Here is a 113581-nt window from a genome sequence, read left to right as displayed (position 1 = left end):
CGTGCCGTGCGCGGGCGGATGCTCACCGACGCGCTGGTGCTCGTCCGCGGGCCGCTGCTCTCGGACCGGCCGCAGGGGCGGTACGGATGGCTCACGCACGAGATCATCGACGCGCAGCTGCCGCTCCTTGTGGCCGACATCGGGCTCGCCCTCTCCGAGTTCCACCTGGAGAAGGGGCGCGCGGAGAAGGCCATCGAGGCGCTGAACGCTGCGCTGAACTCCGCGCCGGGCGACGAGCGGCTCTGGAACGAGCTGCTGCGGGCCACCCACGCGGTGGGTGATCCTGCCCGCCTTCAGCAGGTTGCCGCCGATCTTGTCGCGCGGAGTGGGGCCCGGGGTGTGCCGCCGCGGACCGAGGCTCTGCTGGACGAGCTGCTGCCGACCTGGCGCAGCGGCCTCACCGCGGTCAGCTGACGGGGGAGACGACCCTCTTGCTGCTGATCATCGTTCTCGGCGGCGCCCTCTGGGGCGCCGCCGCCGGACTCTTCGTGCCCCGTGTCGCCTACCGGCTGTCCGTGGCACCCGACGAGGCCTGGCGTGCCGGGTGCCCCGACGGGCATCCCCTCGGCGGCTGGGTGGGGCTCGCGCGGTGCGGGGACGACGGGACCCGCTACGGGCCCCGCACCACCACCGTCGCCCTCTTCACCGCCCTCGCCTGCGCCGCCCTCGCCGCCGCCACGGGCCCGCGGCCCGAGCTCGCCGTCTGGCTGCTGCTCGCGCCCTTCGGGGTGCTGCTCGCCGTCGTGGACTTCGGGGTGCACCGGCTGCCCGACGTACTGACCCTGCCGCTCGCCGTGGCCGCGCCGGTGCTCCTCGGGGGCGCCGCGCTGCTGCCCGAGCACGGGGGCTCCTGGCTCCATGCGCTGTACGGGGCGCTCGCGCTCGGCGGCGCGTACTTCGTGCTCTTCCTCATCAGCCCGAACGGCATGGGCTTCGGCGACGTGAAGCTGGCGCTCAGCCTGGGGGCCGTCCTCGGCTGGTACGGGTGGGGCGTGGTGCTGCTCGGCGCCTTCGCCGGGTTCCTGCTGGCCGCGCTGTACGGGGGGTGGCTCGTCGTCGCCCGCCGCGCCGGGCGCAGGACGGCGATCCCGTTCGGGCCGTTCCTGATCGGCGGGGCGTTCCTGGGGCTGCTCGCCGGGGCGTACGCCGCCTGACGTCGGACGCCCAGATCCCCTGGCGTACGCTGAATCAGTCCGTCCAGAACCCTTACGAAAGGGACGCCCCGGTGACCGAGAAGGCCGACCTTCAGTCCGTCCTCGACCGTGCCGCCGAAGGCGGGCGGATCAGCGCCGAAGAGGCGCTCGACCTCTACCGCGATGCCCCGCTGCACGCGCTCGGCGCCGCCGCCGACGCGATCCGCCGCCGCCGGTACGCCGGGACCGAGCACATCGCGACGTACATCATCGAGCGGAACATCAACTACACGAACGTCTGCGTGACGGCGTGCAAGTTCTGCGCCTTCTACGCGGCCCCGAAGGACACCAAGAAGGGCTGGACGCGCGACCTCGACGACATCCTGCGGCGCTGCGCCGAGACCGTCGAGCTCGGTGGCACGCAGGTCATGTTCCAGGGCGGGCACCACCCGGACTTCGGCGTCGAGTACTACGAGGAGCACTTCTCGGCGATCAAGAAGAACTTCCCGCAGCTGGTCATCCACTCCCTCGGCGCCTCCGAGGTCGAGCACATGGCCCGCATCTCGAAGGTCTCCGCCGAAGAGGCGATCCAGCGGATCCACGCCGCCGGTCTCGACTCCTTCGCCGGTGCCGGCGCCGAGTTGCTTCCGGCCCGCCCGCGCAAGGCCATCGCCCCGCTCAAGGAGAGCGGCGAGCGCTGGCTGGAGATCATGGAGATCGCCCACAACCTCGGTGTCGAGTCGACGTCCACGATGCTCATGGGCACGGGCGAGACCAACGCCGAGCGCATCGAGCACCTGCGGATGATCCGCGACACGCAGGACAAGACCGGCGGCTTCCGCGCCTTCATCCCGTACACGTACCAGCCCGAGAACAACCACCTCAAGGGCCGCACGCAGGCCAGCATCTTCGAGTACATCCGCATGATCGCGATCTCGCGGATCTTCCTCGACAACGTGGCCCACATCCAGGGTTCCTGGCTGACCACCGGCAAGGAGGCGGGTCAGCTCACGCTGCACTACGGCGCGGACGACCTCGGCTCGGTGATGCTGGAGGAGAACGTCGTCTCCTCCGCCGGTGCCAAGCACCGCAACAACCTGCGCGACATGATCGACATGATCCGCACCGCGGACCGCGTGCCGGCCCAGCGCGCCACGACGTACGAGCACCTCGTCGTGCACGACGACCCGGCGAACGACCCGACCGACGACCGCGTCGCCTCGCACATCTCCTCCACGGCGATCGAGGGCGGCACGGCACACCCCGAGCTGAAGCTCCTCGCCAGCAACTGAGGCCGCCGTGCGCACACTTCACGTCGCTGAGGGGACGCCGGAGGCGGCGGTTCTGGTCGACGGGGCGAGCGTCGCCGCCGTCGGCCCGTACGAGGAGCTGGCCGCCGCGCATCCGGACGCCCGCGTCCGGCGCTGGCCCGGCATCCTCACGCCGGGTCTGCTCAACGTGTACGGCCCCGAACTCCTCGAGGGCACCTACCACCCCGACCCGCGCGAGGCCGACCGCTACGGCACCGAGCCCATTGGCGGGGAGCGCGCACGGGCCGTCTTCCGCACGGACCCGTCCCGCCTCGGCGCCAGCGCGCGCCGGGGCGTGCAGCGGCTCTTCGCGCACGGCACGGTGGCCGTCGCGGGCGAGCTGCGGGCCCGGCCCGTCATCGACACCGTCCGCAGGGCGGGCCTGGCGATCGCCCGCCGCCCGGAGCGGCTGCAGGGCCCCGTGTCCCTGTCGCCCACCCCCCTCGTCCTCCTGCCGCCCTTGACGAAGGACGGCCCGGCGCGCTTCGCGATCTTCGACGTGACGGACCGAGCGGAGTTGGTACGACGGGGCGCGAGCACGTGCGTGGCGACGGTGGTGGAGGGCCGCTTGGTGTACCGGGCACGCTGAGCTTGAGCTGAGGGCAGCCCCGCAGGGGCGCCTCAGGGGCGCGGGGAACGGCGCGAGCAACCACATCGGACCCGCACCCGCCAGGCAGGCCGCTCCAGGCAGACGCACCGCGAAATGCCCGCCGCAGGCGAGTGGGGCGCCGCCTGCCACAATGGCGGCGTGACCCGAGCAACCCTGGAAAAGCAGCCGCACGAAGTCGCCTCCATGTTCGACGACGTGGCGGAACGCTACGACCTCACCAACGACGTGCTCTCCCTCGGCCAGGCCCGCCTGTGGCGCAAGGAGGTCGCGAAGGCGGTCGACGCGCGCCCCGCCCAGAAGGTGCTCGACCTCGCCGCGGGGACGGCGACCTCGTCCCAGCCGTTCGCCCGAGCGGGAGCGTACGTCGTGCCCTGCGACTTCTCGCTCGGCATGCTGCAGGTCGGCAAGGCACGCCACCCCTGGATGCCGTTCACGGCGGGGGACGCGACGAAGCTGCCGTTCAAGGACGACACGTTCGACGCCGTCACGATCTCCTTCGGCCTGCGCAACGTCAACGAGACGGTCCAGGCGCTGCGGGAGATGTACCGCGTGACGAAGCCGGGCGGCCGGGTGGTCATCTGCGAGTTCTCGCACGCGACGTGGGCTCCGTTCCGCACGGTCTACGAGGAGTACCTGATGCGGGCGCTGCCGCCGGTGGCGCGCGCGGTGTCCTCCAACCCCGACGCGTACGTCTATCTCGCGGAGTCCATCCGCTCCTGGCCCGACCAGCCGTCGCTGGCCGCGCTGTTGCAGGAGGCGGGTTGGTCGAAGGTGGCGTGGCGGAATCTGACGGGCGGCGTCGTGGCGCTGCACCGCGGGTTCAAGGCCTAGAGCTCCGGGCCTCAGGGCTCCAGACCTCAGGGCTCCAGCCCTCAAGACGTTAAACCGAGTTGACGGGAACCAGCCGCCGGGCAAGATGTGTCCGTTGTGATACGACTCCCCGCCGACGCGGCGGTGTCGACGCGAAGCCGCTCTTTCGCGTCGGCCGCCGCGGGACCGTACGGCACGGGTCGGTCTTTCTGGTCATCTCCCCAATGACGGAGCGTTCCCATGGCGTCGCATTGCCCTCACTGCGGGGCACCCACCCCTGACGAGGCCCGCTTCTGCATGAAGTGCGGGCACGAGCGTCCGCGTGACACGACGGTGGACGCGGGGCCCGCGGACATGCCCGCGGCGGAACTGGGGGAGCCGACCTCCGCGGACGCGGCGCCGACGGAACCCGAGGGCGATGGGCCCGCCGCTGAAGCAGCGGCGTCCGAAAGTGTGCCGGAGAGCCCGCCCGAAAGTGCTCCCGACAGCACGCCCGCAGGACCGGGGTACACCGCAACTTCCCTCCCCGCACCCTCACTTCCGCCGTCCACGCCCCCGTCGCCGTCCACACCCCCGCCCCCGCACGTGCCGCCCGCGCCCGCCGGGCCCTCACCGCTCGGTGCCTTCTTCGGGCGGGCGTTCCGCGGGGACTGGGCCGGGGCCGCGCAAGCCGCGCTGTGGCCGGTCGGGCTCGTGCTGATCGCGGCTGTCGCGCTGGCCATCCCCTCCTACGGGCAGGGCGACAACGGCGGCGACGTCGTCGTCGGCTTCGGCGACCGGCTCCGGATCGCCCTCGCGACGCTGCTCCAGGCCGTGGGCGGCGGCTTCGAGATCTCCGGGAGCGAGCGGCAGCAGTCGTCCCTCTTCGGCGGTGAGAGCTCGAGCGTCGACGTCGCCTTCGACGGCAGTGCCTCGCTGCACCTCATTCCGCTCACCGCCACCGCCCTGTGGATCGGGGCCCTCTTCATCGGCGTACGCCTCCTGCGCACCCGTGTGCTCCTGCGGTCCGGGGGCCTCGGCGGTGGCACGGCCGGGCTCGAAGCAGCCGTACGCGTCACCCTGTTGGTGACCGTGGGCACGCTGGCGCTCAGCCTCTTCGCGCAGCCCGAGATCGAGGGCGTCGAGCTCTCCTCGTCCCCGGTGCTCGCCGCCCTCGGCGCGCTCGTCCTCGCCCTGGCCGTCTCCTGCGGCGTGCTGCACCGCGACGACCTGACCCAGTGGCTGGCCCAACGGCCGGGCTGGCAGGCGGCGTTCCGCGCCACCGGCACCGCGCTGCGCGCGCTCGCGATCGTCCTCGTCGTCTGCTCGCTCGTCGCGTTCATCAGTCTCGCCCAGGTCGACGACCTCGAAGGTCTCGCCGACCTCGACGACGCCGACGTGTCACCGCTGCTCATCGCCCTGCTCCTGCTGCCGAACCTCGGCATCGCCGCCCTCGGCCTCGGCTGGGGAGCACCGCTCGGCGCTTCGGTGGAGGGGAGCAGTTCGGCGTACGGCGGCGGCCGCGAGAGTGAGTCCTTCGGGCTCTCCGAGCTGGGGGACGTCACCAACGACTGGGCCGTCGTCGGGGCGCTGGCGCTCGGCCTCGTGTGTGCGCTGGTCCTCGGCCTGCTCGCCGCGCGGCGTTCCGCGCACCGGGGCGAGCAACTCCTCGCCGCCGGGATCTTCTTCGGGCTGTTCCTGCTCCTCGCCGGGGTCGGCGGGTTCGGCGTCGACGCGACCGGCAGCGCCTCGTCGGAGTTCGGCGGTGGCGGCGGCGGGAGCGGCTCGGGCAACGGCAGCTTCGAGACGGGCGTGAGCGTGCCGGACGCGCTGCTGTTCGGGCTGCTCTGGGTGTTCGGCGCCGCGCTCGTCGCGCCGTTCCTGCTGCAACTCGCGGGACAGCGGCCGGGAGCCGGCGCGGTGCCGATGCCGTCGGTGCCGTCCGCGCCGCCGATGCCGAGCGGCCCCGCGGGCGCGTCCGGCGCCCCTGACGCGCCCGGTTCCCTGGCCGACGCGCCCACCGAGGGCGCCATCGGCGCCGTGGGCCCGGTCACGACGGACCCTGCGACACCGGGAGCCACCCCCACGCCCCGGCCCGCGTACGACCAGGCCGCGACCCCCGCCTACACCCCCGCGTCCTACACCCCCACGGCCTACGACCCCCACGCCTTCCAACTGCACCAGCAGCCGCCCGCCCCGCCCGAGCCCCGCCGCACCGCCCTCTGGGTCGCCACGCTCACCGCCGCCTTCGTCATCGGCAGCGGCATCGCGGCCGGCGTCCTGCTCTGGCAGGACAACAACGACGGCTCCGCCGACAAGGCGGGCGGCCAGGACGACAAGCCCGCCGTCAGCCGTAGCCAGGACCCCACGCCGGCGCCCACGCCGTTCGCCTCGGACACCCCGACGGACGGCACGGAGGATCCGGAGGTGGAGCCGAGCGTGAGCCAGGACACCGTGGACGACGCCCCCGAACCGCCCGCGGGCTTCGACCTGGTGTCCGACGTGAGCGGCTTCGAGTTCGCCGTGCCCGACGGCTGGTCCCGGCAGGGCGAGGAGCGCCCCGGCCAGACCGTGTACGCCGGGTCGACCGGCCCGGAGCAGTTCATCGTCGGCGTGGTCCCGAACGCCCCGTACACCTCGTACGAGAACTTCACGGACATCGAGAAGGACGCCAAGAAGGACCCGAAGAAGTCGGACTACCAGCGGCTGCGGCTCGAGCCGAACACCTTCCAGGGGCGCAGCGGCGCGATCTGGGAGTACACGTACACCGACCGGGCGGGCCGCGAGATCCATGCGCTGAACCAGAGTTACGTCGCGGACAACGGCACCGAGTACGCCATCCTGCTCTCCTGGCGCGCGGACTTCTGGCCCGCGGGCGAGGGCGAGAAGAACCACCGGGTCGCCCTCGAGAACTGGCGGCTCAACGGCTGAGGCGATCCAGGGCAGGAGCGGAGGCGGGCGGCGCTAGCGCATGGCGCCGACCTCGTTCTCCGGCTCGTCGAGTTCCCGGCGGACCCCGCCGTCCCCAGGCCCCGGGCGACGGGGTTCGCGCACGCCCGCGCCGCCCTCGCCCTCGCCGGGGCCGAACTCGAACCAGATGGTGACGACGGCGTCGCGCGGGATCCACGCGCCGGGCGGGGGGTACTGCCGGACCACGTGATCGAGGACGACCAGGTGCAGTTCGGGGCGGTCCGGCGCCGCGAGCTCCACGCCGTGCTTCGCTGCCGACTCGCGTGCGTCCACGGCCATCAGACCGACGAGCCGCGGCACGAGCACGTCGTCCGGCTCGTCAGTCCTGGGCGTCTTCGGCACGGATGTCACCCCCCGGCGGTACCGGCAGGGTAGACCCGCTACAGCGTGAGCCGGAAGGTGTGCGCCTCCCGCTTCGTCGGCGTCGTGAAGGTCTCGGCCAGCTCCATGCCGAGCCGCCGGGTCACGGCCACGGACCGTGCGTTGCGGACGTCGACCATCGCCACCACGTCCCGTACGCCCGCCGCCCGCACCCGCTCCAGGGTGGCCTGCGCGGCGGCGCTCGCGTACCCCTTCCCCCAGGCGGTGCGGGTGAGCCGCCAGCCGATCTCGATCTCGCCCCTGGGCCCCCAGTCGTTGGGCCAGGGCTGCGCTCCGGTGAAGCCGATGGGCTCACCGTCCGCGTCGAGCAACGTCCACAGGCAGAAGCCGAGTTCGGCGTCGTGTCTGCGCTGCCGCGCGGTCAGCTCCTCGTACACGGAGAGCTCGGCCGACGTGCCGGTGCCGAAGAACTCCATGACCTCCGGGTCGTCGAAGAGCCGGTGCCAGACGAACGCGTCCTCGTGCGTCGGGACACGCAGCTGTACGGCGGGCAGGGTCTTGGTCGGCGGCGTCTGCTTTGTCGCCTGCTTTGTCACGGGTGGCCCTTCGGCTGGCTGATCGGTACCGCTGCATAGACTGCCCATAACCCGTGCCCGTCGGCACACAGATTTCGAGCCTTGGGGAGAACCCGCCGTGACCGAACCCCAGCCCCTCACCGAACACACCGCTGATGTGATCGTCGTCGGGGCCGGGCCAGCCGGTTCCACGACCGCCTATTACCTGGCGAAGGCCGGACTCGACGTACTGCTCCTGGAGAAGACCGCGTTCCCCAGGGAGAAGGTCTGCGGCGACGGCCTGACGCCGCGCGCCACCAAACAGCTGGTGTCCATGGGGATCGACATCTCCGAGGAGGCGGGCTGGCTGCGGAACAAGGGCCTGCGCATCATCGGCGGCGGCGTACGGCTCCAGCTCGATTGGCCGGAACTCGCCGCCTACCCCAACTACGGCCTGGTCCGTAAGCGCGACGACTTCGACGAGCAGCTCGCCAACCAGGCGCAGAAGGCGGGCGCCCGCCTGCACCAGCGCTGCAACGTGGGCGCCCCGATCGTCGACGAGCGCACGGGCCGCATCACCGGCGTGCACGCCAAGCTCGGCGAGGAGAAGACCCCGGTCACCTTCCACGCCCCGCTGGTGGTCGCCGCCGACGGCAACTCGACGCGGCTCTCCCTCGCGATGGGCCTGCACCGCCGCGAGGACCGCCCGATGGGCGTCGCGGTCCGTACGTACTTCACCTCGCCCCGCCACGACGACGACTACCTGGAGTCCTGGCTGGAGCTGTGGGACCGCCGCGGCGCCGAGGACCGGCTCCTTCCCGGCTACGGCTGGGTCTTCGGCATGGGCGACGGCACGTCGAACGTCGGGCTCGGCATCCTCGACTCCTCCTCCGCCTACAAGGAGCTGGACTGGCGCGAGGTGTTGAAGGCCTGGTGCGCCTCGATGCCGGAGGAGTGGGGCTACACCCCGGACAACATGACGATGCCGATCCGCGGCGCCGCCCTGCCCATGGCCTTCAACCGCCAGCCGCACTACACCAAGGGCCTGCTCCTGGTGGGCGACGCGGGCGGCATGGTGAACCCCTTCAACGGCGAGGGCATCGCGTACGCCATGGAGTCCGGGCAGATCGCGGCGGACGTCATCGTCCAGGCGCACGCCCGCCAGACCCCCGGCCAGCGCGAACTGGCGCTGCAGCGCTACCCGAAGGTCCTCAAGGACACCTACGGCGGCTACTACACGCTGGGCCGCGCCTTCGTGAAGCTCATCGGCAACCCGAAGGTCATGAAGATCGCCACGCAGCGCGGTCTGACGCACCCGATGCTGATGCGCTTCACGCTGAAGATGCTGGCCAACCTGACCGACCCGACGGGCGGCGACGCGATGGACCGCATCATCAACGGCCTGAGCAAGGTGGCGCCGAAGGCGTGAGCGTCCGTGGGGGCGGGGCGCTGTCCGATTTGCCCGTGCCCCATGGGTGGTACGAGGCTGGGCGCATGATTTTCATCGCAGTCAAGTTCACCGTCCGCCCCGAGTACGCCGACAGCTGGCTGGAGCGGACCGCCGAGTTCACGCGGGCCACGCGCGCGGAGGAGGGCAACCTCTTCTACGACTGGTCCCGCAGCGTCGACGACCCCCACCAGTTCGTCCTCCTGGAGGGCTTCGCCTCCCAGGAGGCGGGCGCGGCGCACGTCGGCTCCGACCACTTCAAGGCCGCCATGGAGTCGATGTCCGAGTTGATCGCCTCGACCCCCGAGATCATCCACACCGAGATCCCGGGCAGCAGCTGGTCCGAGATGGGCGAGCTCTCGCCGAAGGGCTGATGCCTGCGCCTGCGCCTCGCCTCGCTGAGCGCACAGAAGGGCCGGGAACCCCGCTGGGGGTTCCCGGCCCTTCCGCGTCGCTGTGAGGGGCCCTCAGAGGACGCGCACGGCACCGTCGGCGGGGTAACCCGACAGGTCCTGGATGACAACGCCCTTGCCGGGGTTGGCGGCGTCGAGGTACTGGCCGTTACCGATGTACACACCCACGTGGTACGCGGAGCCCGCGCCACCCCAGTAAAGGATGTCGCCCACCTGGACGTTGGAGAGCGAGACCGGCGTACCGGAGACCGACTGGTCCTGCGAGACGCGCGGAAGGTCCACGCCCGCCTGCTTGAACGCGGCCTGGACGAGGCTGGAGCAGTCCCACGCGTTGGGTCCGGAGGCACCCATGACGTACGCGTCGCCGAGCTGGGCCTTCAGGAAGCTGATGACCGTGCCGACGCTGCCGCTGGCCGGGGCCGGCGTGTCGGCGGTGGAGGCGCTGGAGCCGCCGGCGGCGCTGAGCGTCGTGCGCTCGGTGGAACGCGAGGCGCGCTCCTCCTCCGCCTTCTTCTTGGCGGCGGCCTCGGCCTTCGCCTTGGCCTCGGCCTTCTTCTCGGCCTTGGCCTGGTCTTCCTTGGCCTGCTTGGCGGCCTTCACGGCGGCCGCGTCCTGCTCGGCACGGAGCTGGTAGCTGTCGGCGGTCTGCTGGGTGGCTTCAGCGGACTGCGCGATCTGCGTGGAGAGATCCGCGGTGAGCGTGGGCATTTCGATGGTCTCGGTCACCGGCTCGGCGGCGTTCGCCGTTCCGGCGGCGGCGGCCACTGCCAGGGTGCTGAGGACGCCACCGGCAACTCCGGCGCGCAGAGCCTGCTTCGTGGCGCTACGACGGGGCTTCCGGTGGCTGGGTATGTGAGCGGTGTGGGACATGAGAACAACCGCTATCAGGGAGTCAGGGTTCCCTTCAAGAAACGTGGGCTGCGCCACAGTTGCCGTTCTCGGCCCCGAATCCCGGGCGTGTCACTTCTTATTGACGCCGTAACGGGCAATGCGGACAACGGCGATCACGCCTGTGATCATGGGTTTTCTGCGATACGCCCGAATTGCCCTCGGACTACCACCGGTTGAGCCGGTTGGCCAAGCCCGGTTTCTTTGCCGCCCATTGGCGTGTGGCGCAGGTCACAGGTGTTGCCCTAGGGGATCTCCCTGAGATCGGGCTGAGACCTTCCCGAGATCTCCCGAAGAATTCAGGGGTGTTGTCCGTACGGGGGATCGGTGATGGATCGACGAGGGATCGACGGCCGGCCTGTGTCGGCGAGGTGCCGAGCAGCCCGCCGGGGAACCCGTTCCGATCGTCATAAAGGTGCCGCTTCGGTGGCTCGTGAATCTGTGCACGCGTTCGTGGCTGTCCACCTTCATCCACACCCCTCCCGCCAAAGTGTGAATGAGCCGCCACTATCAAGCCAGGGCGTCCAGCGCCAATTTGCCTGCGGCGGCCGTTGCTTGATAGGGCGCCCCCCTCCCGACCAGCGGTAACTCGCCGAGATGTCACCACTGGTGATCACTCAGGCGCTTCGCGTATGAAGATCACCGCTCATCCGACTTCATGATCCTTCGTCAGGTGGTGGAGATCACAAAGCCGTTGTCGCACCCCGTGTCGCAGATCACAGACTGGCGGGCATAAGATGCGGTGCAGTTGGGCTTGTGACCTGCTTCACATGAACGCGATCTTCGTGGGGCGGGTCGGGGTCCGATGCAACCGCCAACAGTCAGTGCCGACTGAGAGGAGCGAGGAGCGTGAACGCCTATGCGCCCATCCTCGTGCTGGGAGCCCTCGGGGCAGGCTTTGCGATCTTCTCCGTGGTCATGGCCACGCTTATCGGTCCAAAGCGGTACAACCGCGCCAAGCTCGAGGCGTATGAGTGCGGTATCGAGCCGACGCCGACTCCGGCCGGCGGCGGGCGATTTCCCATCAAGTACTACCTGACGGCGATGCTCTTCATCGTCTTCGACATCGAGATCGTCTTCCTTTACCCCTGGGCCGTCACCTTCGACGCCCTCGGGATTTTCGGGCTCGTGGAGATGCTGCTCTTCGTGCTCACCGTCTTCGTCGCGTACGCGTACGTATGGCGGCGTGGCGGCCTGGAATGGGACTAAAGGTCTGAGGGGCCAAAGAGCATGGGACTCGAAGAGAAACTGCCGAGCGGTTTTCTGCTGACCACCGTCGAACAAGCCGCGGGCTGGGTGCGCAAGTCATCCGTCTTCCCCGCGACCTTCGGCCTCGCGTGCTGCGCCATCGAGATGATGACGACGGGAGCCGGGCGTTATGACCTGGCTCGCTTCGGCATGGAGGTCTTCCGCGGTTCGCCGCGGCAGGCCGATCTGATGATCGTGGCCGGGCGTGTGAGCCAGAAGATGGCGCCGGTGCTGCGGCAGGTCTATGACCAGATGCCCAACCCCAAGTGGGTCATTTCCATGGGGGTTTGCGCTTCGTCGGGCGGGATGTTCAACAATTACGCGATTGTGCAGGGCGTGGACCACATTGTCCCTGTTGACATCTATTTGCCCGGATGTCCGCCGCGACCCGAGATGCTGATGGACGCGATCCTCAAGCTCCACCAGAAGATCCAGGGCGGCAAGCTCGGGGTCAACGCCGAGGAAGCGGCCCGCGAGGCGGAGGAGGCGGCCCTCAAGGCCCTCCCCACCATCGAGATGAAGGGGCTGCTGCGGTGAGCGACGCGCACGACGAGCACCTGAACGGGAACGGCGTCCCCGCTCCCCGCGACGAGGCCGGCAAGGTCATCGGCGTCCGCAAGGGCATGTTCGGCGTCAACGACGGCGGCGACACGTCCGGCTACGGCGGCCTGGTGCGCACGATCACCCTGCCCGGCGCCTCCGCGCGCCCGTACGGCGGCTGGTTCGACGAAGTCGCGGACGAGCTGGAAGGAGCCCTGGAAGAACAGGGACTCCTCCCGGAGAACGCGATCGAGAAGACGGTCGTCGACCGCGACGAACTCACCTTCCACATCGCGCGCGAGCACCTCGTCCGGGTCGCGCAGACCCTGCGCGACGACCCGGCCCTGCGCTTCGAGCTCTGCACGGGCGTCAGCGGCGTGCACTTCCTCGAGGACAAGGGCCGCGAGCTGCACGCCGTCTACCACCTGCGCTCGATCACCCACAACCGCCTGATCCGGCTCGAAGTCAGCGCCCCTGACGCCGATCCGCACGTCCCCTCACTGGTCTCCGTCTATCCGACGAACGACTGGCACGAGCGCGAGGCGTACGACTTCTTCGGCCTGATCTTCGACGGTCACCCGGCGCTGACGCGGATCATGATGCCGGACGACTGGCAGGGCTTCCCGCAGCGCAAGGACTACCCCCTCGGCGGCATCCCCGTCGAGTACAAGGGCGCCCAGATCCCGGCTCCGGACCAGCGGAGGTCGTACAGCTGATGTCCACTTCACATGCCTCCGCCCGCGAAACGACCGAGGGGACCGTATATACGGTCACCGGCGGCGACTGGGACGAGGTCGTCCAGTCCGCCGCCCGGTCGGACGACGAGCGCATCATCGTCAACATGGGTCCGCAGCACCCCTCCACCCATGGTGTGCTCCGGCTCATCCTGGAGATCGAGGGTGAGACCGTCTCCGAGGCCCGCTGCGGCATCGGCTATCTGCACACGGGCATCGAGAAGAACCTCGAGTACCGCACGTGGACGCAGGGCACGACGTTCGTCACGCGCATGGACTATCTGACGCCGTTCTTCAACGAGGCGGCGTACTGCCTCGGCGTCGAGAAGCTGCTCGGCATCGAGGACCAGATCCCGGACCGCGCCTCGGTCATCCGCGTGCTCCTGATGGAGCTCAACCGGCTCTCCTCGCACCTGGTGTGCATCGCCACCGGCGGCATGGAACTGGGCGCGACGACGATCATGATCTACGGCTTCCGAGATCGTGAACTCGTTCTCGACATCTTCGAGCTGATCACCGGCCTGCGCATGAACCACGCGTACATCCGGCCCGGCGGACTCGCCCAGGACCTGCCCCCGGGCGCGGTGGACCAGATCCGCGAGTTCGTGAAGAAGATGCAGAAGAACCTCGGCGAGTACGACAAGCTCGCCACCGGCAACCCCATCTTCAAGGCCCGTATGCAGGACGTCGGCTATCTCGACCTCGCCGGCTGCATGGCACTCGGCGCCACCGGGCCCGTCCTGCGCTCGGCCGGCCTGCCGCACGACCTGCGCAAGGCGCAGCCCTACTGCGGTTACGAGAACTACGAGTTCGACGTGCCGACCGCCGACACCTGTGACTCCTACGGACGCTTCCTGATCCGTCTCGAGGAGATGCGCCAGTCGCTGCGCATCGTCGAGCAGTGCCTGGACCGGCTCGCGCCGGGTCCGGTCATGGTCGGCGACAAGAAGATCGCCTGGCCCGCGCAACTGGCGCTCGGCCCGGACGGATTGGGCAACTCGCTCGATCACATCAAGAAGATCATGGGCACCTCCATGGAGGCCCTGATCCACCACTTCAAGCTGGTGACCGAGGGCTTCCGGGTCCCCGCGGGGCAGGCGTACACCGCCGTCGAGTCGCCCAAGGGCGAGCTCGGGGTGCATGTCGTCTCCGACGGCGGCACCCGCCCCTACCGGGTCCACTTCCGCGACCCGTCCTTCACCAACCTGCAGGCCATGGCGGCGATGTGTGAGGGCGGCCAGGTCGCCGACGTCATCGTCGCCGTCGCGTCCATCGACCCCGTGATGGGAGGCGTCGACCGGTGACCACCACCCCTTCCCAGGGCGCGGGCGTCAGCCTGGGCATGCCCCAACTCCCCGCCCCCGACTTCCCGGCCGACGTACGGGCCAGGCTCGACGCGGACGCCAAGGAGGTCATCTCCCGCTACCCGGACTCCCGGTCCGCGCTGCTCCCGCTGCTGCACCTGGTGCAGTCGGAGGAGGGCCACGTCACGCGCACGGGCATGGCCTTCTGCGCGGAGGTCCTCGGCCTGACCACCGCCGAGGTCACCGCGGTCGCGACCTTCTACACGATGTACCGGCGCAAGCCCTCCGGTGACTACCAGGTCGGCGTCTGCACCAACACGTTGTGTGCCGTCATGGGCGGTGACGCGATCTTCGAGTCGCTCCAGGAGCACCTGGGCGTCGGCAACGAAGGGACCACGGAGGACGGCAAGGTCACGCTGGAGCACATCGAGTGCAACGCGGCCTGCGACTTCGCTCCCGTCGTGATGGTCAACTGGGAGTTCTTCGACAACCAGACCCCCGAGACCGCCAAGCGGCTCGTCGACGACCTGCGCGCGGGCGTGCAGGTCGAGCCGACCCGCGGCGCCCCCTTGTGCACATACAAGGAGACGGCGCGGATTCTGGCGGGCTTCCCCGACGAGCGCGCGGGCGCCGTCGAGGCGAGCGGCGGCGCGGGCCCGGCCTCGCTGATCGGACTGCGCCTGGCCAAGGGCGAGTTGCCGCAGCCCCGGGTGGTCCACCCACGCGCGGGCGGCCCCCAGGATGAGGCGCCTGCCGAGCACCTCAGCTCGCATGACGCACCGCAGGAGACCTCGGCATCCGACCCGGCCCACCCGGCCGGACCGACCGCCGAGGAGGGGGAGTGATGACCTTGGCAGCCGAGATCGACAACGAGACGAGCCCCGAGAAGCTGCTCGCGCCGGTCCTTTCCGCGTTCTGGGACGAGGAGAAGTCCTGGACGCTGGAGACCTACCGACGGCACGAGGGGTACGAGGGCCTGCGCAAGGCCCTGGCCATGGCGCCGGACGACCTCATCGCGTACGTGAAGGACTCCGGTCTGCGCGGCCGGGGCGGCGCCGGATTCCCCACCGGAATGAAATGGCAGTTCATTCCGCAGGGCGATGGAAAGCCGCACTATCTAGTTGTCAACGCCGACGAATCGGAGCCCGGGACCTGTAAGGACATCCCGCTCCTCTTCGCGAACCCGCATAGCCTCATCGAGGGCATCGTGATCGCCTGTTACGCGATCCGCTCTTCGCATGCCTTCATCTACCTGCGCGGTGAAGTCGTCCCCGTGCTCAGGCGGTTGCACGAGGCCGTGCGTGAGGCGAAAGAGGCGGGATTCCTGGGCGAGAACATCCTGGGCAGCGGACTCGACCTCGAACTCACCGTGCACGCGGGTGCGGGCGCGTACATCTGTGGTGAGGAGACCGCGCTGCTCGACTCGCTCGAAGGCCGCCGTGGCCAGCCGCGACTGCGTCCCCCTTTCCCGGCCGTCGCGGGCCTCTACGCATGCCCCACTGTTGTCAATAACGTCGAGTCCATCGCGTCGGTTCCCGCGATCCTGAATCGCGGAAAAGACTGGTTCAAGTCGATGGGGAGCGAGAAGTCCCCCGGCTTCACGCTCTATTCGCTGAGCGGCCACGTCACGAGCCCCGGCCAGTACGAGGCCCCGCTCGGCATCACCCTGCGCCAGCTGCTCGAGATGAGCGGCGGGATCAGGGCGGGCCACCGGCTCAAGTTCTGGACGCCGGGCGGCTCGTCGACGCCGATGTTCACCGACGAGCACCTCGACGTCCCGCTGGACTACGAGGGAGTGGGCGCCGCCGGGTCGATGCTCGGCACGAAGGCCCTGCAGTGCTTCGACGAGACGACGTGCGTGGTGCGCGCGGTCACCCGCTGGACCGAGTTCTACGCCCACGAGTCCTGCGGCAAGTGCACGCCCTGCCGCGAAGGGACGTACTGGCTGGTCCAGTTGCTCCGCGACATCGAGGCCGGCAAGGGCGTCATGTCCGACCTGGACAAGCTGAACGACATCGCCGACAACATCAACGGCAAGTCGTTCTGCGCCCTGGGTGACGGCGCCGCGTCGCCGATCTTCTCCTCGCTCAAGTACTTCCGCGAGGAGTACGAGCAGCACATCACCGGCAAGGGCTGCCCCTTCGACCCGGCCAAGTCGACTCTCTGGGCCGACAGGCCCGCCGCACATTCGGAGGTGAACGCATGACAGTGACCACTAATAGCGCTCCCTCCGGGGGCGGCGAGGCGGCGGTTCCGCCGGAAGACCTCGTGTCGCTGACGATCGACGGCGCCGAGATCAGCGTCCCGAAGGGGACGCTGGTGATCCGGGCCGCCGAGCTCCTCGGCATCGAGATCCCGAGGTTCTGCGACCACCCGCTGCTCGACCCGGCGGGCGCCTGCCGCCAGTGCATCGTCGAGGTGGAGGGCCAGCGCAAGCCGATGGCCTCCTGCACCATCACCTGCACCGACGGCATGGTCGTGAAGTCGCAGCTCTCCTCGCCGGTCGCCGAGAAGGCCCAGCGCGGTGTGATGGAGCTGCTCCTCATCAACCATCCGCTGGACTGCCCGGTCTGCGACAAGGGCGGCGAGTGCCCGCTGCAGAACCAGGCGATGCAGGTCGGCGACCCGGACAGCCGCTTCGAGGGCAAGAAGCGGACGTACGAGAAGCCGGTGCCGATCTCCACGCAGGTGCTGCTCGACCGTGAGCGGTGCGTGCTGTGCGCGCGCTGCACCCGGTTCTCGAACCAGATCGCGGGCGACCCGATGATCGAGCTGATCGAGCGCGGTGCGCTCCAGCAGGTCGGTACGGGCGAGGGTGACCCCTTCGAGTCGTACTTCTCCGGGAACACCATCCAGATCTGTCCGGTCGGCGCGCTGACCTCGGCGGCGTATCGCTTCCGCTCGCGGCCCTTCGACCTGGTGTCGTCGCCCTCGGTCTGCGAGCACTGCGCGGGTGGCTGCGCGACGCGCACCGACCACCGGCGCGGCAAGGTCATGCGGCGCCTCGCCGCCGACGACCCCGAGGTCAACGAGGAGTGGATCTGCGACAAGGGGCGCTTCGGCTTCCGTTACGCGCAGAAGCCGGACCGGCTGACCACACCGCTAGTGCGCAACGCGGAGACGGGCGAGCTGGAGGCCGCCAGTTGGCCCGAGGCCCTCGAGGTCGCGGCCGTCGGACTCGCCGCCGCGCGGGGCCGGGCCGGTGTGCTGACCGGCGGGCGCCTCACCGTCGAGGACGCCTACGCGTACAGCAAGTACGCGCGCGTGGCGCTCGACACGAACGACATCGACTTCCGCGCGCGCGTGCACAGCAGCGAGGAAGCCGACTTCCTGGCCGCCCGTGTCGCGGGCCGCGGCCGGGATCTCGACGGCGCCGGCGTGACGTACGCGGACGTGGAGAAGGCGCCCGCGGTCCTGCTCGTCGGCTTCGAGGCCGAGGAGGAGGCGCCCGGGGTCTTCCTGCGGCTTCGCAAGGCCTGGCGCAAGCACGGCCAGCGGACGTTCTCCCTCGCCACGCACCAGACCCGGGGCCTGGAGAAGGCGGGCGGCACGCTGTTGCCCGCGGCTCCCGGCACCGAGACGGAGTGGCTCGACGCACTCTCAGGAGAGGTCGGACTTGAGGGCGACGGTGCCAAGGCCGCCGAGGCGCTGCGCGCTCCGGGTGCGGTGATCGTGGTCGGCGAGCGCCTCGCGGCCGTGCCGGGCGGGCTCACCGCCGCCGTACGGGCCGCTTCCGCGACCGGTGCGCGGCTGGTGTGGATTCCGCGCCGGGCGGGGGAGCGCGGCGCCGTCGAGGCCGGTGCGCTGCCCTCGCTGCTCCCCGGCGGGCGCCCGTCCACCGACCCGCGCGCGCGGGACGAGGTGGCGGCCGTATGGCGCGTCGCCGAAATCCCGCACCGCTACGGCCGTGACACCGGCCAGATCATCGAGGCGGCGGCGACCGGCGAACTGGGCGCGCTCCTGGTGGCGGGTGTGGAGGTCGCCGACCTTCCCGACCCGGCACGCGCGCGTGAAGCTCTCTCCGAGGTCGGATTCCTGGTCTCTCTCGAGCTGCGGCCCAGCGAGGTCACCGAGCACGCCGACGTCGTACTCCCCGTGGCCGCGGTCGCGGAGAAGCCCGGCACCTTCCTCAACTGGGAGGGCAGGGCGCGGATGTTCGAGGCCTCGCTGAAGCCCGACCAGATGACCCGCACGCTGGCCCCGACGGACGCGCGTGTGCTGCACATGCTGGCCGACGCCGGGGACGTACACCTGGCTCTTCCCGACCTGGCGTCCGCCCGGCGCGAGCTGGACCGGCTCGGCGGCTGGGACGGCACGCATGCCACGGAGCCCTCGGAGACGGGTGCTCAGCCGCCGAGGCCCGCCTCCGGAGAGGCCGTTCTCGCGGGGCACCGGCTGCTGCTCGACCAGGGCCGCCTCCAGGAGGGCGACGAGGCGCTCGCCGGCACACGGCACGCGGCGCTCGCCCGGCTCTCGGCGGCCACCGCGGCCGAGGCGGGCGTCAAGGACGGCGACGTCCTGGCCGTCTCCGGACCGGCGGGGGCGACTGAACTGCCGCTCCAGGTGACCGAGATGCCCGACCGCGTGGTGTGGCTGCCGCTGAACTCGACCGGGGGAGGCGTCACTTCCGACACCGGTGCGCGCCCCGGCGACCTCGTCCGCATCGGCCCGGCGCTCCTGCCGGAGCCCTCTGAGGCCCCGGAGGTGACGTCGTGATGCACCACATGGTGCCGCTTGCGGCGGAAGACCTGTCCATGTTCGGCCGTGACCCGTGGTGGCTCGTCGCGATCAAGGCGGTGTTCTGCTTCGCGTTCCTGATGGTGACGGTTCTCTTCTCCATCGTGTGGGAGCGCAAGGTCGTCGCCTGGATGCAGCTGCGCATCGGGCCCAACCGGCACGGCCCCTGGGGCATGCTGCAGTCCCTCGCGGACGGCATCAAGCTGATGCTCAAGGAAGACCTGATCGTCAAGCGCGCGGACAAGGTGGTCTACATCCTCGCGCCGATCGTGGCGGCCATCCCGGCCTTCATGGCGATCGCGGTGATCCCCTTCGGTCCCGCGGGCAACGAGATCTCGATCTTCGGCCAGCGCACGACGATGCAGCTCACCGACCTGCCGATCGCGATGCTCTACATCCTCGCGGTCGCCTCGGTCGGCATCTACGGCATCGTGCTGGCGGGCTGGAGCTCCGGTTCCACGTATCCGCTCCTCGGCGGCCTGCGCTCCTGCGCGCAGATGATCTCGTACGAGATCGCGATGGGCGCCGCGTTCGCCTCGGTGTTCCTCTACTCCGGGTCGATGTCGACCTCGGCGATCGTGGAGGCGCAGGCGGACCGCTGGTACGTCCTGCTGCTTCCGGTGTCGTTCCTGATCTACATCGTGACGATGATCGGCGAGACCAACCGCGCGCCCTTCGACATGCCGGAGTCCGAGGGCGACCTCGTCGGTGGCTTCAACACCGAGTACTCGTCGATCAAGTTCGCGCTCTTCATGCTCGCCGAGTACGTCAACATGGTCACCGTCTCGGCGGTCTCGGTCACGCTCTTCCTGGGCGGCTGGCGGGCCCCGTACCCGGTCAGCACCTTCTGGGAGGGCGCGAACCACGGCTGGTGGCCGATGCTCTGGTTCGTTATCAAGGTCCAGCTGCTGCTGTTCTTCTTCATCTGGCTGCGCGGCACGCTGCCACGCGTCCGCTACGACCAGCTGATGAAGCTCGGCTGGAAGGTCCTGATCCCGGTGTCGGTCGTCTGGCTGATGCTCGTGGCGACGGTCAGGGCGATGCGGAACGAGGAGTACGACTTCACCTCGATCGCGCTCTATGTGGGCGGCGGAGTCATCGCGCTCCTGTTGCTCTCCGTGGTCGTCGACATCTTCCGCGACAAGCGCGAGAAGCAAGCGGCAGTCGAGGAAGAGCCGGTCGCCTTCGACCCGATGGCCGGTGGATTCCCCGTCCCGCCGCTGCCCGGACAGAGCCTGCCGCCCGTACCGCGACGACGCCCGCGCCAGGAGCGCGAGTTGATTGTCAGTGGTGGCCCGGATACTCAAAGTGACGGAACTCGAAGCGACGGAAAGGAGGCGTCCGATGGCTGAGTCGAAGAACGAGCCGAACCAGTCACAGCACGAGTCGAACCAATCGAAGCAGGGGTTCCAGAACCCCGTCGCGGGCTTCGGCGTGACCTTCAAGGCCATGTTCAAGAAGCGGCTAACCGAGCAGTATCCGGAGCAGGAGAAGGTCACCGCTCCCCGCTTCCACGGCAGGCACCAGCTCAACCGCCATCCGGACGGCCTGGAGAAGTGCGTCGGCTGCGAGCTCTGCGCCTGGGCCTGCCCCGCGGACGCGATCTATGTGGAGGGCGCGGACAACACCGAGGAGGAGCGCTACTCCCCGGGCGAGCGGTACGGCCGCGTCTACCAGATCAACTACGCCCGCTGCATCCTGTGCGGCCTGTGCATCGAGGCGTGCCCCACGCGCGCGTTGACGATGACGAACGAGTTCGAGCTGGCCGACAGCAGCCGCGAGAAGCTCATCTTCACCAAGGAGCAGCTCCTCGCCGGCCTGGAGGAAGGCATGGTCGACTCACCGCACTCGATCTTCCCCGGCACGGACGAGCAGGACTACTACCGCGGTCTGGTGACCGAGGCCGCGCCGGGCACGGTGCCTCAAGTGGCCCTTTCCAAGGGGGAGACGCCCCAGGAGGCCGCCTCCACCTTCGGGGACTCCGAACCCGCGTCGGGGGAGGTGATCAACCGATGACGCAGCTCGCCGCCTACACCACGTCCACCGGTGAGGCCGTCCAGTTCTGGGTGCTCGGCACGGTCGCCGTGATCGGCGCCCTGTGCACGATCCTCATGAAGAAGGCCGTGCACAGCGCGCTCTGCCTCGCCGGGACCATGATCATCCTCGCGGTCTTCTACCTCGCCAACGGGGCGTACTTCCTGGGCATCGTCCAGGTCGTCGTCTACACCGGCGCGATCATGATGCTCTTCCTCTTCGTGGTCATGCTCGTCGGTGTCACCGCCGCCGACTCCCTGAAGGAGACCATCAAGGGGCAGCGCTGGCTGGCCGGCCTCTGTGGCTTCGGCTTCGCCATCCTGCTCTTCGCCGGCATCGGGAACGCCTCGGTGAACGACTTCACCGGGCTCGCCAAGGCGAACGCGGGCGGCAACGTGGAGGGCCTCGCCGAGAGCATCTTCACGAAGTACGTCTTCGCCTTCGAGATCACCGGTGCCCTGCTCATCACCGCCACCGTCGGCGCGATGGTGCTCACCCACCGCGAGCGCACGGAGCGCGCCAAGACGCAGCGCGAGATGTCCGAGGAGCGCGTGCGCTCCAACCACCTGCCGCCGCTGCCCGCCCCCGGTGTCTACGCCCGGCACAACGCCGTGGACGTCGCGGGTCTCCTCCCCGACGGCACCCCCTCCGAGCTCACGGTCAACAAGACGCTGCGTGAGCGCGGTCAGATCCGCGATGTGTCCGACGAGGCACTGGACGATCTGCGGGCCCTCGAACAGCGCTCCACGCAGCGTCTGGAGCGGTCGACCAAGACCGAGGAGGCGTCGAAGTGAATCCGGTCAACTACCTGTATCTCGCGGCGCTGTTGTTCGCGATCGGCGCCACCGGCGTGCTGATCAGGCGGAACGCGATCGTGGTGTTCATGTGTATCGAGCTGATGCTCAACGCGTGCAACCTCGCCTTCGTGGCCTTCTCCCGGCTGCACGGCAATCTCGACGGCCAGATCATCGCCTTCTTCACGATGGTCGTTGCCGCGGCGGAAGTCGTGGTCGGCCTCGCGATCATCGTGTCGCTGTTCCGCTCCCGTCACTCGGCCTCGGTCGACGACGCCAGCCTGATGAAGCTGTAAGGGGTCGCTGAAAAGTGGAGAACCTGATCGCGCTGCTCGTAGCGGCGCCTCTGCTCGGAGCGGCCGTACTGCTGTGCGGCGGGCGGCGGCTGGACCGTGTCGGCCACTGGCTCGGCACGCTGCTCGCGGCCGCCTCCTTCGTCATCGGTGTGATGCTCTTCGCCGACATGCTGGGCAAGGGCGCCGAGGAGCGCTCCCTGTCGCAGCACGTGTTCAGCTGGATTCCCGTGGAGGGTTTCCAGGCGGACGTCGCCTTCCAGCTCGACCAGCTGTCGATGACGTTCGTCCTGCTGATCACCGGTGTGGGCACCCTGATCCACATCTACTCCATCGGGTACATGGAGCACGACGAGCGGCGCCGCCGCTTCTTCGGCTATCTGAACCTGTTCCTCGCGGCGATGCTCATCCTCGTCCTCGCCGACAACTACCTGCTCCTGTACGTCGGATGGGAGGGCGTCGGCCTCGCCTCGTACCTCCTGATCGGCTTCTGGCAGCACAAGCCCAGCGCGGCCACCGCCGCGAAGAAGGCCTTCCTGGTCAACAGGGTCGGCGACATGGGCCTTTCGATCGCCATCATGCTGATGTTCACCACCTTCGGGACGTTCGCCTTCGGGCCCGTCCTGGAGGCCACGGGTGAGACCTCGGAGGGCAAGCTGACGGCCATCGGCCTGATGCTGCTGCTCGCGGCGTGCGGCAAGTCGGCCCAGGTGCCGCTGCAGTCCTGGCTCGGCGACGCGATGGAGGGTCCGACCCCGGTCTCGGCCCTCATCCACGCGGCGACGATGGTGACCGCCGGCGTGTACTTGATCGTCCGCTCCGGCGCGATCTTCAACGGCGCCCCGGACGCGCAGCTCGTCGTCACCGTCGTGGGCGCGGTCACGCTCCTCTTCGGTGCGATCGTCGGTTGCGCGAAGGACGACATCAAGAAGGCCCTCGCCGGGTCGACGATGTCCCAGATCGGCTACATGATCCTGGCCGCGGGCCTCGGCCCCATCGGCTACGTCTTCGCGATCATGCACCTGGTGACGCACGGCTTCTTCAAGGCCGGGCTCTTCCTCGGCGCCGGTTCGGTCATGCACGGCATGAACGACGAGGTCGACATGAGGAAGTACGGCGGCCTCAGGAAGTACATGCCGGTCACCTTCGTCACCTTCGGGCTCGGCTATCTGGCGATCATCGGTTTCCCCGGTCTGTCCGGCTTCTTCTCCAAGGACAAGATCATCGAGGCGGCGTTCGCCAAGGGCGGCACGGAGGGCTGGATCCTCGGCTCGGTCGCACTGCTCGGCGCCGCGATCACCGCGTTCTACATGACACGCGTGATGATCATGACGTTCTTCGGTGAGAAGCGCTGGCAGCCGGACGCTGAAGGCAACGCACCGCACCCGCACGAGTCGCCCAGGTCCATGACGATCCCGATGATCGTGCTGGCCTTCGGTTCGGTCTTCGCGGGCGGGTTCTTCAGCATCGGCGACCGCTTCATGCACTGGCTGGAGCCGGTCACCCAGCACGACCACGGCCACTCGCCGCTGAGCGCCGCCACGGTCACGGGCGCCACCATGGTGGTCCTGCTCATCGGTGTGGCCCTCGCCTACCTCCAGTACGGCCGCCGTCCCGTCCCGGTCACCGCCCCGCGCGGTTCGGTGCTCACCCGGGCGGCCCGGCGCGACCTCCTCCAGGACGACTTCAACCACGTCGTCCTGGTCCGCGGCGGAGAGCACCTCACCCGCTCCCTGGTCTACGTCGACCACACCCTGGTCGACGGAGTCGTCAACGGCACGGCGGCCTCGGTCGGCGGGCTCTCCGGACGGCTGCGCAAGATGCAGAACGGCTATGCCCGCTCCTACGCGGTCTCGATGTTCGGCGGCGTTGCGGTACTCATCGCCGCGACCCTGCTGATGAGGGCGGTCTGATACCCATGTCGTTTCCTCTGCTGACAGCGACGGCGGCCCTGCCCGCGGTCGGCGCGATCGCCGTGGCAGCCGTTCCGGCCGCCCGGCGTACCGCCGCCAAGTGGCTCGCGCTGCTCGTGTCGCTCGCCACGCTCGCGCTCGCCGTGACCGTGCTCGTGCGGTTCGACCCCGACGGGGCCCGCTATCAACTCACCGAGTCCCGCTCGTGGATCGCGGAATTCGGGGTGCGGTACGAACTGGGCGTGGACGGCATCGGTGTCGCCCTCATCGCCCTCACCGCGCTCCTGATGCCCTTCATCATCCTGGCGGGCTGGCACGACGCGGATCCCCTCGAAACCAAGTCCTCGCGCTGGCGGCCGACCCAGGGCTTCTTCGCCCTGATCCTGGCCGTCGAGGCGATGGTGATCCTCTCCTTCGAGGCCACCGACGTCTTCCTCTTCTACATCTTCTTCGAAGCCATGCTCATCCCGATGTACTTCCTCATCGGCGGCTTCGGGGACCGTGCCCACGCCGGCAGCGACGAGAAGGCGTCGGCGCAACGCTCGTACGCGGCCGTGAAGTTCCTTCTCTACAACCTCGTCGGCGGCCTCATCATGCTGGCCGCGGTGATCGGGCTCTACGTGGTGGCGGGGAACTTCTCGCTCCAGGAGATCACCGAGGCGCGGGCCAACGGCACCCTGGAGATGGCGACCAGCACCGAGCGGTGGCTGTTCCTCGGCTTCTTCTTCGCCTTCGCGGTGAAGGCCCCGCTGTGGCCGCTGCACACCTGGCTGCCGAACGCGATGGGCGAGGCCACGGCCCCGGTCGCCGTACTGATCACGGCAGTCGTCGACAAGGTCGGCACGTTCGCGATGCTGCGCTTCTGCCTCGGGCTCTTCCCCGAGGCGAGCAAGTGGGCGACGCCGGTCATCCTCGTGCTCGCGCTGGTCAGCATCGTCTACGGCGCGCTGCTCGCGGTCGGCCAGCGCGACATCAAGCGCCTGGTGGCGTACGCGTCGATCTCGCACTTCGGGTTCATCATCCTCGGCATCTTCGCGATGACCTCGCAGGGCCAGTCCGGCGCGACGCTCTACATGGTCAACCACGGGATCTCGACCGCCGCCCTGATGCTGGTGGCCGGCTTCCTGATCTCGCGGCGCGGCTCGCGGCTCATCGCGGACTACGGAGGGGTGCAGAAGGTCGCACCGGTGCTCGCGGGCACCTTCCTCATCGGTGGTCTCGCGACGCTCTCGCTGCCCGGCCTCGCGCCGTTCGTGAGTGAGTTCCTGGTCCTGGTCGGCGCCTTCGCGCGCTACCCGGTGGTCGGGATCATCGCCACCATCGGCATCGTCCTCGCCGCGCTCTACACCCTCGTCCTCTACCAGCGGACGATGACGGGCCCGGTGAAGCCGGAGGTCTCGGCCATGCCGGACCTGCGCGTGCGTGAACTCCTGGTCGTCACACCGCTGATCGCGCTCCTGATCGGCCTCGGCGTCTATCCGAAGCCGCTCACCGACCTGGTCAATCCGGCGGTCAAGCACACCATGTCCGACGTACAGCAGAAGGACCCGAAGCCCGACGTGGAGGCGGCCAAGTGAGCGCATCGGCTGTCCACAGCCTGTGGACAATGGCGTCGGCCGCGGCGCCCCAGGATCAGATCGACAAGATCGACACTCCCACGATCGAGTACGCGCAGCTGTCACCGACGTTGATCGTCATCGGCGCGGCGGTGCTCGGGATCCTCATCGAGGCCTTCGTGCCGCGCAAGTCCCGTTACTACGCGCAGGTGTTCGTGGCCGTCGTCGCCCTCACCGCGGCCTTCGCCGCGGTCGTCGGGCTCGCGGCCACCGGGTACGGCACGACGAAGGCGCACATCGCGGCCATGGGCGCCATCGCGGTCGACGGACCGGCGCTCTTCCTCCAGGGCACGATCCTCCTCGCGGGACTCGTCGCGATCTTCACCTTCGCCGAGCGGCGGCTCGACCCGGTGGCACACGGAAAGCGCGTGGACTCGTTCGCCGCGCAGGCCGGTTCCGTGCCGGGCAGCGAGGGCGAACAGGCCGCCACGAAGGCCGGGTTCACCACCACCGAGGTGTTCCCCCTCGCGCTCTTCGCGATCGGCGGGATGCTCGTCTTCCCGTCGGCGAACGACCTCCTGACGCTCTTCATCGCCCTCGAGGTCTTCTCGCTGCCGCTCTACCTGCTGTGCGCGCTCGCCCGCCGCAAGCGCCTGATGTCGCAGGAAGCCGCCGTCAAGTACTTCCTGCTCGGCTCGTTCTCCTCGGCGTTCCTGCTCTTCGGGATCGCCCTGCTCTACGGGTACGCGGGCTCGGTGTCGTACGGCACGATCGCCAAGGTCATCGACGGCAGCGTCCAGGAGGTCAACCCCGCGCTCGCCGACACCATGGGCAACGACGCGCTGCTCCTGATCGGCGCCGCGATGATCGTCATGGGGCTGCTCTTCAAGGTCGGCGCGGTGCCGTTCCACATGTGGACCCCGGATGTGTACGAGGGCGCGCCCACCCCCGTCACCGGCTTCATGGCCGCCGCGACGAAGGTGGCCGCCTTCGGCGCGCTGCTCCGGCTCCTGTACGTGGTCCTGCCGGGCCTGCGCTGGGACTGGCGGCCCGTGATGTGGGGCGTCGTGATCCTCACGATGCTGGCCGGCGCGATCGTCGCGATCACCCAGACCGACATCAAGCGGCTCCTTGCGTACTCCTCGATCGCCCACGCGGGCTTCATCCTCGCCGGCGTGATCGCCATGACGCCGGACGGCATCTCGTCGGTCCTCTTCTACCTGGGGGCCTACTCCTTCGTGACGATCGGCGCGTTCGCGGTGGTCACCCTGGTGCGGGACGCGGGCGGCGAGGCCACGCACCTGTCGAAGTGGGCGGGGCTCGGCCGGCGCTCGCCGCTGGTCGCCGCGGTCTTCGCGGTGTTCCTCCTTGCCTTCGCCGGTATTCCGCTGACCTCCGGGTTCTCCGGGAAGTTCGCGGTGTTCAAGGCGGCGGCCGAGGGCGGCGCGGGCGCGCTGGTCGTGGTCGGTGTGATCTCGTCCGCGATCGCGGCGTTCTTCTACATCCGCGTGATCGTGCTCATGTTCTTCAGCGAGCCGAAGGCGGACGGCCCGACGGTCGCCGTGCCCTCGCCGCTGACCATGGCGGCGATCGGCGTGGGTGTCGCGGTGACGCTGGTCCTGGGTGTGGCCCCGCAGTACTTCCTGGATCTGGCGAACCAGGCGGGGGTCTTCGTCCGGTAGCTCACCTGTTCTTTCGCCGCCGCCCGGCACCCCGTAATGCAGGGGTGCCGGGCGGCGGCCTGTGGATAACTTCCTGAGGTGTCGGTCCGGAGCCCTATCGTGGAGTCTGTGGTCGAAGCGCGACGTACGGGGGCAGGGCGATGGATGGGAACGATGGCATGAGTGAGGTGGCCGTACAGAGCGCGGTGGCGGAGAGCGGCGCGGTGGCGGAGAGTGACGCACTGCGGACGCTGCACCGGGTCTTCGGGTATGACGCGTTCCGCGGCGAGCAAGAAGCGATCATCGACCACGTGGTCGCGGGCGGGGACTCCGTCGTGCTGATGCCCACCGGTGGCGGCAAGTCGCTCTGCTATCAGATCCCGGCCCTGGTGCGGCCCGGCACCGGCGTCGTCGTCTCTCCCCTCATCGCGCTCATGCAGGACCAGGTGGACGCGCTGCGGGCCCTCGGCGTGCGGGCCGGCTTCATCAACTCCACGCAGGACTTCGACGAGCGGCGCGTGATGGAGGCCGAGTTCCTCGCGGGGGAGCTCGACGTGCTGTATCTGGCGCCGGAGCGGCTGCGCCTGGAGGGGACGCTCGATCTGCTCTCCCGCGCCAAGATCTCCGTCTTCGCGATCGACGAGGCGCACTGCGTCGCGCAGTGGGGCCACGACTTCCGCCCCGACTATCTGGCGCTCTCCCTCCTCGGCGAGCGCTGGCCGGACGTGCCGCGGATCGCCCTGACGGCGACGGCGACGCACGCCACGCACCGGGAGATCACCGAGCGGCTCGGCATGCCGGACGCCAAGCACTTCGTGGCGAGCTTCGACCGGCCCAACATCCAGTACCGCATCGTGCCGAAGGCCGAGCCGAAGAAGCAGCTCCTGGCCTTCCTCAAGGAGGAGCACCCCGGCGACGCGGGCATCGTCTACTGCCTCTCGCGCAATTCGGTGGAGAAGACCGCCGAGTTCCTGTGCCGCAACGGCATCGAGGCCGTTCCGTACCACGCGGGTCTCGACGGCGGCACGCGCGCCGCCCACCAGTCCCGCTTCCTGCGCGAGGAGGGCCTGGTCGTCTGCGCCACGATCGCCTTCGGCATGGGCATCGACAAGCCGGACGTCCGGTTCGTCGCCCACCTCGACCTGCCGAAGTCGGTCGAAGGGTATTACCAGGAGACCGGCCGCGCGGGCCGCGACGGACTCCCCTCCACGGCCTGGATGGCGTACGGCCTGCAGGACGTCGTCCAGCAGCGGAAGATGATCCAGGGCAGCGAGGGCGACGAGGCGTTCCGCCGCCGGGCGGCCTCGCATCTGGACTCGATGCTGGCCCTGTGCGAGACGGCCCAGTGCCGCAGGGCCCAACTCCTCACGTACTTCGGCCAGGACGCGGACGCGCCGTCCTGCGGCAACTGCGACACGTGCCTGACGCCCCCGGAGACCTGGGACGGCACGGTCCCGGCCCAGAAGGTCCTGTCCACGATCGTGCGGCTCCAGCGCGAGCGCGGCCAGAAGTTCGGCGCGGGGCAGATCATCGACATCCTGCTCGGCAAGAAGACCGCGAAGGTCATCCAGTTCGACCACGACCAGCTCTCGGTCTTCGGCATCGGCGAGGAGCTCGCGGAAGCCGAATGGCGGGGCGTGGTGCGGCAGTTGCTGGCCCAGGGACTGCTCGCGGTCGAGGGGGAGTACGGCACGCTGGTCCTGACCGAGGAGAGCGGTTCAGTCCTCGGCCGGGAGCGGGAGGTGCGGTTGCGCAAGGAGCCGAAGCGGCCGGCCGTGGCGAAGGCCGCGAAGGGGGAGCGCAAGGCGAAGTCCGCGGCGGCGGTCGCCGAGCTGCCGCAGGAAGCGGTGCCGGTGTTCGAGGCGCTGCGGGCGTGGCGCGGTGCGCAGGCCAAGGAGCTGGGCCTGCCCGCGTACGTGATCTTCCACGACGCCACGCTGCGGGAGATCGCCACGCTGCGTCCCTCGTCCCTGGCGGAGCTCGGCGGCATCAGCGGCCTCGGCGAGAAGAAGCTGGCGACGTATGGGGAGGGCGTGCTTGGGGTCTTGGCGGGGCTGGACGGCACGGCTGCTCCAGTGCCCCAGCAGGCCCCGCAGCCCCCGGAGGAGGACTGGCCGGAGCCCCCGGAGGACTTCTAGAGGCGCGGTCGGCAGGGCCCCGGCAAGGGGCGCGGGGAACTGCGCGCTCAGCCACGACGGCGCAGCAGTCGTACACGGCGGCGGAAGCCGAGGGCCGGGGGTGATACCACCCCCGGCCAGCAGCTTCAGCGGGCCGAGGCGACCCTGCCAGAAACTTCGCCGAGGCCAACCCGCGTCCCGTCAGGGCCAGGTGCCCACGCCGTCAGCGTGACCTCGTCGCCGTCCTCGAGGAACGTCCGCTTGCCGTCCGGGAGGACAAGCGGGTCACGGCCGTTCCAGGTGATCTCGATGAGGGAGCCGTACTGCCCCTCGGAGGGACCGCTCACGGTGCCCGAGCCGTACAGGTCGCCCGTGCGCAGGGACGCGCCGTTCGCCGTCATGTGGGCCAGCTGCTGGGCGGCCGTCCAGTAGACGGTGGAGAAGGGCGGCTCGGAGATGACGTGGCCGTTCAGGGTCACGGTGATGCGCAGGTCGTAGCCGCCGGGTTCGTCGGCGACGGACTCCGCCGAGTCGTCCAGGTAGGGCAGGAGTTCGTGGGTGCGCTCCGGAGGGGCGACCCGTGCCGCGTCCAGGGCCTCGAGGGGGGTGATCCACGCCGAGACCGAGGTGGCGAAGGACTTGCCGAGGAACGGCCCGAGCGGGACGTACTCCCACGCCTGGATGTCGCGTGCCGACCAGTCGTTGAGGAGGGTCAGCCCGAAGACGTGCTCCCGGAAGTCCGCGAGCGGCACCGGCGTGCCCAGCTCCGACGGCGTACCCACGACGAAGCCGACCTCGGCCTCGATGTCGAGACGGACGGAGGGCCCGAAGACCGGGGCCGTCTCCGCGGGCGCCTTGCGCTGCCCCGAGGGGCGTACCACCTCGGTGCCGGAGACCACAACGGTGCCGGACCGGCCGTGGTAACCGATGGGGAGGTGCTTCCAGTTGGGCGTCAGCGGGGACGGAGCGTCCGGACGGAAGATCTGGCCCAGGTGGGACGCGTGGTGCTCCGAGGCGTAGAAATCCACGTAGTCGGCGACCTCGAAGGGGAGGTGCAGCGTGACCTCGGACAGGGGGTACATGAGGGGGCGCACGACGTCGCGGTGCGCCGGGATCGTGACCCAGGCCGTGATCGCGCGCCGTACATCCGACCAGGCCGTGCGGCCCGCGGCGAGCAGTGGGTTGAGCGTGGGCCGGGCGAGCAGCGAGACATAGGGCGAGCCGAGCGCCGCGGCTGCCGCACCCGCGTCCAGGACGTGATCGCCGAGCCGTACGCCGACGCGGCGCTCCCCGGCTCCGGACGCGCTCCCGGGGTCCGTGGCCAGGGAGAACACGCCGTACGGGAGATTGTGCGGCCCGAAGGGATCACCCTCCGCGAGAGCGAAGGGGTCGCCTACGGAGCGGACGGAAGGGTCGCTCCCGGCCGGATCGAGCGGGGTGTGCTCGGACATGCGTACCTGCCTCGCTTTCCATATGGGTGTGCCACACGTTACGTGGGAACCCTCGGTTGGGGCAGTGTCTAAAGAGTTCGCAATGTCCGAATAAATCTTGCTGGAGTGGTCAGTTCCGGCTTAGCGTCCTTTGGGGGGACGCGGACGGGGTGGGTCCGGGTCATACGGAGGGACACGTGGGGGGACCCGTGGCCAAGAGGAATGACAGCCTGCCCTTCGCGGTGGACCGTGAGGTGCCCGGCCTGATCGTGAAGTTCGGAAACTATCCGCTGCACCACGGCGGCGTGGGCGCGATCCGCAGCCTCGGACGGCTCGGGGTGCCCATGTACGCGATCACGGAGGACCGTTACACGCCGGCGGCGGCCTCCCGCCATCTGACCGGCGCGTTTCCCTGGCCGACCACCGGGGTCGAGGAGCCGCGGCGGCTCGTCGAGGGGATGCTGCGCATCGCGCGCCGGATCGGCAGACCCACGGTCCTGATCCCGACCGACGAGGAAGCGGCCGTCCTCATCGCCGAGCACCAGGAGCCGTTGGCCGCGGCGGGGTTCCTCTTCCCGCGCGTGGAGGCGCAGTTGCCACGGCGCCTCGCCAGCAAGCAGGGCCTGCACGAGCTGTGCGTGGAGCACGGCATCGCCTCGCCCGCCGCGTCGTTCCCCGAGAGTTACACGGACGTGGCGGAGTTCGCCGCCGGGGCGACCTTCCCGGTCGTCGCCAAGAACCGCGAGGCGTTCACGCGCCGCTCCAGACCCGTGGTGAACGGGACGACACGCATAGAGACCCCGGAGCGGCTGCTCTGCCTCGCCCGGGGCTGGGGCGAGCGGCCCGGGGTGATCCTCCAGGAGTATCTGCCGCGGGAGCAGGCCGAGGACTGGATCGTGCACGCGTACTTCGACGCGGACTCGGCGCCGCGCGCGATGTTCACGGGCGTCAAGGTGCGCTCCTGGCCGCCGCACGCGGGGATGACCGCGAACGCGTACGTCGTCGACAACCCGGAACTCGCGGACCTCGCCGCACGTTTCATCAAACAGATCGGCTTCACCGGCGTCATCGACCTCGACCTCCGCTTCGACCGGCGGGACGGTCAGTACAAACTGCTCGACTTCAACCCCCGTATGGGTGCGCAATTCCGGCTCTTCGAGAGCGAGTCCGGGATCGATGTGGTTCGCGCCATGCATCTGCACCTGACGGGGCGCCCGGTTCCCAAGGGGGAACAGCGCGCCGGGCACCGGTATGTCGTGGAGAACATCGACCTGCCCGCACTCCTCGCCTACCGCCGCAGCGGCTATACGACTCCGCACGCGCCCCCACGCGCGAGCGGCACGGAACTGGCCTGGCTGGCGGCGGACGACATGAAGCCGTTCTTCACGATGCTCGCGCGTTTCGTGCGGCCCGGGGCGAAGCATCTCTATCAACTGTGGCGGACCAACCGCCGCGGCAGCAGTTCACCACCCACGAAGTAGGCACACGGCACACGCGGCAAGTGACGTCCTGGGGAGGGACTTCGTGATTCATCCGGTAGCAGTGATCGGGGCGGGGCCGTTCGGCCTGTCCACCGCGGCCCATCTGCGGGCCCGCGGAATTCCGGTGCGGGTCTTCGGCGACCCGATGGTGAGCTGGCGGGCGCACATGCCCGCGGGCATGCTCCTGAAATCGACCCCCGTGGCCTCGAGCATCGACGCGCCGCAGCACGGCCACAAACTCGTCGACTACTGCGACGCGGCGGGCATCCGGCGTCTGGTCACCGACGAGGACATCGTCCCGATCGAGACCTTCGTCGCCTACGGGGAGTGGTTCAAGGAGAGACTCGTGCCCGACCTGGAGCAGGTGCGGGTGGTCTCGGTGGACCGCAAGGGCACGGCGGGGTTCGACCTGAAGCTGGACTCCGGCGAGCAGTTCACGGCCCGCGCGGTCGTGGTCGCGAGCGGACTCTCCGGGCTCGCGCAACTGCCGCCGGCGCTCGCCGCCGCAGTGCCGGACGGCCCGTCTCCCACCGGGCCCGTCTCGCACAGCTCGCAGCACAGCGACCTGTCGCGGTTCTCGGGGCGTGAGCTGCTCGTGGTCGGCGCGGGGCAGTCGGCCCTGGAGACGGCCGCGCTCGCCGCCGAAGCGGGAGCGAGCGTGAAGGTGGTGGCGCGCGGCAGGGGGTCGGTGGCCTTCGGGGCGCCTCCGTGGGAGCAGCCGAAGCTGCGCCCCGAGTCGCCGTTCGGCCGCGCCTGGTCGCTGTACGCGATCAGCTACTACCCCCACCCCTACCGCTACCTGCCCCCGCAGGCCCGCCACTACCTGGTCCGCCGCATTCTCGGACCGCTGGGCGCGTGGTGGCTGCGCGAGCGCTTCGAGGGCAAGGTCGAGAAGCGCGAGGTCCGCCGCGTCATGTCGACGGACGTCCGCGACGGCAGCCCCGTCCTGCGGGTGGAGACCCTGGGCGGCCGTGTCCGCGAACTCTCCGCCGACCACGTCATCGCGGCGACGGGCTATCGAGTCGACATCGCCGCGATGGACTTCCTGGGCCCCGCACTCCGCGCCCGCCTGGCCACGAGCCGAGGCACCCCGAAGCTGGGCGCGGGCTACGCCTCGTCGGTCCCGGGCCTGTATTTCACCGGCCTACCGGCAGCGGCGTCGTACGGTCCGGTGATGCGCTTCGTGTGCGGCACGGAGTTCGCCTCACCGCGCTTGGTGGGGCATCTGGCACGGGCACACGGCTGAGCTGACCTGGGCGAACGGGCGGGGCGAACGGGCAGGGCGAACGGGGGCGCCGACTGGCGGCGGGCCCCCTACTCGGATCAGGCTCCGGCCGTTTCGCAGGCGCCCGACCCGAACGACTCGACAAAGTCGCGAAGGACACGCGCCGAGAAGGGATCCGTCGCCGGATCGTCCGGCGTGATGAGACTGACGGTGTGGGCCGCGCGCAGTGGTTGCGGACGGAGGCCGTAGAAGACCGAGAAGGGGCCTTCGCCGTCGCTGTTGAGGGCGTAGCCGTTCTCCTCCCAGAAGTCCTCCATCTCCTGGCCCGCCGAGAAGGTGACGATGCCTGGGTATGCGTCGTCGGCGTCGACTTCCGGGAGGTTCCACTCGGCCAGGAAGTCCGCGGGGGCCGGTTCTCCGTACAGGAACATGCCGGGCCAGTGTCGGTGCTGGCGCATGACGAAATTCTTCATCGCCGCGGGGAGGCTGGCGTCGACGATGAAGTCGCTGGAGTGGCCGGTGATTTCCATGTGTTCCTCGCCTTGCTGTCCGCTTCGGTGTCTTGTCGGTGCACCAGACGTGGCTGCGGGTGCCGGGAAGACGGGGGAGGAGGACGGTCTCCGGAGACCCGTCCCGGTGAATCCTGTGAGCCTCCCGCGAGCGCCAGTTGTGCGACCAGCGCACTTTGCGCGTCACAGCTCTTGTGACGTTGCTATCGGCGGCGCCCGGGATCCGTATTCTCTGGATCATGGCTGCACCCCTCGCATATTCACTCATCGCCACTGACCTGGACGGGACGCTGCTGCGCGGCGACGACACCGTCTCCGACCGGTCGTTGGCCGCGCTGTCGGCGGCGGCCGGGGCGGGGGCGCACCACCTGGTGGTGACCGGCCGGCCCGCGCCCCGGGTGAAGCCGCTTCTGGACGATCTGGGCGCCGGTGGCCTCGCCGTCTGCGGTCAGGGGGCGCAGTTGTACGACGCCGGGGCCGATCGCATGATCTGGTCCGTGACGCTCGACCGCGAGCTGGCCGAGGCCGCGCTCGGGAAGATCGAGGCGGAGGTCGGGCAGGCCTACGCCGCCGTCGACCAGGACGGCGTGGACGGGCTCACCCTCATCGAGCCGGGGTATCTGATGCCGCACCCCACCCTGCCCGCCGTGCGCGTCCACAAGCGGGACGCGCTCTGGGCCGAGCCCATCAGCAAGGTGCTCCTGCGTCATCCCGAGCTGAACGACGACGAGTTGGCGGCCGTCGCCCGCGATGCCGTCGGGCCCCTGGCCACCGTCACCATGTCGGGGCCCGGCACGGTCGAGCTGCAGCCGCGCGGGGTGACCAAGGCGACCGGGCTCGCGCTCGCCGCAGAGCGGCTCGGGATGACCGCCGAGGACACCATCGCCTTCGGTGACATGCCCAATGACGTGCCGATGTTCGTCTGGGCGGCCCGTGGCGTCGCCATGGCCAACGCCCACCCCGACCTCAAGTCGGCCGCCGATGAGGTGACTTCGTCCCATGAGGACGACGGGGTGGCCGTCGTGCTCGAGCGGTTGTTCGCCGCCGGGAAGTAGAGCTCTAGCCCGCCGTCCTCGGGATTCGCTTCTCCCAGGTGCGGTGGAAGACGACCTCGTCCCCCTCCTTGCACACCACCTCGTTCGACGTGAGGAAGTCCGCCGCGTCGCACGTGATCTCGGAGCGGGTGGTGATCGACACGTCCCAGGCCAGCTCGGGGCGGTGCAGCCGGATGAACCAGTCGGAGCGCGTTCGGGCGGAGAGCGGGTCGGACTCGTTGATCGTGTACGCCTCCACCGCGTCCTCGGTGAACTCGAGCCCGTCCGGGTAGACCCGCGTACCGCCGTAGCGCGGGTCCACCTCCAGGCGCCACTCGCCCTTGGCCACATCGCGTACGACCAGGCGCTCGGGACGCGGCTCGTCGAGGGTCGCCGGGTAGACCACGCCGAGCGGCTCCGACTGCTCCGGGGCGGCGAAAATGATCGAGGGGTCCAAGTCGCCCTGCCGGACGGGGAGTTCCAGGGCGCTGCCCGCCGGGTCCAGGACGAAGCCCGCCGAGTCCGCCTGCGGCCAGATCCACGGCCAGTACGCGGACGACACCGCGAGCCTGATCTTGTGGCCGGGCGGGAAGGTGTGGCCGATCGCGTTCAGTTCGAAGGTGACGTCTTCCGTCCTTCCCACCGGCCAGGGGTCCACCCGGTCCCGGCCGTTGCGGGACGACAGGTTCAGGACGCCGCGCGTGACCAGCGTCGACGAACCGTCCGGGGCCACATCGCAGACCCGCGCGATCGCCTGCCCGGACGGGGTGTCCATCGTCAGGCGCAGCTTCACCTTGGGGCGGCCCAGGATGCGTACGGCCGAGGGGACCTCGAACTCGAAGCACGCCGACTTCGCGTCCTCGTCCCGCTGGTCCGGCGGCAGGTCGGCGTCGTTGCCGAAGGGGAAGTAGCGGCCCGCGTCCAGGCCCGTGTGCTGGGGGGAGTCGACGATCACCGGGGCGCCCTGGAGGGCGTACGGGGTCGGGGTGACGTTCTGCGAGGGCCAGGAGGGATCGCCGACCCAGCCGCCCGGCAGCTCGGCGTAGACCGTCGCCGGCGGGTGCGATTCGCTGATCCAGGAGCGCAGCTTCGGCTCCGCCATGACGCCGGTGTCGATCCCCTTGAGGTGGTGGTCCCACCAGCGCAGCGTCTCCTGGAGGAAGCCGATCGCCGGGCCGGGAGGGAGTCCTCGGTCCGGGTACTGGTGCGACCACGGGCCGATCAAGCCCCGTACGTCGCCCGGCAGATGCTCGACCAGGCGCAGGACCGTGTCCCGGTAGGGGTCGTGGAAGCCGCCCACCGCGAGCACCGCCGCGCCGATCGCCGAGTAGTCCTCGCAGACGCTGCCGTGCTGCCAGTAGGCGTCCCGGGTCTGGTGGTCGAGCCAGGTGTGGATGAAGGGGTCCACGGCTTCGAGGCGGCTCAGCCACATCTCCCGCCAGCGGTCGCCGACGAACAGCGGGTCCGGCGGGCGGGAGACGAAGGCCAGCATCGTCGCCGCCCACGCGTGCATGTCCACCGCGAGGACGGAACCACCCATGTAGTGCACGTCGTTGTCATAACGGTCGTCCGCGGAGCAGACCGTGACGACCGCCTTGAGCGGCTCGGGCGCGAGGGCCGCGATCTGGAGGGAGTTGAAGCCGCCCCAGGAGATGCCGAACATGCCGACCTTGCCGGAGCACCAGGGCTGCTCGGCCAACCAGTTGACGACCTCGACCCCGTCGGCCAGCTCGACCGGGGAGTACTCGTCGGTCGGCATGCCCTCCGAGTTGCCGTGCCCCCGCACGTCCACGCGCACGGAGGCGTAGCCATGGCCCGCGTACCAGGGGTGGCGCTGGAAGTCGCGCGGCGCCGTCCAGTCGCTCAGCCGGTAGGGGAGGTACTCCAGGAGCGCGGGGACGGGTTCGTCCGTCACCGGGCGCCAGATGCGCGCGTACAGCTTGGTGCCGTCCGGGAGGGGTACCTGGACGTCCTCGCGGGTGGTCTCGTACGGGAAGGACTGGCGAATCTGCATGGGGGGAACCTCGGGGTCCTCAGTGGACGGGGTGCATGGTGCGGCGCAGCCACGGGGCGAGCAGGATGACGGCCGCACCGGCGGCCACCGCGATCGCGCCGTTCACGCCGAAGTACGCCGGGTTGGAGACCTCTCCGTACAACTTCACGACCTGCGCCTGGATGCCGTTGGCGAGGGCGAGCGAGAGGAACCAGAGGGCCATGGTCTGGCTGGCGAAGGCCTGCGGGGCGAGCTTCGTCGTGGCCGACATGCCCGAGGTCTCCACGAGGATGTCGCCGAGGCCGAGCAGCAGGTACGAGCCGACGATCCACCAGACCGCCATCTTGTACGTGTCGTCGCCGTGCCCGGAGGTGGGGAGCACCATCAGGAGGAACGACAGACCGCCCAGGATCACACCGAACGCGATCTTGTTGGAGGCGTGCGGCTGGCGGTGACCCATCCGGGCCCAGACGGTGGCGACGACGGGGGCGAGGGCGACCTCGAAGGCGCCGAGCGCGGAGGCGTACCAGCTGGCGGGGAAGGTGAAGCCGAGGATCGACGTCTCGGCGTTCGTCGACGCGAGCAGGATCATCGTCGAGTAGGCCTGGAAGAGGATGAAGTTGAAGACGACCGACGCGAGGAAGAGCACCACGTACGGCCTGAGGCGGCCGCGCTCCTCGGACGTCACCCGTGGGCTGCGGAACATGACCGCGAAGTAGACGATCGGCGCGATCACCGAGATGACGGTGAGCAGGTCGACGAAGCGGTCCATGGTCAGCCAGCCGACGCCGGCGAGCACACCCGCGAGGGCGGCGAAGACGAGGACGCCCACGACGATCAGGACGACCGCGCGGCGCATCGCGTCCTTGGGGAGCGCGAACTCCGCCGACGCCTTGCGTCCCGCGAGGTGGCGGCGCCCGAGCACGTACTGCACCAGGCCGAACGTCATGCCGATCGCGGCCGCCGAGAAGCCCCAGTGCCAGCCCTTGTGGTCGCCGAGCCAGCCGGTGATCAGGGGGCCCGCGAAGGCGCCGATGTTGATGCCCATGTAGTACAGCGCGAAGCCCGCGTCGCGCCGGTCGTCGTCGGTGCGGTAGAGCTTGCCGACCATCGAGGCGACGTTCGGCTTCAGCAGGCCGGTGCCCGCGCTGATCAGGCCGAGTCCGACCCAGGTCATCGTCGCCGTCGGCACGGCCATCGAGTAGTGGCCGCAGGCGATGAGGATGCCGCCCCACAGGACCGCGCGGTACGAGCCGAGGATGCGGTCGGCGAGCCAGCCGCCGGCCACCGAGACGAGGTAGACGAGTGTTCCGTACGCCGCCGACACCGAGGCGGCGGTCCCGGAATCCATGCCCATTCCGTCGTTCGCGACGGAGTCCGCGAAGTACAGGACGAGGATGGCCTGCATGCCGAGGAACGAGAAACGCTCCCAGACCTCGAGACCCGAGAGCGTGAGAAGTCCGCGCGGCTGCCCGAAGAAGGCGTGGTCGTCGCCGGGCGGCGGCTCCGTCGGCGGCTCCGCGGGCGGTTCGGTGTCGGGCTCGATGCGGGACAAAGGTTCTGCTCCCGTTGGTTCAGGGGCGAATCAGCTGATCAAGAACATACCGGTGCTGATCACACGCCGCCTGGGCGGCATTGCACAGGCGGGTGCCCACTGTGATCGAAAGGCGACCGGATACGCTGACTTGTGTGATGGCAGCGACACATCGACAAACCGTGTCATCGACGCGATCATCACGCAAAGACCGACCGAGTGATGATCGACCGAGTGACCGACTTGTGATCGTCAGCAGACAGGAGAACCCCTCGTGACCGTCGTCGGGCCCTTCGGCCTCAGCGTGCGGGACCAGGCTCTCGAAGCCGATGTCCAGGCCGGATTGGCGGCCGTCGAGGAAGGTCTGCTCGACGCCACCAAAAGCGGGGTCCCCTTCATCACGGAGGCGGCGCAGCATCTGGTGCGCGCGGGCGGCAAGCGGTTCAGGCCGCTCCTCGTGATGCTCGCCTCGCAGTTCGGCGATCCGTACGCGCCGGGCGTCGTGCCCTCCGCCGTCGTCGTCGAGCTCACCCACCTCGCGACGCTCTACCACGACGACGTGATGGACGAGGCGGACGTGCGCCGCGGCGTCGAGAGCGCCAACCAGCGCTGGGGCAACTCCGTGGCCGTCCTCACGGGTGATTTCCTCTTCGCGCGCGCCTCGTACATCCTGGCCGACCTCGGCCCGGATGCCGTCCGCATCCAGGCGGAGGCGTTCGAACGCCTGGTCACCGGCCAGATCCTGGAGACGGCGGGGCCCACCGAGGGCCGCGACCCGATCGACCACTACCTCGACGTGCTCGGCGGCAAGACCGGCTCGCTCGTCGCCGTGGCGTGCCGTTTCGGCGCCATGATGTCCGGCGCGGACGAGACCGTCGTGGACGTCCTGACCCAGTACGGGGAGCGGCTCGGCGTCGCGTTCCAGCTCGCCGACGACGTACTGGACATCGCCTCGGACTCGCACGAGTCCGGCAAGACGCCCGGCACCGACCTGCGCGAGGGCATCCCCACGCTTCCGGTCCTGCGCCTGCGCGAGCGGGTGGAGAAGCTCGGGCTCCCCGAGGACATCGCCCTGTCGGAGCTCCTGGACTCGGACCTGACGGACGACGCGCGGCACGCCGAGGCGCTGGCCCGGCTGCGGGTCCACCCGGCCCTGGAGCAGGCGCGCAAGGACACCGTGCGGTTCGCGGAGGAGGCGCGGGACACCCTCGCGCCGCTGCGGGACTGCGACGCGAAGACGTCCCTCGTCGAGCTCTGCGATCTGGTGGTGCACCGGGCGGGCTGAGCCTTCCACCGGACGCTGCATGCGTGAGCTAGGTCACATTCTTGGGTCCGTCCTGGATTGAGTCCAGGATCGGATCCAATCCGTACCTATGCCCGGAAGCTGACGCAGTGGGGCGTCGGCTCAGGTACGGGGAGATTTCTGACCATGGGTACTTTTGGTACGTCCGGCATGCTCGCTCGTCGCCGCCGGGCTCTGCTCGCCGCTGGTGTGGCCGTCGCCGCCGCGGGAGGCGTGGCGGTCGCGGCACCGCTCGCGGCGGCGCACGACGGCGGCAGCGGCCACACCGGCAGCGGCACCAGCACCAGTACCGGCACCAGTACCGACAGCGGGGGAGCCGTCTTCGCGGCGAGCTTGAACGGTGCGAACGAGGTGCCGGTGCAGGGCGGCCCCGCGGTGGGCGACAAGGACGGCCGGGCGCTCGAATTCGTCCGGGTCAAGGGCGACAGGGTGTCGGTCACTGTCACGTGGCGCGGCACGGACAAGCCGACCGCCCTCCACATCCACCAGGGCGCCAAGGGCACCAACGGCGGCATCAAGATCGACTTCACCGGGCTGCTGGGCAAGAGCAAGAGCCATCGCGTGACGGGCACGGTCAAGGTCCACGACGCGGCGCTCCTGAAGCAGTTGAAGGCCGACCCGAACAGCTTCTACGCCAACCTGCACACCGCCGAGTTCCCCGGCGGCGCGGTCCGCGGACAGCTCCACAAGGTGACCACGGACTTCGACTTCCGTGACGCGGCGGCCAACTTCCAGGCCCCGGTGCTCAAGGGGAAGCAGATCTACGAGTGCAAGAAGGCCGAGGACGGCTCCGGCACGTTCGCCTTCGCGCAGCGTGACGTGCGCGCGCGGCTCGGCGGCGGCATCGCGCACGACTTCGTCGCCCCCAACTCGGGCACCCCGCGCTGGACCGCCCCCGACCGCAGTCAGGTCACCGGCAAGCTGATCTCCAGGACTCCGAACGGGGAGAAGAACATCCCCGAACTCGACCTGGCGGCCACCCAGACGGGCAAGCCGCGCGGGCTCCTCGCCGGCACCGCGGAGATCCTGCGCCTGAACACGGTGGGCGGGGTCGCACCCTCCGGTGACTGCGAACAGGGCGCCATCGCGGAGGTCCCGTACAAGGCGGATTACGTGTTCGTGCAGCGCTGACCCCTGAGGGTCCGGCGGCGCTTCCCCTACTGGTCGGGGGAGGCGCCGCCGCTTTTTGTCATCCCACAGCAGTACGTGGAGTTGCTCCCGGGGTCTGACGCTTCTCGTCGGCCGATTTGGTCGTATGGAGACAAGCAAGGTTCGGCAAGAACAACCACTCCTGACCTATTCGGGTGAGAATGGCGGCGAGGAGTGGACGCACGCACGTACTGGGAAGGCCGCCGCCGACCACGGAGGTAGGGCACACAATGGCACCGTACGAACCGGAGCAGAACACCAGCGAGAGCGGGGAGCTGCGCGCGGGCCGCCGCAAGGCGGCGCGTTACGTGGTCCCCGTCGCGGTGGCGGGGGTGGCGGCGGCGACCATCGGGCTCGTCCCGGCGCTCGCCACGTCGGGCGACCCCAAGCTGCCCGACGTCACCGCCCAGGAACTCATCGAGAAGATCGCCGCGTCGGACACGGAGCAGCTCTCGGGCACCGTGAAGATCAGCACCGACCTCGGCCTCCCGTCCTTCGGCGGCGACATGGCCGGTGGCTTCGCCCCGGGCGGCGGCTCCGGCGGCGGCGAGGGCGAGGGCGGGGACGGCGAGGGCTCGGCCGCGGACCCGCAGGCGAAGCTGATGGAGCTGGCGACCGGCACGCACACGCTGCGCGTCGCAGCCGACGGCCCCGACAAGCAGAAGCTGTCGATCCTGGACGACGCCGCCGAGTACAGCCTGATCCACAACGGCGACGACGTGTGGGCGTACGACAGCAAGTCGAACGAGGCGTACCACTCCAAGTCGGCGGGCAGGGCCGGGGACTCCGGCAACGGTTCCGGCAAGGACTCCGGTGCGAAGGACCTCCCCGAGGATGTCCCCTCCACGCCCAAGGAGCTGGCCGAGGAAGCGCTGAAGTCGGTCTACGACACGACGTCGGTGAAGGTGGACGGCACCGCGCAGGTGGCAGGACGCGACGCCTACCGCCTGGTCATCAAGCCCAAGCAGTCCGGCTCGACGATCGGCCAGATCACGGTCGCCGTGGACTCCGAGACCGGCACGCCGCTGAAGTTCACGCTCACCCCGTCCGGCGGCGGCAGCGCGGTCGTCGACGCGGGCTTCACCAAGGTCGACTTCGGCAAGCCGGCCGCCTCCACCTTCGACTTCACGCCACCCAAGGGTGCGAAGGTCACCGAAGGCGACGACGCGGAGGCCGAGAAGCACGGCTTCGAGGGCGGCGGCAAGGAGTTCAAGGGCGACAAGGGCATGGAGGGCCTGGACGGACTGAACGTCATCGGCAAGGGCTGGAGCTCCATCGCCGAGCTCGAACTGCCGGGCGGCCAGGGCCTCCCGACGGGCGCCTCCGGCGACGTCCCGCCGGACGCACAGAACTTCCTCGACTCGCTCGGCGACAAGGTGTCGGGCGACTTCGGTTCGGGCACGGTCTTCAAGACGCGCCTGATCAACGCCCTCATCACCGAGGACGGCAAGGTCTACGCGGGCGCGGTCACCAAGGACGCGCTGGTGAAGGCGGCGAACGCGGCGAAGTAGCGTGCTGCGGCAAGGCGATTGAGCGGCGGGTCCGAGGTGCGTGTCGGGTGCCTCGGACCCGCCGTCACGGCTTCGAGCGGGGGAGGGCAAGGTGCCGGGCAGCAGCGGCAGTGCGGCGGAGAGCGTGATCGAGACGTACGGGCTGACCAAGCGCTACGGCAAGCAACTGGCCGTGGACCGGCTGAGCCTCACCGTCCCCGCCGGAAGCGTCTTCGGGTTCCTCGGGCCGAACGGCTCGGGCAAGACGACCACGATCCGGATGCTCATGGGCCTGATCGAGCCGACTTCAGGACGGGCCAGAGTCCTTGGCCGCCCGATGCCGCGCGAGACCCGCGCCGTGCTCCCGCACGTGGGCGCGCTCATCGAGGGCCCCGCGCTCTACGGCTTCCTCTCCGGCCGCGACAACCTCCTGCGGTACGACGCCGCCGACCCGACCGCCGACCCGCGCACCCGCCGTGCCCGCGCCGACTCCGCCCTGGACCGGGTGGGGCTGACGGCTGCCGCGGGCAAGAAGGCGAAGGCGTACTCGCTCGGGATGAAGCAGCGCCTCGGGCTCGCCGCCGCGCTGCTCCAGCCGCGCAAGCTTCTCGTGCTCGACGAGCCGACCAACGGCCTCGATCCACAGGGCATGCGCGAGATCCGGGCGCTCGTACGGGAATTGGCGTCGGAGGGCACGACCGTCTTCCTCTCCTCGCACCTCCTGGACGAGATCGAGCAGGTCTGCACGCACGCCGCGGTAATGGCGCAGGGCCGTCTGATCACCCAGGGCCCGGTCGCCGAGCTCGCCGCGGGGGCGCGAGGGCGCCTGGTCGTCACGACGCCGGACCCGGGTGACGCGGCGCGCGTCCTGAAGGAGCTCGGCGTGACGGATCTCGTCGTGACCGAGGACCGCGTGACGGGCGAACCGCCGGTCGCGGAGAGCGGCACGGACCTCGCCGAGCTGAACGCAGCCCTGGTCGGGGCGGGCGTACGAGTGCGGGGGTTCGGCGTCGAACGGGCCTCGCTGGAGGACGCGTTCGTGGCGCTGACGGGGGAGGGCTTCGATGTCGCGGGCTGAGACCGACGACGTACGGGACGACGTATGGGACGGGGCACGGGACGACGTACGAGAGGTGAGCGGGCCGCGGGAGGTGCGGCGGATCTGGACCTTCGGGATCTTCCGCAGCGAGCTCGGCATCACCTTCCGCCGCTGGCGGACCCTTGCGCTGCTCGGCGTGCTCGCCGCCGTGCCGATCCTTGTGGGCGTCGCCGTCAAGATCGAGACCAGCGACGGCTCGACGCTCGGCGGGGGCGGCGGCGAGGCGGGGGGCCCGGCGTTCATCGCGCAAGTCACCAACAACGGCCTGTTCCTGGTCTTCACCGCGCTCGCCGCGACCCTCCCGTTCTTCCTGCCGATGGCGGTCGGAGTCGTCGCCGGCGATTCCATCGCGGGCGAGTCCAGCGCGGGGACGCTGCGCTATCTGCTCGTCGCCCCCGCGGGACGGACGCGCCTGCTGCTCGCCAAGTACGCGACAGCGTTGACGTTCTGCCTGGTCGCGACCCTCGTCGTGGCCCTCTCCGCGCTCGCCGTAGGGGCGCTGCTCTTCCCCGTCGGCGAGGTCACCACGATCTCCGGCACCCGGATCGGCTTCGGCGAAGGGCTGCTGCGGGCCCTGCTCATCGCCCTGGTGGTCGCCGCGTCACTGATCGGGGTGGCGGCGCTCGGCCTCTTCGTGTCGACGCTGACCAGCAGCGGCATCGCGGCGATGGCGACGACGGTCGGCCTGCTGATCACCATCCAGATCCTCGACCAGATCCCCCAACTGCACGCCATCCAGCCGTATTTCTTCTCGCACTACTGGCTGTCCTTCGCGGACCTGATGCGCGAGCCCGTCTACTGGGACGAGCTGGTCAAGAATCTCGGCCTCCAGGGCCTGTACGCGGCCATGTTCGGCTCGGCGGCGTGGGCGAGGTTCGGGGCTAAGGACATCACGGCGTAGGGGAACAGGGCACTCCTAGGGCCGTTCGGGGCATCAGCTCTCGTACGGGTAGCGGGCGAGCGGCGGCTCCTGGGCGAAGAACGTCTTGGCGCGGGCGAGGGCCTCCGTGTCGTCGAGCACGTTGCCCGGCCGCGACCCGTTGCCGAGCAGGACGCCGCCGAAGTGCAGCGGGAAGAAGGCGGCCACGTGGTTCAGCGTGCCGATCAGCGGCTCCGCGACCTCCTCCTCGCTGTGGGCGAGCGCCGTCACGCCCCACAAGGTGCGGCCCTTCATGGTGGCCTTGAAGTCGACCTCCGGGACCTCGAGCCACGCGTCCCAGTAATCGAGGTAGCGCTTGGTGGTGGCCGACAGGGAGTACCAGTACAGGGGCGACACGATGACGATGTCCGTGGCGTCGAGGGTGGCGTCCAGGAGCAGCGCCTCGTTGTCGCCGGAGGGCCGGGGGCGGGCCCGCGGGCGTGTGCTGTCGTGGCGCAGGTCCTCGAAGTCGGGCAGCGGGTGGTCGGCGAGGTTCAGCCAGCGCTGCTCCACGTCGGCCGGGAGCTGTTCGGCGGCCTTGCGGGCCAGAGTCTCCGTGTTGCCGTCGGGGCGGGCGCTGCCGAGGACGAAGAGGAACGTGCGGGTCATGGTGGGCCCCCTGGGGTGTGGCGTGGCGGCGCACGGTCGCCAGGACCGTGCAATTACCTGCGCCTGCACTATATGCACGCGCAGGTAATTGCGTCCAGGGGTGCCCGGCCCGTGGGGCCGAGGCCCGGGGTCAGGCGGAAAGCCCCCACACCGCGTACGCCACCGCGTCGCTGTTGTGGTCGAGGGCGGTTCCGTCGATGTTCGACTCCGTGTCGCAGGCGGAGTGGTAGCACTTGTCGAACGGCTCACCGGCTGTGCCGCCCCAGTTCTCGGCCTGCGCGGCGGTCTTCTTGTAGTCGGCGCCGCTGAACAGTCCGCCGACCGGGACGCCCACGTCCTTGAACGGTGCGTGGTCGGAGCGGCCGTCGCCCTCCTCGTCGGGTTCCGTGGCGAGGTCGAGGCCGCCGTAGAAGTCCTTGAAGGTCTTCTCGATGGTGGGGTCGTCGTCGTAGACGAAGTAACCCGGGTTCGGGGAGCCGATCATGTCGAAGTTCAGATAGCCCTTGATCTTCGAGCGCTCGCCCGCGGGCAGCTTGTCGACGTAGTGCGAGGAGCCGACGAGCCCCAGCTCCTCGGCGCCCCACCAGGCGAACCGCAGGTGCTTGGCCGGCTTGTACTGTTCGCGCGCCACGGTGAGCGCGGTCTCCAGGATCGCGGCCGAGCCGGAGCCGTTGTCGTTGATGCCGGGACCCGAGCCGACGCTGTCGAGGTGCGAGCCCGCCATGACGACCTGGTCGGCGTCCCCGCCGGGCCAGTCCGCGACCAGGTTGTAGCCGGTCTTGCCGTTGGAGGTGAACTCCTGGACCGAGGTGGTGAATCCGGCCTCGTCCAGCTTGCCCTTCACGTAGTCGATCGAGGCCTTGTAGCCCGCGCTGCCGTGGGCGCGGTTGCCGCCGTTGGACGAGGCGATGTTCTGCAGCTGCGAGAGATGGCCCTGGACGTTGGCCACGGATATGTCGGGGGCGGCCGCTGTGGGGGCGGGGGCCGCGGAGGACATCGCGTTGGTGGTGAGGAGTCCGGTGACGGCTATGACGGCGGCTGCCGCGGCGCGTCCGGGAACGGAGAGCTTCATGTGGGGGGCTCCGTGTTCTGTTGATGTGTCGCGTGGGGGGTTGCTTGTGGTGGCTTGGGGTTGCGTATGACGCGCCAATTCCGTACGCCGATCACGGAATTGGCGTGCCTGATGGTGCGGGTGAGCTTGACCGTGCGTCAAGAGCGCATATCGGTCGCCGTGTTCCGCAAGCCGGTCGCCGCGTTCGGCGAGTCGGGCGTCGTCGGCGGCACGAGCACGGTCCAGCCAGGGGCGTAGGTGTCCGGCACGGGGTGCCGCCGCCAGTCGCGGGCCCAGCGCGGGGGCTGTTTCTCGCGCAGGATCAGGGCCGCGGGCTGCCGCCGGTCGTCCTGCCGGGCGGCGGAGCATCCGGAGACGTACGCGATGGGGATCACCGAAGTGCTGCCCTTCAGGACGCACGGGGCGCGGACCCCGTGCTCGTACAGCACACCGGTGACGCGGACCCAGTCGCCGCGGGCGCCGGCCTGGATGCGGGCGTTGCCGAGGGCCAGCGGGAGCTGGACCGCCAGGTGGGCGACGAGGGCGGCTGCGCACACGAGGGTGACGGCGCGTTGCGCCCGGCCGAAGAGGGCGAGGAGCCCGAAGGCCGCGGGGACGGCGAGGAGGGCGTGGGCCGGGAGGAGGAAGCGGGGGGCGCCATAGGGGACGAGGAGGAGATAGGGCAGCGCGACGCACCCGGCGACGATCACGGCCAGCAGGAGCGCGGGTCGGATGGAGTACGGGGTGGCGCGAGGGGCGGCGCCGCCTTGCGGGGCCCCGACAGCCCCTTCCGCACTGCCGTACGTGGCACGCACCCCCGCCTTCCTCGCGGCCCACAGCCCGGCGGCCACGAGCAATGGCAGGAGAAGCCACCACTCAGCGGCCACGATCCTGAGCTGGTCGGCGGTGCAGGGACGGCAGAGCAGCGGACCGTCCAGGGCGGTGAACTGGGCCTCGACGGCGGCCAGGGGGCGCAGCCCGCCCTGCACGTCGCTTGCCGCGACCAGCCGTCCGCGTACGCCGCCGAAACGGACGTACGCCTCGACGGCCCACGGCAGCAGACCGGCCAGAGCACCGCCCACCACGGCGAGGGCGCGCCCCCTGGTCCGCCAGGCGGGCACGAGCAGGACGGCGGCGAGCAGCGGGACGGCGACGGCGGCACCGTCGTTCGGGCGCATCAGGGCGGCCAGGGCGAGCCCCGCCGCGATGCCCGCGTGGGCGAGACGCCCGGGGCGGGCCCCGAGGAACAGTCCGACTGCGGCCGTGGCCCCCATGGCGGTGTAGTGGTTCGGCATCGCGGCGTTCGCGTAGAACAGCGCGAACCAGAGGCTTCCGTAGAGCCCGGCAGCCACCCCGACCACGGCGGGCCGCCCTGCGACGACGCGCAGCCAGGGCCTGAAGCCCAGGTAGAGGGCGGTGGTCGAGAGCAGCGTCAACCAGACCCTGAGCAGGACGGTCGAGTCGCTCCAGGCGGCGACGGGGGCGATGAGGAGGGGGACGCCACGGGTGCGGGGAGCGCTGAAGGGGGTGGCGGGCTCGTACGGCGGGAAGCGGCTCGCGTAGACGATCTCGTCCCAGCCGAGGGACAGGCTGAGCGGGACGAGAGCGAGGGAGAGGGCGGCGTAGGCGACGCAGGCGGCGAGAAGGGGGAGGTCGTCACGGCCGGAGAGGCGGCGGCGGCCGGTCGAGGAGGCCGCTCCCGGGTGGGGCGCGGGCTGGGCAACGGTCCGGGGCGCGCTCTCGGGCACGAGAGTCTCGACCTCCCGCCAGGCTCGGTCAGGCCATGTCGCTTTCGATCACTTCTGTTCCCGTATGGGCAAGGTAGCGACGAGGCCGCCCGAATCGCAGGAGGTGGGGCCGACGTATTTCCCCCACTACCGGCGCTGGGGGGGGCGAAGCCCCGGGTCCGCTGGAAGGCGTCACTCGACACCGCAGGTACGCAAGGCCGCCCGTCAGGGGCGCGAGGAACTGCGCGCTAAGCCACGAAGCACTCGCAGAAAACAGCCGACGGGGGCGCCCCGAAAGGGGCGCGAGGAACTGCGCGCCAAGCCACGAAGCACCCGCAGAAGACAGCCGACGGGAGCGCCCCTTAAGGGGCGCGGGGAACTGCGCGACCAGCCACAGCGAGCCCGCGGAAGACAAGACAACCCGCACAAAGCACCCCGCGCAAAGCACCCGCACCCCGCAGGGCAAGCCTCAGACCGCAGACCCCTCACGCCCCGCCGCAGGAGTCATAGGCTCGGTCTCCTGCCCCGCAACGGGCACCGCAGGGCCGGCACCAGATTCCCGCCGAGCCACCGCAAGCCGCACCGCATTACGCCGCGCGGAGCGAACCGCGTCCCACGTCAGCAACGTCAACGCCAGCCACACAAGCCCGAACCCGGCCCACCGTTCAGGCGGCATCGCCTCATGGAAGTACAGGATGCCGAGCAGGAACTGGAAGACGGGCGCGAGGTACTGCAGCATCCCCAGCGTCGCCAGCGGCACCCGAATCGCCGCGGCCCCGAAGCAGACCAGGGGAATGGCGGTGACCAGACCGGTCGCCGCGAGAAGCGCCGCGTGCCCGAAGCCCTCCGCGCCGAACGTGGCGTCACCCCGCACCCCGAGCCACACGAGGAACCCGACCGCGGGCAGGAACTGGATCGCGGTCTCGGCGGTCAACGACTCGAGGCCGCTGAGCCCGACCTTCTTCTTCACCAGGCCGTACGTGGCGAAGGAGAAGGCGAGGCAGAGCGAGATCCACGGCGGCTGCCCGTACCCGAAGGCGAGCACGAGGACCGCCGCGAGGCCGACGGCGACGGCCGCCCACTGCACGGGCCGCAGCCGCTCGCCGAGGAGCAGGACGCCCATCGCGATGGTGACCAGGGGGTTGATGAAGTAGCCGAGGGAGGCCTCGACGACGTGGCCGGAGTTCACGGCCCAGATGTAGACGCCCCAGTTGACCGTGATGACCGCCGCGGCGATCGTCACGAGGCCCAGCTTGCGAGGCTGCCGGATGAGCTCGCCGGCCCACGCCCAGCGCCGCACGAGCAGCAGGGCGACGCCGACCACGACGAGCGACCACGCCATCCGGTGCGCGAGGATCTCGCCGGCTCCGGACGGCTTGAGCAGGGGCCAGAAGAGGGGCACGAGGCCCCACATCCCATAGGCCGCGAAGCCGTTCAGCAGCCCTATGCGCTGCTCGCTCTTCGAATGCTCGGCTGCGGCGGCGTCCACGGCCCCTCCTTGGTGCAAGGCAGCCCCACGCTGCCCTCAGAAGGTAGCGGCCCGGACACCCCCGTGTCATGCCCGTCTCACGAAAACGGTCATGACCTCCGTCTCGCCGCCCCCCACCGGGCCTGAGCGCGTCCGCCACCCGCCCACAGCGCGTCCCCCAGCCCGCCCACAGCGCGTCCCCCAGCCCGGCCTCAGCGGGACCCCCAGCCCGGCCTCAGCCCTTGAGCGCCACCGAGATCGCGTCGGCGACCGGCGTCGTGGGCCGCCCGATGAGCCGGGCCAGATCACCGCTCGTACCGGCGAGCAGCCCCCGCTCGATCGCCGAGTCCACGTCCACGAGGATCGCGGCGAAGGGCTCGGGCAGACCCGCCCCGGTCAGGATCGCGAGGTTCTCCTCGGCGGAGACGTTCGCGTACGAGATGTCCTTGCCGCTCTGCCGGGCGACCTCGGCGGCGTACTCGGCCAGGCTCCACGCGACATCGCCGCTCAGCTCGTACGTCTTGCCCTCGTGGCCCTCGCCGGTCAGCACGGCGACGGCGGCGGCCGCGTAGTCGGCGCGCGAGGCGGAGGCGACCCTGCCCTCGCCCGCGGAGGCGACGACGGCGCCGTGCTCCAGGACGGGGGCGAGGTTGGCGGTGTAGTTCTCGTGGTACCAGCCGTTGCGCAGGAACGTGTGCGGAAGCCCGGATTCGAGGATGAGCCGCTCGGTCTCCTTGTGCTCGGCCGCGAGGTCGAAGTCGGCGTCGGGCCCGCCGAGGACCCCGGTGTACGCGAGGAGCGCGACGCCCGCCGCACGGGCCGCGTCGATCACCGCCGCGTGCTGCGGCACGCGCTGCCCCACCTCGCTGCCGGAGATCAGCAGAACCCGGTCACCCGCGGCGAAGACGCCGACGAGGGTCTCGGGCGCGCTGTAGTCCGCGACCCGCAGCTCCACGCCGCGCGCGGCGAGGTCGGCGGCCTTTTCCTTGTCGCGGACGACGGCGGCTATCCGCCCGGCGGGCACCTGCGCGTCGAGCAGCCCGTCGATGACGAGACGGCCGAGGTGTCCGGTGGCTCCGGTGACGACGATGCTCATGTCTGGAATCTCCCTGTGGGCGTGGTTCTGTGCGGTTCTGACAGTGAGCCTACGTCGGGCGCTAACTATTGGAAAGTACCCACTTTGAAGTAAGGTACTGGCATGGCAGTAAGCAGCTGGAACCTCGGAGACGAGGGAATGTGCCCGCAGCGCCTCGTCCTGGAGCACGTCACGAGCCGCTGGGGGGTGCTCGTCCTGATCGCCCTGGACGAGCGCTCGTACCGCTTCAGCGAGCTGCGCCGGGCGCTCGGCCGGGTCAGCGAGAAGATGCTGACGCAGACGCTGCAGACCCTGGAGCGCGACGGCCTCGTGCACCGCGACGCCAAGCCGGTCATCCCGCCGCGCGTCGACTACTCCCTCACCGACCTGGGGCGCGAGGTCGGCACGCAGGTCCGGGCGCTCGCCGAGTGGACCGAGCGGCGCCTGGCGGACGTACAGAAAGCGCGCGAGGCGTACGACGAAGCCCGGTCCTGAAGGATCAGAACCGGGCTTCGCGTAAGCGAGTAGCGAGTCGCGTCAGCCGACGACCGTCCACGTGTCGCCGCCCGCGAGCAGCGCGGCCAGGTCGCCCTTGCCGTTCTGCTCGATGGCGCTGTCGAGCTGGTCGGACATCAGGGTGTCGTAGACCGGACGCTCGACGTCGCGGAAGACGCCGATCGGGGTGTGGTGCAGGGTGTCCGGGTCGGCGAGGCGGGAGAGCGCGAAGGCCAGCGTCGGCGAGGTCGAGTGCGCGTCGTGGACCAGGATCTGAGACTCGGTCTCAGAAGTGACCGGGACAACTTTGAGATCGCCGGTCGCCGGGTCGCGTACGACGCCCTTGGAGCCGAGGCCGCTCTCCAGGGGAGCCCCGAAGCGGATCGGCTGCCCGTGCTCCAGGCGGATCACCGCCTCTTCGGCCTGTTGCTTGTCCTTGAGGACCTCGAAGGCGCCGTCGTTGAAGATGTTGCAGTTCTGGTAGATCTCCACCAGGGCGGTGCCGGGGTGCTCGGCGGCCTCGCGCAGTACGGAGGTGAGGTGTTTGCGGTCGGAGTCCACGGTCCGCGCCACGAACGACGCCTCCGCGCCGATCGCCAGCGACACCGGGTTGAAGGGCGCGTCCAGCGAACCCATCGGCGTCGACTTGGTGATCTTGCCGACTTCGGAGGTCGGGGAGTACTGGCCCTTGGTGAGGCCGTAGATCCGGTTGTTGAAGAGCAGGATCTTGAGGTTGACGTTGCGGCGCAGGGCGTGGATGAGGTGGTTGCCGCCGATGGACAGCGCGTCGCCGTCCCCGGTGACCACCCACACGCTCAAGTCCCGCCGGGAGGAGGCCAGTCCGGTGGCGATGGCCGGGGCGCGGCCGTGGATGGAGTGCATGCCGTAGGTGTTCATGTAGTACGGGAAGCGGCTGGAGCAGCCGATGCCGGAGACGAAGACGATGTTCTCCTTGGCCAGGCCGAGTTCGGGCATGAAGCCCTGTACGGCGGCCAGGACGGCGTAGTCACCGCAGCCGGGGCACCAGCGCACCTCCTGGTCGGACTTGAAGTCCTTCATGGATTGCTTGGCGTCGGCCTTGGGCACCAGGGAAAGCGCTTCGATCGTGCTCCCGGTGCCTTCGGTCTTCGTGTCAGCCATCGATGGCCTCCTTGAGAGCCGTGGCGAGCTGCTCGGCCTTGAACGGCATTCCATTGACCTGGTTGTACGAGACCGCGTCCACGAGGTACTTGGCGCGGAGGAGCGTGGCGAGCTGCCCGAGGTTCATCTCGGGAATCACCACCTTGTCGTAACGCTTCAGGACCTCGCCCAGATTCCGCGGGAAGGGGTTGAGGTGGCGCAGATGGGCCTGCGCCACGCTCTCGCCGACCGCCCGCAGCCGGCGTACCGCCGCGGTGATGGGCCCGTAGGTCGAACCCCAGCCGAGGACGAGCAACTTGGCGTCGCCGGTCGCGTCGTCGACCTCGATGTCGGGCACCTGGATGCCGTCGATCTTGGCCTGGCGGGTGCGGACCATGAAGTCGTGGTTGGCCGGGTCGTACGAGATGTTGCCGGTGCCGTCCTGCTTCTCGATGCCGCCGATGCGGTGTTCGAGACCGGGCGTGCCCGGGATCGCCCAGGGGCGGGCCAGGGACTGCGGGTCGCGCTTGTAGGGCCAGAAGGCCTCGGTGCCGTCGTCCTCGGTGTGATTGGGCCCCGAGGCGAACTGCACGCGCAGGTCCGGGAGTTCATCGGTGTCCGGGATGCGCCAGGGCTCGGATCCGTTGGCCAGATAGCCGTCGCTCAACAGGAACACCGGGGTGCGGTAGGTGACCGCGATCCGGGCCGCCTCAAGCGCCGCGTCGAAGCAGTCCGCCGGCGTCTTGGGCGCCACGATCGGCACCGGCGCCTCGCCGTTGCGCCCGTACATGGCCTGCAGCAGGTCTGCCTGCTCGGTCTTGGTCGGCAGTCCGGTCGAGGGTCCGCCGCGCTGGATGTCCACGATCAGCAGCGGCAGCTCCAGCGACACCGCGAGCCCGATCGTCTCCGACTTCAGCGCCACACCGGGCCCCGACGTCGTCGTCACCGCCAGCGAACCGCCGAACGCCGCACCCAGCGCCGCCCCGATGCCCGCGATCTCGTCCTCGGCCTGGAACGTGCGCACACCGAAGTTCTTGTGCTTGCTCAGCTCGTGCAGGATGTCCGAGGCCGGGGTGATCGGGTACGAGCCCAGATAGAGCGGCAGATCCGCCTGCCGGCCCGCTGCGATCAGCCCGTACGAGAGGGCCAGGTTCCCCGAGATGTTGCGGTAGGTGCCGGTCGGGAAGGCCTGGGCGGCGGGAGCGACCTCGTACGAGACGGCGAAGTCCTCGGTCGTCTCGCCGAAGTTCCAACCGGCGTGGAAGGCCGCGATGTTGGCCTCGGCGATGTCCGGCTTCTTGGCGAACTTCGTCCGCAGGAACTTCTCCGTGCCCTCGGTCGGCCGGTGGTACATCCACGACAGCAGACCCAGCGCGAACATGTTCTTGCTGCGGCCCGCGTCCTTGCGCGAGAGGTCGAACTCCTTGAGCGCCTCGACCGTCAGCGTCGTCAGCGGCACCGGGTGGACGCTGTAGCCGTCCAGCGAACCGTCTTCCAGCGGCGAGACCTCGTAGCCGACCTTCTGCATCGCCCGTTTGGAGAACTCGTCCGTGTTGACGATGATCTCCGCGCCGCGCGGCACATCGGCGATGTTCGCCTTCAGTGCCGCCGGGTTCATCGCGACCAGGACGTTCGGCGCGTCGCCCGGCGTGAGGATGTCGTGGTCGGCGAAATGCAGCTGAAAGGAGGAGACACCCGGCAGTGTCCCGGCAGGAGCACGGATCTCGGCGGGAAAGTTCGGCAGTGTCGAGAGGTCGTTCCCGAAGGACGCCGTCTCCGAAGTGAACCGGTCGCCGGTGAGCTGCATGCCGTCACCCGAGTCACCCGCGAAGCGGATGATCACCCGGTCCAGACGGCGTACATCCTTCTCACCGGCATGCTTGCGCTGCTCTCCGACGACTGCCCCATCGGCCTGCTCGGCTGGGCTACTGACCTGGCTGGTCACTGAACTGGACCTCCCTCGGGCGGCTGAGCGGGAAGGGCTGGGCGACCGGCCTTCCCAAGGCCCACCCTACGTCTGTAAGGGTCGCCTTCCTGGGGTTGATCGCATGACGGACGCACTTTTGAGACGCTGGAATGCCCCGTTTCGTCATGGTCTGCCTCGCCCTCCGGCCCGACATGGAAGACGCCCCCCACTCATCCTTTGGTTCTAGGACTGTTCTCCGTGCTCGTGTCTCCGTGCTCAAGCGGTGTGCTCATGCGGTGTGCTCATGTGGTTGCCGCTGTTGCCAAATAATTGACAGGGTGTCAGATTGCTAGGAGTTGAGGTAGGTGAGAACCGCGAGGACGCGCCGGTGATCCCCGTCGCTCTGGGAGAGCCCCAGCTTCAGGAAGATGTTGCTGACGTGCTTCTCGACCGCGCCGTCACTCACCACCAACTGCCGTGCCACCGCCGAGTTCGTCCTGCCCTCGGCCATCAGACCGAGTACCTCGCGTTCGCGAGGTGTAAGCCCCGCGAGGACGTCCTGCTTGCGGCTGCGGCCCAGCAGCTGCGCCACGACCTCCGGGTCGAGCGCCGTGCCGCCCTGCGCCACACGCACCACGGCGTCCACGAACTCGCGCACCTCGGCGACCCGGTCCTTGAGCAGATAGCCGACGCCACGGCTGGACCCGGCGAGCAGTTCGGTGGCGTACTGCTCCTCGACGTACTGGGAGAGGACGAGCACCCCGAGCCCCGGGAACTGGTGGCGCAGGTGCACCGCGGCCCGTACGCCCTCGTCGGTGTGCGTCGGCGGCATCCGCACGTCAGCGACGACCACGTCGGGCAGCGCGCCCGCGGCCGACAGGTCGTTGATCGTCTTGATCAGCGCGTCCGCGTCGCCGACCCCCGCGACGACGTCGTGCCCGCGGTCGGTCAGCAACCGGGTCAGGCCCTCTCTGAGCAGCACCGAATCCTCGGCGATGACGACCCGCACTTTGTCCTCCACGTTCACGGCCCCCCGGCATATGTGGTTCTGGTTGTCCCCCGGCACCTCAGTATCGCGCGTACGAACGCCGGCGAAGGGCGTAACGGCGTTCGCGGGCAACCGCTTGCCCTGTACTCACTCGTCGCGGACACGGCAGCACCCACCCGGCCTCCCCCGCGCTGCGGGGCGACCGGGTGGGTGAGCGCGGAGGGAGATCCGCGGCAGGACCCTAGGCCCGCCAGGGCAACTCGGCCGTCACCGTCGTGGGCCCGCCCACCGGCGAATCCACCACCAGGATTCCGTCGACCGCGTCGAGCCGCTCGGCGAGCCCGGCAAGACCGGAACCGCCGGTCACGTCCGCGCCCCCGGCCCCGTCGTCGGTGACCTGGAGCATCAGCCGGTCCTCGACCTGCCACACGTCGACCGAGCCGTGGGACGCCCGCGCGTGCTTGCTGATGTTCTGCAGGAGCTCGGAGACCGTGAAGTACGCGATGCCCTCGATCGCGGCGGCAGGCCGCGCGGGCAGATCCACCTCGACCTGCACCGGAACCGTGCACCGGGCGGCGAGCGCGGAGAGCGCCGCGTCCAGGCCGCGGTCGGTCAGGACCGCCGGGTGGATGCCGCGGGCCAGGTCGCGCAGCTCCTGGAGGGCCACCTTCACCTCGCCGTGCGCCTCGCCCACCATGCGCGCCGCGGCCTCCGGGTCCTCGGTCAGCTTCTCCTTGGCCAGGCCCAGGTCCATGGCGAGCGCCACCAGGCGGGCCTGCGCCCCGTCGTGCAGGTCGCGCTCGATGCGGCGCAGGTCGGCGGCGGCCGTGTCGACGACGACACCGCGGTCCGACTCCAGCTCGACGACGCGCGTGGCCAGGCTCGACGGGCCGAGCAGACCGGCCACCATCACGCGGTCGACCGTGGTCAGGGCCCGGATGATCCAGGGCGTGGCGAGCGTGATCAGCAGGCCGGTGAGGGCGGTGACGCCGATCTCGAAGGGGTTGTCCAGGTAGACGCGGTGGCCGTCGTCGCCGTAGAGCTGGATGCCGTCCTGGCCGCCGTAGAGCGGGAAGAGCCACTGCCACAGCGGGTACGTGAGCATCGCCCAGCCGTACGTCCAGAAGACCACCGACACGGTGAAGGAGAAGACCGCCCAGGGCATGTGGAGGATGGAGTAGAGGACGTGCCGCCAGGAGACGCCGCTCTTGAGCACGGCGCCCATCCACGCCATGGGCCCGCCGCCGTTCTTGGGCCGCAGCGGCTCTGGGTCGGCCACCTCGACGCCCAGGAGCGCCCGCGCCCGCACCCGTTCGAGCGAGCCGAAGCCGCGGCAGGCGGCGAGCCCGGCGGCGAGCACCGGGATGCCGATGAACGTGATCAGCAGTCCGGCGCCGACCGACAGCATCGTGACCGCGAACACGAACGTGACGATGCTGATCGGCAGGCTCAGGAGCACATAGCCGAACTCCTTCCAGGCGCGCGCCTCGATCGGCGCCCGCAGCCCGGCCGGGAGACGGCGCCGCCGATCGTCGAGGTCGGATCCCCGGAACTCCGAACGGTCCATGCGTCCGTACTCCTGTCCGTACTCCGTGGCCATCGGTGTCGTCCGTTTCTGTGCGGTCGTGCGCTGCCTCTTGCGGGTCACGCGCTGGTTCGGCGTCGTATCTCAAGAGTGCTGGCCGCGGCAGATCCGGACCATGTGGTGCGTAGGTGTCTTCGACCGGGGGTTTTCCCTACCCCCGGGCCGCCTGTGCCGTCGGCTCCCGGTCCTGGTCCCGGTCGCGCCACGGCAGCTCCGCCGTGATCGTCGTGGGGCCGCCCTCCGGGGACTCGATCACGAACAGGCCGTCGACCGCGCCGAGCCGGTCCGCGAGCCCCGCCATGCCCGAGCCCCCGTCCAGACGCGCGCCGCCCCTGCCGTCGTCCCACACCTGGATGAGCAGCCGCTGGTCGGCCCGCCACACGTCCACGGACGCCGTACGGGCCCCGCTGTGCTTGCTGACGTTCTGCAGGAGCTCGGAGACCGTGAAGTACGCGATGCCCTCGATCGCGGCGGCCGGGCGCGCCGGCAGATCGGCGGTCACCTTCACCGGCACCGTGCACCGCGAGGCCACCGAGGACAGCGCCGCGTCCAGGCCGCGGTCGGTCAGGACCGCCGGGTGGATGCCGCGGGCCAGGTCGCGCAGCTCCTGGAGGGCGAGCTTCACCTCGCCGTGCGCCTCGTCGACCATCGCCGCCACGGTGTCGTCGGCCTGGCCCTCCAGGAGCTTCTCCTTGGCCAGGCCCAGCCCCATGGCGAGCGCCACCAGGCGGGCCTGCGCCCCGTCGTGCAGGTCGCGCTCGATGCGGCGCAGGTCGGCCGCGGCGGTGTCGACGACGACCCCGCGGTCCGACTCCAACTCCACGATGCGCCGCTCCAGTTCGTCGGAGGGCGAGAGCAGCCCGCGCGCCATCGCGCGGTCGGCGTTCGTCAGGCCGCGCACGATGTAGGGGAGCACCGGCCAGAGCACGAAGAGCCCGGTCAGGGTGACGGCGAAGGTCACCACGCCCCAGGGCAGCCGCATGAAGGAGTACAGCATCGTGCGCCAGCCCACCGGGTCCTTCAGGCTCCACCACAGCCAGCCGAAGAAGCCGCGCCCCCGCTGCTTGGGCATCGGGCTCGGCTCGTCGATCCACAGCCCGAGCAGAGCCCGCGCCCGCGCCCGCTCCGCCCTGCCGATCAGCCGGGCGCCGAGCAGCGCGCCCGCGAGCAGCGGCAGGCCGACGACCGTCACGGCGAGACCGCCGCCGGCGGCGAGCGTCACGACCACATAGACGAAACCGGCCACGCCGACCGGCAGATTGGCGAGAAGATGCGCGATCTCCCTCCAGGTCTGCGCGTCGTACGCCGCGAAGCGGGCGGGCGGCGGTGGCGAGGACGACGAGCGCGGCGAGGACGGCGGATGCGGCGAGGACGGCGGCTGTGGCGGGTACGCCGAAGACGTGGTCGAGGACATGGCGCGTGCGGTCATATGCGTCAGGGTGCACGGCTCGGCGCCGTGATGCCATGAGGAGGGCCGCCAGGACTCCCGGGGGATAACCCCACCCGATGCGTGACGCTCTGCTTACCTCACCTTTAGCAGGCCCTAGACTCCCGTGCGTACAGATCGTCGAACAGTGCTGAGTGTCAGAGGCGGTCAGGGAGTGAGGGGCTGACGTGCACGTGACGAACGTCGCGGCGAGCTACTACCAGTCGTACTCCGTCGTCGGACTGCTCGCCGTCGTCGGCGTGCTCTTCGTCGCCGTCGCCTTCGGCGCGGGGCGGCTGCTCAGGCCCGTCGTGCCGACACCCGAGAAGCTCCTGACGTACGAGTGCGGCGTCGACCCGGTCGGCGAGGGCTGGGCCCACACCCAGGTCCGCTACTACGTCTACGCGTTCCTCTACGTCATCTTCGCCGTCGACTCGATCTTCCTCTTTCCATGGGCGACGGTCTTCGCCGCGCCCGGCTACGGTGCGACGACGCTGGTGGAGATGTTCGTCTTCCTCGGCTTCCTGACCGTGGGCCTGCTGTACGCATACAAGAAGGGCGTCCTCACATGGACGTGACCCCGGAGCGTCCTCGCGCGGACGTGACCCCGGAGCCCGTGCTCCTGCCCGAGCCGACCGTGCTGTCCACGCCCGAGCCACAGAAGCTCGGCGTGCTCTCGCGGCTGGCCCCCGAGCCGATGAAGGTGGTCCTCAACTGGGGCCGCCGGTATTCGTTGTGGGTCTTCAACTTCGGCCTCGCCTGTTGCGCCATCGAGTTCATCGCCGCCTCCATGGCCCGGCACGACTTCATCCGGCTCGGCGTGATCCCGTTCGCGCCCGGCCCGCGCCAGGCGGACCTGATGGTCGTCTCCGGCACGGTCACGGACAAGATGGCCCCGGCCGTGAAGCGCCTGTACGAGCAGATGCCCGAGCCGAAGTACGTCATCTCCTTCGGCGCCTGCTCCAACTGCGGCGGCCCGTACTGGGATTCGTACGCGGTGACCAAGGGCGTCGACCAGATCATTCCGGTCGACGTCTACGTACCCGGCTGCCCGCCCCGGCCCGAGGCGCTGCTCCAGGGCATCCTCAAGCTCCAGGAGAAGATCGCGGCGGAATCGCTGGGGGAGCGGTACGGCAATGGCGGCAAGGACGGCAAGGCCAACCGGCCTTCGGCGGCCGCTTTGCAGAGCGGGCTCGTGAAGGCTCCGGTGCCGGGAGAGGCCGCGACGAAGGAGGAGCGGGCATGACCGGCTGGCTGCCGAGCCCCGTCGAGGAGCTCTTCGGCGCCGAGGCCACGGCGGAGGAGTCGTACGACCTCCTGACGGTCGACGTCCCGCCGAGCTCCTGGATCGCGGCGCTCGAAACCGCGCGCACGACGCTGACCTGCACCTACTTCGACTGGCTGAGCGCCGTCGACGAACCCGGCACGGGCTTCCACGTCTCGGCCCACGTCGTCGCCCTCTCTCCCGTACGTCGCCTCCTCGTCCGTACGACCGTCCCGCACGAGGCCCCTGTCCTGCCGACCGCGGTCGACGTCTACGCGGGCGCGGCCTGGCACGAGCGCGAGACGCACGAGATGTTCGGCGTCGCTTTCGAGGGCCACCCGCACCTCGTCCCGCTGCTGCTGCCGGACACCTTCGAAGGCCACCCCCTGCGCAAGGACTTCGTCCTGGCGGCCCGGGTCGCGAAGGCGTGGCCCGGCGCGAAGGAGCCGGGGGAGTCGGAGCACGGCGGGCCCAAGCGCCGCCAGATGCTGCCTCCCGGCGTACCCGACCCGAACGAATGGGGCCCCCTCAAGGGCCAACTCCCCGCAGCTCCCGCCCGCCCGGCCCGCGGCACCGCCCGCGCGGCGGGCGACCGCCCCGTACGCCGTGCGCGCACGGCGGGGGAGGGCTCGGCGAGCCAGGCCAGCCAGGCAACGCAGGCCACGCAGGCAACGGGCGCACAGCCGGAGGCACCGGCACCGGCACCGGCACCGCGCCGTTCGAGGAGCGTGAGCCAGGGGTCGGCTTCGCAGCGACCGGAGGGGGAGGGGCCCGCTGGGGCTGCTCCGGCCCCCGAGCCGAAGCCCGAGGCGGCTTCCGACGCCCCGTGGCACCAAGCCCGCCCGGCGTTCGAGGCGAGCGAGGAGACGAGCGAGAAGCCGGCACCGCCCACGGAAGCCGAGACCGGCACTGGTACCAGTACTGACCCTGCCAAGCCAGACCCTGCCAAGCCAGACCCTGCCAAGCCAGACCCGGCCAAGCCCGCCCCCGCCAAGCCAGACCCTGCCAAGCCCGCCCCCGCCAAGCCCGACGATGAAGCCGACCGCCCAGGAGGCTCGGAGTGACCGACGCGCTCGACGTCGCCCTGCGTCTCCTCATCGTCTTCGCCGTGTTCCTCGTCCTGCCCCTGGTCATCGGCCAGACCGAGCACAAGGTGATGGCCCACATGCAGGGCCGTCTCGGCCCCATGTACGCGGGCGGCTTCCACGGCTGGGCCCAGCTCGTCGCCGACGGCGTCAAGTTCGCGCAGAAGGAAGACGTCGTACCGGCCGAGGCCGACCGCCGCATCTTCCAGCTCGCCCCCGCCATCGCCCTGCTGCCGTACCTCCTCGTCCTGGTCGCCATCCCCATCGGCCCGAGCGAAGGCGCCGTCGGTCAACTCGTCGACGCGGGCATCTTCTTCGTGCTCGCGGTCATGGGCGTCGGCGTACTCGGCTCGCTCATGGCGGGCTGGGCCAGCGCCAACAAGTTCTCCCTCCTCGGCGGCCTGCGCACCGCCGCCCAGCTCCTGGCGTACGAACTCCCGATGCTGCTCGCCGCGGCCTCGGTCGCGATGGCCGCCGGGACGGTGTCACTGCCCGGCATCCTGAACGCCTTCGAGTGGTGGTGGCTGCCGTGGCAGATCGTCGGCGCCCTCGTCTTCTTCGTCGCGGGCCTCGCCGAACTGCAGCGCCCGCCCTTCGACATGCCGGTCGCCGACTCGGAGATCATCTTCGGTGCGTACACCGAGTACACCGGCCTGCGCTTCGCCCTCTTCCTCCTCGCCGAGTACGCCGGAATCGTCGTCCTCTGCGGCCTCACCACCGTCCTCTTCCTCGGCGGCTGGCACGGCCCCTGGGGTGCCGACGGCCTCGGCTGGGTCTGGACCCTCCTGAAGACGGGACTGCTCGCCTTCGTCGTGATCTGGCTGCGCGTCAGTTACCCCCGTCTCCGCGAGGACCAGCTCCAGGAGCTCTCCTGGACCCTCCTCGTCCCGCTCGCCCTCGCGCAGATCGCGCTCACCGGAATCGTGAAGGTGGCGATCAACTAAATGGCTCCGATCCCTGGCAGCGGCCTCGCCAAGGGCCTTGCCGTCACCCTCCGCACGATGACGAAGAAGACCGTCACCGAGCAGTACCCGGAGCACCAGCCCGAACTCCCGCCCCGCACCCGGGGCGTCATCGGGCTCTTCGAGGAGAACTGCACGGTCTGCATGCTCTGCGCCCGCGAGTGCCCGGACTGGTGCATCTACATCGACTCCCACAAGGAGACGGTCCCGCCGGCCGTCGAGGGCGGCCGCGAGCGCAGCCGCAACGTCCTCGACCGTTTCGCCATCGACTTCTCCCTCTGCATGTACTGCGGCATCTGCATCGAGGTCTGCCCCTTCGACGCACTGTTCTGGTCCCCGGAGTTCGAGTACGCCGAGACCGACATCCACGAACTCACCCACGAGCGCGACAAGCTCCGCGACTGGATGTGGACGGTCCCAGCCCCGCCGGCCCTGGACCCCGCGGCCGAGGAACCCAAGGAGATCGCCACCGCCCGCAAGGCGGCGGAGAAGCTCGCCGCGGCGCAGGAAGCCGAAGCCGCCGGCCAGGAGGGGTCCCTGTGAACCTCGCAGCCAACGCCCCCCAAGGCTTCCTCTCCCCGACGGGCGTGGAGATCGCCTTCCTCCTCGTCGGCCTCGTCACCCTCGGCTCGGCGATCGTCACCGTCACCACGAAGCAGCTGGTGCACGCCGCCCTGTGGCTCGTGGCGACGCTGGGCGGCCTGGCCGTCGAGTACCTCCTGCTCACCGCCGAGTTCATCGCCTGGGTACAGGTCCTGATCTATGTCGGCTCCGTCGTCGTCCTCCTCCTGTTCGGTCTGATGCTCACGCGGGCCCCCATCGGCCGCTCCCCGGACGCCGATTCGGGCAACCGCCCGGTCGCGCTCGCGGTGGCCGTCCTCGCGGCGGCCGCCCTGGTCTGGGTCGTCGTCGACGCCTTCCGGACGACCTGGATCGACCTCGACCGCGCCGCCGACGAGGCCCAGGGCTCCACCGCGGTGACCGGAGAGTTCCTCTTCCAGCACTGGGTGCTGCCCTTCGAGGCGCTCTCGGTCCTGCTCCTGGCCGCCCTGGTCGGCGCGATCGTCCTCTCCCGCAGGAACGCCCGCATGACCCGCCTGAACGACACCCCCGGCGACACCCGCACGAACGGTGCCTCCAGCGACGCCCCCAGCGCCCCCAGCGACAAGGAGCAGCGCTGATGCACCTCGCCTATCCCGCGGTCCTGGCCGCCCTCCTCTTCTGCGTGGGCCTGTACGGAGTGCTCGCCCGCCGCAACGCGATTTTGGTCCTGATGTCCGTCGAGCTCATGCTCAACGCCGTCAACCTCAACCTGGTCGCCTTCGACGTCTGGCTCCGCGACGCCCTCCACTCCGGCCAGGCCCTGACCCTCTTCACCATCGCCATCGCCGCCGCGGAGATCGGCATCGGCCTCGCGATCGTCCTGGCCGTCTACCGCAACCGCGGCTCCTCCGCCGTCGACGACCTCCGCGACACCGCCGAGGGCCCCGACGACGACCCCGACGACGATCCCGGGAACGCCGGGGACTCCGAGGGCGCCGCCGGAGAAGAGCCCGCCCCGGCCAAGTCCTCGCAGAAGTCGCAGAAGGCTGAGGCCACCGCGTGACCACGACCACCCTCGCCGTACTCGTCCCCCTCCTGCCGTTCCTCGGCGCCGTCGCCGGCCTGCTGCTCGGCCGCACCGTCCCGGGCCTCGTACGTCCCCTCGCGGTGCTGCCCACCCTGGCGGCGCTGGTCATCGCCGTCATGGTCGCCGCCCGCCACGGCGGCGGCGCCGACATCGACTCCGCCACCGAGCTCACCCCGACCGGCTCGGTCCCCATCGAACTCGCCCTGCACATCGACGGCTTCGCCGCCCTCGTCGCCGTCCTCGTCGGCGTCGTCGCCTCCTGCGTGCAGATCTACTCGACGGGCTACCTGCGCGACGACCCGCGCTACCCCTCGTACGCCGCTCTCGTCTCCCTCTTCACCTCCGCGATGCTGCTCGTCGTCTACTCCGGCGACCTGATGGTGCTCCTGGTCGGCTGGGAGATCATGGGCATCTGCTCGTACTTCCTCGTCGGCCACTACTGGGAGACGCCCGAAGCCCGCGCGGCCTCCCTCAAGGCCTTCCTGGTCACCAAGCTCGGCGACGTCCCCTTCCTGATCGGCCTGTTCGCGCTCGCCGTCGACGCCGGTTCGTTCCGCATCACGACCGTCCTCGCGACGGTCGCGGGCGGCGGACTCGACCACCCGACGCTGATCGCCCTGCTGCTCCTCGCCGGTGTGGCGGGCAAGTCCGCGCAGTTCCCGCTGCACACCTGGCTGCCCGACGCGATGGCCGGCCCCACCCCCGTCTCCGCGCTCATCCACGCCGCGACGATGGTCGCCGCCGGTGTCTACTTCGTCGCCAGGCTCCTCCCGGTCTTCGCCGCCTCGTCGGCGGCGCTGGTCGTCCTCGCCGTCATGGCCGCCGTCACGATGGCGGGTTCGGCTCTCGCCGCGCTCGCCCAGGACGACATCAAGCGCGTCCTCGCGTACTCGACGATCGGCCAGCTCGGCTATCTGACCGGCGCTCTCGCCGTCGGCGACCGCGGTGCCGCCGTCTTCCATCTCCTCTCGCACGGCGCCTTCAAGGCGCTCCTCTTCCTCGGCGCCGGCGTGATCATCCACGCCGCCGGCACCAACTCCCTCGCCGCCATGTCCCGCATGAAGGGCCTGCGCGACCGGGTCCCCGACGCCTTCTGGACGATGACCGTGGCGCTCCTCGCGCTCGCCGCGATCCCGCCGTTCAGTGGCTTCTTCTCCAAGGAAGCCGTCCTGGGCGCCGCCGAGCACGCGGCCACCGGCCACTCCGAGACCGCGCCGACCGCGGCGGGCTGGATCGTCCTGATCGCCGGCCTCCTCACCGCCCTCCTCACCGCCGCCTACGCGACGCGACTTTGGCTGCTCGCCTTCAACGGCAAGGGCCCCGAAGCCCCGCACCACGGCCCCCAGCCCCTCACCATGACCGCCGTGCTCTGGGTGCTCGCCGTCCCCTCACTGGCCTTCGGCCTGACCGTCGGCGTCCTGCCGGACTGGTTCGACGGGCACTCGCTCGCCCCGACTCTCACCACCTCCGTCCTCGGCACGGGACTCGCCCTGGTCGGCGGGCTCGTCACGTACGGGGCGTGGCGTCACACCACGGCGCTCGCCGCCCGCCACCCGATGGGCGCGGTCGCCGCCGACGCGGGAGCCGACGGAGGCCTGGTCGAAGCCGAGGCCATCGCCTCGCACGCCCCCGTCTACGGAGACGTGGCCGCCGCTCACGACCCGGCCGACCCCGGCCGCCTCCTGCTCGGCCCGCTGCACCGGCACGCCGCCGTCGGCTTCCATCTCGACGCCGTCTACGCCGCGCTGTTCGTGCGCCCCGTCCAGGCCGCCGCGCGCCTCGTCCGGTTCCTCGACCGCGAGGTCGTCGACACGTACGTACGCGGCGCGGGCACCGCACCCCGCTGGCTCGGCGCGGCCGTCCGCCGCGCGCAGACCGGCAACGTGCAGACCTACCTGAGCGCGCTGCTCGCAGGCACCGTCGTCCTGGCTGTAGCCGCCGTCCTCGTCGCCACCGCCGGAGCGTGAGCAGCCGTGATCGATATCAGTGAATCCGTGATGCAGCTTCTTCTCGCGTTGATCGTGGTCGGCCCGCTCATCGGTGCCGTGGCGGCTCTCCTGCCCGCCCCGCCCGGACTGAAGGGAAAGTCGCCCGACCAGGCCGTGCTGCGCCACGGCGTGTTCGTCACCGGCGCCATCCTCATCGCAGCGATCGTCCTCGCGCTCGGCTTCGACCATGACCACCCGTCAAAGATGCAGGCCACGACCGACATCAGCTGGATCCCCGCACTCGACGTGCGCATCCACCTCGGCATCGACGGCATCTCGCTCCCCCTCCTGGTCCTGACCGCGCTCCTGACCTTCCTCTGCGCGCTGTACTCCTACTTCAAGCTGCCTCCGGGCCCGTCTCCCAAGGCATTCGTCGCGCTGATCCTCGTGCTCGAGTCCGGCACCCTCGCGACCTTCGCCGTCCTCGATCTGCTGCTGTTCTTCCTGGCGTTCGAGATGGTCCTCATCCCGATGTACTTCCTCATCGCACGCTGGGGCGGCGCCCAACGCACGCAAGCCGCCTGGAAGTTCATCCTCTACACGCTTCTCGGCTCCGTCGTGATGCTGCTCGGTCTCCTCCTCATCGGCCTCAAGTCCGGCACCTTTGACATGGTGGCACTCGCCACTGACAACGGCCGGGGCCTGACCACATCCGTGCAGGTCATCGCCGTTCTGGCGATCGGGATCGGGCTCGCGGTCAAGACGCCGATGTGGCCGCTGCACAGCTGGCTGCCGGACGCGCACACCGCCGCGCCCACCGTCGGCTCGGTCCTGCTGGCCGGCGTGCTGCTGAAGATGGGCACGTACGGCTTCGTCCGGATCCTGCTGCCGATCACGCCCGACGGAATGCACACCTTCGCGCCGTACCTCGCGGCCTTCGCGGTCGTCGGGATCATCTACGGTTCGCTGGCCTGCCTCGCCCTCGCCAAGCAGGGCGCGAAGGGCGACCTCAAGCGCCTCATCGCGTACTCGTCCGTGGGCCACATGGGCTTCGTGCTCCTCGGCATCTCGACGATGAGCCCGACCGGAGTGAACGGCGCGCTGTTCGCCAACATCGCGCACGGCCTCATCACCGGCCTGCTGTTCTTCCTCGTCGGCGCGCTGAAGGACCGCACCGGCACCAGCGACCTCGACACCCTCGCGCAGGAATCGGGCGCCGCGCTCTACGGCAAGGCGCCCCGCCTCGGCGGCCTCCTCGCCTTCGGCGCCGTCGCCTCGCTGGGCCTGCCGGGCCTCGCCGGGTTCTGGGGCGAGATGCTCGCCCTGTTCGGCGCGTTCAAGCCCGCCGAAGGACTCAGCCGCCCGGCCTTCCTCACCTTCATGGCGATCGCCGCCGTCGGCACCCTGCTCACCGCCGCGTACATGCTCATCGTCGTACGCCGCGTCTGCATGGGCCCGATGCCTAAGAAGTCTCAGGAGTCTCAAGAGCCGCAGGGGTCCCAGGGCGCCGCCAAGTCCGAAACCCCGGCGCTCGCCGACGTCCAGGGCTATGAGTTCGCCGCCTGGACCCCGCTCGTCGCCCTCACCGTCCTCGCCGGACTCTGGCCCGCCGCTCTGCTCGGCCTCACCGACCCGGCCGTGCAGCAGCTCCTCTCAGGAGGCAAGTCGTGACCGTGGCCGCCGAAAGCGCCGCCGACGTCGTCCAGTCCGTCGACTGGCTCGCGATCGCTCCGCCCACCATCGCGGCGGTGGTCGGTCTTCTGGTGCTCGTCGCCGACCTCTTCGTGGGCGACAAGAAGAAGGCGCTGCTCGGCTGGGTCTCCGTGGCGGGTCTCGCCGTGGCCGCGCTCTCCCTGCTGCCGATCCTGAACGACGACCGGTCGACCTTCTGCCTGACCGGTGGCGCGGAGGCCTGCAGCTACACCGCCGACCGCTTCACGCTCGTCATCCAACTGCTCGTCATCGGCGGCGCCCTGCTGGCGGCGCTGCTCTCGATCAGCACCCTCAAGGACGCGAACGGCACCGGCAAGGAGCTCCCCGAAGGGGAGTTCTGGTTCCTGCTGCTCTCCTCCGCCGCGGGCGCCGCACTGCTGCCCGCCTCGCGCGACCTCGCCACGCTCGTCGTCGCCCTGGAAGTGGCCTCCCTGCCCGCCTTCGCGCTCGTCGGCCTCAGGCACGGCGACAAGCGGTCCTCCGAAGCGGCCCTTAAGTTCTTCCTCTCCTCCGTCACCGCGACCGCCGTGACGCTGATGGGCGTCAGCTTCGTGTACGCCGCGACCGGCACCCTGCACCTCACGGAGATCGCCGAGGAGCTCCAGCACGTCGACGGACAGCTGGACACGCTCGCCCAGACCGGCGTCGCCCTCACCCTCGTCGGCTTCGCCTTCAAGGTCGCCGCCGTGCCCTTCCACTTCTGGGTGCCCGACACCTACGTAGGCGCGCCCTTGCCCGTCGCCGCGTATCTCTCCGTGGTCGGCAAGGCGGTCGGCTTCACCGGCCTGATCCTCGTCACCGTCGTCGCCTTCCCCTCGTACGCCGACGTATGGGGGCCGGCACTGGCCGTGCTGGCCGCCCTCACCATGACCGCGGGCAACGTGGCGGCGCTGCGCCAGCAGTCCACGCGCGCGTACAGCGCGGTACGTCTGCTCGCCTGGTCCTCGGTCGGCCAGGCGGGATACCTCCTGGTGCCGATCGCCGCCGCCGGATACGCCGACAACCCCGCCGAGGCCGAGAAGGCCGTAGGCTCCACCGTCGCGTACGCCCTGATGTACGCGGCCGTGAACCTCGGGGCGTTCGCCGTAGCCGCGCTCGTCGGCCGCACGCAGCGCCTGAACCGCGTCAGCGACTACCGCGGCCTGTACGCGAGAAGCCCCCTCGCGGCCCTGGTGCTCGGCTTCTTCCTGCTCTGCCTGGCGGGCCTGCCGCCGGGCATCATCGGCCTCTTCGCGAAGGTCACCGTCTTCTCGGCGGCCGTCGACGCGGGCCTCGGCTGGCTCGCCGTGGTGATGGCCGTGAACGTAGTGATCGCCCTCTTCTACTACCTCCAGTGGACCGCGCTGCTCTTCCGCGCCCCCGAGGGCGAGCCGGCCAAGCACCGCGTCCCGGCCCCCCTGACGGCGGCCATCGCCCTCACCGCGGTCCTCGGCATCGCGCTCTCCGGCGCGCCGCAACTCGTCCTGAGGTTCTCCGACACCGGCCTCTTCTGACGGGCCCCCTTCTCCAGAAGGCCGCTCGGGTGTCACCCGAGCGGCCCACACCGCTCCGGCGCCGCTCCTGCGCGCACAAGGGAACTAGTGCTCCCCGCCTGGCGTTGACCAGTACGGGAGGGTCCACTGAAGAGTGGAAGCACCAGCAGACAGAGGGTTCCCCCACGCACCACAGGAGGGCGTACCGTGCACCGCCGGCACAACGGGCTGAAGACCGCCGTACTCCTCGGGGGACTGTCCGCTCTCATCCTCGTCATCGGCAGTTTCTTCGGACGTACGGGCTTGATCGTCGCGCTCTTCGTGGCGCTCGGCACCAACGCGTACGCGTACTGGAACAGCGACAAGCTCGCCCTGCGCGCCATGCGCGCGCGCCCGGTGAGCGAATTCGAGGCACCCCAGCTCTACCGCATGGTCCGCGAGCTCTCGACACAGGCCCGCCAGCCCATGCCCCGCCTCTACATCTCGCCCACCGAGGCGCCCAACGCGTTCGCGACGGGCCGCAATCCGCGCAACGCCGCGGTGTGCTGCACCGACGGCATCCTGCGCCTCCTGGACGAGCGCGAGCTGCGGGGCGTCATCGGCCACGAGCTCAGCCACGTCTACAACCGCGACATCCTGATCTCGTCGGTCGCCGGCGCGCTCGCCTCGGTGATCATGTTCCTCGTCAACTTCGCCTGGCTGATCCCGATCGGCAGGTCGAACGACAACGAGGGCCCCGGCATCTTCGGCATGCTCCTGATCATGCTCCTCGGCCCGCTCGCGGCTTCCATCATCCAGCTCGCGATCAGCCGCTCCAGGGAGTACGAGGCCGACGCGTCCGGCGCACAGCTCACCGGGGACCCCCTGGCCCTGGCGAGCGCCCTGCGCAAGCTCGACGCGGGGACGAAGCAGCTTCCGCTGCCGCCCGAGCCACGCCTTGAGACGGCAAGTCACATGATGATTGCGAACCCTTTCCGTCCGGGGCAGGGCATGTCCAAGATGTTCTCCACGCATCCGCCGATGGCGGAGCGCATTGCCCGGCTCGAGCAGATGGCAGGTCGCCAACAGTGAAGACAATCCTGAACGTCATTTGGCTCGTCCTGTGCGGCTTCTGGATGTTCCTCGGCTATCTCCTGGCCGGGGTGCTCCTGTGCATCACGATCATCGGGATCCCCTTTGGAGTCGCCAGCTTCCGCATCGGGCGCTATGCCCTGTGGCCCTTCGGATACACGACAGTTGAGCGCCGCGACGCCGGCGCGCCCTCCTGCATCGTGAACGTCCTGTGGCTGATCCTCGCGGGCTGGTGGCTCGCGCTCGGCCACATCGTGACCGGCTTTCTCCTGTGCGTCACGATCATCGGCATCCCGCTGGGCGTCGCCAACTTCAAGCTGATTCCGGTGTCGTTGATGCCCCTCGGCCGCGAAATCGTGCGTACGGACCAGCCGTTCGCCGCACGCTGACGCACCCTCCGGGCCGTGCCGCACCGCGGCGCGGCCCGTGTGTCATACGCCGCATCAAGCTGACCACCGCAACCGCGCCCCGCTCCCGTGACGTCCTTCCGGACAACAGCACGACGAGGGGCAGGTACACCGCATGGGCATCATCAGCTGGATCGTTCTGGGGCTGATCGCGGGTGTCGTCGCCAAAATCCTGCTGCCCGGCCGGGACCCGGGTGGCTTCATCGGCACGACCGTCATCGGCATCGCGGGCGCCTTCATAGGCGGCTGGATCTCCGCCCGCTATCTCGACCGCCCGATAGCCACCGACGTCTACGACGGCGCCACCTGGGCGGCGGCGATCGGCGGCTCGCTGGTCCTGCTCGTCGCCTACCGCATCCTCTTCGGCCACTCGCGTCGCTGAGCCATCCGCGCCCCCGAGGCGTCGGTCCCCCGATCTGCGGCCAGCAGCAAGGGCGGGCACCCCAAGAGGGTGCCCGCCCTTCGGCGTCGTACGACGAGCGGCCGGGTGGAGCGGCCAGCAGTACTTACTGGCGCACTCACCGGCAATCAGCGGTAGTTGACGAACTGCACCGCGAAGTCGAAGTCCTGCCCCTTGAGCAGCGCCTGTACGGCCTGCAGGTCGTCACGGCTCTTCGAGCTGACCCGCAGCTCGTCGCCCTGGACCTGCGCCTTGACGCCCTTGGGGCCCTCATCGCGGATGATCTTGGCGACCTTCTTCGCGTTCTCCTGGGAGATGCCCTCTTCGATCGAGGCGAAGATCTTGTATTCCTTGCCCGACAGCTGCGGCTCGCCCGCGTCCAGCGACTTCAGCGAGATGCCGCGCTTGATCAGCTTGGACTGGAAGATGTCGAGGATCGCCTTGACCCGCTCCTCGCCGTTCGCCTCCATCAGGATCTTCTCGCCGGACCAGGCGATGGAGGCGCCCGTGCCCTTGAAGTCGTAGCGCTGCGAGATCTCCTTGGCGGCCTGGTTGAGGGCGTTGTCGACCTCCTGCCGCTCGACCTTCGAGACGATGTCGAAACTGGAGTCGGCCATGTCCTGTGGCTCCTTGTATCGGGGTCTGCGTACTCGGCTGGTGCACGGCCTTCGGTCCCTGGCCGCATCCGCAAAGCCTAGCCACCGCCCCCATGCCGGGGGCCGATCAATCGGGTGGCGAAGCACCCCTGTCCATCAGGTATCGTTTACGTCGTTGCCACGGAGCGCCGCCCCAAAGCGGACGTCTTCAGGCAGCGACCCAGGCGGTGTGCCCGAGCGGCCAAAGGGAGCAGACTGTAAATCTGCCGGCTCAGCCTTCCCAGGTTCGAATCCTGGCGCCGCCACACGAAGGAGACCCTCTCCGGTCTTGCGGAAACGCAAGTCGGAGGGGGTCTTTTCGTACGCTGAGGGCATGTCGTCGATGCCAGCCATGCCGTCCTCAGCGCGCCGCAGGAACTGCCCCGAGTGCCGCCGTGACATCGCGGTCGTCGCAGGGCGGTTCGCCCGGCACGATCCGCCGGGCTCGGGCCCGCGCGGCAGCGGTGACCTCGTCTCGTGCCCCGGTTCGCGCAGGCAGGCCGTGCTGGGCGCCGCACAGCCCGCTCTGGACGGTTACGCGGTCCCGGACTTCCCCGGGCAGCTCCCGCTGTTCTGAGGCGCTCCCACGGGCCTCCAGGGCGCGCGGTCAGGGCGGTCACCGCTGGCGTACGTCCATCCGGCTCACCAGGCCGTCGTCCCGGAACGTGTAGACGTGCTCGACCGTCGTCGGCGCCCAGTGGTCGCCTGTCTCGTCCCGCAGCCCCGGCCGCACGGTCGCCACGACTCGCCGCCCGTCGTCGTCGAGCCGCAGCCGCTCCAGGTGCACCAGGGGGTGCATCACCGCGAACTGCCGTGCCCAGTAGGCGCGGACCGCAGCGATGCCCCGGGCGCGGGTGTTGTCCAGGAGGTTGGGCCAGTCCACGTCGGGGGCCAGCGAGCGCGGTATGAACGCATCGCGCTCTTCGGTACTGAAGACGGCGTACATCTGCCGCAAGAGGGCTTCCTGCGCGGCGGGCACATCGGAAGCAGGCATGGCGTTCCTCACGTAGGCAGTGCCTCCAGCCAAGCACCGCCCCGGCCGCGGGACATCCCTCAGAGGGCCGACATCTCGCCGTCAGAGGACAAGCACCGCCGTACGGACGTCAGTTGCCCGCTACGGACTTGACCGCCACGGACACGGGAGTGGAACCGCTCACCAGCTCCAGCGTCAGGCCCGCCGTCGCCGACGAGTCGACCAGTTCGGCGAGGACCGCGGCCACGTCGTCACGCGGGATCGGCCCGCGCCCGGTCGACGCCTCCAGGCGCACGAGACCGGTGCCCGCGTCGTCCGTCAGCATGCCGGGGCGCAGGATCGTCCAGTCCAGGGCCTTGCGGCCGCGTACGGAAGCGTCGGCCTCGCCCTTGGCGCGCAGATAGGCGTCGAAGATCTCGTCGCCCTGGTGCGCGGGGTCCGCGCCCATCGACGACACGACGACATAGCGCCGTACGCCCGCGCGCTCGGCGGCGTCGGCGAAGAGCACGGCGGCGTCGCGGTCCACGGTGTTCTTGCGGTCGGCGCCGCTGCCCGGCCCCGCGCCCGCGGCGAAGACGGCCGCGTCGGCGCCTTCCAAAAGCCCGGCCACCTCGTCGACGGACGCCGATTCCAGGTCGCACAGCGCCGCTTCGGCACCCGCGTCCCGCAGATCGGCCTCCTGCCCGCTTCTGCGGATGATCCCGACGACCTCGTCACCCCGCCCGGCGAGCAACCGCTCGAGCCGCAGCGCGATCTGACCATGACCTCCAGCGATGACAATGCGCATGTCTCCGACCGTACGACAGCTCCCGCGTGATCGCCCCGCGCACGCGGGAGCACGGCAGGACGCGTCGCCCGCGCTCAGGAGGGTTCCGCGCCCTTCGCCCGGCCAGGACCGCTCCCGTTCGCGCGGCCCTGCCGGGGCAGGTCGAGCGCCACGGCGGCCGCCGAGTCGCAGTACTCCCGCACCGCGCTCGTCCGTGCCACCACGCGCCCCCGGTGCACCACGATGCGGCTGTACGCGAGCGAGAGCGCCCCCGCGAGATGGTCGCCCCGCACCGCGAGCAGCTCCGCGGGGAACCCCGCCTCCACCCGGACTTGGGCGAGCCCCATCGCGGCTCGTGCCGCGGAGCTGACCGCGCCGTACGCCTCCTCGGGGCGCAGTCCGCACCGCGAGGCCAGCAGATAGGCGGCCTCCAGCGGGTCCCCGCGCCCCACGGGGTTCGACACGTCCCGCATGGCCCCGCTGCCCGCCGCGACCCGCACCCCGGCCGCCCGGAGCAGCCGCACCGGTGCCACCGCTCCCCGCCGCTCCACGCTCCCGCACCCGCCCTGCGGCAGGCACACCACCGTCACGCCGGCCGCCGCCAGCTGCTCCGCGGTCCGCCCGGCCACGTCCGACGGCAGCCGCCCGAGCCCGCCGCACGGCCCGATCGTCACCCCGGGGCGCAGCCCGCCCGCCATCGCGGCGAGCCGCCCGAGCCGCGCCGGATCGCTGCCGTCCGTGTGCAGGTCGACGGGGCAGCCGTGCTCGGCGGCGACCTCGAGGACCGCCTCCACATAGCCGGTCGGATCGGGGTCCAGGTCGGGGCAACCGCCCACTACGGAGGCGCCCATCTTCACCGCGTCCCGCAGCATCGCGAGCCCGTCGGCGCCGGCCACCCCGGTCAGCAGGCGCGGCACGGCCACGGCCGCCAGGTCGACCAGACCGCGCAGCGAACGCCGGGCCTGGAGCACCGCTTCCATCGACGTGAGACCGGGGACGTCGCCGATCCGCACGTGCGAGCGCAGCGCCGTCGCGCCGTGCCCGAGCTGCAGGAGGGCGGCCTCGGTGGTCCGGCGCTGGACGTCGGCGACCTCGTACGCGACGGGGCCCTCGGCGTCCGCGGACAGGGCCGTGTCGCTGTGTGCGTGCGGTTCGGCCGCGGCCGGCAGCAGGAGGTAGCCGCCGAGGTCCACGCGCGTGCCGTGCGCGGTCAGGCTGCCCGCCGTGCCGACCGCCTCGATGCGCCCGGAGCCGAGCCGCACGTCCACGGTCCTGCCGTCGGTCAGCCGGGCGCCGCACAGGAGCAGCGCGGAGGCGTCGCCGTCGTCACCTGAGGAGCCGGAAGAGCCGGAAGAGCCGGAGGGCCCGGAGGAGGGGGGCTGCGGCTGGCTGTCGGGCATCGCGCTCCTGAGGCTCGGGGGCGGCTGCGGGGCCTGGCGTCATCCGGGACGGAGGCGTCCGGGACGAAAACGTCCAAGATCACGCAGAGTGGGTCGAGCCTAGGGCGACGACCGGCCCTCTTCGAGGAGGAGCCAAATAGTCGTACCGGCGTGGTGCGGGCCTCCGAAGAGGCCCGGTGGGGGATGCCGAACCGGTGTGGTGGTGGATGCCGATCCGGTGTCACGGGAGGGGCCGAACCGGCGCCACGGGAGGGGCCGAACCGGCGCCACGGGAGGGGCCGAACCGGTGTGGCGCGAGGCGCCGAAGTGACGTGGTGAGGCGCCCGGGACGCCTGCCGAGATGCCCCCGGACAGCCCCGGCGAAACGGATTTGGGCGATCGGCGACCGACCGTGTAATGTCTTCATCGCTCGCCCCAATAGCTCAGTCGGTAGAGCGTCTCCATGGTAAGGAGAAGGTCTGCGGTTCGATTCCGCATTGGGGCTCTGATGTCGAGTGATCCTCGCCCTCGGGCGGGGGGATCCGGCATCTGCAGCGGTGTAGCTCAGTCGGTAGAGCAAGCGGCTCATAATCGCTGTGTCACCGGTTCAAGTCCGGTCACCGCTACTGATTTGGTAGCCGATTGTGGGGTCGGACCTTCGATCGGCTACTATTTTTTTGCGTTCATCCGTCCATCCGTCCGTCAAGGAGCACTCACGTGGCTGCCACAGACGTCCGCCCGAAGATCACGCTGGCCTGCGTGGAGTGCAAGGAGCGGAACTACATCACCAAGAAGAACCGGCGTAACGACCCGGACCGTCTTGAGATGAAGAAGCACTGCCCGCGCTGCAACGCGCACACTGCGCACCGCGAAACGCGCTAGACACAGGCTCGTACACGAGGCCGTCCCCGATTTCTGGGGGCGGCCTCGCGTCGTTTACCCACACCTGTTACCCATACCTGCAGGAGGTACCGAGTCCATGGCGCTCGACCAGTCCTTCGTGGGGCGGTCCTACCCGCCCACCGATCCCTATGAGGTCGGCCGGGAGAAGATCCGTGAGTTCGCCGAGGCGGTGGGCGACGCCAACCCCGCGTACACCGACGCGGAGGCCGCCAAGGCGCTCGGACACCCTGATGTGATCGCACCCCCGACCTTCGTGTTCGCCATCTCGTTCAAGGCCGCGGGGAAGGTCATCGAGGACCCTCAGCTGGGGCTCGACTACAGCCGTGTCGTGCACGGGGACCAGAAGTTCACGTACACCCGCCCGGTGCGCGCGGGGGACCGGCTGACGGTCACCTCGACCATCGAGGCCATCAAGTCGCTGGCGGGCAACGACATCCTGGACATCCGCGGCGAGGTCCACGACGAGGCCGGCGAGCACGTCGTGACCGCCTGGACCAAGCTCGTCGCGCGTGCGGCGGAGCCCGCGGCAGAGGGAGCGTGACGCGATGACCGCCAAGATTTCGTACGACAGCGTCGAGGTCGGCACCGAGCTGCCGCCCCAGAGCTTCCCTGTGACGCGTGCCACGCTCGTCCGTTACGCGGGCGCTTCCGGTGACTTCAACCCGATCCACTGGAACGAGAAGTTCGCGGTCGAGGTCGGCCTTCCGGACGTCATCGCGCACGGCATGTTCACCATGGCCGAGGCGATCCGCGTCGTGACCGACTGGGTGGGTGACCCGGCCGCCGTCGTCGAGTACGGCGTGCGCTTCACCAAGCCCGTCGTGGTCCCGAACGACGACAAGGGCGCGCTGATCGAGGTCAGCGCCAAGGTCGCCGTGAAGCTCGACGACAACCGGGTCCGGGTGGACCTGACGGCGATGAGCGCGGACCAGAAGGTGCTCGGCATGTCCCGCGCCGTGGTCCAGCTCGCCTGACGTTCACGCGCGGCCAGGAGTAGGTGAGTAAGGGGCATTCGCCGTGGGCGGGTGCCCCTTACTGATGCGCCGGGGCTTTCAGAGATCCGCGTACGCCGCCCTTGACTCAGGTAGTGATTGGCCACTAACTTAGTCCCATGGTCAGGATGAGTGCGGAGGAGCGGCGCGAGAGCGTCATCCGGGCGGCGATGACCGAGTTCGCCCGCGGTGGGTACAACGGCACGTCCACCGAGGTGATCGCCAAGCGGGTGGGCGTCTCGCAGCCGTATCTGTTCCGTCTCTTCCCGGGGAAGCAGGCCATCTTCCTCGCCGCGTCCGGGCGTTGCTGCCAGGAGGTCACCGAGGTCTTCAGGAAGGCGGCCGAGGGGCTCGAGGCGGAGGAGGCCCTCCACGCCATGGGTGTGGCCTATCAGGCGCTCATCGCCGATGACCCGGACAAACTCCTCATGCAGATGCAGATGTACGTCGCCGTGGCCTCCGCGGAGGCGTCCGGCGACCGGGAGTTCGGCGAGGCGCTGCGGGCCTCCTGGATGGAGATGTACGACACGGTCCGCCTCGCGCTGGGGGCGGACGTGGGTGAGGCGACGCAGTTCCTGGCGTACGGGATGCTGATCAACGTTCTGGTGTCGATGGGGTTCGGTCCCGATCACCGGGTGTGGGCCGGCTTCTACGAGTCGGCGCAGCCCAAGCAGTGAGTCGCGCGCTCCGGCGCGCGTTAGGGGGGTGCGTACTTTTGCGCCCACGAAAGTTAGTCATCAATAACTAACCACAGGGGAAAGCAATGTCACAGCAGCAGGAGCAACAGCAGAAGAGGAAGCCGGCACGGCGCGGGGAAGCGGCCTGGGCCCTCGCCATCACCAGCGTCGCCGGATTCATGGCGGCCCTCGACAACCTCGTCGTCACCACCGCCCTGCCCGCCATCCGCGAGGACTTCGGGGGAGCGTTGCACGACCTCGAATGGACGGTGAGCGCCTACACCCTCACCTTCGCCGTGCTGCTGATGTTCGGTGCGGCACTGGGCGACCGCTTCGGGCGCCGCAAGCTCTTCATCGTGGGCCTAGCGGTCTTCACCGGAGCCTCCGGCGCCGCGGCCCTCGCACCCGGCATCGAGGCGCTCATCGCCGCCCGTGCGGTCCAGGGCGTCGGCGCCGCGATCATGATGCCGCTGACGCTGACCCTGCTGACGGCGGCGGTACCGGCGGCGAAGCGCGGCATGGTCTACGGGATCTGGGGCGCGGTCAACGGCCTCGCGGTCGCCAGCGGTCCGCTCGTCGGCGGCAGCCTCACCGAACACGCCTCCTGGCAGTGGATCTTCTGGCTGAACGTCCCGCTCGGCGTCGCGCTGCTGCCGCTGGCCCGCCTGCGGCTCTCCGAGTCGCACGGCACCGGAGCACCGCTCGACATCACCGGAACGCTGCTGGCCAGCGGCGGCCTCTTCGGCATCGTGTACGCGCTGATCCGCGGCAACCTCGACGGCTGGACGAGCGCGACCGTCCTCGGCGGCCTGATCGGCGGCGGCGTGCTCCTGGCCCTCTTCGTGCGGCACGGCATCCGCGCCGAGAACCCGATGCTGCCGATGCGGCTCTTCCGAAGCCGGGCCTTCTCCGCGATCAACGCGGCGAGCCTCCTCATGTTCGTGGGGATGTTCGGCTCGATCTTCCTGCTCAGCCAGTTCCTGCAGATCGTCGTCGGCTACTCGCCCACCGAGGCCGGCCTGCGCATGCTGCCCTGGACGGGCATGCCGATGATCGTCGCGCCCATCGCGGGCTACCTCTCGGACCGGATCGGCGGCCGGGTCGTCGTGACGGCGGGCCTCGTGCTCCAGGCCGTCGGCCTCGCCTGGTTCGCGGCCGTCCTGGAGCCCGACGTATCGTACGCCGCCCAGCTTCCCGCCCTGATCATCAGCGGGGTCGGCATGGCGATGTACTTCGCTCCCGCCGCGAGCCTGGTGATGTCCAGCGTCCGCCCGTCCGAGCAGGGCATCGCGTCCGGCGCCAACAACGCCCTGCGCGAGGTCGGCGGCGCCCTCGGCATCGCGATCCTCGCCGCGGTCTTCTCCGCCCAGGGCGGCTACGGGCCCGCCCAGTACTTCGTGGACGGCCTCGTCCCCGCGCTCTGGATAGGCGCCGCCCTGGTCGCGGTGGGCGCGGTGGCGGCGGCGCTGCTGCCGGGGCGGACCGCAGCCGAGAAGCAGGCCGACCCCGCTAACGCGGTGACCGAGGAGCGCACCACGGCAGGTGTCTGAACCGGCCTCACCCCCTGCCGCCACCACGGTCCGTGGCCCCGCCCGAGCGGCGGGGCCACGGACCGTACTCTTGAGCACGTGCAGGAACTCCACGATGCCCCCCTCGCCCCGCTGACCACCTTCCGGCTCGGCGGTCCCGCGGCCCGTCTGATCACCGCGACGACCGACGCCGAGGTGATCGCCGCCGTCCGCGAAGCCGACGACTCCGGGACCCCGCTGCTGCTCATCGGCGGCGGCTCGAACCTGGTCATCGGAGACAAGGGCTTCGACGGCACCGCTCTGCGCATCGCCACGAAGGGCTTCGCGCTCGACGGCACGAAGCTGGAGCTTGCGGCCGGCGAGGTGTGGACCGACGCGGTGGCCCGCGTCGTGGAGGCCGGCCTCGCGGGCATCGAGTGCCTCGCTGGCATCCCGGGCTCCGCGGGCGCGACGCCGATCCAGAACGTGGGGGCGTACGGCCAGGAGGTCTCGGCGACCATCACCGAAGTGGTCGCGTACGACAGGAAGACCCACGAGACGGTCACCGTCGCGAACGCCGAGTGCGACTTCTCGTACCGCCACAGCCGTTTCAAGGCCGAGCCCGACCGCTTCGTGGTGCTGCGTGTCCGCTTCGACCTTGAGGACGCCCAGGGGATGAGCGCCCCCCTGAAGTACCCGGAGACGGCCCGCACGCTCGGCGTCCAGGCCGGAGACCGGGTGCCCGCGGCCGTCGCCCGTGAGACCGTCCTGAAGCTGCGCGCGGGCAAGGGCATGGTGCTGGACCCCGAGGACCACGACAGCTGGTCGGCCGGGTCCTTCTTCACCAACCCGATCCTCACCGAGGAGGAGTTCACCGCGTTCCACGCGCGCGTGGTGGACCGTCTCGGCCCGGACGTGGCGCCGCCCGCCTTCCCGACGGAGGACGGCCGCGTGAAGACCTCCGCCGCCTGGCTCATCGACAAGGCGGGCTTCACCAAGGGCTACGGAGAGGGCCCGGCGCGCATCTCCACCAAGCACACCCTCGCCCTGACCAACCGCGGCGGCGCGACCACCGAGGACCTGCTGGCCCTCGCCCGTGAGGTCGTCGCCGGCGTACGGGACGCCTTCGGGGTCACGCTGGTCAACGAGCCGGTGACGGTGGGCGTCAGCCTCTGAGCCCCCGGCGCGGCCCCTAGTAGGCCACGCCCACGCCCTGCTTCACCGTCCTCAGGTCGTCGACCGCCGCCAGCATCGCGTGCGCCACGTCGGCCCTGCCGATGAACCGCCCGCTGGTCGGCGTGCCCCCGACGACCTGGCGGTAGACGCCCGTGGCCGGCTTGTCCTGCAGCCTCGGCGGACGCACGGACGTCCAGTCCGTCGCGCTGGTCGCCAGCTCCGCCTCCATGGCCCGCAGGTCGTCGTAGACCGGCTTCAGGATCTTGCTGACCAGGGCGCCCGCGATCCGGTCGACCACCGTCTGGCGCTCGGGAGGAGGGCCCACCGGCGAGGCGCTCACCACCACCAGCCTGCGCACCCCCTCGGCCTCCATCGCGTGCAGCACCGAACGCGTGAGCGGCGCCGCGATCCCCGCGTCCGCCCTCTTGTGCGGCCCGAGCCCCGAGAGGACCGCGTCCCGTCCGGCCACCGCCGCCCGCAGGGCCTCCGGATCGGTCAGGTCGGCCCGGAACACCTCAAGGCCCTCGCCCGTCGCCTTCAGCCGCGCGGGATCACGCACGACTGCCGTGACCTCGTGGCCCGCCGCGAGCGCCTGCCTGACGATCTCCCCGCCGACCCCTCCGGTCGCACCGAACACCGTGAGCCTCATCGCACACCCTCCCCAGGTGGGTAAGTATTCACTCACCCCTAGGGTGAGTATCCGCTCACCTCTTCGTCAAGGTTCGTTGGAAGGCACATGCAGCAGAAGCCCACCCGGGCCCGCATCCTCGACGCGGCGCACGACCTCATGCTCACCATCGGCCTCGCCCGTGCCACCACCAAGGAGATCGCCAAGGCGGCGGGCTGCTCCGAAGCCGCCCTCTACAAGCACTTCGCGAGCAAGGAGGAGCTGTTCGTGGGCGTCCTCCAGGAGAGGCTGCCCCGGCTCGGTCCCCTCCTGCGCCGCCTCGCCGAGGACCCGGGGGAGCGCCCCGTGGAGGAGAACCTCGCCGAGATCGCCCGCCTGGCCAGCCACTTCTACGCCCAGAGCTTCCCGATCGCCGCGTCCCTCTACGCCGAGACCCGGCTCAAGCGCCGCCACGACGACTCCATGCAGGAGCTGGGCATGGGCCCGCACGTCCCCATCGAGGCCCTCGACGCCTACCTCCGCACCGAACGCGACGCAGGCCGGATCGCCCCCGACGCCGACACGTTCGCGGCCGCCTCGCTCCTCCTGGGAGCCTGCGCCCAGCGCGCCTTCGCCTACGACTCCACGATCGGCAAGCAACCCCCGCAGCCCGTCGAGGACTTCGCCGCCGCCCTCGCCCGCACGCTCCTCGCGGGCATCAGCCGCTGAGCCACTCCTCGATGCCCGAGAGCAGCTTCTCCCGTACGTCGACGGGGGCCGCCGAGCCGCGCACCGACTGCCGGGCGAGCTCGGCGAGCTCGCTGTCGTCGAAGGCGTGGTGCTTGCGCGCGATCTCGTACTGCGCGGCCAGCCGTGACCCGAAGAGCAGCGGGTCGTCGGCCCCCAGCGCCATCGGCACCCCGGCGTCGTACAAGGTGCGCAGCGGTACGTCCTCGGGCTTCTCGTAGACGCCCAGGGCCACGTTCGACGCCGGGCACACCTCGCAGGTCACCCCCCGCTCCGCGAGACGCCTCAGGAGCCGCGGGTCCTCCGCCGCCCGCACCCCGTGCCCGATCCGCCCCGCGTGCAGGTCGTCCAGGCAGTCCCGCACGGACGCGGGCCCGCTGAGCTCGCCCCCGTGCGGCGCCGCGAGCAGGCCGCCCTCCCGTGCGATGGCGAAGGCCCGGTCGAAGTCCCGCGCGAAGCCCCGGCGTTCGTCGTTGGAGAGCCCGAAGCCGACGATGCCGCGGTCGGCGTACCGCACCGCCAGGCGGGCCAGCGTGCGGGCGTCCAGAGGGTGCTTCATGCGGTTCGCGGCGACCAGGACGCGCATACCGAGGCCGGTGTCCCGCGAGGCGCTCTCGACGGCGTCCAGGATGATTTCCAGGGCTGGGATGAGCCCACCGAGCCGCGGCGCGTACGACGTCGGGTCGACCTGGATCTCCAGCCACCCCGACCCGTCCCGGATGTCCTCCTCGGCGGCCTCCCGCACCAGGCGCCGGATGTCCTCGGGCTCCCGCAGGCAGGACCGCGCCATGTCGTAGAGCCGCTGGAAGCGGAACCATCCGCGTTCGTCGGTCGCCCGCAGCTGCGGAGGCTCGCCGCCGGTCAGCGCCGGGGGCAGCCGCACGCCGTACTTGTCGGCGAGCTCCAGCAGGGTCGTGGGCCGCATCGACCCGGTGAAGTGCAGATGCAGATGGGCCTTGGGCAGCTCTCTTACGTCACGTACACGCTCCATTCCAGGATCTTGCCGTACGCACGTGGCGTCCCGGAAGCCACTTTCCCCTTCGTGGTCTCCACCGAACGAAGAAACGGGCCGCCTCCCGGAGGGGAGACGGCCCACGTGCCACATCCGGAAGGCCCCTAGTCGCGGGCCTCGGCGAGCAGCTTCTGGATCCGCGAGACGCCCTCGACGAGGTCCTCGTCACCCAGGGCGTACGAAAGGCGCAGGTAGCCCGGCGTCCCGAAGGCCTCGCCCGGGACGACCGCGACCTCGGCCTCCTCCAGGATCAGCGCGGCCAGCTCCACGGAGTCCTGCGGGCGCTTGCCGCGGATCTGCTTGCCGATGAGGCCCTTCACCGAGGGGTAGGCGTAGAAGGCGCCCTCCGGCTCGGGGCAGAACACGCCCTCGATGTCGTTGAGCATCCGCACCACCGTCTTGCGGCGCCGGTCGAAGGCCTCGCGCATCTTCTCGACGGCGGTCAGCTCGCCGGAGACGGCGGCGATGGCGGCCACCTGCGCGACGTTGGACACGTTCGACGTGGCGTGCGACTGCAGGTTCGTCGCGGCCTTCACGACGTCCTTCGGGCCGACGATCCACCCCACGCGCCAGCCGGTCATCGCGTACGTCTTGGCGACGCCGTTGACCACGATGCACTTGTCGCGCAGCTCGGGCAGGATCGCCGGGAGCGAGGTGAACCGGGCGTCTCCGTAGACGAGGTGTTCGTAGATCTCGTCGGTCATGACCCACAGGCCGTGCTCCACGGCCCAGCGGCCGATCGCCTCGGCGTCGGCCTCGCTGTAGACGGCGCCCGTCGGGTTGGACGGCGACACGAAGAGGACGACCTTCGTGCGCTCCGTGCGCGCGGCCTCCAGCTGCTCCACCGAGACGCGGTAGCCCGTGGTCTCGTCGGCGACGACATCGACGGGTACGCCGCCCGCGAGACGGATCGACTCCGGGTACGTCGTCCAGTAGGGCGCCGGGACGATGACCTCGTCGCCCGGGTCGAGGATCGCGGCGAACGCCTGGTAGATGGCCTGCTTGCCGCCGTTCGTCACCAGTACCTGCGAGGCGTCGACCTCGTACCCGGAGTCGCGCAGCGTCTTCGCGGCGATCGCGGCCTTGAGCTCGGGGAGCCCGCCGGCCGGGGTGTAGCGGTGGTACTTCGGGTTCTTGCAGGCCTCGATGGCGGCTTCGACGATGTAGTCGGGCGTCGGGAAGTCGGGCTCACCCGCGCCGAAACCGATCACCGGCCGTCCGGCGGCCTTGAGGGCCTTCGCCTTGGCGTCGACGGCGAGGGTCGCGGACTCGGAGATCGCGCCGACGCGGGCGGAGACCCGGCGCTCGGTGGGAGAAGTGGAAGCGCTCATCGCCCCATCGTTCCAGACCGGAAAGACCCTGGGCACGCGGCTTTGCGAGACCACTGGATCCGTTTCTGTTCGACGGGGCGCCGCGGAGCACGTACACTCACTGCTCGTTGGCCCTCACCGGCCGCACCTTCTCCTCGCACTCTGTGCACCCGGGCGGATGCGGTAGGTTGGGGGAAATCAAAGGGTCGTAGCTCAATTGGTAGAGCACTGGTCTCCAAAACCAGCGGTTGGGGGTTCAAGTCCCTCCGGCCCTGCTACACACTCCTCTCGCCAGGATGTGTGCGCACATGTACGTACTGCATTGCACCGCCGTGCGGCTCATACCGGGCGCGGCACGGCCACGACCCGGAATCAGGTGAGGACGAGTGACGGACGCCGTGGGCTCCATCGACATGCCTGATGCCCAGGACGAGGCGCCGGAGTCCAAGAAGAAGGCCCGTAAGGGCGGCAAGCGCGGCAAGAAGGGCCCCTTCGGCCGTCTCGCGCTCTTCTACCGCCAGATCGTCGCGGAACTCCGCAAGGTCGTCTGGCCGACTCGCAGTCAGCTCACGACGTACACCACCGTGGTGATTGTCTTCGTCGTCATCATGATCGGCCTTGTGACCGTGATTGACTATGGGTTCAACCAGGCCGTCAAGTACGTCTTCGGCTGAGCCGATGGCTGAGCCGAGAGCGAAGGGCGCCGTACCCGGCGCCCGTTTCGCGCGTTCCACCCCTCTGTATCCAGGAAGAAGCAGCCACCGTGTCTGACCCGAACCTGAACGACGCCATCGAGTCGGCGGAGTCCGTGGAGGACCAGCTCGACATCGTCGAGGCGGCGGACTCCGAGGACCCGGACCAGGCCGAGGCTGCTGACGCCGCCGCGGGCGCACCCGCCGAAGAGTCGGCGCTGCACGTCGAGACCGACACCGAGTCCGCCGACGACGCCGAGGCCGAGGCCGGCGAGGAAGCCGCCGCCGAGTCCGACGAGGACGTCGAGGGCGCCGAGGACGAGGCTGAGTCCGCGGATGACGCGGAGGCCGAGGAAGAGGCCGAGCCGGTCGACCCGATCGTGGCCCTGCGCGATGAGCTCCGCACCCTTCCCGGCGAGTGGTACGTCATCCACACCTACGCCGGTTACGAGAACCGCGTGAAGACCAACCTCGAGCAGCGTGCCGTCTCGCTGAACGTCGAGGACTTCATCTTCCAGGCCGAGGTGCCGCAGGAAGAGGTCGCGCAGATCAAGAACGGCGAGCGCAAGACCATCCGTCAGAACAAGCTCCCCGGGTACGTCCTGGTGCGCATGGACCTGACGAACGAGTCCTGGGGCGTCGTCCGCAACACCCCCGGTGTCACCGGCTTCGTGGGCAACGCCTACGACCCGTACCCCCTGACCCTGGACGAGATCGTCAAGATGCTCGCTCCGGAGGCCGAGGAGAAGGCCGCCCGTGAGGCCGCCGAGGCCGAGGGCAAGCCGGCTCCGTCCCGCAAGGTCGAGGTCCAGGTCCTCGACTTCGAGGTCGGCGACTCGGTCACCGTCACCGACGGCCCGTTCGCGACGCTGCAGGCGACGATCAACGAGATCAACGCCGACTCCAAGAAGGTCAAGGGTCTCGTCGAGATCTTCGGCCGCGAGACCCCGGTCGAGCTCAGCTTCGACCAGATCCAGAAGAACTAGCCCTCGCGGCTCCTCTGGAACATACGCCTCCGAACAGGTCAGACGGGCTCTCAAAGCCTGTCTGACCTGCTCGGTTTTTGGCCGCGCGACTATACCCGTTATCGTGGTGCGGTATGCCTCCATCCGGATGACTGGATGGTGGCTGGAAACTCTCACTAGGACCCGGAGAGAGCAATGCCTCCCAAGAAGAAGAAGGTCACGGGGCTTATCAAGCTCCAGATCCAGGCCGGCGCAGCCAACCCGGCCCCGCCGGTCGGCCCCGCGCTGGGCCAGCACGGCGTGAACATCATGGAGTTCTGCAAGGCCTACAACGCCGCGACCGAGTCGCAGCGTGGCTGGGTGATCCCGGTGGAGATCACGGTCTACGAAGACCGCTCCTTCACCTTCATCACCAAGACTCCGCCGGCCGCCAAGATGATCCTCAAGGCCGCGGGTGTCGAGAAGGGCTCCGGCGAGCCGCACAAGACCAAGGTCGCCAAGATCACCGAGGCGCAGGTCCGCGAGATCGCCACCACCAAGATGGAAGACCTCAACGCCAACGACCTGGACGCCGCGTCGAAGATCATCGCCGGCACCGCCCGTTCCATGGGCATCACGGTCGAGGGCTGAGAGCCTCACCCGTCTGACCTTTCTCAGTGGTAGGACCAAGCGCTGGCCCGTACCACGACTCCACACCTGTCACGCGGCGGAGCCGCATGATGTAACCGCAACAGGAGCAGAAGTGAAGCGCAGCAAGACTCTCCGCGCTGCGGACGCCAAGATCGACCGGGACAAGCTCTACGCCCCGCTCGAGGCCGTCCGTCTCGCCAAGGAGACCTCCGCGACCAAGTTCGACGGCACCGTCGAGGTCGCCTTCCGCCTGGGTGTCGACCCGCGCAAGGCCGACCAGATGGTCCGTGGCACCGTGAACCTCCCGCACGGCACCGGCAAGACCGCCCGGGTCCTGGTCTTCGCGACCGGTGACCGTGCTGCGGCCGCGGAAGCCGCTGGGGCCGACATCGTCGGCGCCGACGAGCTCATCGACGAGGTCGCGAAGGGCCGCCTGGACTTCGACGCCGTCGTCGCCACCCCGGACCTCATGGGCAAGGTCGGCCGCCTCGGCCGCGTGCTCGGTCCGCGTGGTCTGATGCCGAACCCGAAGACCGGCACCGTCACCCCCGACGTCGTGAAGGCTGTCAACGACATCAAGGGCGGCAAGATCGAGTTCCGCGTCGACAAGCACTCGAACCTGCACTTCATCATCGGCAAGGTCTCCTTCGACGAGACCAAGCTGGTGGAGAACTACGCCGCGGCGCTGGAGGAGATCCTCCGTCTGAAGCCGTCGGCCGCCAAGGGTCGCTACATCAAGAAGGCCGCGCTCACCACCACGATGGGCCCCGGCATTCCGCTGGACAGCAACCGCACCCGCAACCTCCTCGTCGAGGAGGACCCGGCCGCCGTCTGATCCTGACGGCAGCCGCGTCGCGTACGCGTTCTGTGTGACGGGCCCCGCAACCTTTCGAGGTGCGGGGCCCGTCCTCGTATGCGTGCAGGTCCGTCGGAGCTGTCGGGGGACTGCGCTAGCGTGCAGGATTCACACGAGTGCAAGGGGTGGGATGTCATGAACAGCACGACCATGCGACGCGCGGGCCTGTCGATCGCGGTGGCCGCCGCGCTGACCGGGGTCGCGGCCTGTGGCTCCTCCGGCGGCGACGACGACGCGAAGGACAAGAAGGACGGTTCCGTCGCCCTCAGCCCCATAGCCGCCCTGCGTTCCATCGAGGACAAGACCGACGACGCCGACTCGGCCAAGATCGAGGGCAAGACGGTCATGGGCACCCAGATGTCGATGAACATGGACGGCGCCATGGCGTGGTCGGACGGCATCACCGGCAACGTCACCGCGACCCTCACCGGCGGCACCCAGGCCGACCAGATGCAGCAGATGGGCCAGTCGAAGATCGACTACCGCTATCTGAAGACGGGCTTCTACGCGAACATGGGCGACCAGTTCGCCTCGCAGGCCGGCGGCGGCAAGCACTGGATCGAGTACGACTACGAGACGCTGGCCGAGTTGGGCGGCGCCGCCGGTGACGCCTTCAAGGACCAGATGCAGAACACCACCCCGAACCAGTCGGTCAAGATGCTGCTGGCCTCGGGTGACGTGAAGCGCGTGGGCGAGGAGACGGTGCGCGGCACGAAGACGACGCACTACTCCGGCGAGGTCGACGTCGCCGATCTGACGGGCAAGAACGCCGACCTGGACGCGTCCCAACTGGCCGAGCTGAAGAAGCAGTTCAGCCAGGCGGGGATGAGCACCGAGACGATCGACATCTGGGTCAACGACGACGACCTGCTGGTCAAGAAGACCGAGAAGGCCGACATGAAGACCGGCTCCTTCAACCAGACGGTCTACTACAGCGACTACGGCACCCCGGTCTCCGTGGAGAAGCCCCCGGCCTCGGACACCATGAGCTTCAAGGACCTCATGAACCAGCAGCCGCAGGCCTGATCTCGCCCTTCGGGTAGTCTCACCACACAGAATTGTGTCGATCATGTGTTCCTAGGGGTGGGGTCATGACTGTGAAGAGAATGGCGGGCGCAGTGCTCGCCACCACGCTGCTGTGTACGGGTGCGGCCGCTTGCGGAGGCTCCGACGACGGCAAGGCCAAGGGGGCGGGCTCGGGGGAGACCCAGTCCCGGTCGCAGGTGACCGAGGTCATCACGGCGGCGTACGAGAAGACCGCGAAGGCCAAGTCGGCCAAGGTCGAGATGACGATGTCGGCGCCGAAGTCGATGGCCGGCGCGTCCGGCCACATGAAGATGTCCGGCGTCATGGGCTGGGACCCGACCGTCATGGACATGACGATGTCGGGCTCGGCGCTCACGGAAGGCGACCCGGAGGCTCCCAAGGAGATCCGGATGCGCTGGCTCGACAACGTGATGTACATGGACATGGGGGCTGTCGCCGCCAAGGACATGGACGGCAAGCGCTGGATGAAGATGGACCTCAACACCATCGCCGAGCAGGCCGGTGACGAGAAGCTCGCCAAGCAGATGACCGGCGGCCTGGACAGCATGAACCAGGACCCGGCGCAGCAGCTCGCGATGCTCCTGGACTCGCCGAACCTGAAGCACGCCGGCCCGGCCAAGGTCGACGGCGTGCAGACCCAGCGCTACAAGGGCCGGCTCTCCGTCAAGGAGATGATGGAGTCGAACAAGGGCCTGAGCGACCTGCTCAGCAAGAGCGAGCGCGACGAGCTCTTCAAGGGCATCGAGAAGTCGGGCATCAAGGGCTACGACACCGAGGTCTGGGTCAACGAGGACGACTACCCCGTCCGCATGGACATCGACATCAAGAGCCCCGAGGGCACGATGAAGACCTCGCAGAAGTTCTCGGACTACGGGGCCACCGCCAAGGTGTCCGCTCCGCCGGCCGGCGAGACCTTCGACCTGATGGAGATGTTCAAGGAGCTCGAGAAGAGCGGTGCGGACATGGGGTCGGACAGCGGCCTCTGAGCCGATTTGCCTGGCGCGAACCCGTTCGCGTACTCTTCCACAGAAGCCAAAGACCGCTGGTCGTTGCCGTGTGCTCGCAAGAGTGTGCGGTGGCCGAAGGATCCGCTGAAACTGCGGACGACCCGCGTAGGTGACTGTGGAAGTGAGTGCTCCCGGACGGTAACCCGTCAGGTCGAGCTCATGCCCCGGCGCCTGCGCCGGGGCGTTTTGTTTTGTCAGCCCCTTCTGAGCGGTCCTCATCACCCGGAAGGAGGCCGACGCTCTATGCCGACGCCCGACAAGGCTGCCGCGGTAGCCGAGCTCACGGACAAGTTCCGCAGCTCGAACGCCGCCGTGCTGACCGAGTACCGGGGTCTCACCGTGGCCCAGCTCAAGCAGCTGCGCCGTTCGCTCGGTGAGAACTCCGAGTACGCCGTGGTGAAGAACACGCTGACCAAGATCGCGGCCAACCAGGCCGGGATCAACCAGCTGGACGACCTGTTCGCGGGTCCGACCGCTGTTGCCTTCGTCACCGGTGACCCGGTGGAGTCGGCGAAGGGTCTTCGTGACTTCGCCAAGGACAACCCCAACCTCGTCATCAAGGGCGGTGTCCTTGACGGCAAGGCGCTGTCCGCCGACGAGATCAAGAAGCTCGCGGACCTCGAGTCCCGCGAGGTTCTGCTCGCCAAGCTGGCCGGTGCCATGAAGGGCAAGCAGACGCAGACTGCGCAGCTCTTCCAGGCTCTGCCGTCGAAGTTCGTCCGCACCGCGGAAGCGCTTCGCGCCAAGAAGGCCGAGCAGGGCGGTGCCGAGTAATTCGGCTCGCGCATTGATCGCCGCCCGTTAGGGCGACGGTCGCAGCGGGCCGAACGTACGCCCGCCTTCATATACACCCGGCACCAGCCGAATTAGTGGAAGGATCGCCCATCATGGCGAAGCTCAGCCAGGAAGACCTGCTTGCCCAGTTCGAGGAGCTCACCCTCATCGAGCTCTCCGAGTTCGTGAAGGCCTTCGAGGAGAAGTTCGACGTCACCGCCGCCGCGGCCGTCGCCGCTGCCCCGGCCGGCCCGGCCGCCGCCGCCGAGGTTGCCGAGGAGCAGGACGAGTTCGACGTCATCCTCACCGGCGCCGGCGAGAAGAAGATCCAGGTCATCAAGGTCGTGCGCGAGCTCACCTCCCTGGGTCTCAAGGAGGCCAAGGACCTCGTCGACGGCACCCCGAAGCCGGTCCTCGAGAAGGTCGCCAAGGAGGCCGCTGACAAGGCTGCCGAGTCCCTCAAGGCCGCCGGCGCCTCCGTCGAGGTCAAGTAACACCTCGCGAGTCGTCTGTCGCGCGCCTGTGGGCGCGTGAACGGCAGGACTTTTTGGCGCTGCTTCAGGCAGCGCGCGTCAAGGGCGATCACCCATCTGGGTGGTCGCCCTTCGGCGTTCTCCGGCGCACCCCACGGCTGCCTTGCGAAGCCCGCCCCGACGAGTATGGTGATCTTCGTCGTGCCCCGGAACGGCCGTGACGGTGACGTGCTGAGAGCCAAGTCGGGGCTGGGGGGCCTTGACGAACTGCACGCAGCGCGCAATTCTCAGGACGCGTCGTCACATCGATCCGCATCCGAGGCATGGATCGACGGCGAAGAGGGCAGTATCGATGTGCATCGAGGGCGTGGCTTGCAGCAGGGGTTGAGAACAACGAGGGTCTTCAAAAACCCGCACTGGACATCAGTGGGCCTAGTGGCTACACTGACCCTTTGCGCTGCCTGTTAGCTGCCTCCTGCCCGTCACCAGGGGCATGCCCATGCTTGAGCACAGTGGACTGGACTTTCCCTGACCTGGGGTGTTCCGTCCCTGCGTCCAACCTGGGACCGGTACGCGCGTAGTGAGTCCGAGCCCTCGGAAGGACCCCCTCTTGGCCGCCTCGCGCACTGCCTCGACCGCGAATACGAACAACGGCGCAAGCACCGCCCCGCTGCGCATTTCCTTTGCAAAGATCAAGGAGCCCCTCGAGGTTCCGAACCTTCTTGCGCTGCAGACCGAGAGCTTTGACTGGCTGCTCGGCAATGAAGCGTGGAAGGCTCGTGTCGAGGCGGCTCTGGACAGCGGACAGGACGTCCCCACCAAGTCCGGTCTGGAAGAGATCTTCGAGGAGATCTCTCCGATCGAGGACTTCTCCGGGTCGATGTCCTTGACGTTCCGCGACCACCGTTTTGAGCCTCCGAAGAACTCCATCGACGAGTGCAAGGAGCGCGACTTCACGTTCGCCGCCCCGCTCTTCGTCACTGCCGAGTTCACCAACAACGAGACCGGCGAGATCAAGTCCCAGACGGTCTTCATGGGCGATTTCCCGCTCATGACGAACAAGGGCACCTTCGTCATCAACGGCACCGAGCGTGTCGTCGTGTCGCAGCTGGTCCGTTCGCCGGGTGTCTACTTCGATTCCTCGATCGACAAGACGTCCGACAAGGACATTTTCTCCGCCAAGATCATCCCGTCCCGGGGTGCCTGGCTGGAGATGGAAATCGACAAGCGCGACATGGTCGGTGTACGCATCGACCGCAAGCGCAAGCAGTCGGTCACCGTTCTGCTCAAGGCTCTCGGTTGGACGACCGAGCAGATCCTCGAGGAGTTCGGCGAGTACGAGTCCATGCGCGCCACCCTGGAGAAGGACCACACCCAGGGCCAGGACGACGCGCTGCTCGACATCTACCGCAAGCTCCGTCCGGGCGAGCCGCCGACCCGTGAGGCCGCGCAGACCCTGCTCGAGAACCTCTACTTCAACCCCAAGCGCTACGACCTCGCGAAGGTCGGCCGCTACAAGGTGAACAAGAAGCTGGGTGCGGACGCTCCGCTCGACGCGGGCATCCTCACGGTCGAGGACATCATCGCCTCGATCAAGTACCTGGTGAAGCTGCACGCCGGTGAGACCGAGACCGTTGGCGACAGCGGTACGTCGATCGTTGTCGAGACCGACGACATCGACCACTTCGGCAACCGTCGTCTGCGCAACGTCGGCGAGCTCATCCAGAACCAGGTCCGCACGGGTCTGGCTCGTATGGAGCGCGTCGTGCGTGAGCGCATGACGACCCAGGACGTCGAGGCGATCACGCCGCAGACCCTGATCAACATTCGCCCGGTCGTGGCGTCGATCAAGGAATTCTTCGGCACCTCGCAGCTGTCGCAGTTCATGGACCAGAACAACCCGCTGTCGGGTCTCACCCACAAGCGCCGTCTGTCGGCGCTTGGCCCGGGTGGTCTCTCCCGTGAGCGGGCCGGCTTCGAGGTCCGTGACGTTCACCCGTCTCACTACGGCCGCATGTGCCCCATCGAGACGCCTGAAGGCCCGAACATCGGTCTGATCGGTTCGCTCGCCTCGTACGGCCGCGTCAACGCGTTCGGCTTCGTCGAGACGCCGTACCGCAAGGTCGTCGAGGGCGTCGTCACCGACGACGTCGACTACCTGACGGCCGACGAAGAGGACCGCTTCGTCATCGCCCAGGCCAACGCCGTGCTCGGCGAGGACATGCGCTTCACCGAGGCGCGCGTGCTCGTCCGCCGTCGTGGCGGCGAGATCGACTACATCCCCGGCGACGACGTCGACTACATGGACGTCTCGCCGCGCCAGATGGTGTCGGTCGCGACCGCGATGATCCCGTTCCTCGAGCACGACGACGCCAACCGTGCCCTCATGGGCGCGAACATGATGCGTCAGGCCGTGCCGCTGATCACCGCCGAGGCTCCCCTCGTCGGCACCGGCATGGAGTACCGCTGTGCGGTCGACGCCGGTGACGTGATCAAGGCCGAGAAGGCGGGTGTGGTCCAGGAGGTCTCCGCGGACTACGTCACGGTCACGAACGACGACGGCACGTACACCACGTACCGCATCGCCAAGTTCTCGCGCTCGAACCAGGGCACCTCGGTCAACCAGAAGGTTGTCGTCGACGAGGGCGCCCGGGTCATCGAGGGTCAGGTCCTCGCCGACGGTCCCGCGACCGAAGAGGGTGAAATGGCCCTCGGCAAGAACCTGCTCGTGGCGTTCATGCCCTGGGAAGGTCACAACTACGAGGACGCGATCATCCTGTCGCAGCGCCTCGTGCAGGACGACGTCCTCTCCTCGATCCACATCGAGGAGCACGAGGTCGACGCCCGTGACACCAAGCTGGGCCCGGAGGAGATCACCCGGGACATCCCGAACGTCTCCGAAGAGGTCCTTGCCGACCTCGACGAGCGCGGCATCATCCGTATCGGTGCCGAGGTCGTCGCAGGCGACATCCTCGTCGGCAAGGTCACGCCCAAGGGTGAGACCGAGCTGACGCCGGAAGAGCGCCTGCTCCGCGCGATCTTCGGTGAGAAGGCGCGCGAGGTGCGCGACACCTCGCTGAAGGTGCCGCACGGTGAGATCGGCAAGGTCATCGGCGTACGCGTCTTCGACCGTGAAGAGGGCGACGAGCTGCCGCCGGGCGTGAACCAGCTGGTTCGTGTCTACGTGGCGCAGAAGCGCAAGATCACGGACGGTGACAAGCTCGCCGGTCGTCACGGCAACAAGGGCGTCATCTCCAAGATCCTTCCGATCGAGGACATGCCCTTCCTCGAGGACGGCACGCCCGTCGACATCATCCTCAACCCGCTGGGTGTCCCGTCCCGAATGAACCCGGGTCAGGTCCTGGAGATCCACCTCGGCTGGCTCGCCAGCCAAGGCTGGGACGTCTCCGGTCTCAGCGAGGAGTGGGCGCAGAGCCTGCAGCGCATCGGCGCCGACCAGGTCGCCCCGCGGACGAACGTCGCGACTCCGGTCTTCGACGGCGCCCGCGAGGACGAGCTGACCGGCCTCCTCGAGCACACCGTCCCGAACCGCGACGGCGACCGCATGGTCCTCCCGTCCGGCAAGGCGCGGCTGTTCGACGGTCGCTCCGGCGAGCCGTTCCCGGACCCGATCTCGATCGGGTACATGTACATCCTCAAGCTGCACCACCTGGTCGACGACAAGCTCCACGCCCGCTCGACCGGTCCGTACTCCATGATCACCCAGCAGCCGCTGGGTGGTAAGGCCCAGTTCGGTGGTCAGCGCTTCGGTGAGATGGAGGTGTGGGCGCTCGAGGCATATGGCGCCGCATACGCCCTCCAGGAGTTGCTGACGATCAAGTCCGACGACGTGACCGGCCGCGTGAAGGTCTACGAGGCCATCGTCAAGGGCGAGAACATCCCCGAGCCCGGCATTCCCGAGTCCTTCAAGGTGCTCATCAAGGAAATGCAGTCGCTCTGCCTCAACGTGGAGGTGCTGTCCTCGGACGGCATGTCCATCGAGATGCGCGACACCGACGAGGACGTCTTCCGCGCGGCGGAAGAGCTCGGTATCGACCTGTCCCGGCGCGAGCCGAGCAGCGTCGAAGAGGTCTGACGGGTTGGCCGGCCGGACCTCGTGTCCGGCCGGCTCTCCCCGGACCCGTTCAGACCATGATTGAGACTCGACCCCGAAAGAGGGATTGACGACAAAGTGCTCGACGTCAACTTCTTCGACGAGCTGCGGATCGGCCTTGCCACCGCGGACGACATCCGACAGTGGTCCCACGGCGAGGTCAAGAAGCCGGAGACCATCAACTACCGCACGCTCAAGCCCGAAAAGGACGGACTCTTCTGCGAGAAGATCTTCGGTCCGACCCGGGACTGGGAGTGCTACTGCGGCAAGTACAAGCGTGTCCGCTTCAAGGGCATCATCTGCGAGCGCTGCGGCGTCGAGGTCACTCGCGCCAAGGTGCGTCGTGAGCGGATGGGCCACATTGAGCTGGCCGCGCCTGTCACGCACATCTGGTACTTCAAGGGCGTCCCGTCGCGCCTCGGCTACCTGCTTGATCTCGCCCCGAAGGACCTCGAGAAGGTCATCTACTTCGCGGCGTACATGATCACGTTCGTGGACGAGGAGCGCCGTACGCGTGACCTGCCCTCCCTGGAGGCGCACGTCTCCGTGGAGCGTCAGCAGGTCGAGAACCGTCGCGACTCCGACCTGGAGGCCCGCGCCAAGAAGCTCGAGACCGACCTGGCCGAGCTCGAGGCCGAGGGCGCCAAGGCCGACGTACGCCGCAAGGTGCGCGAAGGTGCCGAGCGCGAGATGAAGCAGCTGCGTGACCGTGCGCAGCGCGAGATCGACCGTCTCGACGAGGTCTGGAACCGCTTCAAGAACCTCAAGGTCCAGGACCTGGAGGGTGACGAGCTGCTCTACCGCGAGCTGCGTGACCGCTTCGGCACGTACTTCGACGGTTCGATGGGTGCCGCTGCACTGCAGAAGCGCCTTGAGTCGTTCGACCTGGATGAGGAAGCCGAGCGGCTTCGCGAGATCATCCGTACCGGCAAGGGCCAGAAGAAGACCCGTGCGCTCAAGCGCCTCAAGGTCGTCTCCGCGTTCCTGCAGACCAGCAACAGCCCCAAGGGCATGGTGCTCGACTGCGTGCCGGTCATCCCGCCGGACCTGCGTCCGATGGTGCAGCTGGACGGTGGCCGCTTCGCGACCTCCGACCTGAACGACCTGTACCGCCGCGTGATCAACCGCAACAACCGCCTGAAGCGGCTTCTCGACCTCGGTGCGCCCGAGATCATCGTGAACAACGAGAAGCGCATGCTCCAGGAGGCCGTCGACGCGCTCTTCGACAACGGCCGTCGTGGTCGCCCGGTCACGGGCCCCGGCAACCGTCCGCTGAAGTCGCTCTCCGACATGCTCAAGGGCAAGCAGGGTCGATTCCGTCAGAACCTTCTCGGCAAGCGTGTGGACTACTCCGCGCGTTCCGTGATCGTCGTCGGCCCGCAGCTGAAGCTGCACCAGTGTGGTCTGCCGAAGGCCATGGCACTGGAGCTCTTCAAGCCGTTCGTGATGAAGCGCCTGGTCGACCTGAACCACGCGCAGAACATCAAGAGCGCCAAGCGCATGGTCGAGCGCGGCCGCACGGTCGTGTACGACGTCCTGGAAGAGGTCATCGCGGAGCACCCGGTTCTCCTGAACCGTGCGCCCACGCTGCACCGCCTCGGCATCCAGGCCTTCGAGCCGCAGCTGGTCGAGGGCAAGGCCATTCAGATCCACCCGCTCGTCTGCACCGCGTTCAACGCGGACTTCGACGGTGACCAGATGGCCGTGCACCTGCCGCTCTCCGCGGAGGCGCAGGCCGAGGCCCGCATCCTGATGCTGTCCTCGAACAACATCCTGAAGCCGGCAGACGGCCGTCCCGTCACCATGCCGACCCAGGACATGGTTCTCGGTCTCTTCTTCCTCACGACGGACGAGGAAGAGCGCAAGGTCATCGGTGAGGGCCGTTCGTTCGGTTCCTCCGCCGAGGCGACCATGGCGTTCGACGCCAAGGAGCTCTCGCTCCAGGCGAAGGTCGACATCCGCTTCCCGGTGGGCACCATCCCGCCGCGCGGCTGGACCCCGCCGGCCGTCGAGGACGGCGAGCAGGAGTACCAGCAGGGCGACAGCTTCCGGCTGCGGACGACCCTGGGCCGCGCGCTCTTCAACGAGCTGCTGCCCGAGGACTACCCGTTCGTCGACTACTCGGTGGGCAAGAAGCAGCTCTCCGAGATCGTCAACGACCTGGCCGAGCGCTACCCCAAGGTCATCGTGGCGGCGACGCTCGACAACCTGAAGGCGGCGGGCTTCTTCTGGGCGACCCGTTCCGGTGTCACCGTGGCCATCTCCGACGTCGTGGTCCCCGAGGCCAAGAAGGCGATCGTCGCGGGCTACGAGGCGCAGGACGAGAAGGTCCAGAAGCAGTACGAGCGCGGTCTGATCACCAAGGACGAGCGCACGCAGGAGCTCATCGCGATCTGGACCAAGGCGACCAACGAGGTTGCCGAGGCGATGAACGCGAACTTCCCGAAGACGAACCCCATCTTCATGATGGTTGACTCGGGTGCCCGAGGAAACATGATGCAGATGCGTCAGATCGCCGGTATGCGTGGTCTGGTGTCGAACGCGAAGAACGAGACGATCCCGCGTCCGATTAAGGCCTCCTTCCGTGAAGGCCTGTCGGTGCTCGAGTACTTCATCTCCACGCACGGTGCTCGTAAGGGTCTGGCGGACACGGCTCTCCGTACCGCTGACTCCGGTTACCTCACCCGTCGTCTGGTCGACGTCTCTCAGGACGTCATCATTCGCGAGGAGGACTGTGGCACCGAGCGCGGTCTGAAGCTCAAGATCGCGGTCAAGGGCGAGGACGGTGTGCTCCGCAAGACGGAGAACGTCGAGACCTCGGTGTACGCCCGCATGCTGGCCGAGGACGTCGTCATCGACGGCAAGGTCATCGCGCCGGCCAACGTCGACCTCGGTGACGTCCTCATCGACGCCCTGGTCGCCAACGGCGTCGAGGAGGTCAAGACCCGCTCGGTCCTGACCTGTGAGTCCGCGGTCGGCACCTGTGCCTTCTGCTACGGCCGTTCGCTCGCCACCGGCAAGCTGGTCGACATCGGTGAGGCGGTCGGCATCATCGCCGCCCAGTCCATCGGTGAGCCCGGCACGCAGCTGACGATGCGTACGTTCCACACCGGTGGTGTGGCCGGTGACGACATCACCCAGGGTCTGCCCCGTGTCGTCGAGCTCTTCGAGGCTCGTACGCCCAAGGGTGTCGCCCCGATCTCGGAGGCGGCAGGCCGCATCCGTATCGAGGAGACCGAGAAGACCAAGAAGATCGTCGTCACGCCGGACGACGGCAGCGACGAGACTCCCTTCCCGATCTCGAAGCGCGCCAAGGTCCTCGTGCGTGAGGGTGACCACGTCGAGGTGGGCCAGAAGCTCACCTTCGGTGCCACCAACCCGCACGACGTGCTGCGGATCCTCGGTCAGCGCGCGGTCCAGGTCCACCTGGTCGGCGAAGTCCAGAAGGTCTACAACAGCCAGGGCGTGTCGATCCACGACAAGCACATCGAGATCATCATCCGGCAGATGCTGCGCCGCGTGACGATCATCGAGTCCGGCGACGCGGAGCTGCTGCCGGGCGAGCTCGTCGAGCGCTCGAAGTTCGAGACCGAGAACCGTCGTGTGGTCACGGAAGGCGGCCACCCGGCCTCCGGCCGTCCGCAGCTGATGGGTATCACCAAGGCCTCCCTTGCGACGGAGTCGTGGCTGTCCGCGGCTTCCTTCCAGGAGACGACCAGGGTCCTGACGGACGCGGCGATCAACGCCAAGTCCGACTCCCTGATCGGCCTCAAGGAGAACGTCATCATCGGTAAGCTCATCCCGGCCGGTACGGGTCTCTCCCGCTACCGCAACATCCGGGTCGAGCCGACCGAAGAGGCCAAGGCCGCGATGTACTCGGCAGTCGGCTACGACGACATCGACTACTCGCCCTTCGGGACGGGCTCGGGTCAGGCTGTGCCGCTGGAGGACTACGACTACGGGCCTTACAACCAGTAGGCGGTAGTACGTCCCTTTCGGGGCGTACAAAGGCCCCACAGGCGCTCACAGGGCGGTCACTCCTCGCGGAGTGGCCGCCCTGTGTCGTATGTTGCAGCCGGGTGTGTCCCCCGCGTGGGCATTTGTTTTGACCAGAGCCGATGAGGTAGGTACGCTCAGACCTTGTGCCTGGGGTGTGCCTGGGCTCGTGCGCGTGTCTTCAGCCGCTGTGCGAGTTCGAGAACGGCCACCGTAATCTGCGCTCCTTTCCGCCTTGCGGCGGGAGTCTGCAGTATTCGACACACCCGACCGCGTGGGTCGGCGACGTTCCAGGTTAGCTTTACCATTCGGCACACAGAAACCGGAGAAGTAGTGCCTACGATCCAGCAGCTGGTCCGGAAGGGCCGGCAGGACAAGGTCGAGAAGAACAAGACGCCCGCACTCGAGGGTTCGCCCCAGCGCCGTGGCGTCTGCACGCGTGTGTTCACGACCACCCCGAAGAAGCCGAACTCGGCCCTGCGTAAGGTCGCGCGTGTGCGTCTGACCAGCGGGATCGAAGTCACCGCTTACATTCCGGGTGAGGGACACAACCTGCAGGAGCACTCCATCGTGCTCGTGCGTGGTGGCCGTGTGAAGGACCTGCCTGGTGTTCGTTACAAGATCATCCGCGGCTCCCTTGACACCCAGGGTGTCAAGAACCGCAAGCAGGCCCGCAGCCGCTACGGCGCCAAGAAGGAGAAGTAAGAATGCCTCGTAAGGGCCCCGCCCCGAAGCGCCCGGTCATCATCGACCCGGTCTACGGTTCTCCTCTGGTGACCTCCCTCATCAACAAGGTGCTGCTGAACGGCAAGCGCTCCACCGCCGAGCGCATCGTGTACGGCGCCATGGAGGGCCTGCGCGAGAAGACCGGCAACGACCCGGTCATCACGCTCAAGCGCGCGCTCGAGAACATCAAGCCGACCCTCGAGGTCAAGTCCCGCCGCGTCGGTGGTGCGACCTACCAGGTTCCGATCGAGGTCAAGCCCGGTCGTGCCAACACGCTGGCCCTGCGCTGGCTGGTCGGTTACTCCCGCGCCCGTCGCGAGAAGACGATGACCGAGCGTCTCCTCAACGAGCTCCTCGACGCCTCCAACGGCCTTGGTGCCGCTGTGAAGAAGCGTGAGGACACCCACAAGATGGCCGAGTCCAACAAGGCCTTCGCGCACTACCGCTGGTAGTCGCTACCCACATCGAGACCGAGAGAAGACTGAGCCGATATGGCTACCACTTCACTTGACCTGGCCAAGGTGCGCAACATCGGCATCATGGCCCACATCGACGCGGGCAAGACGACGACCACCGAGCGGATCCTGTTCTACACCGGTGTGTCGTACAAGATCGGCGAGGTCCACGACGGTGCCGCCACGATGGACTGGATGGAGCAGGAGCAGGAGCGTGGCATCACGATCACCTCTGCTGCCACCACCTGTCACTGGCCGCTGAACGACGTCGACCACACCATCAACATCATCGACACCCCGGGCCACGTCGACTTCACCGTCGAGGTAGAGCGTTCGCTCCGTGTGCTCGACGGTGCCGTGACGGTGTTCGACGGCGTCGCCGGTGTTGAGCCCCAGTCCGAGACCGTGTGGCGTCAGGCGGACCGCTACGGCGTCCCGCGTATCTGCTTCGTCAACAAGCTCGACCGCACGGGTGCCGAGTTCCACCGCTGCGTCGACATGATCGTCGACCGCCTCGGTGCGACCCCGATCGTCATGCAGCTGCCCATCGGCGCAGAGGCTGACTTCAAGGGCGTCGTCGACCTCGTCACGATGAAGGCCTTCGTCTGGTCCGCTGAGACCAAGATGGGCGAGGCGTACGACATCGTCGACATCCCGGCGACGCACGCCGAGGCTGCCGAAGAGTGGCGCGGCAAGCTCCTTGAGGCCGTCGCCGAGAACGACGAGCAGATGATGGAGCTGTACCTCGAGGGCCAGGAGCCCACCGAGGACCAGCTGTACGAGGCCATTCGCCGCGTCACCATCGCCTCCGGCAAGGGCGGCGACACCACTGTCACCCCCGTGTTCTGCGGCACCGCGTTCAAGAACAAGGGCGTCCAGCCCCTGCTCGACGCGGTCGTGCGTTACCTCCCGTCGCCCCTGGACGTCGAGGCCATCGAGGGCCACGACGTCAAGGACCCCGAGGTCGTCGTCAAGCGCAAGCCTTCGGACGACGAGCCGCTTTCGGCTCTCGCGTTCAAGATTGCGAGCGACCCGCACCTCGGAAAGCTCACCTTCGTCCGGATCTACTCCGGTCGCCTCGAGGCCGGCACCGCGGTGCTGAACTCGGTCAAGGGCAAGAAGGAGCGCATCGGCAAGATCTACCGCATGCACGCGAACAAGCGTGAGGAGATCGAGTCGGTGGGCGCCGGTGACATCGTCGCCGTCATGGGCCTGAAGCAGACCACCACCGGTGAGACGCTGAGTGACGACAAGAAGCCGGTCATCCTGGAGTCCATGGACTTCCCGGCGCCGGTCATCGAGGTCGCCATCGAGCCCAAGTCCAAGGGTGACCAGGAGAAGCTGGGTGTAGCCATCCAGCGTCTCTCGGAGGAGGACCCCTCCTTCCGTGTGCACTCGGACGAGGAGACCGGCCAGACCATCATCGGTGGTATGGGCGAGCTTCACCTCGAGGTGCTCGTCGACCGCATGAAGCGCGAGTTCCGCGTCGAGGCGAACGTCGGCAAGCCCCAGGTCGCTTACCGCGAGACGATCCGCAAGGCCGTCGAGCGCGTGGACTTCACCCACAAGAAGCAGACCGGTGGTACGGGTCAGTTCGCCAAGGTGCAGATCGCGATCGAGCCGATCGACAGTGGCGAGACCTCGTACGAGTTCGTGAACAAGGTCACCGGTGGCCGTATCCCGAGGGAGTACATCCCCTCGGTGGACGCCGGTGCTCAGGAAGCCATGCAGTTCGGCATCCTGGCCGGTTACGAGATGACGGGCGTCCGCGTCACGCTTCTCGACGGTGCCTACCACGAGGTCGACTCCTCCGAGCTCGCCTTCAAGATCGCCGGTTCGCAGGCGTTCAAGGAGGCCGCGCGCAAGGCCAGCCCCGTGCTGCTCGAGCCGATGATGGCCGTTGAGGTCACCACGCCCGAGGACTACATGGGCGACGTCATCGGTGACATCAACTCCCGCCGTGGCCAGATTCAGGCCATGGAGGAGCGCAGTGGCGCCCGTGTCGTGAAGGGCCTCGTGCCCCTCTCGGAGATGTTCGGCTACGTCGGAGACCTCCGCAGCAAGACCTCGGGTCGCGCAAGCTACTCGATGCAGTTCGACTCCTACGCCGAGGTTCCGCGGAACGTCGCCGAGGAGATCATCGCGAAGGCCAAGGGCGAGTAACTCCCCGCAGTTAACGCTTTAGGCTTGTCACCGGAAGTCCTGAGGCATTCCGGCCGTTCATCGGACGGAATGCCTCGGACCCCGGCATCCCAGCAAAGATCACCTGGCGCCGATGAAGCAAGGCGTACAGAACCACTCCACAGGAGGACCCAGTGGCGAAGGCGAAGTTCGAGCGGACTAAGCCGCACGTCAACATCGGCACCATCGGTCACATTGACCACGGTAAGACGACCCTCACGGCCGCCATTACCAAGGTGCTGCACGACGCGTACCCCGAGCTGAACGAGGCCTCGGCCTTCGACCAGATCGACAAGGCTCCCGAGGAGCGCCAGCGCGGTATCACGATCTCGATCGCGCACGTCGAGTACCAGACGGAGACCCGTCACTACGCCCACGTCGACTGCCCCGGTCACGCGGACTACATCAAGAACATGATCACGGGTGCCGCGCAGATGGACGGCGCGATCCTCGTGGTTGCCGCCACCGACGGCCCGATGCCGCAGACCAAGGAGCACGTGCTCCTGGCCCGCCAGGTCGGCGTTCCGTACATCGTCGTCGCCCTGAACAAGGCCGACATGGTGGACGACGAGGAGATCCTGGAGCTCGTCGAGCTCGAGGTTCGTGAGCTCCTCTCCGAGTACGAGTTCCCGGGCGACGACCTGCCGGTCGTCAAGGTCTCGGCGCTCAAGGCGCTCGAGGGCGACAAGGAGTGGGGTGAGTCCGTCCTCAACCTGATGAAGGCTGTCGACGAGTCCATCCCGGAGCCCGAGCGTGACGTCGACAAGCCGTTCCTGATGCCGATCGAGGACGTCTTCACGATCACCGGTCGTGGCACCGTCGTCACCGGTCGTATCGAGCGTGGCATCCTCAAGGTCAACGAGACCGTCGACATCATCGGCATCAAGACCGAGAAGACCACCACCACGGTCACCGGCATCGAGATGTTCCGCAAGCTGCTCGACGAGGGCCAGGCCGGTGAGAACGTCGGTCTGCTCCTCCGTGGCATCAAGCGCGAGGACGTCGAGCGCGGCCAGGTCATCATCAAGCCCGGTTCGGTCACGCCGCACACCGAGTTCGAGGCCCAGGCCTACATCCTGTCGAAGGACGAGGGTGGCCGTCACACCCCCTTCTTCAACAACTACCGCCCGCAGTTCTACTTCCGCACCACGGACGTGACCGGCGTCGTGACCCTCCCCGAGGGCACCGAGATGGTCATGCCGGGCGACAACACTGAGATGACCGTTGAGCTCATCCAGCCCGTCGCGATGGAAGAGGGCCTGAAGTTCGCCATCCGCGAGGGTGGCCGGACCGTCGGCGCCGGCCAGGTCACCAAGATCAACAAGTAAGCATTTCGCTTGCTTGAAGATCGGGGTAACCCGGTTGCTCTGAACTGAGCGCAGCGAAGAGCCCCGTACGCCTCTGGGTGTACGGGGCTCTTTGCGTACGCGATGTCGGCCGTGGCAGCTTGACAGTTCGGCTCGATTGGCCTTCGGCGTCCCACCTGTGGCACACTGTCCAGGTTGCTCGGTTGAGTGCCGATGCTGCGCGCCTCCCGCCGGGAGGACCGGAAGCGAGTCCCACAGTACTCGTCGCCCCATCTGCCGTAAGGCAGCGCTGGAGCGGACGTACGGGAATCTTCTGGGAAGCGTGGGCGCGGGGCTTTACCAGGCGCCCGGTGGGTGTCTTCCCCCGGCCAGCGGTCTTTGGGCCGCGATCCCACAGCAGTGGATTTCCTTCGGGAGATTTCATCAGTGAGATTGCGACACGCCCGACCGCGTGGGTCGGTCAGAAGATGGAACGGAACACCGGGTACCAGAGCTTTTCGAGAGACAGGACTACCAAGTAGCCATGGCGGGACAGAAGATCCGCATCCGGCTCAAGGCCTACGACCACGAGGTCATCGACTCTTCGGCGAAGAAGATCGTCGAGACGGTGACTCGCACTGGTGCGTCGGTCGCAGGCCCGGTGCCGCTGCCCACTGAGAAGAACGTGTACTGCGTCATCAAGTCGCCGCACAAGTACAAGGACTCGCGCGAGCACTTCGAGATGCGCACGCACAAGCGCCTGATCGACATCCTCGACCCGACGCCCAAGACCGTTGACTCGTTGATGCGCCTGGACCTTCCGGCCGGCGTCGACATCGAGATCAAGCTCTGAGAGGCGCGGACAGATGACTAAGCAGATCAAGGGCGTCCTGGGCGAGAAGCTCGGCATGACCCAGGTCTGGGACGAGAACAACCGTGTCGTCCCGGTCACCGTCGTCAAGGCCGGGCCCTGCGTCGTTACCCAGGTCCGTACGAATGACTCCGACGGCTACGAGTCGGTCCAGATCGCCTTCGGCGAGATCGACCCTCGCAAGGTGAACAAGCCCCTCAAGGGTCACTTCGCCAAGGCCGACGTGACCCCCCGCCGCCACCTGGTGGAGATCCGCACCCCCGGTGCCAGCGAGTACACGCTGGGCCAGGAGGTTACTGCCGAGGTGTTCGAGTCCGGCGTCAAGGTCGACGTCACGGGCAAGAGCAAGGGCAAGGGCTTCGCCGGTGTCATGAAGCGTCACAACTTCAAGGGACTCGGCGCCGGTCACGGCACCCAGCGCAAGCACCGCTCGCCGGGCTCGATCGGTGGCTGCGCCACCCCGGGTCGCGTGTTCAAGGGCCTCCGCATGGCGGGCCGTATGGGCAACGAGCGGGTCACCACCCAGAACCTGACCGTTCACGCCGTTGACGCGGAGAAGGGCCTGCTCCTCATCAAGGGCGCAGTTCCCGGTCCGAACGGCGGCCTCGTCCTGGTCCGTACCGCGGCCAAGGGGGCTTGAGGAACCGATGAGCACCATTGACATCCTTTCGCCGGCAGGCGACAAGGCCGGGACCGTCGAGCTCCCCTCGGAGATCTTCGACGTCGAGAAGATCAGCATTCCGCTGATCCACCAGGTCGTTGTCGCCCAGCTGGCCGCTGCCCGTCAGGGCACGCACAAGACCAAGCGCCGCGGTGAAGTCCGCGGTGGTGGCAAGAAGCCGTACCGCCAGAAGGGCACCGGCCGCGCGCGCCAGGGTTCGACCCGTGCGCCGCAGTTCGCCGGCGGTGGCGTCGTCCACGGCCCGCAGCCGCGTGACTACTCGCAGCGGACCCCGAAGAAGATGAAGGCCGCGGCCCTGCGCCACGCCCTCACCGACCGGGCCCGCAACGCTCGTATCCACGTTGTCACCAACGTGGTCGAGGGCGACATCTCCACGAAGGCCGCGAAGACGCTGCTCGGCAAGGTCAGCGAGCGCAAGAACGTGCTCCTGGTCATCGACCGCGCGGACGAGACTTCGCTGCTCTCCGCCCGCAACCTGCCCCAGGTGCACATCCTGGAGCCGGGCCAGCTGAACACGTACGACGTGCTCGTCTCGGACGACGTGGTCTTCACCAAGGCTGCTTTCGAGTCCTTCGTGTCTGGCCCCCAGGCCGCTGAGACCGAAGGGAGCGAAGCCTGATGGCTACGCGTCACCCGAGCATCGCCCCCAAGGCGGCCAAGGCCGCCAAGGCCGCGCGCATCGCCAAGGCGAAGCGCCACGCCACCGAGGGCAAGAACACCGTCGAGACGCCGCTGAGCAAGAGCTTCACGGACCCCCGTGACGTCCTCGTCAAGCCGGTCGTCTCCGAGAAGAGCTACGCGCTTCTCGACGAGGGCAAGTACACCTTCGTCGTCGCGCCCGGCGCCAACAAGACCCAGATCAAGCAGGCCGTCGAGGCGGTCTTCTCGGTCAAGGTCACTGGGGTCAACACGATCAACCGCCAGGGCAAGCGCAAGCGCACCCGCACGGGGTTCGGTAAGCGCGCTGACACCAAGCGCGCGATCGTGACCCTTGCTGAGGGCGACCGTATCGACATCTTCGGCCAGGCCTCCTAACGGAGCGCCCTGGTCCGAATATCGGACGAGGACTGAGAAATGGGAATCCGCAAGTACAAGCCGACTACGCCGGGCCGTCGTGGCTCCAGCGTCGCCGACTTCGTCGAGGTAACGCGGTCCACGCCGGAGAAGTCGCTGGTCCGCCCGCTGCACAGCAAGGGCGGCCGTAACAACGCCGGTCGTGTGACCGTTCGCCACCAGGGTGGCGGACACAAGCGCGCCTACCGAGTGATCGACTTCCGTCGTCACGACAAGGACGGCGTGCCGGCGAAGGTCGCGCACATCGAGTACGACCCGAACCGCACCGCGCGCATCGCGCTCCTGCACTACGCGGACGGCGAGAAGCGCTACATCCTGGCCCCCCGCAACCTGTCGCAGGGTGACCGGGTCGAGAACGGACCGGGCGCGGACATCAAGCCGGGCAACAACCTGGCCCTCCGCAACATCCCGGTCGGTACGACCATCCACGCCATCGAGCTGCGGCCCGGCGGCGGCGCGAAGTTCGCCCGCTCCGCGGGTGCCTCCGTGCAGCTGCTGGCGAAGGAGGGCTCCATGGCCCACCTTCGTATGCCGTCCGGTGAGATCCGTCTGGTCGACGTCCGCTGCCGCGCCACGATTGGCGAGGTCGGCAACGCCGAGCAGTCGAACATCAACTGGGGCAAGGCCGGCCGTAAGCGCTGGCTGGGCGTTCGCCCGACCGTTCGCGGTGTGGCGATGAACCCGGTCGACCACCCGCACGGTGGTGGTGAGGGCAAGACCTCCGGTGGTCGCCACCCGGTCTCGCCCTGGGGTCAGAAGGAGGGTCGTACTCGTTCGCCGAAGAAGGCGAGCAACAAGTACATCGTCCGCCGCCGCAAGACGAACAAGAAGCGCTAGGAGCGGGTTTAGATGCCGCGCAGTCTCAAGAAGGGGCCCTTCGTCGACGGACACCTCATCAAGAAGGTGGATGTCCAGAACGAAGCAGGTTCCAAGAACGTCATCAAGACCTGGTCCCGTCGCTCGATGATCGTCCCGGCCATGCTGGGCCACACGATCGCGGTGCACAACGGCAAGACCCACATCCCGGTGTTCGTCACCGAGGCGATGGTCGGCCACAAGCTCGGCGAGTTCTCGCCGACTCGCACCTTCCGCGGCCACGTCAAGGACGACCGGAAGTCGAAGCGCCGCTAGCGCGGGGTGGAACGACTATGACTTACACCGAAGGGACAACCATGGAAGCCAGGGCCCAGGCGCGGTACATCCGCGTCACGCCCATGAAGGCCCGCCGAGTGGTGGACCTCATCCGTGGCATGGATGCCACGGAGGCTCAGGCGGTCCTGCGTTTCGCCCCGCAGGCCGCGAGCGTGCCGGTTGGCAAGGTGCTTGACAGCGCCATCGCCAACGCTGCACACAACTACGACCACAGTGACGCCTCTTCGCTGGTCATCAGCGAGGCGTACGTGGATGAGGGCCCGACCCTGAAGCGGTTCCGTCCGCGTGCCCAGGGCCGTGCCTACCGGATCCGTAAGCGGACCAGCCACATCACCGTGGTCGTCAGCAGCAAGGAAGGAACCCGGTAATGGGCCAGAAGGTAAACCCGCACGGGTTCCGGCTCGGCATTACCACCGACTTCAAGTCGCGTTGGTACGCCGACAAGCTGTACAAGGACTACGTCAAGGAAGACGTCGCCATCCGTCGGATGATGACGTCCGGCATGGAGCGCGCCGGCATCTCGAAGGTTGAGATCGAGCGCACCCGTGACCGCGTGCGGGTGGACATCCACACCGCGCGTCCCGGCATCGTCATCGGCCGCCGTGGCGCCGAGGCCGACCGCATCCGCGGTGACCTCGAGAAGCTCACGGGCAAGCAGGTTCAGCTGAACATCCTCGAGGTCAAGAACCCCGAGGTCGACGCTCAGCTGGTCGCGCAGGCCGTTGCAGAGCAGCTGTCCTCCCGCGTCTCCTTCCGTCGCGCCATGCGTAAGAGCATGCAGTCGACGATGAAGGCCGGCGCCAAGGGCATCAAGATCCAGTGTGGCGGCCGTCTCGGCGGCGCCGAGATGTCTCGCTCGGAGTTCTACCGCGAGGGCCGCGTGCCCCTGCACACCCTCCGTGCGAACGTCGACTACGGCTTCTTCGAGGCCAAGACGACCTTCGGCCGTATCGGCGTGAAGGTCTGGATCTACAAGGGCGACGTCAAGAACATCGCCGAGGTCCGCGCCGAGAACGCCGCGGCCCGTGCGGGTAACCGCCCGGCCCGTGGTGGCGGCAACGACCGCCCGGCCCGTGGTGGCCGTGGTGGCGAGCGTGGCGGCCGCGGCCGCAAGCCGCAGCAGCAGTCCGCGCCGGCTGCCGAGGCCCCCAAGGCCGACGCTCCCGCCGCAGCTGCCGCTCCGGCTGAGAGCACCGGAACGGAGGCCTGACCGACATGCTGATCCCTCGTAGGGTCAAGCACCGCAAGCAGCACCACCCCAAGCGCAGCGGTATGTCAAAGGGTGGTACGCAGGTTGCGTTCGGCGAGTACGGCATTCAGGCCCTCACTCCGGCGTACGTGACCAACCGCCAGATCGAGGCGGCTCGTATCGCGATGACCCGCCACATCAAGCGTGGCGGCAAGGTCTGGATCAACATCTACCCGGACCGCCCGCTGACGAAGAAGCCCGCCGAGACCCGCATGGGTTCCGGTAAGGGTTCCCCCGAGTGGTGGGTCGCGAACGTCAAGCCCGGACGGGTGATGTTCGAGCTGTCCTACCCGAATGAGAAGACTGCGCGTGAGGCGCTTACCCGCGCTGCTCACAAGCTTCCGATGAAGTGCCGGATTGTTCGGCGCGAGGCAGGTGAGTCGTGATGTCGGCCGGTACCAAGGCGTCCGAGCTGCGCGAACTGGGCAACGAGGAGCTTCTCAACAAGCTCCGCGAGGCCAAGGAAGAGCTGTTCAACCTCCGCTTCCAGGCGGCGACCGGTCAGCTCGAGAACCACGGTCGGCTGAAGGCCGTCCGTAAGGACATCGCGCGGATCTACACCCTGATGCGTGAGCGCGAGCTGGGCATCGAAACGGTGGAGAGCGCCTGATGAGCGAGAGCAACGTGACTGAGACGAAGACCGACCGCGGATTCCGCAAGACCCGTGAGGGTCTGGTCGTCAGCGACAAGATGGACAAGACCGTCGTCGTCGCTGTCGAGGACCGCGTGAAGCACGCGCTGTACGGCAAGGTCATCCGCCGTACGAACAAGCTCAAGGCGCACGACGAGCAGAACGCTGCCGGCGTCGGCGACCGCGTCCTCCTGATGGAGACGCGTCCGCTGTCGGCGACCAAGCGCTGGCGCATCGTCGAGATCCTCGAGAAGGCCAAGTAATTTCCGAGGGGATTTCCCCTCGGATCAGTTCCGCCAGGCTCGGCGGGGGCCGGCTCCCGTAAGGGATTCGCCCCCGCCGGGAACCGGCAGACAAACAGGAGATAGACGTGATCCAGCAGGAGTCGCGACTTCGGATCGCTGACAACACGGGTGCGAAGGAAATTCTCACCATCCGTGTTCTCGGTGGCTCGGGTCGCCGCTACGCGGGTATCGGTGACGTCATCGTCGCCACCGTCAAGGACGCGATCCCCGGTGGCAACGTGAAGAAGGGTGACGTCGTCAAGGCGGTCATCGTTCGCACCGTCAAGGAGCGCCGCCGTCCCGACGGCTCGTACATCCGCTTCGACGAGAACGCCGCCGTCATTCTGAAGAACGACGGCGACCCTCGCGGCACCCGTATCTTCGGCCCGGTGGGCCGTGAGCTGCGCGAGAAGAAGTTCATGAAGATCATCTCGCTCGCGCCGGAGGTGCTGTAAGCATGAAGATCAAGAAGGGCGACCTGGTTCAGGTCATCACCGGTAAGGACAAGGGCAAGCAGGGCAAGGTCATTGCCGCTTACCCGCGCGACGAGCGCGTCCTGGTCGAGGGTGTCAACCGGGTCAAGAAGCACACGAAGGCCGGCCCGACCGCCAGCGGTTCGCAGGCCGGCGGCATCGTGACCACCGAAGCCCCTGTCCACGTCTCCAACGTCCAGCTGGTCGTGGAGAAGGACGGCAACAAGGTCGTCACGCGTGTCGGTTTCCGCTTCGACGATGACGGCAACAAGATCCGCGTTGCCAAGCGGACGGGTGAGGACATCTGATGACGACCACCACCAGCCCGCGTCTGAAGACGAAGTACCGCGAGGAGATCGCGGCGAAGCTGCAGGAAGAGTTCTCGTACGAGAACGTCATGCAGACGCCCGGCCTCGTCAAGATCGTGGTCAACATGGGTGTCGGCGACGCCGCCCGTGACTCGAAGCTCATGGACGGTGCCGTCCGTGACCTGACCACCATCACGGGTCAGAAGCCGGCCATCACGAAGGCCCGGAAGTCCATCGCGCAGTTCAAGCTGCGCGAGGGTCAGCCGATCGGCTGCCACGTCACGCTCCGTGGCGACCGCATGTGGGAGTTCCTGGACCGCACCCTGTCGCTCGCGCTTCCGCGCATCCGCGACTTCCGTGGTCTGTCCCCCAAGCAGTTCGACGGCCGTGGCAACTACACCTTCGGTCTCACGGAGCAGGTCATGTTCCACGAGATCGACCAGGACAAGATCGACCGCGTCCGGGGTATGGACATCACCGTGGTCACCACGGCGACCAACGACGCTGAGGGCCGTGCCCTTCTCCGTCACCTCGGCTTCCCCTTCAAGGAGGCGTAAGCGAGATGGCGAAGAAGGCTCTTATTGCCAAGGCTGCTCGTAAGCCCAAGTTCGGTGTGCGCGGCTACACCCGCTGCCAGCGCTGCGGCCGTCCGCACTCCGTGTACCGCAAGTTCGGCCTGTGCCGCGTCTGCCTTCGTGAGATGGCTCACCGTGGCGAGCTGCCGGGCGTGACCAAGAGCTCCTGGTAATTCCCCCTGTCCTACGGGACTTGGGAATTATCGGAGGCTCTCGGTAAGTATCTGGTCGGTAGGTGGCCCACCTCTCCATGGCTTAGGCTAGGAGGGTTGGGCGCCTGCCGCCCTGACCGACTTACTACGCCGTAGGTCCCCGCGCCGCACCCGTCCCGCCTCTGAGTGGGGAGAGGGATGGCGCAGATAGGAAACCACGGCGAGAGAGGCCGAAGGCCAATTCATGACCATGACTGATCCGATCGCGGACATGCTGACTCGTCTGCGTAACGCGAACTCGGCGTACCACGACTCCGTGGCGATGCCGCACAGCAAGATCAAGTCTCACATCGCGGAGATCCTCCAGCAGGAGGGCTTCATCACGGGCTGGAAGGTCGAGGACGCCGAGGTCGGCAAGAACCTCGTTCTCGAGCTGAAGTTCGGCCCGAACCGTGAGCGCTCCATTGCGGGCATCAAGCGGATCTCCAAGCCCGGTCTCCGGGTTTACGCGAAGTCCACCAACCTGCCGAAGGTGCTCGGCGGCCTGGGCGTGGCGATCATCTCCACGTCGCACGGTCTGCTCACCGGCCAGCAGGCAGGCAAGAAGGGCGTAGGTGGGGAAGTCCTCGCCTACGTCTGGTAGTCGGGAACGGAGGAATAGCTAATGTCGCGTATTGGCAAGCTCCCCATCACGGTTCCCGCCGGCGTGGACGTCACCATCGACGGCCGGACGGTCTCGGTTAAGGGTCCCAAGGGCTCCCTTTCCCACACCGTCGTCGCGCCGATCGACATCGCTAAGGGTGAGGACGGCGTTCTGAACGTCACCCGCCCGAACGACGAGCGTCAGAACAAGGCCCTGCACGGCCTGTCCCGCACGCTGGTGGCGAACATGATCACCGGCGTGACCGCGGGTTACGTGAAGAAGCTCGAGATCAGCGGTGTCGGTTACCGCGTCCTCGCGAAGGGCTCCAACCTGGAGTTCTCGCTGGGTTACAGCCACCCGATCCTGGTCGAGGCCCCCGAGGGCATCACCTTCAAGGTGGAGTCCGCGACCAAGCTTTCGGTCGAGGGCATCGACAAGCAGAAGGTCGGCGAGGTTGCGGCCAACATCCGCAAGCTGCGCAAGCCCGACCCGTACAAGGCCAAGGGCGTCAAGTACGAGGGCGAAGTCATCCGGCGCAAGGTCGGAAAGGCAGGTAAGTAAGCCATGGCATACGGTGTGAAGATCGCCAAGGGCGACGCTTACAAGCGTGCCGCCAAGGCCCGCCGCCACATCCGCATCCGCAAGAACGTGTCGGGTACGGCGGAGCGTCCGCGCCTCGTCGTGACTCGCTCGAACCGCAACATCGTTGCTCAGGTCATCGACGACCTCAAGGGTCACACCCTTGCGTCGGCGTCGACCCTGGACGCGACGATCCGCGGTGGCGAGGCCGACAAGTCCGCGCAGGCCAAGCAGGTCGGCGCGCTCGTCGCCGAGCGTGCCAAGGCTGCGGGTGTCGAGGCCGTCGTGTTCGACCGCGGTGGCAACAAGTACGCCGGGCGCATTGCCGCTCTGGCGGACGCCGCCCGCGAAGCCGGGCTGAAGTTCTAAGCCCCGGTTCCGGAGCTAGCGGACGTAACAGAGAGAGGTAATTCCAATGGCTGGACCCCAGCGCCGCGGAAGCGGTGCCGGTGGCGGCGAGCGGCGGGACCGGAAGGGTCGCGACGGTGGCGCTGCCGCCGAAAAGACCGCATACGTTGAGCGCGTTGTCGCGATCAACCGTGTCGCCAAGGTTGTCAAGGGTGGTCGCCGCTTCAGCTTCACCGCGCTGGTCGTGGTGGGCGACGGTGACGGCACCGTAGGTGTCGGATACGGCAAGGCCAAGGAAGTTCCCGCGGCCATCGCCAAGGGCGTTGAAGAGGCCAAGAAGAACTTCTTCAAGGTTCCGCGTATCCAGGGCACCATCCCGCACCCGATCACGGGCGAGAAGGCCGCAGGCGTCGTCCTGCTCAAGCCTGCTTCCCCCGGTACCGGTGTTATCGCCGGTGGCCCGGTGCGTGCTGTGCTCGAGTGCGCCGGCGTGCACGACATCCTGTCGAAGTCGCTCGGCTCGTCGAACGCGATCAACATCGTGCACGCGACCGTGGCGGCCCTCAAGGGCCTGCAGCGTCCCGAGGAGATCGCGGCTCGCCGTGGTCTGCCCCTCGAGGACGTGGCCCCCGCGGCTCTGCTGCGTGCACGTGCCGGGGCGGGTGCGTAATGGCTCGCCTCAAGGTCACGCAGACGAAGTCGTACATCGGCAGCAAGCAGAACCACCGCGACACGCTGCGTTCGCTTGGCCTCAAGCGGGTCAACGACGTGGTCGTCAAGGAAGACCGCCCCGAGTTCCGCGGAATGGTGCACACCGTCCGCCACCTCGTGACGGTTGAGGAGGTCGACTGACATGGCGGAGCAGAACCCGCTGAAGGTCCACAACCTCCGGCCCGCCCCGGGCGCCAAGACCGCCAAGACCCGTGTGGGTCGTGGTGAGGCGTCCAAGGGTAAGACCGCTGGTCGTGGTACCAAGGGCACCAAGGCCCGTTACCAGGTTCCGGAGCGCTTCGAGGGTGGCCAGATGCCCCTCCACATGCGTCTCCCGAAGCTCAAGGGCTTCAAGAACCCGTTCAAGACCGAGTTCCAGGTCGTGAACCTCGACAAGCTGAGCGCGCTGTTCCCCGAGGGTGGCGAGGTCACCGTCGAGGCCCTCGTGGCCAAGGGTGCGGTTCGCAAGAACAGCCTCGTCAAGGTCCTCGGCCAGGGTGAGGTCACCGTGGCGCTGCAGGTGACGGTTGACGCCGTCTCCGGCTCCGCCAAGGAGAAGATCACCGCCGCCGGCGGTACCGTCACCGAGCTCGTCTGAATTCTTCAGGCCACTCGATGACTTGAGCGATTCCCAGCCGGGGATGCCCCACAAAAGGGGCATCCCCGGTTGGTCGTTCCAAGGGGGGCACGGTCGCCGGTAAGGTGGCGTGCACTGTCTAAGCTCCGTGCGGTCTGCCCGTGCGGTTTTTCTGACTGATACGTATTCGTCGATCCTCAGACCACTACCTCTGACGCACGCGCGCGGGGGTCGCAGGAGGCACCGTGCTCACCGCGTTCGCCCGGGCGTTCAAGACGCCCGACCTGCGCAAGAAGCTGCTCTTCACTCTCGGCATCATCGTCATCTACCGGCTCGGAACGCACATTCCGATCCCGGGCGTCAGCTATAAGAACGTCCAGGTATGTATGGACCAGGCCAACTCCAACCAGGGGTTGTTCGGTCTGGTCAACATGATGAGTGGCGGGGCGCTGCTGCAGATCACGATCTTCGCGCTCGGCATCATGCCGTACATCACGGCGAGCATCATCCTGCAGTTGCTGACCGTGGTGATCCCGCGGCTGGAGGCCCTCAAGAAGGAGGGGCAGGCCGGCACGGCGAAGATCACGCAGTACACGCGTTATCTCACCGTCGCGCTCGCGATCCTCCAGGGCACCGGCCTCGTGGCGACCGCACGCACGGGCTCGCTGTTCTCCGGCTGCCCCGTCGCCACCGAGATCGTCCCGGATCAGTCGATCTTCGTGACCGTCACCATGGTGATCACGATGACCGCGGGCACGGCCTGTGTCATGTGGCTCGGTGAGCTCATCACCGACCGCGGCATCGGCAACGGCATGTCGATCCTGATGTTCATCTCGATCGCCGCGACCTTCCCGAGCGCCCTGTGGGCCATCAAGAAGCAGGGCTCCCTGGCGGGCGGCTGGATCGAGTTCGGCACCGTGATCGCGGTGGGCCTCGTCATGGTCGGTCTTGTCGTCTTCGTGGAGCAGGCTCAGCGCCGCATTCCGGTTCAGTACGCGAAGCGCATGATCGGTCGCCGGTCCTACGGCGGCACTTCGACGTACATTCCGCTGAAGGTCAATCAGGCCGGCATCATCCCTGTGATCTTCGCCTCTTCGCTGCTCTATATCCCCGCTCTCGTCGCCCAGTTCGCGGGTGGCAACTCCGGGTGGAAGCAGTGGATCGAGGCGAACCTGACCAAGGGCGACCACCCGATTTACATCGCGACCTACTTCTTGTTGATCGTGTTCTTCGCCTTCTTCTACGTGGCCATCTCGTTCAACCCCGAGGAAGTCGCGGACAACATGAAGAAGTATGGTGGCTTCATCCCGGGCATCCGGGCTGGCCGTCCGACCGCTGAGTACCTGAGTTACGTACTCAACCGGATCACGTGGCCGGGCTCGCTGTATCTGGGTCTGATCGCTCTCGTACCGACGATGGCGTTGGTGGGCTTCGGCGCGAACCAGAACTTCCCGTTCGGCGGGACAAGCATC

112 protein-coding genes, 4 tRNA genes and 2 pseudogenes (2 of these 118 only partly in view) are annotated in these 113581 nt (G+C 68.8%); 94 read left to right on the top strand and 24 right to left on the bottom strand.

Features of this window, described 5'->3' with window-relative positions; translation table 11 throughout:
- The 7 genes and pseudogenes from AB0M70_RS27375 to AB0M70_RS27345 all read left to right on the top strand — a co-directional run.
- Nucleotides 1-414, top strand: partial view of a BTAD domain-containing putative transcriptional regulator gene (locus tag AB0M70_RS27375; RefSeq protein WP_365823687.1) — the final stretch only. 2568 nt of this gene lie to the left of the window's left edge; only the last 414 of its 2982 coding nucleotides appear in the window; the start codon falls outside the window, past its left edge; it ends in the stop codon at nt 412-414.
- Nucleotides 415-431: 17 nt separating this feature from the next.
- A complete protein-coding gene (locus tag AB0M70_RS27370; protein ID WP_365823685.1) occupies nt 432-1154 on the top strand; it encodes an A24 family peptidase in 723 nt (240 codons plus the stop codon).
- A 71-nt stretch (nt 1155-1225) separates the two neighbouring features.
- Nucleotides 1226-2425 (top strand): cyclic dehypoxanthinyl futalosine synthase, encoded by a 1200-nt coding sequence (gene mqnC, locus AB0M70_RS27365; RefSeq protein ID WP_363212765.1) that lies wholly within the window; start codon nt 1226-1228, stop codon nt 2423-2425.
- 7 nt (nt 2426-2432) lie between these two features.
- Nucleotides 2433-3032 (top strand): hypothetical protein, encoded by a 600-nt coding sequence (locus AB0M70_RS27360; RefSeq protein WP_365823683.1) that lies wholly within the window; start codon nt 2433-2435, stop codon nt 3030-3032.
- A gap of 159 nt (nt 3033-3191) precedes the next feature.
- Nucleotides 3192-3884 (top strand): demethylmenaquinone methyltransferase, encoded by a 693-nt coding sequence (locus tag AB0M70_RS27355; RefSeq protein WP_365823681.1) that lies wholly within the window; start codon nt 3192-3194, stop codon nt 3882-3884.
- Nucleotides 3885-4103: 219 nt separating this feature from the next.
- Nucleotides 4104-4172 (top strand): annotated as a pseudogene (locus AB0M70_RS27350) (zinc-ribbon domain-containing protein); the annotation flags it as partial.
- A 276-nt stretch (nt 4173-4448) separates the two neighbouring features.
- Nucleotides 4449-6773 carry a hypothetical protein gene (locus AB0M70_RS27345; RefSeq protein ID WP_365823826.1) on the top strand — a complete coding sequence of 775 codons (2325 nt, stop codon included), beginning with the start codon at nt 4449-4451 and terminating at the stop codon, nt 6771-6773.
- A gap of 33 nt (nt 6774-6806) precedes the next feature.
- Here the strand turns inward: AB0M70_RS27345 and AB0M70_RS27340 are convergent, their stop codons facing one another.
- On the bottom strand, nt 6807-7091 hold the full coding sequence (locus tag AB0M70_RS27340; protein WP_365823815.1) for a serine/threonine kinase: 285 nt from the start codon (nt 7089-7091) through the stop codon (nt 6807-6809).
- A gap of 101 nt (nt 7092-7192) precedes the next feature.
- A complete protein-coding gene (locus AB0M70_RS27335; protein WP_365823679.1) occupies nt 7193-7729 on the bottom strand; it encodes a GNAT family N-acetyltransferase in 537 nt (178 codons plus the stop codon).
- 97 nt (nt 7730-7826) lie between these two features.
- On the opposite strand from AB0M70_RS27335, the gene AB0M70_RS27330 reads away from it, so the two are divergent.
- Nucleotides 7827-9116, top strand: coding sequence for a geranylgeranyl reductase family protein (locus tag AB0M70_RS27330; protein WP_365823677.1), 1290 nt, complete (start codon nt 7827-7829; stop codon nt 9114-9116).
- Nucleotides 9117-9181: 65 nt separating this feature from the next.
- Entirely contained in the window at nt 9182-9508 is a 327-nt protein-coding gene (locus AB0M70_RS27325; protein ID WP_365823675.1) for a putative quinol monooxygenase, read from the top strand.
- Nucleotides 9509-9601: 93 nt separating this feature from the next.
- Here AB0M70_RS27325 and AB0M70_RS27320 read toward each other — a convergent pair whose 3' ends face one another.
- Entirely contained in the window at nt 9602-10417 is an 816-nt protein-coding gene (locus tag AB0M70_RS27320; RefSeq protein WP_365823673.1) for a C40 family peptidase, read from the bottom strand.
- An 867-nt stretch (nt 10418-11284) separates the two neighbouring features.
- Here AB0M70_RS27320 and AB0M70_RS27315 point away from each other — a divergent pair.
- The 15 genes from AB0M70_RS27315 to recQ all read left to right on the top strand — a co-directional run bounded on the left by AB0M70_RS27315 (nt 11285) and on the right by recQ (nt 29387).
- On the top strand, nt 11285-11644 hold the full coding sequence (locus AB0M70_RS27315; RefSeq protein WP_003992243.1) for an NADH-quinone oxidoreductase subunit A: 360 nt from the start codon (nt 11285-11287) through the stop codon (nt 11642-11644).
- A gap of 21 nt (nt 11645-11665) precedes the next feature.
- A complete protein-coding gene (locus tag AB0M70_RS27310) occupies nt 11666-12220 on the top strand; it encodes an NADH-quinone oxidoreductase subunit B family protein (protein ID WP_160506582.1) in 555 nt (184 codons plus the stop codon).
- The gene (locus AB0M70_RS27305; protein WP_365823670.1) at nt 12217-12939 is read left to right on the top strand and encodes an NADH-quinone oxidoreductase subunit C; all 723 of its coding nucleotides are present in this window, start codon (nt 12217-12219) and stop codon (nt 12937-12939) included. Before AB0M70_RS27310 ends, AB0M70_RS27305 begins: the two co-directional genes overlap by 4 nt.
- The gene (locus tag AB0M70_RS27300; RefSeq protein WP_365823668.1) at nt 12939-14261 is read left to right on the top strand and encodes an NADH-quinone oxidoreductase subunit D; all 1323 of its coding nucleotides are present in this window, start codon (nt 12939-12941) and stop codon (nt 14259-14261) included. Before AB0M70_RS27305 ends, AB0M70_RS27300 begins: the two co-directional genes overlap by 1 nt.
- Nucleotides 14262-14299: 38 nt before the next feature.
- A complete protein-coding gene (gene nuoE, locus AB0M70_RS27295; RefSeq protein ID WP_365823813.1) occupies nt 14300-15106 on the top strand; it encodes an NADH-quinone oxidoreductase subunit NuoE in 807 nt (268 codons plus the stop codon).
- A complete protein-coding gene (gene nuoF / locus AB0M70_RS27290) occupies nt 15106-16467 on the top strand; it encodes an NADH-quinone oxidoreductase subunit NuoF (protein ID WP_365823666.1) in 1362 nt (453 codons plus the stop codon). Before nuoE ends, nuoF begins: the two co-directional genes overlap by 1 nt.
- A complete protein-coding gene (locus AB0M70_RS27285) occupies nt 16464-18977 on the top strand; it encodes an NADH-quinone oxidoreductase subunit G (protein WP_365823664.1) in 2514 nt (837 codons plus the stop codon). The genes nuoF and AB0M70_RS27285 overlap by 4 nt, the downstream gene beginning before the upstream one ends.
- 8 nt (nt 18978-18985) lie before the next feature.
- Nucleotides 18986-20350: an NADH-quinone oxidoreductase subunit NuoH gene (gene nuoH / locus AB0M70_RS27280; protein WP_365823811.1), complete on the top strand. Its 1365-nt coding sequence runs from the start codon at nt 18986-18988 to the stop codon at nt 20348-20350.
- A complete protein-coding gene (gene nuoI / locus AB0M70_RS27275) occupies nt 20343-21014 on the top strand; it encodes an NADH-quinone oxidoreductase subunit NuoI (protein WP_363212754.1) in 672 nt (223 codons plus the stop codon). The genes nuoH and nuoI overlap by 8 nt, the downstream gene beginning before the upstream one ends.
- On the top strand, nt 21011-21826 hold the full coding sequence (locus tag AB0M70_RS27270; RefSeq protein WP_365823662.1) for an NADH-quinone oxidoreductase subunit J: 816 nt from the start codon (nt 21011-21013) through the stop codon (nt 21824-21826). The genes nuoI and AB0M70_RS27270 overlap by 4 nt, the downstream gene beginning before the upstream one ends.
- Nucleotides 21823-22122 carry an NADH-quinone oxidoreductase subunit NuoK gene (gene nuoK, locus AB0M70_RS27265; RefSeq protein ID WP_016640174.1) on the top strand — a complete coding sequence of 100 codons (300 nt, stop codon included), beginning with the start codon at nt 21823-21825 and terminating at the stop codon, nt 22120-22122. The genes AB0M70_RS27270 and nuoK (AB0M70_RS27265) overlap by 4 nt, the downstream gene beginning before the upstream one ends.
- Nucleotides 22123-22136: 14 nt before the next feature.
- Nucleotides 22137-24032 (top strand): NADH-quinone oxidoreductase subunit L, encoded by a 1896-nt coding sequence (gene nuoL, locus AB0M70_RS27260; RefSeq protein ID WP_365823659.1) that lies wholly within the window; start codon nt 22137-22139, stop codon nt 24030-24032.
- A 5-nt stretch (nt 24033-24037) separates the two neighbouring features.
- Nucleotides 24038-25609 (top strand): NADH-quinone oxidoreductase subunit M, encoded by a 1572-nt coding sequence (locus AB0M70_RS27255; protein WP_365823657.1) that lies wholly within the window; start codon nt 24038-24040, stop codon nt 25607-25609.
- Nucleotides 25606-27270 carry an NADH-quinone oxidoreductase subunit NuoN gene (nuoN, locus tag AB0M70_RS27250; RefSeq protein ID WP_365823655.1) on the top strand — a complete coding sequence of 555 codons (1665 nt, stop codon included), beginning with the start codon at nt 25606-25608 and terminating at the stop codon, nt 27268-27270. The genes AB0M70_RS27255 and nuoN overlap by 4 nt, the downstream gene beginning before the upstream one ends.
- A 158-nt stretch (nt 27271-27428) precedes the next feature.
- Nucleotides 27429-29387, top strand: a complete 1959-nt coding sequence (recQ, locus tag AB0M70_RS27245; protein WP_365823653.1) for a DNA helicase RecQ — start codon at nt 27429-27431, stop codon at nt 29385-29387.
- Nucleotides 29388-29512: 125 nt separating this feature from the next.
- On the opposite strand, the gene fahA is transcribed toward recQ, so the two are convergent.
- Entirely contained in the window at nt 29513-30817 is a 1305-nt protein-coding gene (fahA, locus tag AB0M70_RS27240) for a fumarylacetoacetase (protein WP_365823651.1), read from the bottom strand.
- Between the two features lie 188 nt (nt 30818-31005).
- Between fahA and AB0M70_RS27235 the strand changes: the two genes are divergently transcribed.
- Together AB0M70_RS27235 and AB0M70_RS27230 are read left to right on the top strand one after the other, a co-directional pair.
- Complete coding sequence (locus AB0M70_RS27235; protein ID WP_365823649.1) at nt 31006-32277, top strand: ATP-grasp domain-containing protein; 1272 nt, start codon at nt 31006-31008, stop codon at nt 32275-32277.
- Between the two features lie 43 nt (nt 32278-32320).
- Complete coding sequence (locus AB0M70_RS27230) at nt 32321-33523, top strand: FAD-dependent oxidoreductase (protein WP_365823647.1); 1203 nt, start codon at nt 32321-32323, stop codon at nt 33521-33523.
- Nucleotides 33524-33600: 77 nt separating this feature from the next.
- On the opposite strand, the gene AB0M70_RS27225 is transcribed toward AB0M70_RS27230, so the two are convergent.
- Complete coding sequence (locus tag AB0M70_RS27225) at nt 33601-34032, bottom strand: hypothetical protein (RefSeq protein ID WP_365823645.1); 432 nt, start codon at nt 34030-34032, stop codon at nt 33601-33603.
- A gap of 218 nt (nt 34033-34250) precedes the next feature.
- Between AB0M70_RS27225 and AB0M70_RS27220 the strand changes: the two genes are divergently transcribed.
- Nucleotides 34251-35066, top strand: a complete 816-nt coding sequence (locus AB0M70_RS27220) for an HAD family hydrolase (RefSeq protein ID WP_365823643.1) — start codon at nt 34251-34253, stop codon at nt 35064-35066.
- Nucleotides 35067-35070: 4 nt separating this feature from the next.
- On the opposite strand, the gene AB0M70_RS27215 is transcribed toward AB0M70_RS27220, so the two are convergent.
- Together AB0M70_RS27215 and AB0M70_RS27210 are read right to left on the bottom strand one after the other, a co-directional pair.
- A complete protein-coding gene (locus AB0M70_RS27215) occupies nt 35071-37059 on the bottom strand; it encodes a CocE/NonD family hydrolase (RefSeq protein WP_365823641.1) in 1989 nt (662 codons plus the stop codon).
- 19 nt (nt 37060-37078) lie between these two features.
- Nucleotides 37079-38584, bottom strand: a complete 1506-nt coding sequence (locus tag AB0M70_RS27210) for a peptide MFS transporter (protein ID WP_365823809.1) — start codon at nt 38582-38584, stop codon at nt 37079-37081.
- Between the two features lie 262 nt (nt 38585-38846).
- Between AB0M70_RS27210 and AB0M70_RS27205 the strand changes: the two genes are divergently transcribed.
- From AB0M70_RS27205 to AB0M70_RS27185, 5 genes are all read left to right on the top strand, one after another.
- Nucleotides 38847-39857 (top strand): polyprenyl synthetase family protein, encoded by a 1011-nt coding sequence (locus tag AB0M70_RS27205; RefSeq protein ID WP_365823639.1) that lies wholly within the window; start codon nt 38847-38849, stop codon nt 39855-39857.
- A gap of 144 nt (nt 39858-40001) precedes the next feature.
- Nucleotides 40002-41006: a CHRD domain-containing protein gene (locus AB0M70_RS27200; RefSeq protein ID WP_365823637.1), complete on the top strand. Its 1005-nt coding sequence runs from the start codon at nt 40002-40004 to the stop codon at nt 41004-41006.
- Nucleotides 41007-41254: 248 nt separating this feature from the next.
- On the top strand, nt 41255-42535 hold the full coding sequence (locus tag AB0M70_RS27195) for a DUF2092 domain-containing protein (protein WP_365823635.1): 1281 nt from the start codon (nt 41255-41257) through the stop codon (nt 42533-42535).
- A gap of 91 nt (nt 42536-42626) precedes the next feature.
- Complete coding sequence (locus tag AB0M70_RS27190; RefSeq protein ID WP_365823633.1) at nt 42627-43592, top strand: ABC transporter ATP-binding protein; 966 nt, start codon at nt 42627-42629, stop codon at nt 43590-43592.
- Nucleotides 43579-44514, top strand: coding sequence for an ABC transporter permease (locus AB0M70_RS27185; protein WP_365823631.1), 936 nt, complete (start codon nt 43579-43581; stop codon nt 44512-44514). Before AB0M70_RS27190 ends, AB0M70_RS27185 begins: the two co-directional genes overlap by 14 nt.
- A 33-nt stretch (nt 44515-44547) precedes the next feature.
- Here AB0M70_RS27185 and AB0M70_RS27180 read toward each other — a convergent pair whose 3' ends face one another.
- The 5 genes from AB0M70_RS27180 to AB0M70_RS27160 all read right to left on the bottom strand — a co-directional run bounded on the left by AB0M70_RS27180 (nt 44548) and on the right by AB0M70_RS27160 (nt 50483).
- A complete protein-coding gene (locus tag AB0M70_RS27180; RefSeq protein WP_365823629.1) occupies nt 44548-45141 on the bottom strand; it encodes an NAD(P)H-dependent oxidoreductase in 594 nt (197 codons plus the stop codon).
- A 130-nt stretch (nt 45142-45271) separates the two neighbouring features.
- Nucleotides 45272-46213, bottom strand: coding sequence for a M28 family metallopeptidase (locus AB0M70_RS27175; protein WP_365823627.1), 942 nt, complete (start codon nt 46211-46213; stop codon nt 45272-45274).
- A 137-nt stretch (nt 46214-46350) separates the two neighbouring features.
- Entirely contained in the window at nt 46351-47940 is a 1590-nt protein-coding gene (locus tag AB0M70_RS27170) for a hypothetical protein (RefSeq protein WP_365823625.1), read from the bottom strand.
- Nucleotides 47941-48388: 448 nt separating this feature from the next.
- Nucleotides 48389-49408: an EamA family transporter RarD gene (gene rarD / locus AB0M70_RS27165; RefSeq protein WP_365823623.1), complete on the bottom strand. Its 1020-nt coding sequence runs from the start codon at nt 49406-49408 to the stop codon at nt 48389-48391.
- 214 nt (nt 49409-49622) lie between these two features.
- Nucleotides 49623-50483 (bottom strand): SDR family oxidoreductase, encoded by an 861-nt coding sequence (locus AB0M70_RS27160; RefSeq protein WP_365823621.1) that lies wholly within the window; start codon nt 50481-50483, stop codon nt 49623-49625.
- 102 nt (nt 50484-50585) lie between these two features.
- Between AB0M70_RS27160 and AB0M70_RS27155 the strand changes: the two genes are divergently transcribed.
- On the top strand, nt 50586-50957 hold the full coding sequence (locus AB0M70_RS27155; protein ID WP_365823619.1) for a helix-turn-helix domain-containing protein: 372 nt from the start codon (nt 50586-50588) through the stop codon (nt 50955-50957).
- A 42-nt stretch (nt 50958-50999) separates the two neighbouring features.
- Here AB0M70_RS27155 and AB0M70_RS27150 read toward each other — a convergent pair whose 3' ends face one another.
- The 5 genes from AB0M70_RS27150 to AB0M70_RS27130 all read right to left on the bottom strand — a co-directional run bounded on the left by AB0M70_RS27150 (nt 51000) and on the right by AB0M70_RS27130 (nt 57984).
- The gene (locus AB0M70_RS27150; RefSeq protein WP_365823617.1) at nt 51000-52097 is read right to left on the bottom strand and encodes a 2-oxoacid:ferredoxin oxidoreductase subunit beta; all 1098 of its coding nucleotides are present in this window, start codon (nt 52095-52097) and stop codon (nt 51000-51002) included.
- On the bottom strand, nt 52090-54021 hold the full coding sequence (locus AB0M70_RS27145; RefSeq protein WP_365823615.1) for a 2-oxoacid:acceptor oxidoreductase subunit alpha: 1932 nt from the start codon (nt 54019-54021) through the stop codon (nt 52090-52092). Before AB0M70_RS27145 ends, AB0M70_RS27150 begins: the two co-directional genes overlap by 8 nt.
- A gap of 310 nt (nt 54022-54331) precedes the next feature.
- A complete protein-coding gene (locus tag AB0M70_RS27140) occupies nt 54332-54991 on the bottom strand; it encodes a response regulator transcription factor (RefSeq protein WP_365823807.1) in 660 nt (219 codons plus the stop codon).
- Between the two features lie 220 nt (nt 54992-55211).
- Nucleotides 55212-56570 carry a sensor domain-containing protein gene (locus AB0M70_RS27135; RefSeq protein WP_365823613.1) on the bottom strand — a complete coding sequence of 453 codons (1359 nt, stop codon included), beginning with the start codon at nt 56568-56570 and terminating at the stop codon, nt 55212-55214.
- Between the two features lie 136 nt (nt 56571-56706).
- Nucleotides 56707-57984: a sensor domain-containing protein gene (locus tag AB0M70_RS27130; protein WP_365823611.1), complete on the bottom strand. Its 1278-nt coding sequence runs from the start codon at nt 57982-57984 to the stop codon at nt 56707-56709.
- Nucleotides 57985-58169: 185 nt separating this feature from the next.
- On the opposite strand from AB0M70_RS27130, the gene AB0M70_RS27125 reads away from it, so the two are divergent.
- The 13 genes from AB0M70_RS27125 to AB0M70_RS27065 all read left to right on the top strand — a co-directional run bounded on the left by AB0M70_RS27125 (nt 58170) and on the right by AB0M70_RS27065 (nt 69895).
- Nucleotides 58170-58559: an NADH-quinone oxidoreductase subunit A gene (locus AB0M70_RS27125; protein ID WP_160506614.1), complete on the top strand. Its 390-nt coding sequence runs from the start codon at nt 58170-58172 to the stop codon at nt 58557-58559.
- Nucleotides 58550-59227, top strand: a complete 678-nt coding sequence (locus AB0M70_RS27120; protein WP_365823609.1) for an NADH-quinone oxidoreductase subunit B family protein — start codon at nt 58550-58552, stop codon at nt 59225-59227. The genes AB0M70_RS27125 and AB0M70_RS27120 overlap by 10 nt, the downstream gene beginning before the upstream one ends.
- Nucleotides 59224-60309: an NADH-quinone oxidoreductase subunit C gene (locus AB0M70_RS27115; protein ID WP_365823607.1), complete on the top strand. Its 1086-nt coding sequence runs from the start codon at nt 59224-59226 to the stop codon at nt 60307-60309. The genes AB0M70_RS27120 and AB0M70_RS27115 overlap by 4 nt, the downstream gene beginning before the upstream one ends.
- Complete coding sequence (locus tag AB0M70_RS27110; protein ID WP_365823605.1) at nt 60306-61274, top strand: complex I subunit 1 family protein; 969 nt, start codon at nt 60306-60308, stop codon at nt 61272-61274. The genes AB0M70_RS27115 and AB0M70_RS27110 overlap by 4 nt, the downstream gene beginning before the upstream one ends.
- Nucleotides 61275-61835: an NADH-quinone oxidoreductase subunit I gene (locus AB0M70_RS27105; RefSeq protein ID WP_365823603.1), complete on the top strand. Its 561-nt coding sequence runs from the start codon at nt 61275-61277 to the stop codon at nt 61833-61835. It abuts the gene before it with no gap.
- Complete coding sequence (locus tag AB0M70_RS27100; RefSeq protein WP_365823601.1) at nt 61832-62473, top strand: NADH-quinone oxidoreductase subunit J; 642 nt, start codon at nt 61832-61834, stop codon at nt 62471-62473. The genes AB0M70_RS27105 and AB0M70_RS27100 overlap by 4 nt, the downstream gene beginning before the upstream one ends.
- Nucleotides 62473-62898 carry an NADH-quinone oxidoreductase subunit NuoK gene (gene nuoK / locus AB0M70_RS27095; RefSeq protein WP_365823599.1) on the top strand — a complete coding sequence of 142 codons (426 nt, stop codon included), beginning with the start codon at nt 62473-62475 and terminating at the stop codon, nt 62896-62898. Before AB0M70_RS27100 ends, nuoK (AB0M70_RS27095) begins: the two co-directional genes overlap by 1 nt.
- A complete protein-coding gene (locus AB0M70_RS27090) occupies nt 62895-64889 on the top strand; it encodes an NADH-quinone oxidoreductase subunit L (RefSeq protein WP_365823597.1) in 1995 nt (664 codons plus the stop codon). The genes nuoK (AB0M70_RS27095) and AB0M70_RS27090 overlap by 4 nt, the downstream gene beginning before the upstream one ends.
- Before the next feature lie 6 nt (nt 64890-64895).
- A complete protein-coding gene (locus AB0M70_RS27085; RefSeq protein WP_365823595.1) occupies nt 64896-66521 on the top strand; it encodes an NADH-quinone oxidoreductase subunit M in 1626 nt (541 codons plus the stop codon).
- Nucleotides 66518-68056, top strand: coding sequence for an NADH-quinone oxidoreductase subunit N (locus AB0M70_RS27080; RefSeq protein ID WP_365823593.1), 1539 nt, complete (start codon nt 66518-66520; stop codon nt 68054-68056). The genes AB0M70_RS27085 and AB0M70_RS27080 overlap by 4 nt, the downstream gene beginning before the upstream one ends.
- A 186-nt stretch (nt 68057-68242) precedes the next feature.
- Nucleotides 68243-69106 (top strand): zinc metalloprotease HtpX, encoded by an 864-nt coding sequence (htpX, locus tag AB0M70_RS27075; RefSeq protein ID WP_363212716.1) that lies wholly within the window; start codon nt 68243-68245, stop codon nt 69104-69106.
- Nucleotides 69103-69495: a YccF domain-containing protein gene (locus tag AB0M70_RS27070; protein WP_365823591.1), complete on the top strand. Its 393-nt coding sequence runs from the start codon at nt 69103-69105 to the stop codon at nt 69493-69495. The genes htpX and AB0M70_RS27070 overlap by 4 nt, the downstream gene beginning before the upstream one ends.
- 133 nt (nt 69496-69628) lie before the next feature.
- Nucleotides 69629-69895, top strand: coding sequence for a GlsB/YeaQ/YmgE family stress response membrane protein (locus tag AB0M70_RS27065; protein WP_363212714.1), 267 nt, complete (start codon nt 69629-69631; stop codon nt 69893-69895).
- A gap of 146 nt (nt 69896-70041) precedes the next feature.
- On the opposite strand, the gene AB0M70_RS27060 is transcribed toward AB0M70_RS27065, so the two are convergent.
- The gene (locus AB0M70_RS27060; RefSeq protein ID WP_055564526.1) at nt 70042-70530 is read right to left on the bottom strand and encodes a YajQ family cyclic di-GMP-binding protein; all 489 of its coding nucleotides are present in this window, start codon (nt 70528-70530) and stop codon (nt 70042-70044) included.
- A gap of 202 nt (nt 70531-70732) precedes the next feature.
- Here AB0M70_RS27060 and AB0M70_RS27055 point away from each other — a divergent pair.
- Both AB0M70_RS27055 and AB0M70_RS27050 read left to right on the top strand, forming a co-directional pair.
- Nucleotides 70733-70814 (top strand) — tRNA-Tyr (locus AB0M70_RS27055).
- Nucleotides 70815-70900: 86 nt separating this feature from the next.
- Nucleotides 70901-71125 (top strand): hypothetical protein, encoded by a 225-nt coding sequence (locus AB0M70_RS27050; RefSeq protein ID WP_365823805.1) that lies wholly within the window; start codon nt 70901-70903, stop codon nt 71123-71125.
- A gap of 39 nt (nt 71126-71164) precedes the next feature.
- Here the strand turns inward: AB0M70_RS27050 and AB0M70_RS27045 are convergent, their stop codons facing one another.
- The 3 genes from AB0M70_RS27045 to AB0M70_RS27035 form a co-directional block, all read right to left on the bottom strand.
- Nucleotides 71165-71542 (bottom strand): nuclear transport factor 2 family protein, encoded by a 378-nt coding sequence (locus AB0M70_RS27045; RefSeq protein WP_365823588.1) that lies wholly within the window; start codon nt 71540-71542, stop codon nt 71165-71167.
- Nucleotides 71543-71651: 109 nt separating this feature from the next.
- A complete protein-coding gene (locus tag AB0M70_RS27040) occupies nt 71652-72308 on the bottom strand; it encodes an NAD(P)H-binding protein (protein WP_365823586.1) in 657 nt (218 codons plus the stop codon).
- 74 nt (nt 72309-72382) lie between these two features.
- The gene (locus AB0M70_RS27035; RefSeq protein ID WP_365823584.1) at nt 72383-73687 is read right to left on the bottom strand and encodes an amidohydrolase family protein; all 1305 of its coding nucleotides are present in this window, start codon (nt 73685-73687) and stop codon (nt 72383-72385) included.
- A 411-nt stretch (nt 73688-74098) separates the two neighbouring features.
- On the opposite strand from AB0M70_RS27035, the gene AB0M70_RS27030 reads away from it, so the two are divergent.
- From AB0M70_RS27030 to AB0M70_RS26995, 8 genes and pseudogenes are all read left to right on the top strand, one after another.
- Nucleotides 74099-74171, top strand: a tRNA-Thr gene (locus tag AB0M70_RS27030).
- 48 nt (nt 74172-74219) lie between these two features.
- Nucleotides 74220-74292, top strand: a tRNA-Met gene (locus AB0M70_RS27025).
- Between the two features lie 91 nt (nt 74293-74383).
- Entirely contained in the window at nt 74384-74548 is a 165-nt protein-coding gene (gene rpmG, locus AB0M70_RS27020) for a 50S ribosomal protein L33 (protein WP_004571794.1), read from the top strand.
- Nucleotides 74549-74645: 97 nt separating this feature from the next.
- Nucleotides 74646-75110, top strand: a complete 465-nt coding sequence (locus AB0M70_RS27015) for a MaoC family dehydratase N-terminal domain-containing protein (protein WP_365823581.1) — start codon at nt 74646-74648, stop codon at nt 75108-75110.
- Nucleotides 75111-75114: 4 nt separating this feature from the next.
- Nucleotides 75115-75543 (top strand): MaoC family dehydratase, encoded by a 429-nt coding sequence (locus AB0M70_RS27010; protein ID WP_365823579.1) that lies wholly within the window; start codon nt 75115-75117, stop codon nt 75541-75543.
- 137 nt (nt 75544-75680) lie between these two features.
- Nucleotides 75681-76238 carry a TetR/AcrR family transcriptional regulator gene (locus AB0M70_RS27005; protein WP_365823577.1) on the top strand — a complete coding sequence of 186 codons (558 nt, stop codon included), beginning with the start codon at nt 75681-75683 and terminating at the stop codon, nt 76236-76238.
- Nucleotides 76239-76324: 86 nt separating this feature from the next.
- A complete protein-coding gene (locus tag AB0M70_RS27000; RefSeq protein WP_365823575.1) occupies nt 76325-77788 on the top strand; it encodes an MFS transporter in 1464 nt (487 codons plus the stop codon).
- A gap of 63 nt (nt 77789-77851) precedes the next feature.
- A pseudogene (locus AB0M70_RS26995) lies at nt 77852-78922 on the top strand (UDP-N-acetylmuramate dehydrogenase); the annotation flags it as partial.
- 16 nt (nt 78923-78938) lie between these two features.
- Here the strand turns inward: AB0M70_RS26995 and AB0M70_RS26990 are convergent.
- Complete coding sequence (locus AB0M70_RS26990) at nt 78939-79571, bottom strand: NAD(P)H-binding protein (RefSeq protein WP_365823573.1); 633 nt, start codon at nt 79569-79571, stop codon at nt 78939-78941.
- 87 nt (nt 79572-79658) lie between these two features.
- Here AB0M70_RS26990 and AB0M70_RS26985 point away from each other — a divergent pair, with 87 nt between their 5' ends.
- Entirely contained in the window at nt 79659-80258 is a 600-nt protein-coding gene (locus AB0M70_RS26985; RefSeq protein ID WP_365823571.1) for a TetR/AcrR family transcriptional regulator, read from the top strand.
- Here the strand turns inward: AB0M70_RS26985 and AB0M70_RS26980 are convergent.
- A complete protein-coding gene (locus tag AB0M70_RS26980) occupies nt 80248-81267 on the bottom strand; it encodes an adenosine deaminase (RefSeq protein WP_365823569.1) in 1020 nt (339 codons plus the stop codon). The two genes, AB0M70_RS26985 and AB0M70_RS26980, sit on opposite strands and share 11 nt — an antisense overlap.
- 125 nt (nt 81268-81392) lie before the next feature.
- Complete coding sequence (locus AB0M70_RS26975; RefSeq protein WP_365823567.1) at nt 81393-82619, bottom strand: pyridoxal phosphate-dependent aminotransferase; 1227 nt, start codon at nt 82617-82619, stop codon at nt 81393-81395.
- Nucleotides 82620-82800: 181 nt separating this feature from the next.
- Here AB0M70_RS26975 and AB0M70_RS26970 point away from each other — a divergent pair.
- The 37 genes from AB0M70_RS26970 to secY all read left to right on the top strand — a co-directional run.
- Nucleotides 82801-82873 (top strand) — tRNA-Trp (locus AB0M70_RS26970).
- A 111-nt stretch (nt 82874-82984) separates the two neighbouring features.
- A complete protein-coding gene (gene secE / locus AB0M70_RS26965) occupies nt 82985-83272 on the top strand; it encodes a preprotein translocase subunit SecE (RefSeq protein ID WP_190084400.1) in 288 nt (95 codons plus the stop codon).
- An 89-nt stretch (nt 83273-83361) separates the two neighbouring features.
- Nucleotides 83362-84276 carry a transcription termination/antitermination protein NusG gene (gene nusG, locus AB0M70_RS26960; protein ID WP_365823565.1) on the top strand — a complete coding sequence of 305 codons (915 nt, stop codon included), beginning with the start codon at nt 83362-83364 and terminating at the stop codon, nt 84274-84276.
- Nucleotides 84277-84450: 174 nt separating this feature from the next.
- Nucleotides 84451-84885, top strand: coding sequence for a 50S ribosomal protein L11 (gene rplK / locus AB0M70_RS26955; RefSeq protein WP_355803871.1), 435 nt, complete (start codon nt 84451-84453; stop codon nt 84883-84885).
- Nucleotides 84886-84997: 112 nt separating this feature from the next.
- Complete coding sequence (gene rplA / locus AB0M70_RS26950) at nt 84998-85720, top strand: 50S ribosomal protein L1 (RefSeq protein ID WP_365823563.1); 723 nt, start codon at nt 84998-85000, stop codon at nt 85718-85720.
- A 156-nt stretch (nt 85721-85876) separates the two neighbouring features.
- Nucleotides 85877-86767 (top strand): hypothetical protein, encoded by an 891-nt coding sequence (locus AB0M70_RS26945; RefSeq protein ID WP_365823561.1) that lies wholly within the window; start codon nt 85877-85879, stop codon nt 86765-86767.
- 65 nt (nt 86768-86832) lie between these two features.
- Nucleotides 86833-87774, top strand: coding sequence for a hypothetical protein (locus tag AB0M70_RS26940; RefSeq protein WP_365823559.1), 942 nt, complete (start codon nt 86833-86835; stop codon nt 87772-87774).
- A gap of 264 nt (nt 87775-88038) precedes the next feature.
- Nucleotides 88039-88569 carry a 50S ribosomal protein L10 gene (gene rplJ, locus AB0M70_RS26935; protein ID WP_363212695.1) on the top strand — a complete coding sequence of 177 codons (531 nt, stop codon included), beginning with the start codon at nt 88039-88041 and terminating at the stop codon, nt 88567-88569.
- 113 nt (nt 88570-88682) lie between these two features.
- Complete coding sequence (gene rplL / locus AB0M70_RS26930; RefSeq protein WP_365823557.1) at nt 88683-89063, top strand: 50S ribosomal protein L7/L12; 381 nt, start codon at nt 88683-88685, stop codon at nt 89061-89063.
- A gap of 589 nt (nt 89064-89652) precedes the next feature.
- A complete protein-coding gene (gene rpoB / locus AB0M70_RS26925) occupies nt 89653-93138 on the top strand; it encodes a DNA-directed RNA polymerase subunit beta (RefSeq protein WP_365823555.1) in 3486 nt (1161 codons plus the stop codon).
- Nucleotides 93139-93234: 96 nt separating this feature from the next.
- On the top strand, nt 93235-97134 hold the full coding sequence (locus AB0M70_RS26920; protein WP_365823553.1) for a DNA-directed RNA polymerase subunit beta': 3900 nt from the start codon (nt 93235-93237) through the stop codon (nt 97132-97134).
- Between the two features lie 351 nt (nt 97135-97485).
- A complete protein-coding gene (gene rpsL / locus AB0M70_RS26915; RefSeq protein WP_003948652.1) occupies nt 97486-97857 on the top strand; it encodes a 30S ribosomal protein S12 in 372 nt (123 codons plus the stop codon).
- 2 nt (nt 97858-97859) lie between these two features.
- Entirely contained in the window at nt 97860-98330 is a 471-nt protein-coding gene (rpsG, locus tag AB0M70_RS26910; protein ID WP_003974303.1) for a 30S ribosomal protein S7, read from the top strand.
- 39 nt (nt 98331-98369) lie between these two features.
- The gene (fusA, locus tag AB0M70_RS26905; RefSeq protein WP_365823550.1) at nt 98370-100496 is read left to right on the top strand and encodes an elongation factor G; all 2127 of its coding nucleotides are present in this window, start codon (nt 98370-98372) and stop codon (nt 100494-100496) included.
- Between the two features lie 152 nt (nt 100497-100648).
- Nucleotides 100649-101842 (top strand): elongation factor Tu, encoded by a 1194-nt coding sequence (gene tuf, locus AB0M70_RS26900; protein ID WP_160506655.1) that lies wholly within the window; start codon nt 100649-100651, stop codon nt 101840-101842.
- A gap of 502 nt (nt 101843-102344) precedes the next feature.
- The gene (rpsJ, locus tag AB0M70_RS26895; RefSeq protein WP_003948644.1) at nt 102345-102653 is read left to right on the top strand and encodes a 30S ribosomal protein S10; all 309 of its coding nucleotides are present in this window, start codon (nt 102345-102347) and stop codon (nt 102651-102653) included.
- A gap of 13 nt (nt 102654-102666) precedes the next feature.
- On the top strand, nt 102667-103311 hold the full coding sequence (rplC, locus tag AB0M70_RS26890; RefSeq protein WP_363212685.1) for a 50S ribosomal protein L3: 645 nt from the start codon (nt 102667-102669) through the stop codon (nt 103309-103311).
- Between the two features lie 7 nt (nt 103312-103318).
- The gene (rplD, locus tag AB0M70_RS26885; protein ID WP_363212684.1) at nt 103319-103972 is read left to right on the top strand and encodes a 50S ribosomal protein L4; all 654 of its coding nucleotides are present in this window, start codon (nt 103319-103321) and stop codon (nt 103970-103972) included.
- Nucleotides 103972-104388: a 50S ribosomal protein L23 gene (gene rplW, locus AB0M70_RS26880; protein WP_363212683.1), complete on the top strand. Its 417-nt coding sequence runs from the start codon at nt 103972-103974 to the stop codon at nt 104386-104388. The genes rplD and rplW overlap by 1 nt, the downstream gene beginning before the upstream one ends.
- 39 nt (nt 104389-104427) lie before the next feature.
- A complete protein-coding gene (gene rplB / locus AB0M70_RS26875; protein WP_160506661.1) occupies nt 104428-105264 on the top strand; it encodes a 50S ribosomal protein L2 in 837 nt (278 codons plus the stop codon).
- A gap of 12 nt (nt 105265-105276) precedes the next feature.
- Entirely contained in the window at nt 105277-105558 is a 282-nt protein-coding gene (gene rpsS, locus AB0M70_RS26870; RefSeq protein ID WP_160506662.1) for a 30S ribosomal protein S19, read from the top strand.
- Between the two features lie 41 nt (nt 105559-105599).
- On the top strand, nt 105600-105947 hold the full coding sequence (gene rplV / locus AB0M70_RS26865) for a 50S ribosomal protein L22 (RefSeq protein WP_016645177.1): 348 nt from the start codon (nt 105600-105602) through the stop codon (nt 105945-105947).
- Nucleotides 105947-106789: a 30S ribosomal protein S3 gene (rpsC, locus tag AB0M70_RS26860; RefSeq protein WP_160506663.1), complete on the top strand. Its 843-nt coding sequence runs from the start codon at nt 105947-105949 to the stop codon at nt 106787-106789. The genes rplV and rpsC overlap by 1 nt, the downstream gene beginning before the upstream one ends.
- Nucleotides 106790-106794: 5 nt before the next feature.
- The gene (rplP, locus tag AB0M70_RS26855) at nt 106795-107214 is read left to right on the top strand and encodes a 50S ribosomal protein L16 (protein ID WP_135332557.1); all 420 of its coding nucleotides are present in this window, start codon (nt 106795-106797) and stop codon (nt 107212-107214) included.
- Nucleotides 107214-107438: a 50S ribosomal protein L29 gene (rpmC, locus tag AB0M70_RS26850; protein WP_010036720.1), complete on the top strand. Its 225-nt coding sequence runs from the start codon at nt 107214-107216 to the stop codon at nt 107436-107438. The genes rplP and rpmC overlap by 1 nt, the downstream gene beginning before the upstream one ends.
- Nucleotides 107438-107722 carry a 30S ribosomal protein S17 gene (gene rpsQ, locus AB0M70_RS26845; RefSeq protein WP_055564830.1) on the top strand — a complete coding sequence of 95 codons (285 nt, stop codon included), beginning with the start codon at nt 107438-107440 and terminating at the stop codon, nt 107720-107722. The genes rpmC and rpsQ overlap by 1 nt, the downstream gene beginning before the upstream one ends.
- 107 nt (nt 107723-107829) lie before the next feature.
- Nucleotides 107830-108198 carry a 50S ribosomal protein L14 gene (gene rplN / locus AB0M70_RS26840; protein WP_073768975.1) on the top strand — a complete coding sequence of 123 codons (369 nt, stop codon included), beginning with the start codon at nt 107830-107832 and terminating at the stop codon, nt 108196-108198.
- A 2-nt stretch (nt 108199-108200) separates the two neighbouring features.
- Nucleotides 108201-108524: a 50S ribosomal protein L24 gene (gene rplX / locus AB0M70_RS26835; protein WP_160506664.1), complete on the top strand. Its 324-nt coding sequence runs from the start codon at nt 108201-108203 to the stop codon at nt 108522-108524.
- Nucleotides 108524-109081: a 50S ribosomal protein L5 gene (gene rplE / locus AB0M70_RS26830; RefSeq protein ID WP_160506665.1), complete on the top strand. Its 558-nt coding sequence runs from the start codon at nt 108524-108526 to the stop codon at nt 109079-109081. Before rplX ends, rplE begins: the two co-directional genes overlap by 1 nt.
- A gap of 5 nt (nt 109082-109086) precedes the next feature.
- On the top strand, nt 109087-109272 hold the full coding sequence (locus AB0M70_RS26825; RefSeq protein WP_003948630.1) for a type Z 30S ribosomal protein S14: 186 nt from the start codon (nt 109087-109089) through the stop codon (nt 109270-109272).
- A gap of 223 nt (nt 109273-109495) precedes the next feature.
- On the top strand, nt 109496-109894 hold the full coding sequence (gene rpsH, locus AB0M70_RS26820; protein ID WP_030359017.1) for a 30S ribosomal protein S8: 399 nt from the start codon (nt 109496-109498) through the stop codon (nt 109892-109894).
- 21 nt (nt 109895-109915) lie between these two features.
- Nucleotides 109916-110455, top strand: a complete 540-nt coding sequence (gene rplF / locus AB0M70_RS26815; RefSeq protein ID WP_363212682.1) for a 50S ribosomal protein L6 — start codon at nt 109916-109918, stop codon at nt 110453-110455.
- Nucleotides 110456-110458: 3 nt separating this feature from the next.
- Complete coding sequence (rplR, locus tag AB0M70_RS26810; protein ID WP_160506668.1) at nt 110459-110842, top strand: 50S ribosomal protein L18; 384 nt, start codon at nt 110459-110461, stop codon at nt 110840-110842.
- Nucleotides 110843-110888: 46 nt separating this feature from the next.
- On the top strand, nt 110889-111491 hold the full coding sequence (gene rpsE, locus AB0M70_RS26805) for a 30S ribosomal protein S5 (RefSeq protein WP_160506669.1): 603 nt from the start codon (nt 110889-110891) through the stop codon (nt 111489-111491).
- The gene (gene rpmD / locus AB0M70_RS26800) at nt 111491-111673 is read left to right on the top strand and encodes a 50S ribosomal protein L30 (protein WP_056552385.1); all 183 of its coding nucleotides are present in this window, start codon (nt 111491-111493) and stop codon (nt 111671-111673) included. Before rpsE ends, rpmD begins: the two co-directional genes overlap by 1 nt.
- 1 nt (nt 111674) lies before the next feature.
- Entirely contained in the window at nt 111675-112130 is a 456-nt protein-coding gene (gene rplO, locus AB0M70_RS26795; protein WP_098244248.1) for a 50S ribosomal protein L15, read from the top strand.
- 224 nt (nt 112131-112354) lie between these two features.
- Nucleotides 112355-113581, top strand: the 5' portion of a protein-coding gene (gene secY, locus AB0M70_RS26790; protein WP_365823541.1) for a preprotein translocase subunit SecY. Its footprint extends 87 nt past the window's final position; the window shows 1227 of its 1314 coding nt (coding positions 1-1227); the start codon lies at nt 112355-112357; its stop codon lies off the right edge, out of view.

It is taken from the genome of Streptomyces sp. NPDC051214 (assembly GCF_040682375.1).
Taxonomy (GTDB): domain Bacteria; phylum Actinomycetota; class Actinomycetes; order Streptomycetales; family Streptomycetaceae; genus Streptomyces.
The sequence above is the reverse complement of the archived record's forward strand: the minus strand, read 5'-3'. Positions and strand labels throughout refer to the sequence as shown.

What these genes read in the sequence shown, in the direction of transcription:
- AB0M70_RS27160 (WP_365823621.1), bottom strand. Translation starts at nt 50,483, where the DNA reads ATGAGCATCGTCGTCACCGGAGCCACCGGACACCTCGGCCGTCTCGTC.
- AB0M70_RS27015 (WP_365823581.1), top strand. Translation starts at nt 74,646, where the DNA reads ATGGCGCTCGACCAGTCCTTCGTGGGGCGGTCCTACCCGCCCACCGAT.
- AB0M70_RS27150 (WP_365823617.1), bottom strand. Translation starts at nt 52,097, where the DNA reads ATGGCTGACACGAAGACCGAAGGCACCGGGAGCACGATCGAAGCGCTT.
- AB0M70_RS26980 (WP_365823569.1), bottom strand. Translation starts at nt 81,267, where the DNA reads ATGGAGCGTGTACGTGACGTAAGAGAGCTGCCCAAGGCCCATCTGCAT.
- AB0M70_RS27130 (WP_365823611.1), bottom strand. Translation starts at nt 57,984, where the DNA reads ATGACCGCACGCGCCATGTCCTCGACCACGTCTTCGGCGTACCCGCCA.
- AB0M70_RS27105 (WP_365823603.1), top strand. Translation starts at nt 61,275, where the DNA reads ATGGCTCCGATCCCTGGCAGCGGCCTCGCCAAGGGCCTTGCCGTCACC.
- rplV (WP_016645177.1), top strand. Translation starts at nt 105,600, where the DNA reads ATGGAAGCCAGGGCCCAGGCGCGGTACATCCGCGTCACGCCCATGAAG.
- fahA (WP_365823651.1), bottom strand. Translation starts at nt 30,817, where the DNA reads ATGTCCGAGCACACCCCGCTCGATCCGGCCGGGAGCGACCCTTCCGTC.
- rplE (WP_160506665.1), top strand. Translation starts at nt 108,524, where the DNA reads ATGACGACCACCACCAGCCCGCGTCTGAAGACGAAGTACCGCGAGGAG.
- AB0M70_RS27255 (WP_365823657.1), top strand. Translation starts at nt 24,038, where the DNA reads ATGTCGTTTCCTCTGCTGACAGCGACGGCGGCCCTGCCCGCGGTCGGC.
- AB0M70_RS26975 (WP_365823567.1), bottom strand. Translation starts at nt 82,619, where the DNA reads ATGAGCGCTTCCACTTCTCCCACCGAGCGCCGGGTCTCCGCCCGCGTC.
- fusA (WP_365823550.1), top strand. Translation starts at nt 98,370, where the DNA reads ATGGCTACCACTTCACTTGACCTGGCCAAGGTGCGCAACATCGGCATC.
- AB0M70_RS27200 (WP_365823637.1), top strand. Translation starts at nt 40,002, where the DNA reads ATGGGTACTTTTGGTACGTCCGGCATGCTCGCTCGTCGCCGCCGGGCT.
- AB0M70_RS27135 (WP_365823613.1), bottom strand. Translation starts at nt 56,570, where the DNA reads ATGGCCACGGAGTACGGACAGGAGTACGGACGCATGGACCGTTCGGAG.
- AB0M70_RS26945 (WP_365823561.1), top strand. Translation starts at nt 85,877, where the DNA reads ATGAACAGCACGACCATGCGACGCGCGGGCCTGTCGATCGCGGTGGCC.
- rpsC (WP_160506663.1), top strand. Translation starts at nt 105,947, where the DNA reads ATGGGCCAGAAGGTAAACCCGCACGGGTTCCGGCTCGGCATTACCACC.
- nuoK (WP_365823599.1), top strand. Translation starts at nt 62,473, where the DNA reads ATGCACCTCGCCTATCCCGCGGTCCTGGCCGCCCTCCTCTTCTGCGTG.
- rplJ (WP_363212695.1), top strand. Translation starts at nt 88,039, where the DNA reads ATGCCGACGCCCGACAAGGCTGCCGCGGTAGCCGAGCTCACGGACAAG.
- rplF (WP_363212682.1), top strand. Translation starts at nt 109,916, where the DNA reads ATGTCGCGTATTGGCAAGCTCCCCATCACGGTTCCCGCCGGCGTGGAC.
- nuoF (WP_365823666.1), top strand. Translation starts at nt 15,106, where the DNA reads ATGACCTTGGCAGCCGAGATCGACAACGAGACGAGCCCCGAGAAGCTG.
- rplL (WP_365823557.1), top strand. Translation starts at nt 88,683, where the DNA reads ATGGCGAAGCTCAGCCAGGAAGACCTGCTTGCCCAGTTCGAGGAGCTC.
- rpsS (WP_160506662.1), top strand. Translation starts at nt 105,277, where the DNA reads ATGCCGCGCAGTCTCAAGAAGGGGCCCTTCGTCGACGGACACCTCATC.
- AB0M70_RS26825 (WP_003948630.1), top strand. Translation starts at nt 109,087, where the DNA reads ATGGCGAAGAAGGCTCTTATTGCCAAGGCTGCTCGTAAGCCCAAGTTC.
- AB0M70_RS27045 (WP_365823588.1), bottom strand. Translation starts at nt 71,542, where the DNA reads ATGCCTGCTTCCGATGTGCCCGCCGCGCAGGAAGCCCTCTTGCGGCAG.
- rplO (WP_098244248.1), top strand. Translation starts at nt 111,675, where the DNA reads ATGGCGGAGCAGAACCCGCTGAAGGTCCACAACCTCCGGCCCGCCCCG.
- rpsE (WP_160506669.1), top strand. Translation starts at nt 110,889, where the DNA reads ATGGCTGGACCCCAGCGCCGCGGAAGCGGTGCCGGTGGCGGCGAGCGG.
- rpsH (WP_030359017.1), top strand. Translation starts at nt 109,496, where the DNA reads ATGACCATGACTGATCCGATCGCGGACATGCTGACTCGTCTGCGTAAC.
- AB0M70_RS27175 (WP_365823627.1), bottom strand. Translation starts at nt 46,213, where the DNA reads ATGAAGCTCTCCGTTCCCGGACGCGCCGCGGCAGCCGCCGTCATAGCC.
- AB0M70_RS27195 (WP_365823635.1), top strand. Translation starts at nt 41,255, where the DNA reads ATGGCACCGTACGAACCGGAGCAGAACACCAGCGAGAGCGGGGAGCTG.
- AB0M70_RS26985 (WP_365823571.1), top strand. Translation starts at nt 79,659, where the DNA reads ATGCAGCAGAAGCCCACCCGGGCCCGCATCCTCGACGCGGCGCACGAC.
- rpmD (WP_056552385.1), top strand. Translation starts at nt 111,491, where the DNA reads ATGGCTCGCCTCAAGGTCACGCAGACGAAGTCGTACATCGGCAGCAAG.
- AB0M70_RS27115 (WP_365823607.1), top strand. Translation starts at nt 59,224, where the DNA reads ATGACCGGCTGGCTGCCGAGCCCCGTCGAGGAGCTCTTCGGCGCCGAG.
- rpsJ (WP_003948644.1), top strand. Translation starts at nt 102,345, where the DNA reads ATGGCGGGACAGAAGATCCGCATCCGGCTCAAGGCCTACGACCACGAG.
- AB0M70_RS27050 (WP_365823805.1), top strand. Translation starts at nt 70,901, where the DNA reads ATGCCGTCCTCAGCGCGCCGCAGGAACTGCCCCGAGTGCCGCCGTGAC.
- AB0M70_RS27320 (WP_365823673.1), bottom strand. Translation starts at nt 10,417, where the DNA reads ATGTCCCACACCGCTCACATACCCAGCCACCGGAAGCCCCGTCGTAGC.
- rplD (WP_363212684.1), top strand. Translation starts at nt 103,319, where the DNA reads ATGAGCACCATTGACATCCTTTCGCCGGCAGGCGACAAGGCCGGGACC.
- rplK (WP_355803871.1), top strand. Translation starts at nt 84,451, where the DNA reads ATGCCTCCCAAGAAGAAGAAGGTCACGGGGCTTATCAAGCTCCAGATC.
- rplW (WP_363212683.1), top strand. Translation starts at nt 103,972, where the DNA reads ATGGCTACGCGTCACCCGAGCATCGCCCCCAAGGCGGCCAAGGCCGCC.
- AB0M70_RS27325 (WP_365823675.1), top strand. Translation starts at nt 9,182, where the DNA reads ATGATTTTCATCGCAGTCAAGTTCACCGTCCGCCCCGAGTACGCCGAC.
- nuoH (WP_365823811.1), top strand. Translation starts at nt 18,986, where the DNA reads ATGGTGCCGCTTGCGGCGGAAGACCTGTCCATGTTCGGCCGTGACCCG.
- AB0M70_RS27310 (WP_160506582.1), top strand. Translation starts at nt 11,666, where the DNA reads ATGGGACTCGAAGAGAAACTGCCGAGCGGTTTTCTGCTGACCACCGTC.
- AB0M70_RS27040 (WP_365823586.1), bottom strand. Translation starts at nt 72,308, where the DNA reads ATGCGCATTGTCATCGCTGGAGGTCATGGTCAGATCGCGCTGCGGCTC.
- AB0M70_RS27065 (WP_363212714.1), top strand. Translation starts at nt 69,629, where the DNA reads ATGGGCATCATCAGCTGGATCGTTCTGGGGCTGATCGCGGGTGTCGTC.
- rpsG (WP_003974303.1), top strand. Translation starts at nt 97,860, where the DNA reads ATGCCTCGTAAGGGCCCCGCCCCGAAGCGCCCGGTCATCATCGACCCG.
- AB0M70_RS27155 (WP_365823619.1), top strand. Translation starts at nt 50,586, where the DNA reads ATGGCAGTAAGCAGCTGGAACCTCGGAGACGAGGGAATGTGCCCGCAG.
- rplB (WP_160506661.1), top strand. Translation starts at nt 104,428, where the DNA reads ATGGGAATCCGCAAGTACAAGCCGACTACGCCGGGCCGTCGTGGCTCC.
- AB0M70_RS27300 (WP_365823668.1), top strand. Translation starts at nt 12,939, where the DNA reads ATGTCCACTTCACATGCCTCCGCCCGCGAAACGACCGAGGGGACCGTA.
- AB0M70_RS26940 (WP_365823559.1), top strand. Translation starts at nt 86,833, where the DNA reads ATGACTGTGAAGAGAATGGCGGGCGCAGTGCTCGCCACCACGCTGCTG.
- AB0M70_RS27010 (WP_365823579.1), top strand. Translation starts at nt 75,115, where the DNA reads ATGACCGCCAAGATTTCGTACGACAGCGTCGAGGTCGGCACCGAGCTG.
- AB0M70_RS27005 (WP_365823577.1), top strand. Translation starts at nt 75,681, where the DNA reads ATGGTCAGGATGAGTGCGGAGGAGCGGCGCGAGAGCGTCATCCGGGCG.
- nuoI (WP_363212754.1), top strand. Translation starts at nt 20,343, where the DNA reads ATGGCTGAGTCGAAGAACGAGCCGAACCAGTCACAGCACGAGTCGAAC.
- AB0M70_RS27180 (WP_365823629.1), bottom strand. Translation starts at nt 45,141, where the DNA reads ATGACCCGCACGTTCCTCTTCGTCCTCGGCAGCGCCCGCCCCGACGGC.
- nuoE (WP_365823813.1), top strand. Translation starts at nt 14,300, where the DNA reads ATGCCCCAACTCCCCGCCCCCGACTTCCCGGCCGACGTACGGGCCAGG.
- AB0M70_RS27000 (WP_365823575.1), top strand. Translation starts at nt 76,325, where the DNA reads ATGTCACAGCAGCAGGAGCAACAGCAGAAGAGGAAGCCGGCACGGCGC.
- rplC (WP_363212685.1), top strand. Translation starts at nt 102,667, where the DNA reads ATGACTAAGCAGATCAAGGGCGTCCTGGGCGAGAAGCTCGGCATGACC.
- AB0M70_RS27285 (WP_365823664.1), top strand. Translation starts at nt 16,464, where the DNA reads ATGACAGTGACCACTAATAGCGCTCCCTCCGGGGGCGGCGAGGCGGCG.
- AB0M70_RS27270 (WP_365823662.1), top strand. Translation starts at nt 21,011, where the DNA reads ATGACGCAGCTCGCCGCCTACACCACGTCCACCGGTGAGGCCGTCCAG.
- recQ (WP_365823653.1), top strand. Translation starts at nt 27,429, where the DNA reads ATGAGTGAGGTGGCCGTACAGAGCGCGGTGGCGGAGAGCGGCGCGGTG.
- AB0M70_RS27225 (WP_365823645.1), bottom strand. Translation starts at nt 34,032, where the DNA reads ATGGAAATCACCGGCCACTCCAGCGACTTCATCGTCGACGCCAGCCTC.
- AB0M70_RS27060 (WP_055564526.1), bottom strand. Translation starts at nt 70,530, where the DNA reads ATGGCCGACTCCAGTTTCGACATCGTCTCGAAGGTCGAGCGGCAGGAG.
- rpsQ (WP_055564830.1), top strand. Translation starts at nt 107,438, where the DNA reads ATGAGCGAGAGCAACGTGACTGAGACGAAGACCGACCGCGGATTCCGC.
- AB0M70_RS27220 (WP_365823643.1), top strand. Translation starts at nt 34,251, where the DNA reads ATGGCTGCACCCCTCGCATATTCACTCATCGCCACTGACCTGGACGGG.
- rpmC (WP_010036720.1), top strand. Translation starts at nt 107,214, where the DNA reads ATGTCGGCCGGTACCAAGGCGTCCGAGCTGCGCGAACTGGGCAACGAG.
- AB0M70_RS27215 (WP_365823641.1), bottom strand. Translation starts at nt 37,059, where the DNA reads ATGCAGATTCGCCAGTCCTTCCCGTACGAGACCACCCGCGAGGACGTC.
- AB0M70_RS27035 (WP_365823584.1), bottom strand. Translation starts at nt 73,687, where the DNA reads ATGCCCGACAGCCAGCCGCAGCCCCCCTCCTCCGGGCCCTCCGGCTCT.
- rplX (WP_160506664.1), top strand. Translation starts at nt 108,201, where the DNA reads ATGAAGATCAAGAAGGGCGACCTGGTTCAGGTCATCACCGGTAAGGAC.
- AB0M70_RS27340 (WP_365823815.1), bottom strand. Translation starts at nt 7,091, where the DNA reads ATGGCCGTGGACGCACGCGAGTCGGCAGCGAAGCACGGCGTGGAGCTC.
- AB0M70_RS27120 (WP_365823609.1), top strand. Translation starts at nt 58,550, where the DNA reads ATGGACGTGACCCCGGAGCGTCCTCGCGCGGACGTGACCCCGGAGCCC.
- AB0M70_RS27185 (WP_365823631.1), top strand. Translation starts at nt 43,579, where the DNA reads ATGTCGCGGGCTGAGACCGACGACGTACGGGACGACGTATGGGACGGG.
- AB0M70_RS26990 (WP_365823573.1), bottom strand. Translation starts at nt 79,571, where the DNA reads ATGAGGCTCACGGTGTTCGGTGCGACCGGAGGGGTCGGCGGGGAGATC.
- rplP (WP_135332557.1), top strand. Translation starts at nt 106,795, where the DNA reads ATGCTGATCCCTCGTAGGGTCAAGCACCGCAAGCAGCACCACCCCAAG.
- rplR (WP_160506668.1), top strand. Translation starts at nt 110,459, where the DNA reads ATGGCATACGGTGTGAAGATCGCCAAGGGCGACGCTTACAAGCGTGCC.